This window comes from Isoptericola dokdonensis DS-3, from assembly GCF_001636295.1.
GTDB lineage: Bacteria > Actinomycetota > Actinomycetes > Actinomycetales > Cellulomonadaceae > Isoptericola > Isoptericola dokdonensis.
In genome coordinates, this window is record NZ_CP014209.1 from 2,113,612 (window position 1) to 2,227,302 (window position 113,691).

A 113,691-nucleotide genomic window follows, 5' to 3' on the forward strand; every position below is an offset into this window, starting at 1 on the left:
TGTTCCAGTCGATCCGGGAGCGGGACGTCCTGCTGCACCACCCGTACGACTCGTTCTCGACGTCGGTGCAGACGTTCCTGGAGCAGGCCGCCGCCGACCCGAAGGTCCTGGCGATCAAGCAGACCCTGTACCGCACGTCGGGCGACTCCCCCATCGTGGACGCCCTCATCGACGCCGCCGAGGCGGGCAAGCAGGTCCTCGCGCTGGTGGAGATCAAGGCGCGGTTCGACGAGCAGGCGAACATCTCCTGGGCGCGCAAGCTGGAGGAGGCGGGCGTGCACGTCGTGTACGGCATCGTCGGCCTCAAGACGCACTGCAAGCTGTCCCTCGTGGTGCGCCAGGAGTCGGACGGCCTGCGCCGCTACTGCCACGTCGGGACCGGCAACTACCACCCGAAGACCGCCCGGCTGTACACCGACCACGGCCTGCTCACCTGCGACCCGGACGTCGGGCAGGACCTCACCCGCCTGTTCAACCAGCTCTCCGGGTACGCGCCGCGCTCCCGGTTCCACCGCCTGCTCGTGGCGCCGCGCACCGTGCGCAGCGGTCTCATCGAGCGCATCGACCGGGAGGCGGCGGCCGCCCGGGCGGGGCACGACGCGTGGGTGAAGATCAAGGTCAACTCGGCCGTGGACGAGGCGACGATCGACGCCCTCTACCGGGCGTCGCAGGCGGGCGTGAAGGTCGACCTGATCGTGCGCGGCATCTGCGCGGTGCGGCCCGGCGTGCCGGGCCTGAGCGAGAACATCCGCGTCCGGTCGATCCTCGGGAGGTTCCTGGAGCACTCCCGGATCTTCGCGTTCGCGAACTCCGCGGGCCCGCAGATCGGCGAGGGGCCGGAAGCCGGCCCGGAGGTGTTCGTCGGGTCGGCGGACCTCATGCACCGCAACCTCGACCGCCGCGTGGAGGCCCTGGTCCGCATCACCGACCAGGGGCAGATCCTCGAGCTGCTCGAGCTGATGAACGAGTCGGTGTCGCCCCGCACCGCGTCGTGGCACCTCGGGCCCGACGGCGGCTGGGAACGCCAGGTGACCGATCCCGACGGCGAGCCGACGCGTGACCTGCAGGCGGTCCTCGTGGACCGTCATCGTCGGCGTCCGTCCCGGTCCTGACGGCGCCGATGAGCTCTCTGCCCTGGGCGGCGCGGCCCCTGCTGACCTCCACGCCGTTCGTGGACCCCTTCGGCGCGACGTCGGTGCCGCACGCCCCCGTCATCGAGACGGCGGGCGCGCTGGTGTGGCGGCTGCGGCACGGACGGTTGCAGGTCCAGCTGGTGCACCGGCCCCGCTACGACGACTGGTCGTGGCCGAAGGGCAAGCACGAGGACGGCGAGTCCCTGCCGACCACCGCGGTGCGCGAGGTGACCGAGGAGACCGGCAAGCCGATCGTCGTCGGGGTGCCGCTGCCGGGCCTGCAGTACCTGACGCCCGAGGGGCGGGTGAAGCGGGTGCACTACTGGGCGGCGCGGCGGGCGGCGCCGGAGGCGGACGCCCGGGCGCTGGCGGCGCGGGCACCCGTGGCGCCCGTGAACAAGCGGGAGATCGACCGCACGGAGTGGCTCGACGTCGACGAGGCGGCCGAGCGGCTGACGCGCGGCTCGGACCGGGGCCCGCTGGACGAGCTCCGCGAGGCGCACGCCGACCATCGGCTCGACACCCGGGCGCTGGTGATCGTGCGGCACGGCCGGGCGGTGCCGCGGCCGGTCTGGCACGGCGAGGAGCAGGAGCGGCCCCTCACGCCGGTGGGGCACGCGCAGGCGTCCGCGCTGGTGCCGGTGCTCGCCGCCTACGGCGTCAGCACGGTGGTGTCCAGCCGGTGGGAGCGGTGCGCGACGACGATGGACCCGTACGTCCGGGCGGCGGGCCTGCGGCCGGAGTACAGCGACTCCCTCGGCGAGGCCCAGCACGAGCGGTCGCCGGCGCGGGTGGCCGCCGCGGTGCGCGACCTGCTGGACCTGCCGCGCCCGGCCGTGCTGTGCACCCACCGGCCCGTGCTCCCGACGGTCCTCGACGTGCTGGGGCAGCACTCCCGGCGGGCGGTCGCGTCCGTGCTGCCACGGCGCGACCCCTACCTGGAGCCCGGCGAGGTGCTGGTCGCGCACGTCGCGACGACGTCGAAGGGGCCGCGCGTGGTGGCCGCCGAACGGGTGTCGCCGCCCGTCTGGTGACGGGTCAGGGACCGAGGACCGGCAGCACGATCCACGTGACGACGGCCGCGAACAGGGCGGCCACGGGAGCGGTGAGGAGCCAGAAGACCGCGATGTCGCGGGCGACGCCCCACCGCACGGCGGACAGCCGCCGGGTGGCGCCGACGCCCGTGATGGCCGACGTGATGATGTGGGTCGTCGAGACGGGTGCGTGCAGGACGAGGGCGTTGACGTAGAGCAGCAGCGACGCGACGGTCTCCGCGACGAACCCGCGCGCCGGGTCGAGCTCGATGATGCGCCGCCCGAGGGTCCGCATGATCCGCCAGCCGCCGACGTACGTGCCGACGCCCATCGCGGTCGCCGCCGACACCTTGACCCACAGCGGGATCCCCGCGCCCGGCGCCACCGTGCCGACGGTGAGGAGCGCGAGCCAGATGACGCCCATCGTCTTCTGCGCGGCCTGGAGCCCGTGCCCGAGCGCCATCGCGGCCGCCGACGCCGTCTGGGCGACCCGGAACCGGCGGTTCACGCGCGCGTACGGCCGATTCCGGAACAGCCACATGACGCCGACCATCATGGCGTACGCGCCGATGAAGCCCACGACCGGGGAGATCAGGGTGGGCAGGACCACCTTGTCGACGATCTCCGTGCCGTACACCGCCATCCCGCCGGCCAGTCCCGCACCGACCAGCCCGCCGATGAGCGCGTGCGTGGAGGACGTCGGCATGCCGAACCACCAGGCCAGCACGTTCCACGCCGTGGCGCCGACCAGGGCGCTGATCAGCACGAGGAGGGACTGGTGCACGGAGGCGCCGTCGAGGTCGACGATGGACGTCGCGATCGTCTCGGCGACCTCCGTCCCGAGGAGCGCCCCCACGAAGTTCATCACCGCGGCCATGCCCACCGCGATCCGGGGCGTCAGCGCGTGCGTGGAGATCGACGTCGCGACGGCGTTCGCGGCGTCGTGGAAGCCGTTCGTGTAGGCGAAGCCGAGCGCCAGCGCCACGATGACGCCGACGAGGGCGAGCTCCACGCTCAGGACTCCTTGAGGGCGATGGTCTCGACCATGTTCGCCACCCGCTCGAACGCGTCGGTCGCCTCCTCGAGGACGTCGACGACCTCCTTGAGCTTGATGAGGGCGATCGGGTCGGTCGCCCGGTCGAACATCTCGCCGAGCAGCGTGCGGTGCAGCGTGTCGCCCTGGTTCTCCAGGCGGTTGATCTCCACGCAGTACTCGGGGAGCTGGTCGAGGTTGCGCAGGCGCGGCATCGCGTCGGCCGTCAGCTCGGCGCAGCGCTGCAGCACCTGGACCTGCTCCGACACGAGCATCGGGAGCTCTTCGATCTTGTACAGCACGATGAGGTGCCCGGCCTCGTCCATCGCGTCCATGCAGTCGTCCAGGGCGGACGCGAGCCCGTAGATGTCGTCACGGTCCAGCGGGGTCACGAACGTCTGGTTGAGGCGCCGCATGATCGAGTGGGTGGCGTCGTCGGCGGCGTGCTCGGCCTCGGAGAGCCGTTCTGCGATGGCGTGCCGGTCGAGCCGCGAGGACCCCAGCAGCTCCGCGAGGAGCGAGGCGCCGGTGACGGTGTGGCGGGCGATCTCTGCCAGGAGGTCGAAGTAGGTGGTGTCACGCGGGGTGAGGCGCAGGCGCACGGAGGGCTCCCGGAGGCGAAGGACGCACGATCAGTCACAGGGTAGGTCCCGGCGCGACGCTGCGCTAAATCCGCGCAGGCGGGACGGCGTGGCCACGGGCCGTCCTCGAGGAGAGAAGCGCGACGCCGGACCGGGAAGCGCCTCTCGGCGCGTGGCCGCTCGTAGCGGCTGAAGATGGAGCCCGGGGCAACCGCGGTCCGACGTCGCACCCGCATCGTAAGCACCACACCGCCCCCGGGGACAAGTGCCACGCTCCCCCGACCCACGTGTCGATCCTCACCCTCTGCTGCGCCTCCGGCTCAGTCGAGGGACCCGGCGCGCCACAGTGCCGCCGCGTGCTCCAGCTCCCCCGCCGTGCCGACCAGGTCCGCCGCGCCGCGCGTCATGCGGGCGGCGCCGTCGGGGTCGGCGACCTCACGGGCGTCGGCGTCGTAGGCGGCGCCCGCCGCGAGGATGCGGCAGAAGGCGGCGGCCCGCTCCAGCGCGACGGCCAGGTCGCCGGCGAACACCCCGGACAGGACGGTGTCGGCGAGCGCCCGCAGGTCGTCGGGCGACGGCGGCCGGGGCACGCCGGCGACGACCTCGGCGACGGGGGCGACGTCGACGCCGAGCCGGTACCGCAGCCCGACGGTGCGCGGATCGCGACGCACCCACTCCCGCAGCGCGTAGAGGCGCCAGAGCGCCCCGGGCAGGGTGGCGGGGGCGGCGTCGGCCCACAGCCCGGCGACGACGTCGAGGCCTTCGTCCTCCACGAGCCGCACCAGGCGCGCCACGACCTCGGGGTCCTCGGCGGCCCGGGCGCGATGGACGACGGCGCGCGCGGTGGTGTGCGCGACCTCGTCCCGGCGGGCCGGGTCGAGGTCGCCCGGCAGCTCGTCGGCGTCCCGCGGGTCGAGCATGGCGGGGCGGCGGAACCGTGGTGCGGACGTCACCCCTCCAGTGTCGCAGGCGCCCGACCGGGCCATGCCGGCCCGTGCCGTGGACGGGAGGCCGTCCACCGTGCCGACCTGCGAGGACCGACCTAGCATCGGCTGGAGTCGGCCTGACCGGTCGATGTCCCTGATCCTCGAGGAGTGACGACATGTCGGATCCTGTTCCCGCCGGCACAGATGCCCGCGGGGCCCACCGCAAGGCGATGGGGCTGGCCATCTCGGCGGCGGTGGGTGGCTTCCTGTTCGGCTTCGACTCCTCGGTGATCAACGGAGCGGTCGAGGCGATCGAGGGTCAGTTCGAGCTCGACTCCTCCGTGACGGGGCTCGTGGTGGCCGTCGCCCTGCTCGGGTGCGCCCTGGGCGCCTGGGGTGCCGGTCGCCTGGCCGACCGGTGGGGCCGCATCCGCATCATGGTCCTGGGCTCCGGGTTGTTCCTGGTGTCGTCGATCCTGTCGGCGATCGCCTGGTCGGCACTGGACCTGTCGATCTGGCGGTTCATGGCGGGTGTCGGCATCGGCATCGCGTCGGTCATCGCGCCGGCGTACATCGCGGAGATCGCCCCGGCGACGATCCGCGGGACGCTCGGGTCGATGCAGCAGCTCGCCATCACGGTCGGTATCTTCGCGGCGCTGCTCAGCGACCAGCTCCTGGCGGAGGCCGCGGGCGGTGCCGCGAACGAGCTCTGGCTGGGCTGGGAGGCCTGGCGGTGGATGTTCATGGTCGGGGTGGTCCCGGCGATCGTGTACGGGGTGCTGGCGCTCCGGATGCCGGAGTCGCCGCGGTTCCTGGTGGCCCGCGGCCGGGTGGACGAGGCCCGTTCCGTCCTCGACTCGGTGCTGGGGCCCGAGGAGAACGTGGGCGACCGGATCGACGACATCCAGCGCTCGATCGCGATGGACGAGAAGAACGCCGAGCAGGGTTCGCTGCGGGGCAACGGGTTCCTCGGCCTGAAGTCGATCGTCTGGGTGGGCATCCTGCTGGCGGTGTTCCAGCAGTTCGTCGGCATCAACGTGATCTTCTACTACTCGACGACGCTGTGGCAGGCGGTCGGCTTCGACGAGTCGCAGGCGTTCCTGGTCTCGACGATCACGGCGGTGACGAACATCGCGGTGACGTTCATCGCGATCGCGCTGATCGACAAGGTGGGCCGCCGCCCGCTGCTGCTCATCGGTTCGGCGGGCATGGCCGTGTCGCTGCTGGCGATGGCGGCGGTGTTCACGCAGGGCACCACGACGGTGGACGCCGCGACGGGCGAGTCGACCCTGTCGCTGGGCGACCCGTGGGCGACGATCGCGCTGATCGGTGCGAACGCGTTCGTGGTGTTCTTCGGCGCGACGTGGGGCCCGCTGATGTGGGTGATGCTCGGCGAGATGTTCCCGAACCGCATCCGGGCCGCGGCGCTGGGCCTGGCGGCGGCGGTGAACTGGATCGCGAACTTCACGATCACGCTGACGTTCCCGCCGATGCTCTCGAACCTGGGCCCGGCGGTGCCGTACGGCCTGTACGGGACGTTCGCGGCGCTGTCGTTCTTCTTCGTCCTGTGGAAGGTGGACGAGACGAAGGGCAAGGAGCTGGAGGACATGACGGAGGACGTGCGGCACCGCTGACGCCCGCACGCCCGCGCACGACGGCGGCCGCCTCCTGAGGGGGCGGCCGCCGTTCTGCGTGCACGGGAATGAACCGAGCCGACATTTGCTTGCTGCAAGCAACACCCATATGGTTGCGCCAAGCAATCAGCAGGAGAGACGTCATGACGGATCCGGGACGCACCCTCATCAGCGCCCTGCAGGCCCTCGGCCGCGCCCAGCGCGACGCGGCCGCGCACCTCGCCGAGTCGCTGGGCTGCCCCCGGGCAGGCCTCGGCATCGTGCTCCTCCTCGACGGGCGGGGCACGCTGCCGCTCTGCGAGGTCGCCGAGATCCTCAAGGTGGACTCGTCGGTCGCGAGCCGGCAGGTCAGCGCCCTGGTCGACGCCGGGCTCGTCCGACGCACCGTCGACGACCACGACCGCCGCGCCCGCACCCTCGAGCTCACCGCCGACGGACGGGCGCTCGCCGCGGACGCCGGCCGGTCGTTCGACCGCCTGGTCTCCGTCGGGTTCGCCGACTGGGACGAGACCGACCTCCTGCACGCCGCCCACCAGATCCGCAGCGTCGCGGACGCCATCACCTCGGTCCCCCGGGAGGAACTCGTCCGATGACCACCACCGCACCACCCGCAGCCGCCATGACCCGGCGCGAGACGCTAGAAGCACTGTCCGGCATCCTGCTCGGCGTCTTCGTCTCGCTGCTGGCCACCACCATCACCTCGACGTCGCTGCCGCACATCGTCAGCGACCTCGGCGGCTCCCAGCACTCCTACACGTGGGTCGTCACCGCGATGCTGCTCACGATGACGATCTCCACCCCCCTGTGGGGCAAGCTGGCCGACCTCACCAACCGCAAGGTCCTCATCCAGATCGCCCTGGTGATCACCGTCGTGTCCGCCGCGGCGGCCGGCCTCTCGCAGAACATCGAGACCCTCATCGGGTTCCGCGCGGTGCAGGGCATCGGCGCGGGCGGCCTCACGGCGCTGGCGACCGTCCTCATGGCCGACATCATCAGCCCGCGCGAGCGCGGCAAGTACATGGGCCTCATGGGCGGCGTCATGGCGGTCGCGCAGATCGGCGGCCCGCTGCTGGGCGGCATCCTCACCGACTCGATCGGCTGGCGCTGGACCTTCTTCGTCGGCATCCCGTTCGCCGTCGCCGCGGCCGTCACCCTGCAGAAGACCCTGCACCTGCCCACCCGCGAGCAGCGCAAGGTCACCATCGACTACGCGGGCGCGGCGCTCATCGCCGTCGCCGTCGCGCTGCTCCTGCTGTGGGTCACCTTCGCCGGCGACCAGTTCGACTGGGTGTCCTGGCAGACGGCGGCGATGGTCGGCGGTGCCGTGCTGGCGCTCGTCGCGACCGTGTTCGTCGAGCGTTCCGCCACCGAACCGATCATCCCGCTGCACCTGTTCCGGAACCGCACCTTCGTGCTCTCCGTCATCGGCTCGGCCTCCGTGGGCGTGGCGATGTTCGGCACGGCCGTGTTCCTCAGCCAGTACTTCCAGCTCGCCCGCGGCAAGACCCCCACCGAGTCGGGCCTCCTCACCATCCCCATGGTGGTCGGCACGATGCTGGCGGGCCTCGTCCTGGGCCGCATCATCTCGGCCACGGGCCGCTACAAGGCGATCATGGTCGGCGGCGCCGCGGTGCTGTCGCTGTCCCTGTTCGGGCTGTCGACGATCGAGGTGGACACGAGCTTCGTCGTCATCTCCGTCTACCTGTTCGGCCTGGGCATCTCCGTGGGTGCCCTCATGCAGAACCTCGTGCTCGCCACCCAGAACACGCTGGCCGTGCACGAGATGGGCGCGGGCACCTCGGGCGTCGCGTTCTTCCGGTCGCTCGGCGGCGCCATCGGCGTGTCCGTGCTCGGCGCCGTGATGGCGAGCCAGGTGAAGGACGGCATCACGTCCGGGCTCGCCGAGCTCGGCGTGCCGGCCTCGGCGCTCGGCGACAGCGCCGGTGCCGTCCCCGACCTGTCGACGCTCCCCGACCCGGTGGCCGCGGTCATCGCGTCGGCATACTCCGACGGCATCACCGAGATCTTCCTGCTCGCTGTGCCGATGGCGGTCATCTCGCTCGTGGCCGTCCTGTTCATCAAGGAGGTCCCGCTGGGGCAGCGTTCGGGCATCGAGCAGCTGCGCGACGAGCAGGTCGTCGAGGAGCCGGTCACGGCCTGATCCCGGCCCGTCCCGCACCGTCGGAGGGCGGTCCGCACACCCCGCGGACCGCCCTCCGGGGCGTCCCAGGGCTCAACTTCACCCGCTCATGGACCGTCCTGGCGGAAATCGTGACCTGAATGCGTCGCGGAAACGTCGCCGCAGGCGTCATCATGAGGCCATGCACGACGCCGAGAGCAACCTGCCGGACCCGAGCACCGACCCGTTCGGCGCGCTCGAACGCGAGGTGCGCCTCCTGATCCGCCGCGCCCAGTCCATGGCCGCGCAGACGGCGGCACGGATCCATCCGGAGCTCAACGCGTCCGCGTACCCCCTGCTGGCCCACATCGCGAAGCACCCCGGGACGCGCGGCTCCGACCTCGCCGCCCACTTCGGCGTCGGCCGGGCCACCGTGTCCCGTCAGCTCAGCCGGCTCGAGGACCTCGGCCTGGTGCGGCGCCGGGTCGACCCGGCGGACACCCGCGGCCAGCTCATCACCCTCACCGAGGACGGCGCCGCCCGGTTCGTGCGTGCCCGCGACGCCCGCATCACGATGCTCGAGCACGCGCTGACCGACTGGGAGAAGTCCGACGTCTCGGAGCTCGCGTCGCTCATGCGCCGGTACTCCACGGACGTGGTCGCCTGGCTGGACACGCACCAGGGGCGCCGCCTCAGCGGAGCAGACGCTCCCGCAGCGCACTGACGACGTCCGGATCGCCGCCGTGCGCGGCGAACCACCCCGCCACCCCGCCGTCCTGCGCGGCCAGGTGGTCCAGCACCGCCTCGATCGCGTGCGGCGGCGCCGTGAGCAGCTCCGGCGGCAGCGCGGCCAGCACGTGCTCCGTCGGCCGGCCCGCCGTCGTCGACCCGGCCGGCCACGCGCGCGCCACGACCTGCACCATGTTCGGGTCGGTGCGCACGTAGTCGGCGACGATCTCGGCGCGGTCCACGCCGACCAGCGCCAGCACGATCGCGACGAGCACGCCGGTGCGGTCCTTGCCCGCTGTGCAGTGCACGAGGACGGGCGCGTCGTCGGCCGCGACGGCGCGGACGCCGTCCACGAGGTGCTGCGCGCCCACCCCGTCCAGCAGCTCGAGGTACAGGCGAGCGAGGTCGAACGGGACGGCGTCGCGCGCCTCCGCGTTCCGGGTGGCGCCGTCGAGCACCGGCAGCGTCAGGACCTGCGCGACGTCGGCCAGCGGGTGCGCTGCGGCACCCTCCCCCACGTCCCGCAGGTCCAGCACGGTCCGGGGCGGCCACGCCACGTCCCGCGGGGCCTCGTCACCCGCGTGCGGCGCGTCCGAGCGCAGCAGCACCCCCGGCCGCAGCGACTCCGACGCCGTCGCGACGTCGCGCAGGTTGACCAGGTGGGGCGGGGCAGCGGGGATCTCGACGCTCATGGCCCGACCGTAGCGGAGCGGCCGCGTCAGGACTCGGCGGGCTCGAACGTCAGGCTGACGGAGTTCATGCAGTAGCGGTCGCCCGTCGGGGTCTGCGGGGCGTCGTCGAAGACGTGCCCCAGGTGGGAGCCGCAGCGGGCGCAGCGCACCTCGGTGCGCACCATGCCGAGGGAGCGGTCCTCGATCAGCTCGACCCGGTCCCCGGCGAGCGGCGTGTAGAAGGACGGCCATCCGCAGTGGGAGTCGAACTTCGTGCCGCTGCGGAAGAGCTCGTTGCTGCAGGCCCGACAGCGGTACACGCCGTCACGCTTCTCGTCGAGCAGCTCGCCGGTCCAGGCGCGCTCGGTGCCGGCCTGCCGCAGCACGTGGAACTCCTGCGGGTCCAGCTCGACGCGCCACTGGTCGTCGGTCTTGTTCACGTCGTAGGTCATGCCCGGGTCAACCGTGGATCGACGTCCGATGTTCCGTCCGTCCCGCACCGCCGCTGCGGCGGCGCGGGACCGCGACGGCAGGATCAGCGGCCGGAGCCGCCCTGGCGTCCCCGGGACTGGCCGGACCGACCGCCCTGCGCACCGGAGCGACCACCCTGGCCGGCGGGGCGGCCGCCCTGGCCGCGACCCGTGGGGGCTCCACCGCGGCCACCGGACCGGGTGCCGCCGCCCGCGCCGCCACCGGACTGCTGCTGTCCACCCTGGGCACCGCCACCGCCGGAGCGGCCGCGGCCGCTCCGACGACGCCGGGACGCGCCGCCTGCCGGGGCCTGGCCGCCGCCGGACCCGGCGCGCGAGGGCTGCTGCGGGGCCTGCACCGGGGCGGGCTCCACGTGCGCCGCGACCTCGCCGACGAGCGCCGACACGACGGCGTCACCGGGGCGGACGTCCTGCGGGCGCGCCGAGATGCGGGCCTTGCGGGTGAGGTCGCGGACGTCGCCGCGCTCCTCGGGGAGCATGAGGGTGACGACGTCGCCGACGGACCCGGCACGGGCGGTCCGGCCCGAGCGGTGCAGGTACGCCTTGTGCTCGGCGGGCGGGTCGACGTGCACGACGAGCTCGACCTCGTCGACGTGGATGCCGCGGGCCGCGATGTCGGTGGCGACCATGACCTTGACGTCGCCGGAGGAGAACGCGGCGAGGTTGCGCTCGCGCGCGCCCTGGCCGAGGTTGCCGTGCAGGTCGACGGCGGGCACGCCCGCGGCGGTGAGCTGGCGGGCCAGCTTCTTCGCCTGGTGCTTGGTGCGGGTGAACAGCACCCGGCGGCCGGTGCCCTGGGCGAGCTGGTGCACGACGTCCCGCTTCACCTCCTTGTCGGCGACGGCGAGGATGTGGTGCGTCATCTGCGGCGGCGGCGCGGCGGCGTCGTCGACGGAGTGCGTGACGGGGTTGCTGAGGTAGCGCTTGACCAGCACGTCCACGCCGTTGTCGAGCGTGGCCGAGAACAGCAGCCGCTGACCGGTGCGGGGCGTGCGGTCCATGATGCGCTTCACGCCGGGCAGGAACCCGAGGTCGGCCATGTGGTCAGCCTCGTCCAGCACGGTGATCTCGATGTCGTCGAGGCTGAGGAGCCGCTGGTTGAGCAGGTCCTCGAGGCGGCCGGGGCACGCGATGACGACGTCGACGCCCGCGCCGAGCGCGGTCACCTGCCGGGACTGCGCGACACCGCCGAAGATGGTGGTCGTGCGCAGGCCGAGGGCCTCGGCGAGCGGCTTCATCGTGGCGTCGATCTGGTTCGCCAGCTCGCGGGTCGGGCAGAGCACGAGGGCGCGGGGGCGGTTCGCGACGCGGCGGGAGCGCCCCTGCGCCTTGGCCTCCGCGGCGGACCGGGCGAGCCGAGTCACGACGGGCAGCGAGAACGCGAGGGTCTTGCCGGACCCGGTCCGGCCGCGCCCGAGGACGTCGCGGCCCGCCATCGTGTCCGGGAGGGACGCGGACTGGATGGGGAACGGGCTGGTGATGCCGGACGCCGTCAGGTGGGCGACGACGGGCGTGGGCAGGCCGAACTCGGTGAAGGTGGTCACGCAGGAAGCCTCTCTGAGGACGTCGGGGACGTCCTGGGTCGGGTGATCGCCGCACGCAATCCGGGGGCGGATCTCCACGACGCAGAGGCGCGCGGACGCGCAACCTCGGTGCACCATTGTCGCACGGACACCCGCCGTCGTGCCGGGCGCACCGGCCTCGGCTACGTCACACGACCCGGGTGGAGACGGACGAGGCGTGCACCGCGGCCCCTCGGGACCTCCACGACCACGTGGTGGAATGGGCGCCGTGGACGACTTCCTCACCGCGGCCGGCGACGTGATCGCGCAGATCTGGTCCGCCGCGACGACGCCCGTGCCGCCGCCCGACCAGGCGATCGTGCTGGCCGCCGGGCTCGCGGCCCTGGCCGTGGTGCTGGTGACCCCGGTGTGGCGGGTGGCGCGGCACGTCGTCACGATCGCGCACGAGGGCGCGCACGCCGTCGTCGCGATGCTCACCGGGCGGCGTCTGGACGGGATCCGGCTGCACTCCGACACCTCGGGGCTCACGGTGACGGCCGGGCGCCCGCGCGGCGCCGGCATGGTCCTCACCGCGTTCGCCGGGTACGTCGGGCCGGGGCTCGTCGGCCTCGGGGCGGCCTGGCTGCTGCGGGCCGGCTACGCCGTCGGCCTGCTGTGGCTGCTCGTCGTGCTGCTCGCGCTGCTGCTGCTGAAGATCCGCAACTGGTTCGGTCTGTGGTCGGTGCTGGTGAGCGGCGCGCTGCTCGTGGCGGTGTCATGGTGGCTGGACCCGCAGGCCCAGTCCGCGGTCGCGTACGCCGTCACGTGGTTCCTGCTGCTGGGCTCCGTGCGCCCGGTGTTCGAGCTGCAGGCCCAGCGTTCCCGCGGGCGGGCCCGCAGCTCCGACGCCGACCAGCTCGGCCGGCTCACCGGTGTCCCCGCCGTCGTCTGGGTCGGGGTGTTCGTCGCGGTCACGGCGGGCTGCCTCGTCCTGGGTGCGACCTGGATCGTGCAGCCCGCCGCCTGACACGGGGGCCGTCGGTGGCGACGTCCTCAGAGCTTGGCGTAGCGGGCGCGGGCGAACGAGTACAGCCCGTACGCCGCGATGCCGAGGCCGGTGATGACCAGCAGGACGACGCCGAACGGCTGGTCGCGGATGGTCTTCAGCGCGTCGTCGAGACCGCCGGCCTTGTCGGCGTCGGACGTGGCCGCCGCGTAGACGAACAGCACGCCGAGCACGCCGAGGGCGACGCCCTTGGCGATGTAGCCCACCTGGCCGAGGCGCACGACGGCCTGGCTCACGGCGCCGGCGCCGGTGGTGACGAGGTCCTCGCGAAACTTCTTGGTCCAGCCCTTGTAGACGTGGAAGACGCCCACACCGACGATGGTCAGGCCGATGGCGCCGACGATCAGCTGACCGCCCGGCAGGCCCAGGATCTGGGCGGTGAGGTCCTCCTGGGTGTCCCCGCCGCCACCGCCACCGCCGCCCGTGGCGATGCGCGCGGCGGTGAAGGCCAGCACGCCGTAGAGGACCGCCTTGGCGGCGGCCTTGATCCGCGAGCCGGTCTGCTTCGCGGTGTCGGTGCCGGGGACTCCGACGAGGGCCTGCACGAGGTGCCACAGACCGAGCGCGGCCAGGCCGACCACGATGGTCCACAGCAGGAAGGCTCCGCCGGGGGCGTCGGCGAGCTGCCGCAGCGCACCCGACTCGTCGGCGCTGCCGCCGGAGCTGCCGAGGGCGAGCTGGATCGCCAGCCAGCCGATGATGAGGTGCAGGACGCCGGACGCGGCGTAGCCGATGCGAGCCAGGGTCCGCAGCGCGCTGCTGTTCTTCGCGCGCCGGGCGGCGTTCTCGGCGGAGCGGGTCGGGGAAGTCACGATTCACCTCCAGGTGCCAGGAATCTCCTGACATGCCCGATACCGTGCCTCAGGCCGGGTCGCCTCGCCACCGGGGGGCCTGTGGCGTGGGGCACGGTCGGCGAGCGCTGCACCCGGGAAGCACGACGGCGGAGCACCCCGAGCGGGGGCTCCGCCGTCGGACGGGCAGGTGCGGTCAGTCGTGCTGCGGGCTGAGCACGAAGCCAGGGCCCTCGGTCGAGGGCTGCGCGTCGAGCTCGAGCGTGGCCAGCGCGATGGCGGCCTCCGAGTCGACGAAGACGTGGGTCTGGCCCTGCTCGTCGACGACCTGGTCCTCGGGCTGCGGGGCGGGGACGAGCGCGAGCTCGAAGTTGCCGGGCTGGTCGGCGGACTGCGCGATGCGCAGGCCACCCTCGGCGGGGACACCGGCCTGCTCGGCCAGCGTGCCGACTGCGGTACGGGCGTTCTCCGTCACGGTGAGCATGAAGAGCTCCTCTCGTCGGGGTTCGCGACCCTTCCACCGAAGCAAAGCCTCGCCGCGAATGCAACGCGACGGCCCCGACGAGACGCAATCTCCCGCATCGTGAGACCTTACGCGTCCGCGAGCGGGGCGGACCGGCGCGCTCGTGCGGATCTCGCCCGGGCGCCCGCGTAGGCTGACCCACGGTCGGCCCCGGTCGACGGGCCTCTAGCTCAATCGGCAGAGCAGCGGACTTTTAATCCGCGGGTTGTGGGTTCGATCCCCACGGGGCCCACCTTTCTGACCTGTACAAACACTCCTCCACGGCGTCCCACCTGCCGGATCATGTAGCAAACATGTGGCACTCACCACTGCACGCCCCCGCCCCGCGGCCTTGTCGTTCAGCAAGGCCTCTGGTTGACCGCATGTGCAAGACCTTCACGCTGCGGCTGCTGCTCCTGGCCGCCAGCCTCGACCCGCGCGTCGAGGTCCACGCCTACAACCTCAAGGGCGGCTCCGACCTCGACCCCCTCGAGGCCATCCCGCACGCTTACCGCACCGGCGCCGGCCCCGAGGACCTCGCCACCTGCGCGTCGCCCAGCCGGACACCGAGCGGACACGACGACGGACGAGCAGACGGACACCTAGGAACGCCGCGAGCGCCCCGGACACGGTGGACACCATCGCGGACGTGGACACGACGGCGGACGGCGCAGCGGACAACAGCGCGGACAACGAGAACACCCCGCGTCCGACCGCGTCCGCCCCGGTCGCGGACACCCGGGCGCCCGCCCGTCCCGTCACCGTCCGCCGCCACCCTGCACCGTCCGGCCCGCGACGCCGAGCAGCGGACCACCGCGAGGACATCCTGACGTTCGCCGCGCAGGGCCTGTCCGTCCGTGCGATCGCCGAGCAGGTCGGCCTCGGGAAGACCGCCGTCGCCAAGCTCCTACAGTCGGAGCCCATGACTGCCTGAGCCAGGGCACGACGAACCCGCCCCCACCTCTGAGGTGGGGGCGGGTCGGGGAGAGACGCCGAGTGTTCAGCGACCGGACCCCAGGCGGCGCTTGACCGCGGCCGGCAGCCGGCGGATCCCGCGGGGGGCGGGGGGCTCCGGCGGGGCCGTCGCAGAAGCCGGAGGCAGCCGTTCGAACACGGGCGGGAAGTCCTCGAACACTCGCGCGAGGTACGAGCCCTCCGGCGCGTCCGGGGCGCCCTTGAAGCGGTAGGTCATCTTCTGGACGTGTCCGGTGCGCAGGATCCGGCCATAGTTGTGCTCGTTGAGCGGCTGGAGCTGGGCCTTCTGCAGGGCGTGCGCGTTGGGCGACGAGTGGATGATGGCCGAGTCCCAGGCGGCGGTGAACTCCGGCAGATGCGCGTACAGCGCCTCGAAGCAGAGGTGGAACCAGAAGTAGTGCGGCAGGTCCTCGTGGTTCTGCCAGAACCAGTCGAAGAAGTCACGTAGCGCGACCGGGACGATGCTGCCCCGCTGCGCGATCAGGAACCAGCTCGAGAGGAACTTCGTGACGGTGTAGGCGAAGAACGGTGTCGGGAGGACCTGGCGGTACAGGCTGTCCAGAGGCTGCGTCGTCAGGACAGTCGCGTCCACCCAGATGCCGCCGTGCTCGGCCAGGAGATGCACCCGAAGGATGTCGGAGTAGTGCGCCTTCCACTTCGAGGTGCGCTCCGCGACGACGGGGTCGATCTGGGTGTACTTCGGAACGGTCCTCGCGGTGAGCTGGCGCACCTCGAATTCCGTTGCCTCGGCCTGCAGGCGGGTGGCGCAGGCCTTGACGATGTGCGGCGCGCGCTTCCAGCCCTGCTCCCAGTAGGACCAGATGATCCGCTGGTGTGTGGGTTCGGCGTCCACCTCGAGCGGCGGGTTGGTGGCGAGGAACTCGCCGACCTTCTGGTGCGCCAAGAGCCGCGCCTCAGCATCCGGCCCCGTGAACGTGAGCGTGCGCTCGCGCAGTTGGTAGGTGATCTCGGCCAATCCGCACTCCCGGTCGCTGCTGCGCCACAGCGGCACAGGTAGGCGACCATCTTGCCAGGCTGCGAGGCTCGAGCGTCGCACCCGTCGGAAGGCCACGACCTGGAAGGACGGCCGCATCACCGCCGACCGTCGGTTAACCTTGGTTCGAACGTATGTTTTCATCCCAGCGGGGGCAGAGCGCTGCGCCTCGGGAGCAACCCTTCGAACTAGGCTCTTCGCCTGTGACTTGGTGGCCGTCGACAGTGCGTGACGCGCAGCGCTGGCGCGCCCGTGGCGTCTTGGCGATGCGGATTGCCGTGACCCTCGCCACGCTGGCGTCGACCCTCGCACTCGCAGTTCGAGGTCAGATCAACCCGCAGCTGAGCCTGTGGTGGGTGTTCCTGCCCCTCGTTGTCGCAGCACCTGGACAAGCTGTCGACACGATCGTCAGGGCGATGCACACCCACAGGGCGCCTCTACGCGAAGATGACCGCCGCGATATCCAGCAGCTCGCCACGCAGGCACTTCAGGACGTCGCGCGGTACGGCAACATCGACATCACGAAGGTCGGCGTCTGCGTGTGGGTGCCCGGCACGGTGAAGCCCTTCCTCTGGAAGCCGCGTCTCTTGCGCGTAGTCCGATTCCGACTGGACACTGCGGCCGCGAAGCCTAGCGACGTTGACTGGGTGATGGGCAAGGGGACGATCGGCGAGGCGTGGCGATCGAGACGCCTCCAACACAAGGATTGGCGCGCGATCGCGAACCGCCACCCGGGTCGCCTGACAGATGAGCAGTGGACCCAGATCCCAACCGAGACCAAGAGCGGGTTCACACAGGAAGAGTTCGAGGAGGTTCGTGACAAGTACGCCGAGGTGTTGGCGGTGCCGATTGTCGACAGCCACTCGGCCAACGTCTTCTACGGCGTGCTCTCGATCGACTTGCCGATGGACGCTGTGCCTGCCGATCAGACGTCCCGTCTCGAGCTCCGCGCCGTCCAGACCAAAGCGAAGGCCGCCGCCGACACGGTGGCGCTGACCTTGAAACACCGTAGAGTCTGACTAGCACAGCACCACCACAGGAGGTGTACGCGACGTGGCATCCAGAAGAGACAAGTTGGACATTTTCCTTCGCCTGGAGTACCTAGATGACGTCCTGTCAGCGTATCCAAGCGACCGACTGCGAGAGAATCTGATGCACCTCGAGAGGGAGGTGGCTCGCCAGTTGGCCCTCATCGGTGTCACCGACATCGAGGAGTTCAAGCGCGAACTGCGACGCGACATGGCCGAGCGGCACGCCCCGTGCCAGGACGAATCGCACCGAGGCAGGCACCTGGCAGACGCCTGATACAGCGCAAACTCCCGAGTTGCCCCGCTCACGTAGAGGTGAGCGGGGCAACTACTTGAGGTTCATAGCTGCCCAGCGGCGGCGCCGTGAACGACCGCTTCCTCACGCGCGATGAGCTCCACGCGATCTGCAGGCATCTCGACGGCGAGCACCTCGCCATGACTCTCCTTCTCACCGGCACCGACCTGCGTTGGGGTGAGGCAGCCGGCCTTCACCGGGCCCGCGTCGACCCCGACCGCAGGGTCCTCGACGTCCTCGAGACATGGTCAGTGCGCGGAGTCCACATGAAGCCTTATCCGAAGGGCCGTCGGCGCCGCCAGGTCCCCATTCCCGCATGGATCGACCTTGCCCAGCTCCAGCAACCGGCCGCGAGCGCCGACTGCGGGTACGAGCACATCGAGGGGCGTTGCCCTGGAGCCCTGCTGCTCGCGACGTCGTCGGGCACGATCGTCGAGCACGCGAAGTTCTCGAAGGCGTTCGCGGCCGCGGTGCGGGCGGCTGACGTCGGGCGGGTGCGCGTTCACGACCTGCGGCACACCTACGCGTCGTGGCTCATCCAGGGCGGCCGTCCGCTCGCCGAGGTCGGCAAGCTGCTCGGGCATGTCTCCCCCATCACGACCCAGCGGTACGCACACCTCGCCGAGGTCGACGCGGACGACATTCTCGCGGCGCTCGGTCCGGGGCCTGAGATGGCCCCCGTGCCGGGCGGGTCGACGAGCTCGCCGCCCGTCGTGCACGGCGGCCTGCTGTCCGCTGAGAGGTTCTACGCGCTGGACGGCGTGGACGTCGGCTGATTGCCCGGGGCGATCTGCCCGCGAGGCGCGAAGAGGTACCGCGCGATGATGTAGGCCAGGCCGATCACCTGGACAACGACAGCCGAGAAGAACGCCACCATCACCGCTGCGTCGATCTTGCCCCACTGCGAGATGACATACAGGAGCATCGTCAAGGCGGACGCAGCGAGCGTGCCGAACACGGCCTTCACCACGAAGTTGTAGAACCGCTTGCGCATGCGGTGCGCCTGCTGTGCTGCCTTGACGTCACTCCGCCGCAGGGCGCTATCGATCGCCTTGTCGGACGCCTCGTCCACTGCCTCGACGTCGAGCGTCGCCACGGGGGCCTCGTCGACGTTCTCGGCAGGGGTCGTGTCACGCCTCGTGTAGGTAGCCCACGAAATCAAGTCCTGCACCGCGTCTCGCCCGACCTCGCGGACCTTGAGCTCGTCGTCCGTCACCTGGTCGAGTTCGTCGTGCCCTTCGTCGGTCACAGCAGGCCGAGTCGACGCAGACGGATCTGCATCGCCTGGAGAGAGACGTTCATGCGCCGCGCCATCACCCCCGGGTTGATGCCGTCAGCGTGCAACTGCTTCACGTAGTGCGACGGCATCAACAGGTTCGCAGCGAACTCGTCTGCGTAGAGCTCGTGCGCGTCATACCCGCCGCCCCGGCGGTCGATGAAGTTGAAGTCGGTCTCACCGCGGCTGTTCCGCTCGACGTAGTGGCCGATCTCGTGGGCGATCGTGAAGCGCTGTCGCTGCTCGCTGTCACGGTCGTCGACGTAGATGACGGGGCGGTCGCCGGGCTCGACTCGGAGCATGCCCGAGATGCTCTCGTTGAAGGTGGCACGGATGACATCCATGTCCAGCTGGGCCGCAATGCGGTCGGGGTCGACCGGGTAGCCGGCAGCCCAGTAGGCCTCGAGGACGTCAGCCGCGTCGTTCGCTGCCTTCTCCTTGACGAGCATGATTGCCTCCTTCCGCCGTGGCTACTACGCCACCCATCGTCGTCGAGGGATGGCGCGGCATGCACCCTCATTGTGCCACCGAAGCACACTGATGTAACCCCTGACCGGCCGGGGGCGCGGGCTGATGCCCGACGGTGCGAGCCATGCTCTGCCACCCTTCCCCGAAGGAGCCGTCTCATGTAGCAACCGTGTAGCAAAGCGGCAATGCACGGCGCTGCGCCAGGCTTCCTCCACGTGACCGCGACTGCTGCGGTGCAGGCGCTCTACCTGCAGAAACGCTGTACGAGACTGCGCGAGGCATCGCCGGACTCTCTGGGTTGGCAAGGACCTTTGATCCGCGGGTTGTGGGTTCGATCCCCACGGGGCCCACCCCGCCACGCCGCGTCGGGGGACGCTCACGCTCACCCCGCCGCGGGCACCTCCGGATCGGAGCGCGAGCATCCGCCGCGTCCCGGCACGGGCGAGCATGAGGACGACGATCAGGCCCGTCACGGCGAAGAAGCCGCCCAGCTGGACGGCGTCGCCGAACACGAGGGCGGTCAGCTCCAGCACGAGGAGCTTGCTGCCCGCCATGACGAGCAGCAGGGCGGCCACGCCCATCGCCCGCCCGGCGGGGCCCTGCGCCGTCCGGACCCGGCCCACCACCCGTTTCTTGACCCGCAGGACGAGCTCGAGGACGACCTTGAGCAGGATCGCCGTGAGGAACGCCAGGAGGAACGTCTCGGAGACGACCTGGGGGAACAGCTGGACGAACGTGCCCAGCACGACCAGGTAGACCAGGACGTCCACGAGGTCGTGGGCTCGCAGCCGCATGCCTCGACGGTAGGCGCCCGGCCTGCCGCCCGCCGGAGGGACGGCCCGCCCGCCCGGGTGCAGCCTGCTGGCCCTGCCCGCCGGGGCACGTCAGGATGGGTTGCGTGACCGTGCTGCTGGACCCGCCCTCCCCCGCCCCGCTCGTCGTCGCCCACCGCGGTTACGCGGCCGTGGCTCCGCAGAACACGATGGCCTCGTTCGAGGCGGCGTGGCGCAGCGGGGCACCCGCCCTCGAGCTGGACGTGCGTCTCACCGCCGACGGCGTGCCGGTGATCATCCACGACCCGGTGGTGGACCGCGTCACCGACGGGTCGGGTGCGGTGGCCGACCTCGACGGCGCGACGATCGCCGGCCTCGACGCCGGGTCGGTCTTCTCCGAGCACCTGGCCGGCCAGCGGGTGCCGACCCTCGCGCAGGTGCTGCGTTTCCTCGCCCGCCGTCCGGGGTTCGACCTGCTGTGCGAGTACAAGGGCACATGGACGCCGGAGCAGCTCGCCCCGACGACCCGCGCCCTGGACGCGACCGGGCTCGCGGGACGCGTGCTCGTCCAGGGCTTCTCGCGGGAGACCGTCGCGGCGCTGCGGGAGGCCGCACCCCACCTGCCGCGCGGGCTGCTCTGCGACGCCGCACCCGCGGACCTGCTCGACGCCGCCCGCGAGCTGGGCGCCGTCACCGTCAACCCGTCCGTCGCGGCGGTGCTCGCCGACCCCGACCTGGTGCGCCGCGCCCACGACGTCGGGCTGAAGGTCATGCCGTGGACGGCGAACGAGCCGCCGCTGTGGCGCGGGCTGGTCGCCGCCGGGGTCGACGCGATCATCACCGACCGCCCCGGGGAGCTGCTCGGCTGGCTCGCGGGCCGCGCCGAGGCCTGACCCCCTCTGCCCCACGCGAGATCGACCCGGCGGGACCGAGATCGACGCACGGTGCGTCGATCTCGGTCCCGCTGGGTCGATCTCGCGGTGGGTGGGAGCGGCTACTGCCCGTCGCCGCCGTCATGGCCGTCGCCGGGGCCGTCGGTCGGGCCGCCGTCGCCGGAGTCGGGGGCCATCCGGCGCGGACGTCGCCCGGTCCCGTCGGTGTCGCCCACGTCGCCCTCGCCGTCGTCGTCGCGGAAGACCTCGGTCGCGACCTCGCCGGTGAGCCGCCGTTCGGCGAGCTCCTCGCGCTCGGCGATGGCGTCCTCGCCCGGCCCGGAGAAGTGCTGGGCACGCTCCTCGGCGTCCTTGCTGCCGCTGTAGAGCCCCGGCCTGTCGATCGGGGACATCACGACGGTCTCGGCGGCACCGCCGCGCGCGGTCACGGGGACGTCCCCGAGCAGCACCGTCGTCTCGGGCGTCTCGGCGGGCGGCACCGACGACCTGGTCGGCGACGGCAGGCGACGGTCGCGCACCGGCGCCCGCCGCGGGCCGCGCCGGGTCGTGGACCGGGTCCCCCCGGCGGGAGCCTCCGCGGCGCTCTCCGCCGCGCCGTCGGTGGCGGACCCGGTGGACGCGGCGGACGCGGCGGACGAGCCCGGTGCTGCGGGCAGCACCGCCGGGGCCCGGCGTCCGATCCGCTCCGACGGCGCCGGGTCGGCGGAGGCACCGGCCGACGCCGCGGAGTCCTCCACGGGCGAGATCGCCGGGCCGTCACCGTCGTCGTCGGGCAACGGCGCGACACCCTGGAGACGGGTGCGCGGAATCGCGTACGGGGCGGCCCGCTGGAGCCACACCACCAGGCCCTCGCGGACGGCGCAGCGCAGGTCCCACAGGTTGCCGGCGTCGGCCGCGCTCACGAGCGCCCGGGTGCGCACCACTCCCTCGGTGGCACCGGTGACCTGCAGGATGCCGAGCCGCTGGTCCCACAGCGACGACTCCGCGAGCAGCCGGTCCAGCTCGGCGCGCATGTCGTCCAGCGGCACCCGGAAGTCGACGTCGATCTCGACCGTGCCCAGCAGGTCGGCGGCACGCCGGGTCCAGTTCTCGAACGGTGTCGTCGTGAAGTAGGTGCTCGGCAGGATGAGGCGGCGGTCGTCCCACGCGTGCACGACGACGTAGGTGAGGGTGATCTCCTCGATGCGGCCGAACTCCCCGTTCAGCACCACGACGTCGTCGACGCGGATGGCGTCGGTGAACGCGATCTGCATGCCCGCGAAGGTGTTCGCCAGGCTGGACTGCGCGGCGAGGCCGGCCACGAGGGACAGCAGGCCGGCCGACGCGAGGATCGAGGCGCCCGCGGCGCGCATCGCGGGGAACGTGAGGAGCACGGCGCCGACGGCCAGCACGGCGATCACCGCGACCGTGACCCGCCGCACCACCGAGATCTGGGTCTGGACGCGGCGGGCGTGCCGGTCGTCGCTGGAGTGGCTGATGCGGGCGAGCGTGCGGTCCTCGACGACGAACGCCATCGCGCCGACCAGCCACGCCGACGCGAGGATCGTCGCGATGAGCAGCCCGTGCCGTAGCGGGTCGTACCAGGCCTCGTCCTGGTGGGCGGACAGCCGGAAGGCGATCCACACGGCGACGACCATGAGCAGCACGCGCAGCGGCCGCCGCAGGCGGACGGACATGTCGCGCAGCAGGGGCCGACGGCGGGCGATGCGGTGGATGATCGCCGAGACGATCGTCACGACGAGGTAGGCGGCGACGAGAGCGGCGGCGGCCCAGGCCAGGGTCACGGTGAGCGAGACCGTCGACTGGACGGTCTCCTCGGGGATGGCGGGGTCTCCGTCCAGGAACAACATCCCCCCAGGCTAGGAACTCAGGCTGGGTCTCGCTCGTCGCGGACCTGGACGCGACCTGAAGGGGTGTGCAGCCAGCCGCGCAGGCGTCCCGTCACCCAGGGCAGCACCCAGAACGACATGATCGGGGTGAGGACCAGCGTCGACACCAGCACCTGGACGGGCAGCAGCAGGTCGCGGAAGGCGGGCACCAGCCACGCGACCAGCAACGTGAACGCGAGGTTGACGGGGAAGAACCCGAGCCAGATCGCCACCGACTGCTTCCAGCGCGGCGGCGCGGGCAGCAGCGGCGGGCCGGACGGCTCGTCCTGGCGGACCGGAGGGTCGAACCAGCCCTCGATGCCGGTGCGCCGGGTGACGGCCCGCTCCGTGACGAGCCCCTGCCCCTGGGCGAGCCAGCCCTGGCGGTCGGCCGAGCCCTCCCACGCCTCCAGCCGGTCGGCGTCGGCGAACCGGTAGAGCATCACCCAGTCCTCCGAGCCCTCCGCGGCCCGGATCCAGCCCGACCCGAGGAACCCCGGCCAGCGGTTGGCCAGCCGGACGCCGGACTGCACCCACGCGGTGACCTCCGGGACGCGATCGGGGCTGACGACGCGATGGATCGACACGGTGACGGGTGCGGAGCTCATGCGAGCAGTGTTCGACGGCGCGCCCGCCGATGCCCGCCGAGGACGACGCGCGGGACGGTGACGCCCGTCATACGGACGCCTCGCTCGCAACCGGCCGCTCCGTGCTTTGCCCGTTCTTCACGGACACCCCCCAGATCTTCCCCCGCTTGCGTGACGCTCCCCCGCGCAGAACCCAGGGTCCGGACACATCGCGGGCCCACCATGGACGGCGGCCCCGAGACCACACCCGAGGACTCCCCCTGTGAACCTGCCCCGCTTCCGCCTGCCCCGACGACGCCACCCGCGCGCCGTCGGCCGGCACCACCAGCCGAGCACCCGCCGCGCGGCGACCCCGCGCCCGACGACCCGCTCGACGAGGACGCCCGGACCCCGCGCCGCCGTCGGCGGCGCGATGGCCGTCCTGGCCGTCACCGCCGTGACCGCCACCGCGGTCACCGGCGGTCCCGCCGGCGCCGAGTCGTCGACCACGACCTCCACGACCGACGCCTCCACCGTCGTCGTGTCGCCGGACCTGGCCACCGCCGAGCCGACCGTCGTCGTGTCCCAGGACGAGACCACCGTCCGCGCGTCGTCCGCCCTCCAGCGCGCGACCGACGTCACCACGGACCAGGCGACGCTCAGCAAGGCGCAGGAGCGCAAGATCGACGCGCAGGTCGAGAAGGTCGCCGGTCTCCTGGAGAGCCGCGACGCGGACTCGGCCTCCCGGTCCGGCGAGCGCAGCGCCCTGCCGCAGGGCACGGCCGCACCGGCGGCGCAGGGCGACGGATCGCCCGTCACCGCGACCGCCGACGAGATCCTCGCCGCGAACCGTGCCGCCGAGCGCGAGGCCGCGCAGGACGCGTCCGGGTCCGCCCCGGACCGCGCGCAGGCCGACGAGACCGAACGTGCCGAGGAGACCCCCGCCGAGGAGCAGCCCGAGGAGGCGGAGCCCGCGCAGGGCGAGGCCGAGCCCGCCGAGGCGGAGTCCACAGCCCTGGCCAAGGCGACCGACACCCTGGTCGACCTGCTCGACGCCGCACAGTCCGACACCGTCGACGTCGAGGCCGCGCCCGAGACCCCCGCGGACATCACCGCCGCGCAGGTGGCCGCCGCGCGCCAGGCCGCCGCGGGCCTGACGAAGTACGTCGACTCCGTCGTCGGCTACGGGAACGGCCAGATCCCGTCCGGCGAGCTCTGCGAGCTCGACTTCGCGCCCGGCGAGACCCTGCGGTGCGACGCCGCCGAACAGCTCGAGCGCCTCGACGTCGCGTACGCGGCGCGGTTCGGCGAGCACCTGTCGGTCAACGACTCCTACCGGTCGTACGCGGCGCAGGTCGCGACCAAGGCCGCCCGCGGTGCGATGGCGGCGGTGCCGGGCTACTCCAACCACGGGTGGGGCGTCGCCGTGGACCTCAACGGCGGCGTCGAGTCCTTCGGCACCGCGAAGTACGAGTGGCTGCGCGAGAACGGCCCGAAGTTCGGCTGGGACAACCCCGGCTGGGCTCGCGCCGACGGCCGCAAGCCCGAGGCCTGGCACTGGGAGTACAGCCCGATCGGGTGAGGGTCGTCGACCGACCCGCCCCAGGAGCACCGACGACGCGTCCCGCACCCGCGGGACGCGTCGTCGTGCGTCCGGGCCCCGGTCAGTCCCAGCCGAGCTCGTGCAGGCGGTCGTCGTCGATGCCGAAGTGGTGGGCGATCTCGTGCACGACGGTGATCGCGACCTCTTCGGCCACGTCCTCGGGGGTGTCGCAGATCGCGAGCGTGGGGTGGCGGTAGACGGTGATGCGGTCGGGCAGCGAGCCCGCCGCCCAGACCTCGCCCCGCTCGGTGAGCGGCACCCCCTCGTAGAGGCCGAGCAGCTCGGGGTCGTGCGGCGGGGCGTCGTCCTCGACGAGCACCACGACGTTGTCCATGAGCCGGGTCAGCTCCGGCGGCACCTGGTCGAGGCCTTCGGCCACGGCTGCCTCGAACTCCTCGCGCGTCATCTCCACCACGACGCCATCCTCCCGCACGCCGCGCCCCGTACCGCACGCCGCGCCCCGTACCGCGCGCAGGCCCCGGACCCGGCCCGACCGGTATGCTGTCCCGGCTAGCCCCCATCGTCTAGCGGCCTAGGACCCCGCCCTTTCACGGCGGTAGCACGGGTTCGAATCCCGTTGGGGGTACCACGTGAGCGTCGAGTCAGCACCTCGAAGCCCACGATCTGGGGTGTCATCCCTGGTCAGGAGCCGATTTCAGGTTCAGGCCGAGCATGGGGTACGCTTCTTCTCGGTTCGGAAACGAGCCGCCAGGCAGGCGAGGAATCGCCGGCCATGGCCCTGTAGCGCAGTTGGTTAGCGCGCCGCCCTGTCACGGCGGAGGTCGCGGGTTCAAGTCCCGTCAGGGTCGCGCATGAAGCGCCCGGAACGTCGGAAACGGCGCCCGGGCTTTCGTGTCCGAGGCTCTGTAGCTCAGTTGGTAGAGCGTTCGACTGAAAATCGAAAGGTCACCGGATCGACGCCGGTCGGAGCCACCTCAGCACGAAGGCCGCAGCCCCCACGGGGTTGCGGCCTTCGTCGTCGACGCAGCCGTAGGAATTGCCTGTCTCGGCTGGTCACGGTTGAGTGGGGTGCACACGTCCACCACGAGGATCGGAGCAGCCGATGACGGACTGGGACGACGGGCGGCCCCCGCCCGCCGATCAACCGCCCAGCATGGGCCGGCTGGTCGAGCAGGTCTCGGAACAGGCCACCCGCCTGGTACGCGCCGAGATCGCGCTCGCCAAGGCCGAGCTCGCCGACAAGGCGAAGCGGTCGGGCATCGGTGTCGGGCTCTTCGCCGCCGCGCTCGTCATCGTCCTGTACGCGGTCGGGGTGCTGATCTGGTCCGGCATCATCGGGCTCGACGAGGTCTGGCCGCTGTGGCTGTCCGCCCTCGTCGTCGGCGTGGCCATGCTGCTGCTGGCGGGGCTGCTGGTCTTCGTCGGCGTCAAGCTCCTCAAGCAGGCGGCCCGACGGCCGGAGACCATCGACCGTGTGAAGGACGACGTCGCGAGCTTCAAGGAGGGGATCTCGAGGTGAGCCGGACGACTCCCCCGCCGGACGACCTGACCGGTCCGCCGCCGACCCCGGCCGAGCTCCGGTCGGAGGTGGAGCACGCCCGGCGCGAGCTCGCCGACGCGATCGACGCCCTCACGACCCGGGTCTCGCCGTCCTATCAGGCCTCCCAGCTCGCCCGGAACACGCGCCAGGCGGCGGAGGACGTCGGCGGCCTCCTGTCCGGGGACGGGCTGCCCGCCCACGAGCGCCGCGCGCGCAACGCCAAGATCCTGCTGGGGGTGGCAGCGGCGGGAGTCGTCACGGTCGCCGTCCTCGTCATCAAGGTCGTGCGCCGCTGAGGTGACACGCGATCGTCGAGACGTCGCACGAGCATCGACCCGCCGCCCTCGCCCGGGTCGATGCTCGTTTCGCGTCCGCGCGCTGTCGCCGAAGTGCTGTCGCGGACGCGGAACGACTAGCGGCCGGGGCCGCCGGCGCTGCTGTCCGGATCCGCCGCCGCGGCGTTCGCCGCCGCCTCGGCCTCGGCCGCCTCGGAGGCGGCGCCGAGCAGCGCCCGGACCTCCGACTCCTTGTAGCGCCGATGACCGCCGAGCGTCCGGATGGACGAGAGCTTGCCCGCCTTGGCCCACCGCGTGACGGTCTTCGGGTCGACACGGAAGAGGCTCGCGACCTCCGCGGGTGTCAACAGCACCTCGGAGTCCCCGTGGAAACTCATCCCCTGCCACCTCCTGGCACGCGACCGGTCCGGACGGCGTCCGTGAGCTCGACGGCCGTGTCATGCCATTGTGTGCAGAAAGTGGGATTGAGGCGACTTGAACCGTGTACGGCCGGCCTCGGCCCCTTCGAGCAGGCGTGGCGAAGATCACCGCCGCGGCGTCGATCGGCTCCCGAACGGGGTCGACATGACGGAGAACACGCGCCGCGACGCCCACCGAGTGGAGGGAATGCTCCCGGAGCATGTACCGTTAGAGCCTGAACAGACGAAATCTTCTCTCGGGGCCGCACGTCTGAGACGTTGCCGCCCCGCTCCTACGTTGAGGGGGTCGGAGCCATGGGCCGCGGCCGTCAGAAGGCTAAGCACACCAAGGTCGCTCGCGCGCTGAAGTACTACAGCCCCGAGACGAACTACCACGCGCTGGAGCAGGAGCTCCAAGGTAGTCCGCAGACCGACGTTGCCACCGAGGATCGCTGGACGAGTTCTGGCGGGGAGTCCGAGTACGACAACTCCAGCTACACCGCCTGGGACGACGACCGCCGCTGACGGCGGCCCTCCGTTCCAGGCCAGGTCTCCGACCACACACCGACAGGGTCGGGCGGCGCACGCCGCCCGACCCTGTCGTGCGTGGCGGGCCCGGCGGTGGCCTCCGGCCCCGTCGCGTCGTGCGCGCCCGGCCGATGCGGTGGACGACGCACGGTGCCGCCCGGCACGGACGCCGGGCGGCACCGCCGCGTCAGGATCCGGTCAGCGGTAGTCGCCCACCAGCCGCACCGCACCGCCGTGCACACCCTTGGTGCCGGCGACCAGGTCGGTGGCGGGGGCGGTGGGGTCGAGGTCGGCGACGGTGCCGAGGGTCCAGGCGTCCACGCCGAGGGCCGCAAGCCGCGCCAGTGCCGCGTCGGCGCCGTCGGCCCCGACCACCGCGACCATCCCGACGCCCAGGTTGAGGGTGTTCTCCAGGTCGCCGCGCGGCACCGACCCGAGCTCGCGCACGGTGCGGAACACCGCCGGGACCTCCCAGGAGGACCGGTCGACGGTGGCGACCGTCCCCGCGGGCAGCACCCGGGCGAGGTTGGCGGCGAGCCCGCCGCCGGTGACGTGCGTGAAGGCGTGCACCTGGGCGGCCTCGTCCCGGGCGAGCGCGAGGCAGTCGGACGCGTAGACCCGCGTCGGCTCCAGCAGCTCCTCGCCGAGGGTGCGGCCGAACTCCTCGACGTGCCGGTCGAGCTCCCAGCCGGCGTGCTTCACGACGGCCCGCACGAGCGAGTAGCCGTTGGAGTGCAGGCCGCTGGACGCCATCGCGACGAGCACGTCCCCGGCACGGACCCGCTCCGGCCCGAGCACGGCGTCCGCCTCGACGATCCCCGTGGCGGCACCGGCGACGTCGTACTCGTCCGGCGCGAGGAGACCCGGGTGCTCCGCCGTCTCGCCGCCGACGAGCGCGGTGCCGGCGACCTCGCAGGCCTGGGCGATGCCCCGCACGATGTCTGCGACCCGCTCCGGCACGACCTTGCCGGTGGCGATGTAGTCGGTCATGAACAGCGGCTCGGCGCCGACCACGACGATGTCGTCCACGACCATGCCGACGAGGTCGAAGCCGATCGTGTCGTGCTTGTCGAGCGCCTGGGCGATGGCGACCTTCGTCCCGACGCCGTCGGTGGACGTCGCCAGCAGCGGCTTGCGGTACCGATGGAACGCCGACAGGTCGTACAGGCCGGCGAACCCGCCGACGCCACCGAGGACGGCCGGGCCGTGCGTGCGGCGCACGGCGTCCTTCATCAGCTCGACGGCCTTGTCGCCCGCCTCGGTGTCGACTCCGGCGGCGGCGTAGGTCAGGGGTTCGGTCACGGGGTCAGGCTCCTGGTGGTGCGGTTCGCCGGTCGAGGGCAGGTCAGGGGTGGTCGAGCGCGGTGCTGCCGCCGACGCCGACGGCGAGCTGGGACAGCCCGTCCTCGGGTGCGCCGAGCGGGAGCTGCGCCTGCTCCAGCAGGTGCTTGCCGAGCTTGTCGGCCTCCGGCAGCTCGATCGGGTACTTCCCGGTGAAGCAGGCCGCGCACAGCTGGGACGCGGGCTGCTCGGTCGCGGCGATCATGCCCTCGGTGGAGATGTAGCCGAGGGAGTCGGCGCCGAGCGACTGGCCGATCTCCTCCACCGTCAGGCCGTTCGCGATGAGCTCGGCGCGGGAGGCGAAGTCGATGCCGTAGAAGCACGGCCACTCCACCGGCGGCGACGAGATGCGGACGTGCACCTCGGCGGCGCCGGCCTCGCGCAGCATGCGGATCAGGGCGCGCTGCGTGTTGCCGCGCACGATGGAGTCGTCGACGACGACGAGCCGCTTGCCCCGGATGACCTCGCGCAGCGGGTTGAGCTTGAGGCGGATGCCGAGCTGGCGCAGCGTGTCCGACGGCTGGATGAAGGTGCGCCCGACGTAGGCGTTCTTCATGAGGCCCTGGCCGAACGGGATGCCGGACTCGGCGGCGTAGCCGGTCGCCGCGGGCGTGCCCGACTCGGGGACCGGCATGACGAGGTCGGCGTCGACGGGGTGCTCGCGGGCGAGCACCCGGCCCATCTCGACGCGTGCGGCGTGCACCGGGCGACCCTTGATGGTGGTGTCGGGGCGGGCCAGGTAGACGTACTCGAAGACGCAGCCGGCCCGCTCCACGGGGGCGAAGCGCGTGGAGCGCAGACCGTCCTCGTCGATGCAGATGAGCTCGCCGGGCTCCACCTCGCGCACGTACGACGCACCGACGATGTCGAGGGCGGGCGTCTCGGACGCGACGACCCAGCCGCGCTGGGTCCGGCCCAGGACCAGCGGGCGCACGCCCTGCGGGTCGCGGGCGGCGTAGAGGGTGCGCTCGTCCATGAAGACCAGCGAGAAGGCGCCGCGCAGTCGCGGCAGCACCTCGAGGGCGGTCTGCTCGAGCGTGTGGTCGGCGTCGCCCGCCAGCAGCGCGGTGACGAGCGCCGTGTCGGTGGTGTTGCCGCGGGCGAGCTCACCGCGGCGCTGCGCGCCGTGACGCTCCGCCACGAGGTTCACCAGCTCGGCGGTGTTGGTCAGGTTGCCGTTGTGGCCGAGCGCGACGGTGCCGGCGGCGGTGGCGCCGAGCGTCGGCTGGGCGTTCTCCCACGTGACCCCACCGGTGGTGGAGTAGCGGCAGTGCCCGACGGCGATGTGGCCGGTCAGGGCGTTCAGGGCGGTCTCGTCGAAGACCTGGGACACGAGACCCATGTCCTTGTAGACAAGGATCTGCTCACCGTTGCTGGTGGCGATCCCCGCGGACTCCTGGCCCCGGTGCTGCAGGGCGTAGAGGCCGAAGTAGGCGAGCTTGGCGACCTCTTCACCGGGGGCCCAGACACCGAAGACACCGCAGGCGTCCTGCGGTCCCTTCTCGCCGGGCATGAGGTCGTGGTTCAGGCGGCCGTCAGGGCGCAAGGGCATGGAGCAAGTATCCCACAGGCTCCCCGAGCCACCGCAGGCCGTCCCGGCGACGGTTCCGCCGCGGTCGCCGGGTCAGCGTCGTCGCAGGCTGCGACGGTCGGCGAGGACCGCGAGCGCGCCGGCGAGCAGGACGAAGAACGTGACGGAGCCCAGCACGACGACCGAGACGTAGACGCCCGGCTTGAGCAGGCCGGACCCTTGCTCGGTGCCGATGCCCGTGAACCAGACCCCGAGCACGACGCCCACGATCACGCCGACGACGGCACCGAGGGTGAAGAACGCCCGGTAGCGCGGGGCGCGGCGCACCCGCGCGGGGTCCACGAGCACCACGTCGTCCTGGGCGTCGTCCTGCACCTGGTCGCCGGCGGGCCGAGCCGTGGCGGCTGCACCGGACCGGGCCGGGCCGGGCTCGGCCGGGCCGACCGTCGTCGCGGGGACGGCGTCCGGGGTGTCCGGGGCGTCCGGGACACCGCCGGCGGGGCCGTCGGCGGGGGTGCGGGGCTCGGGACGGGTGCTGCTCACCCGTCGAGCCTAACGCCGTCCGGGCACGGCTCGGGCCGCGGTCCTGGGCGGGACCGCGGCCCGAGGCCGGTCGTGCGGGACGGTCAGGCGACCTGCTCCCAGGGGCCCCAGCGGTCGCCGGGCACCTGGTTGCGGGTCCACCAGCGGGCGCGGTAGGTGTCGCCGTCGTGCACCACGGTCTCACCGCCGGTGTACACCGTGGACGGCGTCCAGGTGCGGGCCGTGCCCGACGGCGTCACCACCTCGGCGCCGAGCTCCGACCAGGCGCCCCACGGGCTCGCTCCGGGGGTCTCGCCGCGGGTCCACCACAGCGCCTCGAACGTCCGCCCGTCGAGGCTCACCACGTCGCCCGCGGTGTAGACGGTGCCCGCTTCCCACACCGGCGCCGTCGGGGCGTCGGCCAGCAGGTCGAGGCCGACGAGCAGCGGGTCGTGGTCGGACGACCGGAACGGCGACGTGTCGTAGAGGTTGGTGACGTTGTAGTCGTACCGGCTGTACTCGTTCGCGACGGGCTCGACGGCGTTGATGTTCCAGATGTCGGTGCCGGTCACGGCGGCGAGCGCCGCCGGGGAGGCGAGCACGTGGTCGAGGGAGCCGACCTGGCCGTCGAACGAGTACGTCCACTCCCCCGTCGTCGGCCCGAGGTCGGTGTACCCGGCGTCGGTGAGGACGACGATCGGGTCCTCCTGCTCGTAGGCGTTGAAGTCGCCCACGAGCAGCACCTTGTCGGTGCCAGCCCCGGCCGCGACCTCGTCGGCGAACGCGACCAGGTCGGTCGCCTGGCGCACGCGGGACTCGTTGGACGACCCCTGGCCGTCACCGGCGTCGGCGTCGCCCGGCCACGGGCCGGCCGAACCCTTCGACTTGAAGTGGTTGGTCACCACGAGGAGGTCGTCGTCGGTGCCGGTGGTGCCCCCGACCGGCTGGAACACCTGGGCCAGCGGCTGGCGGGCGTTGCCGAACGCCTCGGAGCCGAGCAGGATCTGCGACTCCCCGACGGTCTCGGCGGCGGCGGTGCGGTAGACGAAGGCGTTGCGGATGACGTCCTCGGACGCCGGGACCTCGGCGGGCGACGGGACGTACGCCCAGGTGCCCGCCCCGTCGACCTCGTCGAGCGCGTCGACGAGGTCGGAGAGCGCCTGGTCGCGCGGCTTGTCGAACGCGGCGGAGTTCTCGATCTCCTCCAGCGCGACGACGTCGGCGCCGAGCGCCGAGATCGCGGCGACGATCTTCGTCTCCTGACGCTCCAGGTTCTCGGCGTCGGCCGCGCCACGGGCGTCGCACCCGGTGCGCACGGAGATCGGGTCACCGTCCCGGTCCGTGTAGTACTGGCAGCCGGCGAGCTGGTCGCCGGTGGTGGTGAAGTAGTTGAGGACGTTGAACGTCGCGACCTTCAGGTCGCCGCCCACGGCCTCCGGAGCGTCGGTGCGGGTGTCCTCGAACGTCGCGGGCTGCGCGACGTCGGCGTTGGCCCCGGTGAGCTGCTGCGTCGGCTGGAAGCCCCACGCGGAGTACCGGTAGTCGAGGACGACGGGCGCGGTGAACGTCACGGACGCGCCGACGCGCACCGGGTCGGTGCCGTTCAGCCACGGCAGCGGCGTGCCGGAGCGCGACGCGGAGGTGTAGTTCCACGTGGACCCGTCGTCGAGCAGGACGCCGCGGGCCGCGTTGTCGGCCGCCTGGGCGGCGGCCTCGTCCGAGCCGGGGCGGCCGACCGAGGTCGGCTGCACCAGCGGCGAGCCGCCCGCCGCGAGGCCGACGGTGCCGTACAGGTTCGTGTCGTAGTTGTCGGTGACGACGAACTCGCCCTGCGGGGCGATGAGCATGCCCTCCAGCGCCTCCCGCTCGGCGGCCGAGGCCGGCCAGGCGGTCGTCGTGGGCTTCACCGCGGCGGCGGGTTCGGTGAGCACGCTCCAGGAGGACGCCCGGACCTGCGACAGCTCGAAGTACTCGCCGACGGTGCCGGTCACCTCGAGGTGGTCGCCCACCTGCACCTGCGCGGCGAGCGCCGCGGAGTAGACGAAGATCGCGTCCGACGCACCGGGGGTGGCGTCGGCGGCGGGGTCGCCGCCGGTGCCGGCGGTCTGGAGGTAGATCCCGTCGAACCCACCGGTCGGGTAGGCGGCCGTGACGACGCCGCGCGTCGTGACGGTCTGCCCGTCGAGGGCGGCGACCGCGCCCGTGCCCTGGACGTCGGCGATCGGGACCACCGTGCCGGGCGTCGGGGTGGGGGTGGGCTCCGTCGGGGTGGGGGTGGGCTCGGGCCCGCCGTCACCGCTGTTCGCCGGCGTCGGGGCGCCGGCGACGAAGTCGGCGGCGTTGTCCAGGGTGTGCCCGTGGTCCGTGCGCGACACCGAGGTGCCGTTGGCCGTCCCGGGGGCCGGGGCCGTCCCGAGGAAGGTGTTGGTGGTGGAGCCCCAGCCGACGAGGTCGACGACGTCCTCCGCCGTGGCGCAGGCCGCGCCCAGGCAGGTCAGGCGCGTGGTGCTCGACACGAGCGCCACCTTCGCCCCCGACCCCGACATCGCGATGGTGCCCTCGACGTCGGGCGTGGGCAGGTCCGGCAGGTCGGTGTTCGCACCGGACGCCTGCGCGACGAGGAACGAGCCGCCGGCGGGGATCTCGCCCGTCAGGTTCGTCTGCCCCGACCACGTCGACCCGGTCGCGGACCCGTACTGCACCGACCAGCCGTCGAGCGACACGGGCTCGTCGGTGGGGTTGTGGAGCTCGACGAAGTCGCGGTCGAACGCGCCGCCGTTGTTGCCGCCACCGCCGTAGACCTCGTCGACGAGCACGGCGGCGTCCACGGACGGGACGGCGGTGGCCGGGACGGCGAGCACCGCCGTCGGGACGAGCAACGCCGCCAGGGCCGCGGTGTACGCGGCCGGCCGGCGGCGCGGGGATGGTGACGTGATGGTCACGCTGGTCCTCCTCGATCAGGGTCGACGGTGTCGGCCCCACCCAAGCAGGACGGTGTGAACCCCTGTTGAACCGCAGGTCACGGGCGTGCTACCGAACGAGGGCCGCAGCCGCGACGCTAGCGGAGGCGGCGCGTCCCTGCGCGGTGACACGGTCAGCGGCGGCGGGCCGCCTGCAGCGGGAGCAGGTCGGCCAGGTCGGCCCGCTCCCCCGAGGCGTGCACGCGGCCCGCGGTCACGGCGTCGGCCCAGGTCGACCGACCCGACGCGAGGTCGAGCCACGTCGCGGGGTCCGTCTCGACGACGTTCGGCGGCGTGCCGCGGGTGTGCCGCGGGCCGGCGACGGCCTGCACCGCCCCGGCCGGGGGCACCCGCACCTCGACCGCGTTGCCGGGTGCGACGGCGGCCAGCTCCTCCAGGGTGAACCGGACGGCGGTGGTCGTGGTGGGGCGGGAGGTGTCGCCGTCGAGCCAGGCGGCCAGCGCCGCGCGCCCCGCCACCGGGTCGGTCCGTCGTCGTGCAGGCATGGCAGCAGGTTACGGGTCGGTGCGCTGTCGGTGGCACGGCACATGCTGGAGCCATGACGACGACGGTGCGTGACCTGCTGGCCGACCAGATCGGCTTCTACTGGGAGGCGCACCTGTGGCCGCGGCTGCAGGGCCTCACCGACGACGAGTACCTGTGGGAGCCCGCCGAGCCGGCATGGAGCCTGCGCACGGGCGACGACGGCGTCGTGCGGATCGAGTCCGAGCACCCGGAGCCCGCCGTGCCGCCCGTGACGACCATCGCGTGGCGCACGGCCCACGTCGGCCGCGACGTGTGGGGGATCCGGGCGCGGGCGTTCTTCGGGCCGACGCCGGTGCCCGGCGCGGACATGTTCGACGTCCGGCACTGGCCGGAGCCGCTGCCGCTCACCGCGGCGGGTGGGCTCGCCCTGCTGGAGGAGGGCTACGGGGCGTGGCGGGACGGCCTGGCGGGTCTCGACGACGACGCACTGCTCGCTCCGCTCGGCCCGGCCGGCGGGCCGTACGCACAGGACTCCCTGGCCGCGCTGGTCGCCCACCTCAACCGGGAGGCGATGGCGCACGGTGCGGAGATCTGCCTGCTGCGCGACCTCTACCGGGCCCGGAGGCGATGACACACGTCGGTGCCCGGCACGACCCTGCCGGGCACCGACGACGCTCAGCCGGCCTGCGCCGCGAGCTCTGCCCGCACCTCGTCCCGGAGCCGGCCGTGCCGTGACGGTTCCGGGGCGGCGGCGAGCAGCGTCTTGGTGTAGTCGTGCTGGGGGTCGAGGATCACCTGGTCGCTCGGCCCCTGCTCGACGACGTCGCCGCGGTACATGACGACGATCTCGTCGCTGAAGTGCCGGGCCGTCGCGAGGTCGTGGGTGATGTAGAGGACGCCGAGGTCCTGCTCCCGCTGGAGGCGGGCCAGCAGGCCCAGCACCCCGAGACGGATCGACACGTCCAGCATCGACACCGGCTCGTCCGCGACGAGGAACCGCGCGCCGGGCGCCAGCGCCCGCGCGATCGCGATGCGCTGCCGCTGCCCGCCCGACATCTCGTGCGGCCGCTTCGCGGCGAACACCTCGGGCGGTGTGAGGTTGACGCGCTCCAGCAGCGCGTGGACCGCGGGCTCGACGTCCTTGCCCTTCGCGACGCCGTGGATCTTCAGCGGGCGCTCCAGGTGGTGGCGTACCGGGTGGTAGGGATTGAGCGACGCGAACGGGTCCTGGAACACCATCTGCACGTCGTGGCGGTAGCGGTCCAGCGCGCGGCCCCGCCGCCCGATCCGTGTGCCGTCGAGCAGGATCTCCCCCGACGTGGGCGTCTCGAGCTGGGCGATCATGCGCGCCACCGTCGACTTGCCCGACCCGGACTCCCCGACGACCGCGACCGTGCGGCCCGCCTCCAGGGTGAACGAGACGTCGTTGACGGCGCGCAGGGTGCCGCGCCGCAGCCCGCCGCCGCGGACCTTGAAGTCCTTGACCAGGTGGCGCACCTCGAGCGTGCTCATGCGGTCGCTCCGTCGTCGTAGGAGAAGTCGCCGAGGAGGCTCGGGAACGAGCCCAACAGCTTCTGCGTGTACTCGTGCTGGGCGGCCGCGTAGATCTGCTCGGCCGTGTCGAGCTCCACGATCCGCCCGGCCCGCATCACGGCGATCCGGTCGGAGATCTCGAGCAGCAGGGGCAGGTCGTGCGTGATGAACACGACGGCGAACCCGAACTTCTCGCGCAGCAGCATGAGCTCGCGCAGGATCCCGCGCTGCACCACCACGTCGAGGGCCGTCGTCGGCTCGTCCATGATCATGACCTGCGGTTCCAGCGCCATCGCCATCGCGATCATGACGCGCTGGCGCATGCCGCCCGACAGCTCGTGGGCGTAGGCGTCGAGCCGGGACGGGTCGACGCCGACCAGCCGCAACAGCTCCGCGCAGCGCTCGCGCCGCTCCGGCTTCGTCAAGTTCGGGCGGTGCGTGAGCAGCACGTCCTCGAGCTGCGCATACACGCTGATCACCGGGTTGAGCGAGTTCATCGCGCCCTGGAAGACCATCGACACCTTGTCCCAGCGGAAGGCACGCAGGGCGTCGCCGTCGAGGGACACCACGTCGAGGTCGGTGCCGTCCGCGTCGTGGAACGTCACCTCGCCCGACCGCAAGATCGCCGGCGGCTTGAGGAGCCGGTTCAGCCCGTACGCGAGCGTCGACTTCCCGCAGCCCGACTCCCCCGCGAGACCGAGGATCTCACCCCGGTGCAGCGTGAGGGAGACGTCCTGGACCGCGCGGACCGGCGGGGACACCTCGTACTCGATGGACACGTCGCGGGCGGTCAGCACCGGCGTCAGGCCGGCGACGTGCCGGGCGTGCGCGGCCGAGCTCAGCGGCCCGGTCGTCGTCGTGGGCGCGCTCATGCCTGCACCCTCTCCTTCTCGCTGTCGGGGTCGACGGAGGCCTCGGCGTCGGCACCGTCCGGTCCGGCCGGGCCGGTGTCGGCGGCGCGCTCGTCGGCCTCGTCCAGTGCGGTGATGTCCTTGCCGGCGGCCCGGGCCCGGCGGACGCTGCGCGCCGCGGCGGGGACCGACCGGAGCTTGGGGTTGACGATCTCGTCGATCGAGAAGTTGACGAGGCTCAGCGCGCAGCCGAGCAGCGCGATCATCAGGCCCGGCGGCACGAACCACCACCAGGCGCCGCGGGTCAGCGCGCCGCCGCCCTGCGCCTCGTTGAGCATCGTGCCCCACGTGATCGAGCCGTTCGGGCCGAGCCCCAGGTACGACAGGCCCGCCTCGCCGAGGATCGCCAGCACCACCGCGAAGAGGAACTGCGCGGTGAGCAGCGGCAGCAGGTTCGGCAGGATCTCGACCATGAGGATGCGGGGGGTCTTCTCCCCCGCGACGCGCGCGGCCGACACGTAGTCGCGGTTGCGCAGCGACCTCGACTGGAGCCGCAGCACCACCGCCGCGCCCGGCCAGGCCGTCGCCCCGAGGATGAGGGCCACCACCAGCAGGCTGCGCACCGACAGGTAGCTCGACACGACGATCATCAGCGGCAGACCGGGGATGACCAGCATGACGTTCGTGACGAGGGACAGGCCCTCGTCGGTCCAGCCGCGGCTGTACCCGGCGACGACGCCGAAGATCAGCGACAGCACGATCGCGAGGAGACCGGCGACGACCCCGACCAGCAGGGAGCCGCGGGAGCCCTCGGCGAGCTGGGCGAGGACGTCGTAGCCGAGGCTCGTCGTGCCGAGCCAGTGGCCGGGCTGCGGGGGCAGCATCGCGGGGTTGTCGGAGTCGCGCGGGTCCTGGGTGAGCATCGGCCCGACGATCGCGAACAGCACGATCGCGGCGACGATCACCAGGCCGACGACGAGCTTGCCGCGGCCGCGGAGGCGGTCGCGGACGCTGCGGCGCGTCGCGGGACGGGACGGGGCGGGAGCGGTCGTGTCAGTCACTGTGGCGTGCCCTCGGGTCGATGAGGCCGTGCACGAGGTCCATGACGAACAGCGCGGCGAGCACGGCGAGCGTGATCATGAGGAAGACGCCCTGCATGAGCGCGTAGTCGTTGTTCTGCACGGCGTCGATCATCAGCTTGCCCAGTCCGGGGTAGCTGAAGACCTGCTCGGTGACGATCGATCCGGCGACGACGAAGGCCAGCGTGACGCCGAACCCGTTCACGGACGGGATGACGGCGTTGCGCACGGCGTAGGTGGTGTAGACGCGGCGGCGGGACAGGCCCTTGGCCTCCGCGGTGACGATGTAGTCCTCCGAGAGGGTCGCCACCATCATGTTGCGCATCCCGAGCAGCCAGCCGCCCACGGACGAGATGACGATCGTGACGGCCGGCAGGATCGCGTGGTAGAGCACCGAGCCGACGAACGCCCAGCTCAGCTCCGGTCCGTTGAAGGTGAAGACGTCGTAGGCGCCGATGATGGGGAACCACTGCAGCGTCACGGAGAAGACGAAGATGAACAGCAGGGCGACCCAGAAGTAGGGCAGCGACTGCAGCATCGTGGTGGACGGGATGATCGAGTCCACCCAGGTGCCGCGCCGCCAGCCGGCCCAGGCGCCGAGCGTGACGCCGAGGACGAACGAGATGACGGTCGCGGTCCCCACCAGGCCGATGGTCCACGGCAGGGCGTTCCCGATGAGCTCGGTCACCGGGGTGGGGAACTGCGTCACCGACACCCCGAGGTCCCCGCGCAGCAGGTTCCCCAGGTAGGTGACGTACTGCTCCCACAGGCTCGTGTCCTCGGACGCGCCGAGGAGGAGCCGGAGGCTGTTCTGGACGGCCGGTGACACTTCACCGCTCCGCTGGAGCTTCGCCAGCAGGATCGTGTAGGGGTCTCCGGGCAGCAGGCGCGGCAGCAGGAAGTTCAGGGACACGGCGATCCACAGCGTCACCGCGTAGAACCCGATCCGTCGTGCGTAGAACCTCATGGCGTGCCGTCCTTCGTCGCAGGCATCCGACTCCTCCTCAGCAGTGGTCGATCAGGGCGTCACTCGGCGCCGGCGAGGTTGCCGAGGATGACGCCGGAGGACGGGCCCTGCCAGGCCGGCGGGAAGACGTAGAGGTCCTCCTCGGTCGGGAAGCCCGTGTAGTCGGTCTGGTTGAAGAACGTCTGCGACGCGTTGACCAGCAGCGGGATGTACGGCAGGTCCTCGACGATGTTCTCCTGCACCGTGGCGTACGCCGCGGCCTTGGCGGCCTCGTCGTTGGTGGCGGCGGCGGCCTTCACCGCGTCGTCGACCTCGGTGTCGGAGTAGCGGGCGAAGTTCCAGTCGCCCGGCTCGAGGGCGGTGCCCACCGGCGTCGTGTAGTCGGTGGAGAACCAGTCGCGGTAGATCTGGTACGGGTCGGCGATGGACGTCCCGACGACGCCGCCCATGATGAGCTCGAACTCGCCGGCGGTCCGGGAGTCGGCGAACTCGTTCCAGGAGATCGTCGTCGCGACGACCTTGATGCCGGCCTCGGCGGCCTGCTCCTCGATGAGCTTCGCGGCGTTGTTGTAGTCGGTCCAGCCGTCCACCGAGGTGAGGGTCAGCTCGATGGCCTTGCCGTCCTTGCCGTAGAAGCCGTCCGCGCCCTGGGTGTAGCCCGCGGCCTCGAGGATCTCGCCGGCGCCCGCGGCGTCGGCGGACTGCTCGATGGCGGCTGGCATGCCGTCCGCGATCCACTTGTCGTCACGGCCGAGCAGCGCGAAGGTCGGGGAGATCTCCTTGGCGAGCCCCACGAACGCCTTCTCGTTGATCGCGCCGCGGTCGATGGCGGCGGACAGCGCCTGGCGGACGGCGACGTCGGTCTGCGCGCCTTCGCAGCCGAGGTCCACGTTCGAGCAGGTGTACAGGACGGTCGGGTCGACCGGGGTGTTGATGTAGCCCAGGCCCGCGGACTCGAGACGCTCCGGCTCGGGCACGAACATCGTGGCCCAGTCGATCTGGCCGGTGGCCAGCAGGTCCTCCGCGGACTGGTTGGCGTCGATGCCCAGGTACCGCAGGTTCTTCACGGCGGGCTCGCCGCCCCAGTAGTCGGGGTTCGCGACGGCGGTGTAGGAGGCGTCGGAGGTGCTCTCGACGAGGTACGGGCCGGTACCGACCGGGCTCTCGGCGTTCGTCCACGCGACCAGGCCGGTGAGGCCCGCCTCGGAGTCCTCGGCGTCCTCGTTCTGGCTGAACACGTGCTGCGGCACGATGTAGGTGGAGCCGAGGATCGCGAACTCGTTGGCGTACTGCGGCTCGTCGAAGCTGATGACGACGGTCGTGTCGTCGGAGGCCACGGCGTCGGTGAGGTACACCGGCTTGGCGGTCTCGTTGGTGAGGGAGTAGACGACGTCGTCGGCGGTGAAGGCCTCGCCGTCGTTCCACGTCACGCCCTCGCGGAGCGTGACGGTGAGCTCGGTGCCGTCCTCGTTCCACTCGAACGCGGTGCCCAGCATGGGCTCCGGCGCGGTGTCGGCGACCTTGTTGTAGGAGAACAGGGTCTCGTAGATGCCGCCGTTGGCGAGGTGCAGGACGCCGACCGCGTACGGGTTGAAGTTCGCCGTGATCGGGGTCTGCGAGCCCGCCCAGATGTTGAGGACGCGGTCGGTGCTCGCGCCGGCCGCCGTCTCGCTGGTCTCGGTCTCCGGGGCCTCGTCGGTGCCGCCGGAGCAGGCGCCCGCGAGGAGGGTCACGCTCGCGGCGAGCGCGGTGGCGACCAGCAGGCGCTGACGCCGGGTACGTCCGTGCATGGTGTTCCTTCCTGTGGCGCTGCAGCGCGCCGGCTGGACGGCGCGTCGTCGCGCCGGGAGTGGGTACCGCTCGGTTGAAAGGAGAGTTAACAAACAAATCTGCGACACCGCTACCCCCTGCATCGATATAAAGCAGGAGTGTTATCAAACCGTGTTCTGCGTCACACGACGACGCGGACGGTCACCCCGGCACGCGGCGCCGGGTCAGGGCAGGGTGAAGCGCACCCGCCGCTCGGGCACCGACGCCTCCGCCAGGGTCACCCGCACCCGCTCGCCCAGCGGCAGCTCCGCACCCTCCACGCGCGCCCGCACCGCCGGCTCCCGCAGCAGCACCTCGCCGCGCCGCAGCCCGTCGTCGCGCGGCTCCCCCGCCTCCACGACGACCGCGTCGAACGCCCGGCCCACGCGGTGCGCCAGGAGCGCCGCCTCGACGATGTCCACGCACGCCCGCTCGAACGCCGACGCCCGCCCGGCCGCCGACCGCATCGTCGCCGGCAGCCCCGGCAACGCCTCCAGCACCCACTCGGGCACGTCACGACCCGCCGACAGCGCCAGGCAGACCTCCAGCCCGTACCGGTCCACCAGGCGGCGCAACGGCGCCGTCACGTGCGCGTACGGCGCGCCCACCGCCGCGTGCCGGGCGTCGTCGGGCGGCGTCGTCCGCGGCCCGCCTCCCGGCCCCCGCACGCCGAAGGCCACGTAGTCCGCGCCCCGGAACAGGGTCGTCGCCTCCGCGAGGAAGGCCGCGTGCGACGCCCGGCGCGACTCGATGCGCGGCAGCAGGTCGGCGTACGGCACGTCGTCCGGCCAGTCGATCCCGAGCGCGTCGGCGCACCGGTGCAGCCGCGCGACGTCCCCTGCGCCCGCCGGCGGCAGCGTCCGCAGCACCCCCACCCCGCCCTCGCGCATCATCCCCGCGGCCGCGATCCCGGTCAGCAGGGAGATCTGGGCGTTCCACTCCTCCACCGGCAGGGTGCGCCGCAGCTCCAGGCCGAACGAGCCGTCGGCCCGTCGGACGATCTCCTGCTCCGGCACCGGCAGCGACACCCCGCCCCGGTCCCGCTCCCGGGCCTGGCGCAGCCGGCCCACGTCGGCGAGGTGCACCAGCGGCTCCGGCGCCGTGCCCGAGTCCAGCGCCGTCTGCGCCTCGCCGTACGTCAGCCGCGCCCGCGAGCGCACGACGGCGCGCGTCACCACCGCGCTCGAGATCTCGCCGTAGGTGTCCAGCGCGATCGTCCACAGGATCGCCGGGCGGTCCTCGCCCGGCAGCAGGCTCGCCGCCCCTTCCGACAGCACCACCGGGTGCAACGGGGAGCGCGTGTCCGGCCCGTAGAACGTCACCCCGCGCCGGTGCACCTCCGTGTCGAGGGCGCCGCCCGGCGACACGAACGCGGCGACGTCGGCGATCGCGTACCGCACGACGTAGCCGTGGCCCGACGTCGCGACGTGCACCGCCTGGTCCAGGTCCTTCGACCCCGGCGGGTCGATCGTCACGAACTCGACGTCGCGGCGGTCCTGCCGGAAGTCCTTGAGATCACCGCGGGCCGCGCGTTCCGCCTCCGCGCGCGCATCGGCCGGGTACATCGCCGGGAGCCCGACCTCGGCGCGCAGCGACGCCAGCGCGTCGGCGACGTCGTCGGGTGCCGTCGGGGCGAGTCGCAGGTGTCGGGAGGGCACGCCACGACCGTAGTTGCGCGGCTCCGCGAGCGCGCGGGGAGCGTGAGCAGGTTTCGACACGGCAGCACGCGGCAAAGTATCTTGATGTCAAGCAATCTGGTCGTCCCCTCACGCCGTCCTCAGGAGCACTCCCGTATGACCACCGAGCCCCAGGCCGCTGCCGGCAAGATCATCTACACGTTCACCGACGAGGCGCCGCTGCTGGCGACCTTCTCGTTCCTCCCGATCGTCCAGGCATACGCGGCGCAGGCCGGAGTCGACGTCGACACGCGGGACATCTCGCTGGCCGGGCGCATCCTGGCCCAGTTCCCCGAGTCGCTCACCGCCGAGCAGCGCGTCGACGACGCCCTCGCCGAGCTCGGCCGGATGGCCACCACGCCCGAGGCCAACATCATCAAGCTGCCGAACATCTCGGCGTCGGTGCCGCAGCTCAAGGCCGCCGTCGCCGAGCTGCAGTCGCAGGGCTTCGCCATCCCCGACTACCCCGAGAACCCGTCGACCGACGCCGAGCGCGAGGCACGCGCCAAGTACGACAAGGTCAAGGGCTCCGCCGTCAACCCGGTGCTGCGCGAGGGCAACTCCGACCGCCGCGCCCCCGGCGCCGTGAAGAACTACGCCAAGGCGCACCCGCACCGCATGGGCGCCTGGTCGGCGGACTCCAAGACCGCCGTCGCCACGATGGGCGAGCACGACTTCTTCGCCAACGAGAAGTCCGTGACGGTCCCCGCCGCCGACACCCTGACGATCCGGCTGCGCACCGCCGACGGCACCACCGTGCTCAAGGACGGCCTGCAGGTCGAGGCCGGCGAGGTCGTCGACGCCACCTTCATGTCGGTCGCCGCGCTGCGCACCTTCCTCGCCGAGCAGGTGGAGCGCGCCCGCGCCGAGGGCGTCCTGTTCTCCGCCCACCTCAAGGCCACGATGATGAAGGTCTCCGACCCGATCGTCTTCGGCCACGTCGTCGAGACCTTCCTGCCCCAGGTGTTCGAGCGCTACGGCGCCGACCTCGAGGCAGCCGGCCTGTCCGCGCGCGACGGCCTCGGCGGCATCCTCGCCGGCCTGGACGCGCTCGACAACGGCGCCGAGATCCGCGCCGCCATCGAGCAGGGCCTCGCCGACGGTCCCGCGCTGGCCATGGTCGACTCGGACAAGGGCATCACCAACCTGCACGTCCCCTCCGACGTCATCATCGACGCCTCCATGCCCGCCATGATCCGCATCGGCGGGCACATGTGGGGTCCCGACGGCGCCGAGCACGACACCCTGGCTGTCATCCCCGACTCGTCCTACGCCGGCGTCTACCAGGCCGTCATCGACGACTGCAAGGCCAAGGGCGCCCTCGACCCCGCCACCATGGGCTCCGTGCCGAACGTCGGCCTCATGGCGAGGAAGGCCGAGGAGTACGGCTCGCACGACAAGACGTTCGAGATCCCGACCGACGGCACCGTCGAGGTCGTGAACGCGGCGGGCGAGGTGCTGATCTCCCACGACGTCGCCGCCGGTGACGTGTGGCGCGCCTGCCAGACCAAGGACGCCCCGATCCGCGACTGGGTCGGCCTCGCCGTCCGCCGCGCCCGCGAGTCCGGCACCCCGGCCGTGTTCTGGCTGGACGCCGACCGCGCCCACGACGCGCAGCTCCTGCTCAAGCTCGAGCAGTACCTCCCGGAGCACGACACCGAGGGCCTCGAGATCCTCGTCATGAACCCGGCCGAGGCCACCCGCTACTCGCTGGACCGCATCCGCGAGGGCCTCGACACCATCTCCGTCACCGGCAACGTGCTGCGCGACTACAACACCGACCTGTTCCCGATCCTCGAGGTCGGCACGTCGGCGAAGATGCTGTCCATCGTCCCGCTGATGAACGGCGGCGGCCTGTTCGAGACGGGTGCCGGCGGCTCCGCCCCGAAGCACGTCCAGCAGCTCCTCGCGGAGAACTACCTGCGCTGGGACTCGCTCGGCGAGTTCTTCGCGCTGGCGGCCTCGTTCGAGCACCTCGCCCGCGTCGAGGGCAACGCCGGGGCGAAGGTCCTCGCCGACACCCTCGACCGCGCCACGGAGACCTTCCTCAACGAGGACCGGTCGCCCACCCGTCGCATCGGCGGCATCGACAACCGCGGCTCGCACTTCTACCTGGCGCTCTACTGGGCCCAGGAGCTCGCGCAGCAGACGGAGGACGCCACGCTGGCCGCGGCGTTCGCGCCGCTCGCCGAGAAGCTGGCCGGCGCCGAGGCCACCATCGTCGACGAGCTCCTCTCCGTCCAGGGCGACCCGGCCGACGTCGGCGGCTACTACCGCCCCGACGCGGCGCTCGCTGCCGCCGTGATGCGCCCGTCCGCGACGCTCAACGCCGCGATCGACGCACTCTGACACCCCGCCCGCACCCGACGTCGACGCGTCGGGTGCGGGCGACGCACCACCCGCGGGGCCGGTCCGATCTTCGGGCCGGCCCCGCCGTCGTCCCCGCCGCGTCACGGCACGTGGGCGCGAGTCAGCTCAACCGCCCGCCAGTCAGCGCAGCCGGGCGCGAGTCAGCGCAACCGGGCCCGAGTCAGCGCGCGACGGCGCGAGTCAGCGCGCGACGGCGCGAGTCAGCGTGAACTTCGTTCAATCAGCGCTCGGCCACGCGCGACCGACTCCGTCGTCGTCGACACCACAAACCCGACGCGACGACGAAGGGCGGCGGAGGGTGCCGCGCGTCGTCGTCGATCCCGGAGTGGAGCGGCCCCTGGGGCGCGTGAACGCGACGACGCGCGGCACCCTCCGCCGTCCGAAACCTGCGCTGACTGAACGAAGTTCACGCTGACTCGCGCCCGTCGCGCGCTGACTGGGCGGGCCCTGCGCTGACTCACCACGACCAACCGCGGGAGCTGAGCTCCAGCTCCTCGCGGAGCCTCTCCTCGTCGGCGACGTGCTCGTCGGGACGCAGCGGCTGGTCGACGACGGCGAGCCCGGCGGCGCGGCAGGCCTCGCGGAGCAGGGCGTCGTAGGCGTCCTGGGCGGCGCGCCAGTGGTGGGCGCGGGCGTAGACGCCGGGATCGTCGGCGACGGTGCGGAGCTCGTGGGCGAGCTCGCCCAGGCGGATCTGGAGGGCGAGGGTGGTGAGCGGGTCGGGTGGCGCGTGTCGCAGGCGGCGACGGGCGACGGCGGCGCGGTGGGGCTCGGAGCGCAGCCAGGAGCCGACCGCCAGGCCGGCGACGAAGATTCCGACGGCGATCAGGTAAGCCAGCTGCCACGTCATCGTGCGCACCCCTGCCCTCATTCTAGTGACCTGCGTCACGCCCTCGCACGGTCGGCTGCGGCGGCCGGTCGAGCACCAGGCGAGTGACCAGGGGACGGCGGGTGGTCCGTCACGGCCGCCCCGACCCCCGGCAAGGCGTGCCTCACAAGGCTCAGGGTCGCCTGTCCTTGCTGGCAGGAGGCGGGAATGCGGCCTACTCTGGAATCGTTCCAGTGACCGTCGACCGGGTGATCCCCGAGAGAGCGAGAGCACGATGAGCACCCCCAGCATCCACCGCAGCACCGACCGCACGCAGGCGTCGGAGAAGCTGACCGGCCACCTCCAGCGCGTCCTGGTCGCCCTCGTGGACCTCCACGTCCAGGGCAAGCAGGCCCACTGGAACGTGACGGGCCGCGGGTTCCGCGACCTGCACCTCCAGCTCGACGAGCTGGTCGACGTCGCCCGCGAGCACAGCGACACCGTCGCCGAGCGCCTGCGCGCACTGCAGGCCGTCCCGGACGGCCGCACCGAGACGGTCGCCACGACCACCGACCTCTCCCCCTACCCGGCGGGTCTGGTCTCGGTCGGCGGCACGGTCGACGCGATCACCGAGCGCATCGCACAGACCGTCGAGGTCGCGCGCGAGGTGCACGACGACGTCGACGCCGAGGACCCGACCACCGCCGACCTCCTGCACGAGATCATCGCCGACCTGGAGAAGCAGGCCTGGATGATCACGTCGGAGAACACCGAGGTCTGACCCCGCACGACGGCCGGGCGGTCGGAGCGGCACCTGCGGGTGCGCGCGCCGGCCGCCCGTCGTCGTGCCTGCCGGGAGGTCCGGGACCTCGCGCTGACTCGGCACGGTCTGCGCTGACTCGCGCCCGCCCGCGCTGACTCGCGGCAATCCGCGCTGACTCGCCACGGTCCGCGCTGACTCGCGCCCGCCCACGCTGACTCGCGGCAATCCACGCGGACCCGGGGACGACGACGGCCGCCACGGACTCCGTGGCGGCCGTCGTGCTGCCGGGTGTCAGCCGAACAGGCGGGGCAGGGTGCCCTCGTGGGCGTCGCGGGCGTCGTCCAGCGTGAGGGTGAAGGCGTCGGTGCCGTAGCCGACCTCGACGGCGTCGCCGCCGGTGGTACCGAGGCGGGCGACGGGGACGCCGGCGGCCTCGGCGGAGGCGACCAGCGCGGCCTCCTGCTCCGGGTCGACGGCGACGAGCACCCGCGCGGTGGTCTCGCTGAACAGCGCGGCGAACGGGGTGACGCCGTCCCGCTCGACGACGGGGTCGAGGGAGACGGAGACGCCGACGCCGTGGCGCAGCGACGCCTCGACGAGCGTCTGCGCGAGGCCGCCCTCGGACAGGTCGTGCGCGGCGAGGACGGTGCCGGTGCGGCGCCCCTCGACGAGCACGGACGCGAGCGCCTTCTCGGCGGCGAGGTCGACGCGCGGCGGCAGGCCACCGAGGTGCGAGTGCACGACGTCGGCCCACGCGGAGCCGTCGAGCTCGTCGGCGGTGGCGCCGAGCAGCAGCACGGACAGGCCCTCGGCGCGCCAGCCGGAGGGGGTAGCGGTGCGGACGTCGTCGAGGACGCCGAGCACGCCGACGACGGGCGTCGGGTGGATGGCGGAGTCGATCTGCCCGAGCTCGCCGGTGCCGTTGTAGAGGGAGACGTTGCCGCCGGTGACGGGCACGCCGAGCTCCTGGCAGGCGTCCGCGAGCCCCTCGATCGCCTCGACGAGCTGCCACATGGAGTCGGGGTGCTCGGGCGAGCCGAAGTTGAGGCAGTCGGTGACGGCCAGCGGCGTGGCGCCGGTGGTGGCGACGTTGCGGTACGCCTCGGCGAGCGCGAGCTGGGCACCGGTGCGCGGGTCGAGCTTTCCGTAGCGGCCGTTGGCGTCGGTGGCGAGCGCGACGCCGCGACCGGTGGCCTCGTCGACGCGGATCACGCCGCCGTCGTCGGGCTGCGCGAGCGCGGTGTTGCCCTGCACGAAGCGGTCGTACTGGTCGGTCACCCACGCCTTGGAGGCGAGGTTCGGGGACGCGAGCAGCGTCAGCACCGTGGCGCGCAGGCCCTCGGCGGACTTGGGCCGCTCCAGACCGAGCCCGACGACCGACGCACGCTGGAGCTCGTCCTGCCACGACGGGCGGGCGTAGGGCCGCTCGTAGACGGGGCCCTCGTGCGCGACCGTCTTCGGGTCGACGTCGACGATGCGCTGCCCGTGGTGGTCGATGGTGAGGCGGCCGGAGCCGTTGACCTCGCCGATGACGGCCGTCTCGACGTCCCACCGGCCGGTGATCGCGAGGAACTCGTCGAGCTTCTCCGGCGTGACGACCGCCATCATGCGCTCCTGCGACTCCGACATGAGGATCTCGCCGGCGTTGAGCGACGGGTCGCGCAGCAGCACGTCGTCGAGCCACACGTGCATGCCGCCGTCACCGTTCGACGCGAGCTCGGAGGTGGCGCAGGAGATGCCGGCGGCACCGAGGTCCTGGATGCCCTCGACGACCTGGGCCGCGTAGAGCTCGAGGCAGCACTCGATGAGCACCTTCTCCATGAAGGGGTCGCCCACCTGGACCGACGGCCGCTTGGCGGGGACGCCGTCCTCGAACGTCTCGGACGCGAGGATGGAGGCGCCGCCGATGCCGTCGCCGCCGGTGCGGGCGCCGAACAGGATGACCTTGTTGCCGGTGCCGGACGCGTTGGCGAGGTGGATGTCCTCGTGGCGCAGGACGCCGACGCACAGGGCGTTGACGAGCGGGTTGCCCTGGTAGGAGCCGTCGAAGACGAGCTCGCCGCCGATGTTGGGCAGGCCGAGGGAGTTGCCGTAACCGCCGACGCCGGACACGACGCCGTGCACGACGCGGGCCGTGTCGGGGTGGTCGACGGCGCCGAAGCGCAGCTGGTCCATCACCGCGACAGGTCGCGCGCCCATGGAGATGATGTCCCTGACGATGCCGCCGACGCCGGTCGCGGCACCCTGGTAGGGCTCGACGTACGAGGGGTGGTTGTGGGACTCGACCTTGAAGGTGACGGCCCAGCCGTCGCCGATGTCGACGACGCCCGCGTTCTCGCCGATGCCGACGAGCAGGTGCTCGGTCATCTCGGGGGTGACGCGCTCGCCGAACTTGCGCAGGTGCACCTTGGAGGACTTGTACGAGCAGTGCTCGGACCACATGACGGAGTACATGGCGAGCTCCGCGGCCGTCGGGCGGCGCCCGAGGATGTCGCGGATCCGCTGGTACTCGTCGGGCTTGAGGCCCAGCTCGGCGTACGGCTGGCTCTCGTCCGGGTTCGCGGCGGCGTTCTCGACGGTGTCGAGCGTCGGACGGGGGGAGGCCACGGTCTCGGCGCGGTCTGCGGTCATCTCATCCCTCGGGTCGCACGGGGTGCCGGACCGGGTGACCACCGCGCTCGGGGCGGACGGCGTCCGGCATCGGTCCGGGGCCTGGATCGCGCCCCCGGCGGTCCGGGCCGGCGCGTGGTCAGTCTACCGGCCCGCGGCGGGGTCGCCGTCGCGCTGCCCGACCGCCTCGGACGGCCGCCCGGGGCCGTCCTCGACGACGGTCGTCGCGACGTCGTCGTCGGTCTCCTCGACGGACGCGGCCAGGGCGAGGAGGAAGTCGCGGACGGCGGGACGGCAGTGCTCGGGCACCCCGCGGGCGGCCTCGATCATGCGCGCGTGGGCGCCGGCGAGGCGTTCGCGGACCTCGCGGTGGGCGGCGGCGGTGGCCACCACGACGACGGAGCGGCGGTCGCGCGGGTGCGGGCGGCGCTGGAGGTGCCCGGACCCGGCGAGCCGGTCCAGGACCTTGGTGGTGGACGCGGTCGAGATGCCGAGGTCCTCGGCGAGGTCGCGGGGCGTGACGGAGGTGCCGACCTGCTCGGCGGCGATGACGTGCCGCAGGGCACGCAGGTCGGTGAGGTTCATGGCCATGTCACGCCCGGCGCGTTGCCGCATGGCCTCGTCGGCACGACGGAACGTGCGCACCGCCTCCAGGATGCTCCGCGTCTCGGTGTCGGCCGGCCCGTACCAGTAGGTGGTCCCCTCGGCTGGTTCCTGCACGACGGCCATGATACCTAGTGAGCCGAACTAGTTTCTTGTTAGGCTAACTACTGCCCGAACTAAGGAGTTGTGGTGGACGCCTCCCACCTGCCGGCCGACGACGCCCCATGGGCCACGACGAGCCCTGTCGCCCCCGCCGGGAAGCGTCTGCGCCCCCGCCTGCTCGTCGGGGCGCACGACGTCCTCGCCTCCGGCCGGCAGGACCCGGAGCCGCACGCCGTCGTCACCGCCGTCGGCGAGGCCGTCGAGCTGCTGCACACCGCGTTCCTCGCGCACGACGACGTCATCGACGACGACGAGCTCCGCCGCGGCCGGCCCAACGTCGCGGGTCGGTACGCCGCGCACGCCCGCGCCCACGGCCTGCCCGACGACGCCGCGCACGGGTACGGCGCGGCCGCCGGTCTGCTCGCCGGCGACCTCGCGCTCGCCGGCGCGGTCCGGGCGGTCGCACTGAGCGGCGCCCGCCCCGCGGTCGTCCCGCGCCTGCTCGACCTCGTCGACGAGGCGATCCGGCTGAGCGTGGACGGCGAGCTTCGCGACCTGTGGTTCAGCCACCGGCCGCCCGCGCTGGACGACGTGGTCGTCACGGCACGGCTCAAGACGTCCGCCTACTCGTTCGAGCTGCCGCTGCGCCTGGCCGGGGCGCTCGCCGGGTGCGACGAGCTCGACGACGACCTCGGACGCCTCGGTCGCGACCTGGGGATCGCCTACCAGCTGCGCGACGACGTCCTCGGCACGTTCGGCGACCCCGCCAGCACCGGCAAGCCGTCCGGCTCCGACCTGCGGGAGGGGCGCGGCACCGCCCTCGTCGCGTTCGCCCGCACCACGGCCGACTGGCCGCAGGTCGCCGCGGCGCTGGGACGCCGGGACGCCACCGACGACGACCTCGCCCAGGTGCGGACCTTGCTGGAGCGGTGCGGGGCACGGGCCGCCACGGAGGACCTCGCGGACCGGTACGAGCTGATGGCCAGCGAGCAGGCCCGCCGGCTCGGGCTCGACGACCTCGTGTCCGACCTGCTGGCGCTCGCGGTTCCGCCGCGGGGCCGGGGCGTGGGAGCGTGGGCGGCATGACGGCTACCCGACCCGTGCACACCGACGACGGTCGCGCCGGCGCCTACGACGCGGCCGCGGCACGCGTCGCGGCGGCGGTCGTGGACGAGTACTCGACCTCGTTCGGCTGGGCCTGCCGGCTGCTCGGCCCGGACGTCCGCGAGCACGTGCGGGCGATCTACGCGCTCGTACGGATCGCCGACGAGATCGTCGACGACGTGGACGCCTCGCTCACCACCGCCGAGCGGGCCGAGCTGCTCGACGGCTTCGAGCGGGCGACCGCGCTGGCAGTGCGGCGTGGGCACAGCACCGACCTCGTGGTGCACGGCTTCGCCCGCACGGCCCGCCGGTTCGGCATCGGTCCCGTCCTGGTGGACCCGTTCTTCGCGTCGATGCGCACCGACCTGTCGGTCCGCGAGCACGACGCCGAGAGCATGGCCGTGTACGTCCACGGCTCGGCCGAGGTCGTGGGCCTCATGTGCCTGCGGGTCTTCCTCGGCGGCGACGACGACGCCTACGAGCAGCTGGCACCCGGCGCCGCCCGGCTCGGGGCGGCGTTCCAGAAGGTCAACTTCCTGCGGGACCTCGCCGACGACCTCGACGCCCGCGGCCGCGCCTACTTCCCCGGCGTGCACGGCGACCTGGACGACGCGACCCGCGACGTGCTCCTCGACGACGTCGACGCGGACCTCGCCGCGGCGTCCGCCGCGATCGACCGGCTCCCCCGGTCGAGCCGGCTGGCGGTGCGGGTGGCGCACGACCTGTTCGCCGAGCTGTCCCGTCGGCTGCGGGCCACGCCGGCCGCCGAGCTGCGGCAGCGCCGGGTGCGGGTGCCGGACCACGCCAAGGCGCGTCTGGTCGCGAAGGCCGTGCTGCGCGAGTCGATGCGGCGCGGCTCATGAGGGTCGTCGTGGTGGGTGGCGGCATCGCGGGGCTGGCGACCGCCGGGCTGCTCGCGCGCGACGGGCACGAGGTCGAGCTGCTGGAGAGGCACGACGCCCTCGGCGGACGCGCGGGGTCGTGGGAGCGCGACGGCTTCCGCTTCGACACGGGTCCCTCCTGGTACCTCATGCCCGAGGTCTTCGACCACTTCTTCGCGCTCATGGGCACCTCGACCGCCGAGGTGCTCGACCTCGTCGCGCCGGAGCCTGCCTATCGGGTGCTCTTCGAGGGTCACGACGGCCCGTTCGACGTGGCGCGCGACCGGGCGGCGAACGTCGCCGCGTTCGAGGCGGTCGAGCCCGGGGCGGGCGCTCGCCTGGAGCGCTACCTCGACTCGTCCGGCGACGCCTACGACATGGCCCTGCGGCACTTCCTGTACACGACGTTCGCGTCGTGGCGGCCGCTCGCCTCGCGCGAGGTCGTGGGCGCTCTGCCGCGGCTCGCCCCGCTGCTGGGGCGCTCGTTGGAGGGGTTCGTGGCGTCCCGGTTCGACGACGTCCGGCTGCGGCAGGTGCTCGGCTACCCGGCGGTGTTCCTCGGGTCGTCCCCCGACCGGACGCCCGCCCTCTACCACCTCATGAGCTCTCTCGATCTCGACGGCGGGGTGCGCTACCCCCGGGGTGGGTTCGCGCACCTGGTCGACGTGGTCGCCCGGTTGGCCGCGCAGGCGGGGGTCACGCTCCGCACCGGCGCCCGGGTCACCGCGATCACGACCTCCGCCGTCGGGGCCCGCCCGGGGGACCACGACCGGACCGGGGCTCCTCTCCCCGGTCCGCGTCGCCCCCGGGCCCGGGCCACGGGCGTGCGGTGGACGGACGCCGACGGCGCCGCCCACCGCACGGCCGCCGACGTCGTCGTGACGGCCGCGGACCTGCACCACGTGGAGCAGGACCTCCTCCCGCCCCGGCTGCGCAGCCGGTCCGACCGCTCGTGGTCGCGCCGCGACCCGGGGCCCGGCGGAGTGCTCGCCATGCTGGGCGTGCGAGGCCGGGTGCCGGAGCTCGCGCACCACAACCTGTTCTTCACCGCGGACTGGGCGGAGAACTTCGGGGCGATCCGGGCCGGGCGCGTCCCCCGTCCGGCGTCCGCGTACGTCTGCGCGCCGTCCCGGACCGACCCGACGGTCGCGCCCGACGGCGACGAGAACCTGTTCGTGCTCGTGCCCGTGCCTGCCGACCCGGCGATCGGGCGCGGCGGCGTCGACGGCACGGGCGACGCCCTGGTCGAGGAGATCGCCGACGCGGCGGTCGACCAGGTGGCCCGGTGGGCGGGCGTGCCCGACCTCGCCGAGCGCGTGGCCGTGCGCCGGACGGTGGGGCCGGGCGACTTCGCCACCGACCTCGCGTCGTGGTCGGGGGGCATGCTCGGGCCCGCGCACACGCTGCGGCAGAGCGCGATGCTGCGCGGCTCCAACGTGTCGTCGAAGGTCGCCGGGCTGCTGCACGCCGGCGGGACGACGATCCCCGGCGTCGGCCTGCCGATGTGCCTCATCAGCGCCGAGCTCGTCGTCAAGCGGCTGCGCGGGGACACCGGGGCCGCGCCCCTGCCGGTGCCGTCCGAGCCCGGCGCCGCCCGCGCCGTCGCGGGAGCATGATTCCTGGTGGAGCAGCTGCTGATCGTGACCTGGCTGCTCCGCTGACCCCGTCCGCTCAGGCGGCCGCAGGCGCCGCCGGTGCCGGTTCGTCGTCCAGGTCGACGTCGACGGAGGCGAGCGCCGCCGTCAGCAGGCCGACGACGAGCCCCACGCGGGTGTGCGGGGCTCGCACCCCCCGGGCTCGCAGGGCCTCGCCGCGCCGGTAGGCCCACTTCTCGCCGGCGACGACGAGCGCGACGGTCACGGTGAGGCCGACGACCGCCGCTCCCGCGGCCACGGGGGCGCGCAGCACGACCTCCTCGCCGCCGTCCTGCGGGCGCAGCGGGGTGGGGTTGTCGTCGTCGGTGGCGGCGGTGTCCGGGCGGTGGTCCGCGCGGCCGTCGTCGTCGAGGACGGAGCGGACCTCGCCCACCGCGCCCCGGATCCCGTCGCGCAGCTCGCGGCCGTCCCGCGTGGCGGCGACGGCGAGCACCGTGCCGGCCGTCGCGACCGCCGTCTTGGCCAGCGCGCGGCCCCACCGCGGGCCGACGACGTCGGGGACGGCGTACCAGGCACAGGTCGTCAGGCCGGCGAGGGCGACGGTACGAGGGTCGGGGCGGCGCAGGATGGTCACGGGGGCGTCCTCCGGGTCGGGTGCGGTACCTGGTGGAACGGGGCACCGCGGGCGATGGTTCCCGGCGCCCCTGGGCATGAACAACTCGTGAAGAACGTGACGTGCACCCGTGAACCCCGTCACATCTTGTTCAGTGCGACGCGGGGTTCCACGTATCTGCCGACCGTGCTTTGATGCGACCGTGGAACACCTCAGGCCCTTCGCACCCCGCGCTTTCCAGTACGGGCTGGCGGCCTGGTCGTGGCTCGACCTGGCCGGCCGGACCCCCCGGTTCGCCACCGTGTTCGGTGACGTGCTGCTCGAGTCCCTGGAGGGCTGGTGGTTCCTCGACACCGTCGAAGGGACGCTGGAGCTCCGGTGGCCCACCGCCGTCGAGCTCACCGCCGAGCTCGACTCCGCCGAGGGGCGGCAGGACCTCCTGCTGGAGGACCTCGTCCTCGAGGCCGCCGCGCTGGGCGTCTCCCCCGGCCCGGACGAGGTCCTGACGTTCATGCCGCACCCCGTGCTCGGCGGGCGCCTCAGTGCCGCGTCGGCCGTCGCCGTGCGCCTCGAGCTCGCGCTGCGCATGACCGGGGAGCTCCACCGCCAGGCGCTCACCCCGGCGGCGTCGCCGCTGCTGCTCGGTCACAGCCTCCAGCACGCGGCCCTGCACGCCCGCTGAGCGGCGGGCCGGATGCCCGGTTCGTCCGCCTCCGGCGTCCAGGATCTGAGGTTCCCCTGAGGCGACGGCCAGTCGGTACCGACTTGTGACCAGCGCGACCGCTCCAGCGGATGCGCTCGGCGCGGAAGTGACGTGTGCTGGGTACTGACACGGAGAGGCGGACCGTGGAGGTCGGGGGAATGAGACGAGTGCTGTGGACGGCGGGAGCCGTCGTCGTGGGGGACGGGATGCTGCTCGGCGCGTCGATGGCGCTGGGCTGGACCGTCCTCGTGGTCCTGGCGGTCCTGGTGGGGCTCGGCGGCGCCGGGCTCGTCGCCCGCGCCGTGCCCGCGCCGCGCGCGCAGGCCCGGCCCGCCACCGTGACGCTCGGCGTCCCCCTGCGGGACGCCGCACCGGCCGCCGAACCCGCGGCCGCCCCCGTCACCGAGGTGCAGCCGGCCGGCGCTCCCGCGCCGGTCGCCGCCTGACGACCGGCCCGGGAGCCGCGCTCAGCGCTGCTTCTGCGCCTTCTTGCGGAGCGCCTTCTCGCTGACCGGAGCGTTCCCCGACGCGCGCAGCGCCTGGTAGTAGGCGCGCGCCTCGTCCTGCCGCTCCGCCTCCGCACCGGAGGAGATCTGCGCGCGCAGGTGCTCCTGGCCGTAGCCCCACGCGTCGACCAGGTCCACGGCGTGCGGCCGCAGCCGCCGCAGCAGCCGGTCCACGTAGCCGGTCACCGTGCGCGCCCGCTGGTCGGACAGCCGCCCGTGCAGCAGGTACCAGGTGAGGTTCCGCTCGATGACGGTGAGGCCGAAGACGTCGCGCACCCAGGTCATGATCAGACGGGTGCCGGTGTCCTCGATCGTCTCCAGCGCCTCGGTGAACGCCTCCCAGCGCAGCAGGTCCGCGTGCACGCGGGCCGCCTCGACGAGCGCCGTCTGGTTCTCGTCCAGGATCCGAGCGGCCTCCACCGGCTCCGCCTTGAGGGCCGGGCGCATCGCCTGGGCGACCTCCTCGACCATGGTCGCGACGCGGTCGGCGAGCAGCTCGCGCTGCGTCGCCGCGTCGCGCAGGTGCCCGGCCGCGCGACGCGGGTCGCCGACGTCGAGGAGCGCCTGCGACGCCCGGCGCAGGCCGGTGCGGTGCAGCGCCGCGGAGGTGGCCCGCTCCACGACGAACCGCGCCATCCCCGCCGGGGTGCGGGTCGCGCCCTTGACCTCGCGGCCGTAGTCCGCGACCAGCCGCTTCGCGACGAGCTGGGCGAGCACCGTGTTGTCGCCCTCGAACGTCGCGTAGACGTCGAGGTCGGCGCGCAGGGAGGTGATGCGGTTCTCCGTGAGGAACCCGGCGCCGCCGCACGCCTCGCGGCACTCCTGGAGCGTGTCCAGGGCGAACGCCGTCGACGTCGACTTCAGGGCCGCCGCGGTCGTCTCCAGGTCCTCGCGGCGCTCCGGGGTGTCCTGCGCGCCGGAGAACACGTCGTCGAACAGGTCGAGCAGCCGCTCGTTGGCGAAGTGGCCCGCGTACGCCTCGGCGATGCGCGGGAAGAGCCGACGCCGGTGGGTCGCGTAGTCGAGCAGCACGACCTCCTCCCCCGTCGACCCGGCGAACTGGCGGCGCTCCGCGCCGTACCTGACCGCGATCGCGAGGCCCAGCTTCGCGGCGGTCACCGCGGAGCCGTCCAGGGACACGCGGCCCTGCACGAGCGAGCCGAGCATCGTGAAGAAGCGTCGTCCGGGGCTGTCGATCGGCGACGAGTACGTGCCGTCCGCCGCGACCGAGCCGTAGCGGGCCAGCAGGTCCGTGCGCGGGACCCGGACGTGGTCGAAGTGCAGACGCCCGTTGTCGATGCCGCGCAGACCCCCCTTGAGGCCGTCGTCCTCACCGCCCACACCGGGCAGGAACGCGCCCGCGCTCCCGTCCGGCGCCACCTCCCTGATGGGGACGTAGAAGCAGTGCACGCCGTGGTTCACGCCGTTCGTGATCAGCTGCGCGAACACCGTCGCCGCCGTCGCGTGCACGGCCGCGTTGCCCAGGTAGTCCTTCCACGCGCCCCGGAACGGGGTGTGCAGGACGAACTCCTCGGTCGCCGGGTCGTACGTCGCCGTGGTGCCGATCGAGTCGACGTCCGAGCCGTGGCCCGTCTCCGTCATCGCGAACGCGCCCGGCACCGACAGGTCCATCGCGCCCGGCAGCAGGCGGTCCTGCTGCTCCGGGGTGCCCAGGTGCAGGATCGCCGCACCGAACAGGCCCCACTGCACGCCCGACTTGATCTGCAGCGACGGGTCCGCCGCGACGAGCTCGGTGAAGCACGCCAGGTTGGCGCCCGGCTTGTCGAAGCCGCCGAGCCGCTCTGGGAAGGCCAGCCACGACAGCTTGTCGTCGGAGGCCACCATGGCGCGCATCTGCTCGAGCGTGCGCTCGCGGTGCTCGGCCGGGGTGAGGGACTCGTCCTTGGCGTAGTACGGCTCCCCGGCGCGGGCGCGGGCGCGACGACGCTCCTCGGGCCAGCGGCCCAGCAGCAGCTCGGCGAGGCCCGCCACGTCGACGCGCGCCGTGGTGGCGTCGTCGGGTCCGGCGTGGTCGTCGTGGCCGGTGGCGGGTGCGGACGTCGTCGTCATCAGGACTCCTGCGCGGTCTCGGGGTTGTCAGGGGTTTCAGGGGCGTCGGCGGGACGCCGGGTCGCGGCGCCGTCGTGGTGGAGGACGCCGACGGGGCCGGTCCACAGCCAGGCGGTGACCTGCTCGACCAGCTCGTCGCGGGTGTGGCCCTCGGCGCGGGAGTGCGCCAGCCACCACTCGCCCGAGCCGCGCACGAAGCCGACGGCTCCGGCGGCCCAGGCGGCGGCGGTCGTGGCGGGGACGCCGGCGGCCTGCGCGAACGGGTCGGCGACCAGCGTGATCACAGAGTCGAGGTAGGCGCCGAGCGCTTCCGTACGACCGTCGTCGGACTCGTTGCCACCGATGGCCGTGCGCGTCACGAACCAGTAGACGTTCGGCGAGCTCTCGATGGTCTGGAGGTAGGTGCGCACCATGGCGCGCAGCGCCGCGTTCGGCGTGGGCGCCTCGTGGGCGGCCTCGGCGAGCCGGCGGTGCATCCCGCGCACGACGCTCTCGGCGACGGCGAGCCGCAGCCCGGCCTTGTCGTCGAAGTAGCGGTAGAAGATGGACTTGGAGGTGCCGGCGATCGCGGCGATCTCGTCCATCGAGGCGCCGGGGCCGAGCTCGTGCACGGCCCGTCGGGCCTCCCGCACGAGCGTGGCCTTGCGCTGGGCGCGATGATCGTCCCACCGGGTCGACCGCCCGTCGGGCCTGGGTCGCGCCTGGTGGCCGTCCGTCGTGACCGTCATCGGCCACCCCCTGTGATCCGTCTCACGAGACTCACAGTATCAGGTACTGTGAGTACTACCTGAAATCGACCAGTGTGAGGAAGCACTCCGTGGCCACTCGTCAGACCACCGCCACGACGGAGACCGGCGTCCGCGACGCCGTCGTCGTCGGCGGCAACCGCATCCCGTTCGCCCGCGCCGGCAAGAAGTACGCCGACGCGTCCAACCAGGAGATGTTCACCGCCGCGCTCGACGGCCTCGTCGCGCGGTTCGGGCTCCAGGGCGAGCGCATCGGCGAGGTCGTCGGCGGCGCCGTCCTCAAGCACTCCCGCGACTTCAACCTCGTGCGCGAGTCCGTGCTCGGCTCCGCCCTGCACCCCGCCACCCCCGCCTTCGACCTCCAGCAGGCCTGCGCCACCGGGCTCGAGGCCACCATCACCGTCGCCAACAAGATCCGGCTCGGCCAGATCGACTCCGGCATCGCCGGGGGCACCGACACCATCTCCGACGCGCCCGTCGCCGTCAGCGAGGGCCTGCGCCGCGTCCTGCTCGAGGCCCAGCACGCCAAGACGCTCCAGGCCCGCCTCAAGGCGCTCGCCAAGCTGCGCCCGAGCGACCTCAAGCCGCTCGTGCCCGCCACCGACGAGCCCCGCACCGGCCTGTCCATGGGTGAGCACCAGGCCATCACCGCCGCGCGGTGGGGCATCACCCGCGAGGCGCAGGACCAGGTCGCGCTCGCCAGCCACCAGAACATGGCCGCCGCGTGGGACTCCGGGTTCTTCGACGACCTCGTCACCCCGTTCCGCGGCCTCACGCGCGACGACAACGTCCGCGCCGACACCTCCGCCGAGAAGCTCGCCGGCCTCAAGCCCGTCTTCGGCCGGTCCCTCGAGACCCCCGCCACCATGACGGCCGGGAACTCCACCCCGCTCACCGACGGTGCCTCCACCGTGCTGCTCGGGTCCCGCGAGTGGGCCGAGGCCCACGACCTGCCCGTCCTCGCGCGGTTCGTCGACGCCGAGACCGCCGCCGTCGACTTCGTGCACGGCCACGAGGGCCTGCTCATGGCACCCGCGCACGCCGTCCCGCGCCTGCTCGCCCGCAACGGCCTCACCCTCGCCGACTTCGACCTCGTCGAGATCCACGAGGCGTTCGCCTCCACCGTGCTGACGATCCTCGCCGCGTGGGAGGACGACGACTACTGCAAGAACGAGCTCGGCCTCACCGGCGCGCTCGGCAGCGTCGACCGCGACCGCCTCAACGTCGCCGGGTCGTCGCTCGCCGCCGGCCACCCGTTCGCCGCCACCGGCGGCCGCATCGTCGCCACCACCGCCAAGCTCCTCGCGCGCAAGGCCGCGGAGACCGGGAAGCCCGCCCGCGCGCTCATCTCGATCTGCGCCGCCGGCGGCCTCGGCGCCACCGCCATCCTCGAGTCCGCCTGACCCCGGAAGGAGACGTCATGACCGACCGCTACGCCCAGGCCGTGAACTCCGGGTTCACCAAGACCCTCGCCAAGAAGCTCGGCCTGCCCCGTCCCGCGATCCTGCGCCGGTACCGCGACGGCGACCCGCTCACCGTCGGCCCCGTGCTCGTCCTCGCGGACGCCGCCTCCAAGGCCGACGCCGACGCCGTCGCCCGGACGCTCCTCGGCTGGGACCTCGACGTCCGCCGCGACCACCACGACGACGTCCGCTGGGGCGCCGTCGTCGTCGTCCTCACCGAGGCCGCCGAGCCCACCGCCGTCACCGAGCCCGTCCTCGCCGTCGGCTCCGTGCTGCGCTCCCTCGCCGGCAACGGCCGCGTCGTCACCGTCTCGCGGGCCCCCGCCGCCGACGACTCCCCTGCCGTCGCCGCCACCCGGCAGGGCGTCGACGCCGTCGTGCGCTCGCTCGGCAAGGAGCTGCGCGGCGGGTCGACGTCCAACGGGATCGTGCTGACCGACGACGTCGAGGTGGGCCACCCGTCGGTGCTCGCCACCCTGCGGTTCTTCCTGTCCGCCAAGAGCGCGTACGTCGACGGGCAGCTGCTGCGCGTGGGCACGGCCGACGCCACGGGCATCGTCGGGGACCGGGCGCTCGACGGCCAGGTCGCCGTCGTCACCGGTGCCGCCCGCGGCATCGGCGCGGCCATCGCCCGCACCCTCGCCCGCGACGGCGCCATCGTCGTCTGCGTCGACGTCCCCGCCGCGGGCGAGGCGCTCGCCGCCACCGCCAACGCCGTCGGCGGCACGACGCTGCAGCTCGACGTCACTGCCGACGACGCCGGGCAGCGGATCCTCGACCACGCCCGCGAGCGCCACGGCCGCCTCGACGTCGTCGTGCACAACGCCGGCATCACGCGGGACAAGCTGCTCGCGAACATGAAGCCCGCGCAGTGGGAGTCGGTCGTGGCGGTCAACCTCGCCGCGCAGCTGCGCATCAACGAGGTGCTGCTGGCTGCCGGGATCGACGGGCTGCGCATCGTGTCCCTCGCCTCGACGTCCGGCATCGCCGGGAACAAGGGGCAGACGAACTACGGGTTCTCCAAGGCGGGCGTCATCGGGCACACCCGTGCCACCGCGCGCCTGCTCGCCGCGAGCGGCGGCACCGCCAACGCCGTCGCGCCCGGCTTCATCGAGACCGAGATGACGTCCCGCATCCCCTTCGCGACCCGCGAGGTGGCGCGCCGCATCCCGTCGCTCGCGCAGGGCGGTCAGCCGGTCGACGTCGCCGAGGCCATCGCGTTCCTCGCCTCTCCCGCCGCCGCGGGCGTCAACGGGCAGGTGCTGCGCGTGTGCGGCCAGCACCTGGTGGGCCAGTGACGGCCGCGCCCTGGCGCACCGGCGCCGGGCAGGTGCTGCACGTCGAGACCCAGCAGACCCTGCCCGGCCTCGCCGGCCTGTACGCCCGCGGCGCCGCGGCGTCCGGTCGTATCGCGGCCGGTCGGGCGCTGCCGTCGCTGCCTGTCATCGGCTCGGGCTCGCCGGACCACGCGGAGCGGCCGCTCGTGCTGCCCACCGTGGCGCTGCGCGTCTCCGGCGTCACGACGTCCGAGCTGCGCGGCCACCTGCGCGACTACCAGCGGCTGCTGCACGAGCCCGTCAGCGAGGTGCTGCCCGCCGGGTACCTGCACGTGCTCGCGTTCCCGCTGGCCACCGCCGTCATGGTGCGCGGGGACTTCCCGCTGCCCCTGCTCGGCATGGTGCACCTCGCCAACCACGTGGAGATGCGCGGGCCCGTGCGGCTCGGCGACGTGCTCGAGGTGCGCGCCTGGGCCGAGAACCTGCGGCCCCACCGTCGCGGCGTCCAGGTGGACCTCGTCACGGAGATCCGGCCCGACGGCGACGACTCCGGCCTGCCGCTGTGGCGCGGGATCTCGACGTACCTGGCGAAGGGGTTCACCGCGCCCGAGCCCGACGAGGCCGACGAGGCCGACGAGCCCTCGGTGACCGGCGCCGACCGCGCCGGGGAGCCGGCCGCGCGGGACGAGGCGTGGGCGCCGCCGCTGCCGACCGGACGGTGGGCCCTCGGCCCCGGGACCGGCCGCGCGTACGCCGCCGTGTCCGGCGACCGCAACCCCATCCACCTGTCGTCGCTGTCAGCCAAGGCGTTCGGGTTCCCCCGCGCCATCGCGCACGGCATGTACACCGCCTCCCGGGCGCTGGCCGACGTTGGGCACGCCCGCGGCGACGCCTACCGGTGGACCGTGGAGTTCGCGCAGCCCGTGCTGCTCCCCGGCACCGTGGACGTCGCCGTCATGCCGGAGCTCACCGAGACGCCGGACGGGTTCGGCTACGTCGGCTGGAACGCCCGCCGCGGACGGCGGCACTTCCGCGGCGAGGTCACCCCGCTGTAGCCCGGCTCAGGCAGGTGCCGGCGCCGGGTCGACGACGTCGAACCGGCGCCGCACCACCCACACGAGCACGAGGAAGCAGACCAGCACCGCCAGCGTGGCCAGCGCGAACAGCAGCACGAGCACCACCGTCGCGCCCATCACCGGCACGGTCGTCGCACCACCGGTCAGCAAGGACAGGACCAGGGAGACCGCCGACGTCACGACGTCGGCGGCACGGATCGCCCGCGCCCGACCGGCGAGGGTCGGGTGCTCGAACGCCGCCGCCCTCGCCACCACCGTGCAGACCCCGAACACCACGACGGTGATCGCCACGGTCTCGACCGCCGTCTGGATCATCCCCGGCGTGCCGGTGACCACCTGGGCGAGGGAGCCGATCCCGCCGACCACCGCCCCGCCGAACGCGGCGCGGAACCAGGGATCGACCGCCCGCAGCCGCCCCGTCCCGATCACCGCGAGCAGCCACCCCACGGCGTCCACCACCAGGTCGAACCCGTCGACCCGGATGTCGACGACCACGATCAGCAGGCCCCAGAACAGGAACGTCATCGGTCTCATGGACGCGAACGGTAGCGGGTCCGTGTCGTGACCGGCGTCACGCGCCCATCCCGCGTCCTCCCGCGAGTCAGCACTGTTCGACGCCAGTCAGCGCAGGTCGGCGCGAGTCAGCGCAGGTCGGCGCCAGTCAGCGCAGGTCGGCGCCAGTCAGCGCAGGTCGGCGCCAGTCAGCGCAGGTCGGCGCCAGTCAGCGCAGGTCGGCGCCAGTCAGCGCAGGTCGGCGCGAGTCAGCGCGGGTCGGCGCGAGTCAGCGCTCGATGGCGGCGAGGCGGGCCTCGAGCCCGGCCCGCACGTCCGGCCACTCGTCGTCGACGATGCCGTAGTAGGCGGTGTCCCCCACCGAGCCGTCAGCGGCCACCCGATGCTTGCGCAGCACGCCCTCGGGCCGGGCCCCCAGCCGCTCGATGGCGGCGCGCGAACGGAGGTTGCGCGCGTCGGCGCGCAGGGCGACCCGCTGGACCTCCCAGACGTCGAAGGCGTGCGTGAGCAGCGCGAGCTTGGAGGCCGGGTTGGTCGGCCCGCCCCACCACTGCCGCCCATAGAACGAGTAGCCGATCTCGACACGCCGCTGCGCGGGCACGTGGTCGTAGAACCTGGTGGAGCCGCGCACCTCGCCCTCCGGGCCGACGACGACGAAGGCGTACGTGCCGTCGGCAGCCAGCGCGGCGTCGACCATCGCCTCGACGTCGGCCACCGTGCGAGGCGGCGGGGACACCATGCCGAACCAGAGGTCCGCGTCGATGAGGGAGAGCAGGTCGGCGGCATGCTGCCGCTCCAGCGGTTCGAGTCGGAGCCCGTGGGCGGTGAGTCGCAGGCCGTGTCGCACGGGCACATCCTTCCGCGCTTCGGGCGCCGACGACGACAGGTTTCGCCGTGACGTCCGCCCTCGGTACCGACGCTGCGGTCGACGAGGTGCGCTGCGCCGTCGTGACCCACGCTGACTCACGCCGCCCTGCGCTGGCTGGCGACCGGCCGATCGCGCCGCAACGTTCCTCAGGCATCCCGACCTGGAAGCCCCAGGTTCGGCGGCCCGACCGGTAGCGACCGCACACCTCCTCACCAGTCGCGCTACGAAGCCTGAGGAAGTGCGCACCCGCGCGCTGACTCGCGCCGTCGTGTGCTGACTGGCCAAAGTTTGCGCTGACTCGCGCCGCCCTGCGCTGACTCGCGACGGACAGAGGTCGGGTGAGGGCGGGAGGGGTGCTCGCGAGAGCAGAGGGAGCGCAGCGACCGATTCATTCGAGCGAGCACCTCTCCCGCCCCCACCCGGCCGGACGCACCGACCGCACCGACCGCACCGACCGCACCGGTCTAGGGTCGAGAGATGGATGCCCTGCACGAGCAGACCGCTGTCGAGCTGCGCGACCGCCTGCGGGCGGGCGAGGTGACGCCGTCGGAGGTCACGGACCACTTCCTGGCGCGGATCGAACGCCGCAACGCCGAGCTGGGGGCGTTCTCCCTGGTCACTCCGGACGCTGCCCGCGAGCGAGCGGCGTCGCTCGACGCGGCACCCCACGGCACGTTGTGGGGCCTGCCGAGCGGCGACAAGGACCTGTGGGCGCGCGCGGGGGTGCCGACGGGGTTCGGGTCGCGGGCGCTGGCGGGGTTCGTGCCGGAGGTGTCGGACGACGTGGTCGACGACCTCGACGACGCGGGCCTGGTGAGCCTGGGGCGGACGACGGCGCCGGAGCTGGGGTTCCCCGCGTACACGGAGCCGCTGGCGGGTCCGGTGGCGCGGAACCCGTGGGACACGTCGCGGGGTGCGGGCGGGTCGAGCGGTGGTGCGGCCGTCGCGGTGGCGGCGGGGCTGCTGCCGTTCGCGCCGGGGTCGGACGGCGGGGGTTCGGTGCGGATCCCGGCGGCGGCGTGCGGGGTCGTGGGCCTCAAGCCGTCGCGGGGGCTGCTGCCGTCGGGCTCGGGCCAGGAGGCTCCGGGTGGGCTGGTGGTGAACGGCCCGTTGGCGCGGACGACGGCGGACGCGGCGCTGCTGCTGGAAGGGATGATCCGGCGTCGCCCCGACGGCGCCGCCGCGCACCGTTTCACGCTGCGCGCCCCGGTGGCGCACGCCGGGGCGTACCTGGCGGCGGCACAGCGTGGTGAGGTCGCGGGCCGGGACGACGACGGCGGGCGGTTCCGCCTGGGCGTCACGACCTGGTCGGCGTGGGACGACTACTACGACATCACGGTCGGGCCGGAGGCCCGGGCCGCCCTGGACGCGGGCGTGCAGGCGCTGGCCGGGCTGGGGCACGGCGTCGAGGGACACACGTGGGACCCGGCGCCGGAGTACGGCGACGCGTTCCGCACCCTGTGGATGGCGGGTGCGTCGGCGGTGCCGGTCGACGACGACGCGACGCTGGACCGGATGGAGCCGTTGACGGCCTGGCTGGTGCGGCGCGGGCGGGAGGTCCCGGCGCGCGAGCTGGTGGCGGCGCTGCGCACGCTGGTGGCGTTCGAGCGGCGGCTCGTCGCGGGGTTCGGCGACCTGGACGCGGTGGTGACGCCGGCGCTGGCGATGACGCCGCGCCCGGTGGGCTGGTTCGACCCCGAGGACCCGGACCGCAACTTCGTCCAGCAGTGCCAGTACACGCCGTTCACGTCGTGGTTGAACGTCGCGGGTCTGCCGGCGATCACGGTGCCGGCGCACTGGACCGCCGACGGGCTGCCGATGGGGGTGCAGATCATCGGGCGTCCGGGCGGGGAGGCGGCGCTGCTGGCGATCGCCGCCCAGCTCGAGGACGTGCTGCGCTGGCCGGAGAAGCACCCGCCCGTCTGGTAGCCGGTCGGCTTCGCCCCCCGGCAGGTCAGTCGGGCAGGCAGCCGACGGCGTCCTCGGCGCCCAGCGCGGCGGTCGCGAGCAGACCTTCCAGGCCGGAGCCCTCGGGCACGGGACGCGGGTCGTCCACCACGATCCACAGCCCGTCGACGACGTCGTAGCGCGCCTGCGGGCCGTCGGCGACGAGGGCCGCGACGGCGGCGACGAGCCGTTCGACCTCCTCGCCGGCGGTGCCGACGCCGACGGAGGCACGCACGGCGCCACCGTCGAGGCCAAGCCGGGCGAGCAGCGGATGGGCGCAGAACCGGCCGTCGCGCACACCGATGCCGTGCTCGGCGGACAGGTAGGCGGCGACGAGGCCCGCGTCGCAGCCGGCGACGGTGAAGGTCACCACGCCGACGGTGTCGGCGGCGTCGGGCCACAGGTGCACGACGTCGACGCCGTCGATGGCGCCGAGCCCGGCGACGAGACGACGGCGCAGCGCGTCCTCGTGCTCGCGCAGCTCGTCGGGGTCGACCTCGGCGAGGGCCTGGCAGGCGGCCGCGAGCGAGACGGCGCCGAGCACGTTGGGCGACCCGGCCTCGTGGCGGGCGGGGGCGTCGTGCCACTCGGTGGCGTCGGTGCGAACGCGGCGCACGGCGCCACCGCCCGCGAGGTAGGGGGTGCCGGTGTCGAGCCAGTCGCGGCGGCCGACCAGCGCGCCGCCGCCGAACGGCGCGTACGTCTTGTGCCCGGAGAACGCGACGTAGTCGACGCCCGTGGCCTCCAGCGAGAAGCGGCGGTGCGGCACGAGCTGGGCGCCGTCGAGGAGGAGGCGGGCGCCGTGGTCGTGCGCGGCGGCGACGAGCGCGGCGACGTCGAGCGCCTCGCCGGTGACGTTGGACGCCCCGGTGACGGAGAGCAGCGCGTACCCGCGGCCCGCTGCGGCCCCGGCGGCCAGCTCGTCGCGCAACGCCTGCACGGTGGCCGCGGCGGTGTCCCGCCCGGTGACGACGGTCGCGTCGGCCTCGCGCTGCCAGGGCAGGAAGTTCGCGTGGTGCTCCACGTCGAGGACGAGGACGCGGCCGGGCGTGCCGTCGGTGGCGGCGGGCACGCAGCCGGCGAGCAGGTTGAGCGCGTCGGTGGTGTTGCGCACGACGATCGTGACGTCGTCCTCGCGGGCGCCGACGAAGTCGCCGATGGTGCGTCGTGCCTGCTCGTAGAGGGCGGTGGAGACCTGCGAGAGGTATCCGGCGCCGCGGTGCACGGAGGCGTACAGCGGGAGGGTGGCGGCGACGCGGTCGGCGACGGCCTGCAGGGCCGGGGCGGAGGCCGCGACGTCGAGGTTCGCGTAGGGGACGCGGCGGCCGTCCACGAGCGGCGCGAGGGTGTCGTGCCCGGTGACGGGCAGGACGGGGGCGTGGTCGGCGACGGTGTCGACCTGCGTACAGGCGGGGGCCTCGGTGAGCGTGGTCATGGCGGTACCTCCTGTGGTCCGGGGAGGTGCCTCCCCGCGCTTGCCCGACGCCGGTCGACGTCGTGCCTGGTCGTCACCCGGGGCACCCCGCCGCGAGGGGAGGGTTGCCGGCCAGCGAGCCGGGGCTTCGCGCTGGCGCTCATGACCTGGCATCCATGCTGCGGCGCCACCTTGCCGTCGTCAAGCCTTGGGACGGGTGTCTCACGATGCGGGCGATGAGCGCCCGCATGCTCGCTCTGCGAGACACCCGTCCCGCAGAGCGGGACCGCTGTCGTACGATCGCCGTGACCATCCCGAGCGGCCGAGTGACGTGGCACGACGACGCCGCAGCAACCCCGCGGGACCGGGCACCGCCGTCGACGCGACGCGAGGCCGGGGACCGGGCGCGGGTGCTACCGCCACGACCGATGGAGGAGTGCGCGATGACCGCGACCGTGCAGGCTCGGCCCGCCGAGGGCTACGCCGGAGACATCACCCCGCAGCAGGCGTGGGACCTGCTCGCCGGATCCCCCGACGCCGTGCTCGTCGACGTCCGCACCGAGGGCGAGTGGCGCCTGATCGGCGTGCCCGACGTCGCGGAGCTCGGCAAGCAGGTCGTCCTCACCCAGTGGGTCACGGCCGACGGCCGCCCCAACCCGGGCTTCCTCACCGAGCTCGCGGCCGCGGGGGTCGCGGGTGACGGCCCCGTCGTGTTCCTGTGTCGGTCCGGCCAGCGCTCCATCGGCGCGGCCCGCCTGGCGACGTCGGCCGGGATCGCGCCGTCGTACAACGTGCTCGAGGGCTTCGAGGGCGCGCCGGGTCTGGACGGCCTGCGCACCCGCGAGGGCTGGAAGGTCGCCGGCCTGCCCACCACGGAGTACCGGCCGTGACCCGCGTCGAGATCCCCACCGGACCGGGCGCGAACCCCGAGCTCGTCGGCGGGTCCGGTCGCGGCCCGCTGCCCGACACCGTGCGCCCCGCCACCCTGGCCGTGCGCGGCGGGCACCGCCGCTCCGACTTCAACGAGACCTCCGAGGGCCTGTTCCTCACGCAGGGCTACGTCTACGACTCGGCGGCCGACGCCGAGGCCGCGTTCAGCGGCGACCACTCGCGGTTCGTGTACTCCCGCTACGGCAACCCCACGGTCCGCACGTTCGAGGAGCGGCTGCGGCTCGTCGAGGGCGCCGAGGCCTGCTACGCGACGGCGTCCGGCATGTCCGCGGTGTTCACCACGCTCGCCGCGCTGGTCTCGGCCGGGTCGCGCATCGTCTCGGCCCGCGCGCTGTTCGGCTCCACCAACGTCATCTACTCCGAGATCCTCGCCAAGTGGGGCGTGCAGGTCGACCTCGTGGACGGGCACGTCGAGTCCCAGTGGGAGGAGGCGCTCTCCACCCCCGCCGACGTCGTGTTCTTCGAGACGCCGTCGAACCCCATGCAGGACCTCGTGGACATGCGGCGCGTGTGCGACCTCGCGCACGCCGCCGGTGCCGTCGTCGTCGTCGACAACGTGTTCGCCACCCCGATCCTGCAGAGGCCGCTGGAGTTCGGCGCCGACGTCGTCGTGTACTCCGCGACCAAGCACATCGACGGTCAGGGGCGGGTGCTCGGCGGCGCGATCCTCGGCTCGCAGGAGTTCCTCGGCGGCCCGGTCGAGACCTTCCTGCGGCACACCGGGCCGTCGCTCAGCCCGTTCAACGCGTGGGTGCTGCTCAAGGGCCTGGAGACGCTCGACGTGCGGGTGCGGGCCCAGAACGCCGCCGCGCTGCAGGTCGCCGAGGCCCTCGACGGCCTCGACGGCGTCACCGGCGTCCGCTACCCGTTCCTGGCCTCGCACCCGCAGCACGAGCTCGCGAAGGCCCAGCAGTCCGGCGGCGGCACCGTCGTCACGTTCGACCTCGACGTCCCCGAGGGCACCACGCCCGAGGCCGCGAAGAAGCACGCCTTCGCGTTCCTCGACGCCTTGCGGATCGTCGACATCTCCAACAACCTCGGCGACGCCAAGTCGCTGATCACGCACCCGGCGACGACGACGCACCGCAAGCTCGGCGCCCAGGGCCGCGCCGCGGTCGGGATCAACGAGACCACCGTGCGGCTGTCCGTCGGCCTGGAGGACCCGCTGGACCTCATCGAGGACGTCACGCAGGCGCTGCGCGGCTGACCTTCCCCCGCCCCCGCCGAGCATGCGCCGGCAGCGCATGCTCGGCCGTCGACCGGGCATGGTCGCCGTCCGAAAGTGCTGGTCGTGCCCGGGCCGCCGGTCCTACCGTCGGACGATGACCACGTACGTCCGTCCGCCGCTGCCCCGCGAGGTCTTCCTCGACGACGCCGGTCGCCCCTTCACGTACGGCGATCGATGGGGTGACGACGGCCCGCCGGAGGACGCCTACTCCGTCGTCACCCATCCGGAGCGTTTCGCTGCTCTGCACCCGGTCGCGGACACGCTGCTCGTCCACCTGGCGGCGACCTACGCGGGCGACGTCGCCGAGCTCTCCCCGGCCGACCTGACGACGCACACCCCGGCCGCCCCCGCTCACCCGGCCCTGGCGGGCTGGGGGGACGTCGAGCGCCTGCTCCGCGTCGTCGTCCTGCGGCCGCACCGTGCCGGCGCCGCCCCGATCTCGATCGCGTGGACCGACTACCCCGGCGTCGAGGTGCGAGCCGGCGCGCTCGTCCGCAGGTCCTTCCCGTCCTGCGGGTGCGACGCCTGCGACGACTCGGTCGAGTCGATGGCGGACGACCTGGAGGCGCTGGTGCTCGGGGTCGCGGCAGGTCGTGCGCGCGAGTGGGTACGGTCCGCAGGCCCGTTGTCCTGCTGGGTGGGCTTCAGCACCGACCACGACGACGGCGAGTGGGAGTCGGGTGAGACGCGGCACGACCGCCGGGATCCACAGGTCCGCGCAGCCAGGGCACTGCTGCGGAGCCTGCCGCACGGCCGCTGGCAGCCCTGGACCGCCGTCGGGGACGCGGCTGTCGGCGGCCACCTCTAGCCTGTCCACGTGCTGCACATCCACCGGTCCGAGCGCGCCGACGCGCTGGTCGCGCCCCTGGCCGGGGTGCTGGCGACCCCGCCGGACGACCCGTTCACGCCGGACGTCGTGGCGGTGCCGACGCGCGGCGTGGAGCGGTGGCTGGCGCAGCGGCTGTCGCACCTCCTGGGCGACGGCGGCACGGGGGCCGGGGTGTGCGCGAACGTCGACTTCGGGTCGCCCACGCGGCTGGTCGCGTCGGCCGTCGCCGCGGTGACGGGCGTCGAGCCGGACGACGACCCGTGGCGCCGCGAGCGCCTGGTGTGGCCGGTGCTGCAGGTGGTCGACGCCTCCCTGGACGAGCCGTGGGCTGCGCCGCTGGCGCGGTACGTGGGTGGGCCGGACGACGTGGTGCGGCGGTCGCGGCGGCTCGCGCTGGCCCAGCGCGCGGCCGACCTGTTCACCGCCTACTCCCGGCAGCGGCCGTCGCTGCCGGTGGCGTGGCGGGACGGGGACCTGACGGACGGCGCGGGCGCTCCGGTGCCCCCGGACCTGGCGTGGCAGCCGGAGCTGTGGCGGCGGGTCCGCGACCTGCTGGCCGCGCCGAGCCCGGCGGAGGTGATCACGGACGCCGTCGCCGTGCTGGAGCGCGACCCCGGCGTCGTCGACCTGCCGGCGCGGCTGTCGGTGTTCGGCCCGACCCGGCTGCCCCAGGACGAGCTGCGGGTGCTGCGGGCGCTGGCCCGGCACCGCGACGTCCATCTGTGGCTCCCGCACCCGTCGCCCGCGCTGTGGAACGAGGTCTCCGCGCTCCCGGCGCGGCCGGGGGACGCGCGACGGTCCGGCCTCCCGGCCGTCGCCCTCCACCCGCTGCTCACGTCGACCGCCCGGGACTCCGTGGAGATGCAGCTGCGCCTGACCGGCGCGTTCGACGCCGACGAGGCCGACGTCGTCGAGACGCACCACCCGGCCCCCGCTCCCCCGGCCACGCTGCTGGGCGCGCTGCAGACGTCGTTGCGCACCGACACCCCGGACGCGGCCGACCGTGCGGTGCTCGACCCGCGCGACCGCAGCGTGCAGGTCCATGCCTGTCACGGCCGGTCGCGGCAGGTGGAGGTGCTGCGGGAGGCGCTGGTGGGTCTCTTCGCCGCCGACCCGACGCTGGAGCCGCGTGACGTCGTCGTGCTGTGCCCGGACGTCGAGGCGTTCGCGCCGCTGATCACCGCCACGTTCGGCGCGGTGCCCGACACCGCGGTCGCGGTGCACCCGGGCCAGCGCCTGCGGGTGAGCCTCGCGGACCGCGGGGCGGGCGCGACCAACCCGGTCCTCGGTGTGCTGTCGACGCTGCTGCGCCTGGCCGACGGCCGGGTGACGGCGTCCGAGGTGCTGGACCTCGCGGCCTCTCCGCCGGTGCGGCGACGGTTCCGGCTCACCGACGACGACCTCGACCGCTGGCGCGGCTGGGCCGTCGAGGTGGGCGTGCGCTGGGGCGAGGACGGCACGCGGCGCGAGCGGTTCGGCATCGACCCGCGCGTGCGGCAGGGCACGTGGGACGCGGCGCTGGACCGCGTGCTGCTGGGCGTGGCGATGGCGGAGGAGGACGCGCGGTTCGTCGGGCCGGCGCTGCCGCTGGACGACGTCGGGTCGACGGACGTCGAGACGGCGGGGCGGTTCGCCGAGCTCGTCGCGCGGCTCTCGGAGCTCCTGGCGGAGCTGGCCGGGGTACGCCCGCTCGGCGACTGGCTGGACACCCTGGACCGTGCGGTGACGCTGCTGACCGACCCGGCCCCGGACGACGCGTGGCAGACGGTACAGGCGCGGCGGGTGCTCGTCGGCGTGCGCACGGCCGGCGAGACCCACGCGGGGTCGCGGCTCGCGCTGGAGGACGTCCGCGCGGTGCTCGCCGACCGGCTCGCGGGCCGGCCCACCCGCTCGGGGTTCCGCACGGGCGCGCTCACGGTGTGCTCGCTGGAACCGATGCGGGCGGTCCCGCACCGGGTGGTGTGCCTGCTCGGCATGGACGACGCGGTGTTCCCGCGCTCCGCCTCCCCCGACGGCGACGACCTGCTCGCCCGCGACGCGTGCGTCGGCGAGCGGGACCGCCGCACCGAGGACCGCCAGATCTTCCTCGACGCCCTGGGCGCCGCCACCGAGCACCTCGTCGTGCTGCACACGGGCGCGGACGAGCGCACGGGCGCGGCCCGGCCGCCCGCCGTCCCGGTGGCGGAGCTGCTCGACGCCCTCGACCGGCTCGCCGTCACCGCGGACGGCGGGGCGGCGCGCGAGCAGGTCGTGGTGCGGCACCCCCTGCAGGCCGTGGGCGAGCCGAACTTCGTGCCCGGCGCACTGGGCACGCGCGGGCCGTTCAGCCACGACCCCGCCGCGCTCGCGGGCGCGGTGGCCGGCCGCGCCGACCGGGCGACGCCGGGCCTGCTCGTCACCGAGCCGCTGCCCGTGGCGCCGCCGGGCGGGGACGAGGTCGACCTCGACGACCTCGTGGCCGTCCTGGAGCACCCCGCGCGCTGGTTCGTCACGAAGAGCCTGGGCGTCCGGCTGACGCAGGACGCCGACGAGGTGGACGACCGGCTCCCCCTCGCGGCCGACCCGCTCGTCGGGTGGGGCGCCGGCGACCGGATCCTCACCGCCACCCTGGCGGGTGCCGACCCGCAGCAGGTGTTCCAGGCGGAGTGGCGGCGCGGCCAGCTCCCGCCGCGACGTCTCGGCCACGCTGCCCTGTCGAACGTGATGGAGCGGGTGCAGCCGGTGCACGCCACGGCCTCGAACGCGATGTCCACGGGCGAGCCGCGCGCGGTGGACCTCTCGGTGACGCTGCCGTCCGGCGCCACGGTGGTCGGGACCGTGCCCGGCGTGCACGGCGAGCGGGTGGTGCGCGCCGAGTACTCGAAGCTCGCGCCGAAGCACCGGCTGCGTTCCTGGGTGCAGGTGCTCGCGCTGGCCGCCGCGCACCCGGGCACGGCATGGGAGACGGGCACGGTCGGCCGGGCGCCGGTGTCGGCCCCGCGGGCCGCGTGGAGCCGCATCCCCGCCCCGGACCACGCCGAGGCGGTGCGGCTGCTCGACGACCTCGTGCGGCTGCGCGCCGAGGCCGCCCGCGGGCCGCTCCCCCTGCCGCCGGAGGCGGCGCACGCCTACGCGGTCACCCGTGACCGGGGCTCCGTCGACGTCGTGGCCGCGCTGCGCGAGGCCGCCTACACGTGGGGTGGCGGGTTCGAGAAGCAGGACCCGTTCCACGTGCTCTGCTGGGGCCCGGGTGCCGCCCTAGACGCGTTCGCCGGGACACCCACCGACGACGACCGCCGCGACCTGCCCGGCGAGACCACCCGCTTCGGGGCGCTCGCGCGTCGCGTGTGGGACCCGCTGCTGGAGCGCGAGGAGAAGGGGACGTCATGACGTTCGACGCCGACGCACCGGGGACGCCGGACGAACCCACCGCCGGGGCACACCGCGGCGCACCGTCCTTCGGGGCGGAGCGCCCGGTCTTCGACGTGCACGGCCCCCTCCCTCAGGGCACCACCGTGCTGGAGGCCAGCGCCGGGACGGGCAAGACGTTCACCATCGCGGCGCTCGCGACGCGGTACGTGGCCGAGGGGGCCGCGGAGCTGCGCGACCTCATGCTGGTGACGTTCGGGCGTGCCGCCACCTCGGAGCTGCGCGACCGGGTGCGCGAGCGCCTGGTCCGGACCGAGCGTGCCCTGCGCGCCGACGACCCGGCGTCCGACCCCGACCCCCTGGTGGCGCTGCTCGCCGACGTCGACCCGGACGAGCTCGCCCGGCGCCGCCAGCGCCTCGCCGTGGCGCTGTCCCAGCTCGACGCGGCGACGATCACGACGACGCACGGGTTCTGCCAGCAGATGCTGGTGGCGCTCGGCATCGCGGCCGACGTCGACCCGGCGGCGACGTTCCTGCCCGACGTCGCGGACCTCGTGCGCGAGGTCTCCGACGACCTCTACGTGCGCCGCTTCGCCGACGAGGCGCGTCCGGCGCTCACGCCCTCGCTGGCGGGCGACGTCGGACGGGCGGCGGTGAGCGACCACCAGGCCCGGCTCGTGCCGGCCGAGCCGGGTGGAGGCGAGCCGACGTCGGGTGGCACGCTGCGGCACCGCGTCGCGCTCGACACCCGCACCGAGACGCTGCGCCGCAAGCGCGCGCAGCACCTCATGGACTACGACGACCTGCTCGTGCTGCTGCGCGACACCCTGGCGGACCCGGTGCACGGCCCGACGGCCGCCGAGCGCGTGCGCTCCCGGTACCGCGTCGTCATGGTGGACGAGTTCCAGGACACCGACCCGGTCCAGTGGGAGATCCTGCGGACCGCGTTCCACGGGCACCGCACGCTCGTGCTCATCGGCGACCCGAAGCAGGCCATCTACGCGTTCCGCGGCGCCGACGTCGTCGCGTACCTCGACGCGCAGGCCGACGCGACGGCGGTGGCGACCCTCGGCACGTCGTACCGCAGCGACCGGCCGCTGCTCCAGGCGCTGCACACGGTGCTCGGCGACGTCGCGCTGGGCGACCCGCGGATCGTCGTGCGGGCGGTCGAGGCGGCCCACGGGGCACGGTTCGAGGGCGGGGCACCGCTGCGGCTGCGGCACGTGGCCAGCCGGTCGCTCGGGCTCAAGGCCGGGTCGGTCCCGGCGGTCGGGACACCGCGCACGCACGTCGCCCAGGACGTCGCGGCGGACGTCGTGACACGGCTGGGGCGTGACCTGATCGACGACGACGGGGCGCGGCGCGCGCTGGAACCCCGGGACGTCGCGGTGCTGACCCGCACGAACGTGCAGGCGGAGCTGGTGCGGCTCGCGCTGACGGACCGCGGTGTGCCCGCCGTCGTGTCGGGGCTGTCGAGCGTGTTCGCCACGCCGGCCGCCCGGGACTGGCTGACCCTGCTGGACGCCCTGGAGCAGCCGGGCGCGCACGGTCGCGCCGCCGCGCTCGCGCTCACCCCGTTCGTCGGCTGGGACGCCGCCCGCCTCGCGGGCGCCGGGGACGCTGCGCACGACGAGCTGTCCGACACCGTCCGCCGGTGGTCGCGGCTCCTGACGACGCGCGGGGTCGCGGCGCTGCACGAGGCCGTCACCCGCGAGGGCCTGGCGGAGCGGCTGCTGCGCCTGACGACCGGCGAGCGGCAGCTGACCGACCTGCGGCACGTCGGCGAGGTGCTGCACGCCGCCGCGCTCGCGGAGGGGCTCGGCGCCCAGTCGCTCACCGCCTGGCTGCGGCGCCGCATCGCCGAGGCCAAGGTCGACTTCGACGAGGAGCGCAGCCGCCGACTCGAGACGGACGCCGCCGCCGTGCAGGTCGTCACGGTGCACGCCAGCAAGGGCCTCGAGTTCGGCGTCGTGTACGTGCCGTACGCGTGGGACCGCTGGGAGCCGTCGACGCCCGACGTGCTGCGGTTCCACGACGACCACGGGCTGCGCACCCTGCACGTCGGCGGGCCCGCCTCCCCCGGCTACGACGCGGCCCTCGACCGCAGCCGCGCCGAGGAGGCCGGGGAGGACCTCCGTCTGCTCTACGTCGCGCTCACGCGGGCCCGCCACCAGGTGGTGGCGCACTGGGCGCCGTCGAAGGCGAACTCCGCGAAGGGGGCGCTGACGCGGGTGCTCCTCGCGGACCGGCTGCTCGGCGGCGAGCCGGAGAAGCACGCCACCCCGCGCCAGATGCGCGACGAGGACGCCCGGGCCGCGCTGGACGCCGTCGCCGCCCGGTCCGGGGGCACCGTCGTGGTCGAGGAGGTGCCCGACGCGGTGTCGACGGACCGCTGGCAGCCGCCCGCCCAGGACCTGCCGGCGCTCGGGGTGTCGGCACTGGACCGGCTGCCGGACGCGTCGTGGCGGCGGGCGTCGTACACGGCGCTCACGGCCGGCGCGCACCACGGCCCGGCCGGGGCCGGGTTCGGCGCGGCACCGGCTGCCGGGGCGCCGGGTGTCACGTCGGAGCCGGAGGACACGGTCGTCGAGGACGAACCTGCCGAGCAGGCGGCCGACGCGCTGCCCGTGGGGGCGGCGGACGCCGCGAGGTCCGGGCCCGGGGCGGACCTGCCGTCGCCGATGTCGGACCTGCCTGCCGGGGCCGCGTTCGGCACGCTCGTGCACGAGGTCCTGGAGTACGTGGACACCGCCGCGGCCGACCTGGACGCCGAGCTGCTGGCGCACTGCACGCGGGCTGCGGCGTCGTCGCGCCTGCCCGGCGCCGACCCCGCCCGGCTCGCGGCGGCGCTCGCCGTCGTGGCGCGCACCCCGCTGGGCCCGCTCGCCGGCGGGGCCACCCTGGCCGACGTCCTCCCGCGCGACCGCCTCGCCGAGCTCGAGTTCGAGCTGCCGCTCGCCGGGGGTGACGGGCTCGCCGGGGGCGGCGGGAGCACGGCACGCGGCGGACCTGTCGCCCCGGCCGGGCGGGCGGGGACGGGCGGCGCGACGCTGGCCGACGTCGCCGCGCTGCTGGGCCGGCACCTGGCCGACGACGACCCGTTCACCGCGTATCCGGCGATGCTCGCCGAGCTCGCGGCCGCGGACCCGCACCCCGCGGTGCTGCGCGGCTACCTCACCGGGTCGATCGACGCCGTCCTAAGGGTCATCGGGGCGGACGGCGTGCCCCGGTTCCTCGTCGTGGACTACAAGACGAACCGGCTCGGCGTCCCGGACACCCCGCTGACGGCGCACGACTACCGCCCGTCGGCCACCGTCGACGCGATGCTGCACGCCCACTACCCGCTCCAGCTCGTCCTGTACCTGGTGGGGCTGCACCGCTACCTGCGGTGGCGGCTGCCCGGCTACGACCCGGACGTCCACCTCGGCGGCGGCCTCTACCTGTTCGTGCGCGGCATGTGCGGGCCCGCGACGCCCGCGGGGGCGGACGGCGCACCGCACGGCGTCGTCGCGTGGGTGCCGCCGTCGGGGCTGGTGCCCGCGCTGTCCGACCTGCTCGACCGGGGCACCCTGAGCGCCGAGGAGGCCGCATGACCGTCGACACCGCTGGGACCGCCACCGTGGACGGCGAGGTCCGGCTCGCCGTCGGGTCCACCGGCATGCTCGGCGAGCTCAACGCGGCGGGGATCGTCGCGTCCACGGACGTGCACGTCGCGACCCGGCTGGGCCGCCTCACGGGCGAGTCCGACGAACGGGTGCTGCTCGCCGTCGCGCTGGCCGTGCGCGCGCTCCGCGGCGGGTCGGTGTGCGTGCGCCTCGACGACCCGACCGAGCTCGCGACGCTCGCCCGCCCCGAGGACGACGGCACCGCCGCCCTCGTGGCCCAGACCGACGCGGCGGAGACCGCGGTGTCGCCGTGGCCCGAGCACGACGCCTGGATCGCGGCGATCGAGGCGAGCCCGATGGTGGTGGTCGGCGCGGGCGGGCCGACGGACCTGCCGGTGCGCTGGGTCGGCGGACGGCTCTACCTCGACCGGTACTGGCGCGACGAGCTCGCCGTGCGCCACCTCGTCGACGCCCGGGTCACCGCGGAACCGTTCGTGGTGCCCGCCGACCGGCTCGCGAACGCCCTCGCACGACTCTTCCCCGACGACGGCGACACCCGGCAGCGCCTCGCCGCCGAGCACGCGGCCCGGCGGCGCATCACCGTGCTCACCGGAGGCCCGGGCACGGGCAAGACGACGACGGTGGCGCGGCTGCTCGCCGTCGTGCACGACGTCGCCGACGCGAGCGGCGCCGCCGCGGGCTCGGGCGGCCCGGACGGCGGGCGGCCGTTGCGCGTGGCTCTCGCCGCCCCGACCGGCAAGGCGGCGGCGCGGCTCCAGGAGGCGGTGCGGGACGTCGTCGCCACGCTCGCGCCGCAGGACCAGGGACGCACCGGGGAGCCGGTCGCGACGACGGTGCACCGGCTGCTCGGGTACCGCAGCGCCACACGGTTCCGGCACCACGCCGGGCACCACCTGCCGCACGACGTCGTCGTGGTGGACGAGACGTCGATGGTGCCGCTGTCGCTCATGGCGCGACTGCTGGAGGCCCTGCGGCCGGACGCGCGGCTCGTGCTCGTCGGCGACCCGGACCAGCTCGCGTCCGTCGAGGCGGGTGCCGTGCTCGGCGACCTCGTGCAGCGACCGTCGATCGACGGCGCTCCGCCCGTCGAGGCGGTCCGGACGATCACCGGCCCCGACGACCGCGTGCCCCTCACGGGCGACGAGCCCGACCGGCTGCGCAACGGCGTCGTCGGCCTGGTGACGGTGCACCGGCAGGACGAGGACTCCGCGATCCTGCCGCTCGCGAGCGCGATCCGGGCCGGTGACGCGGACACGGTGCTCTCGGTGCTGCGCGCCGGGACGGGAGGCGTGGAGCTGGTCGAGACGGACACCGACCGGCTGACGGAGGACGACGTCCGCGGCGTGCAGGCCGACGCCGTGCAGGCGGGCCGTCTGCTCGTCGCCGCGGCGCGGGACGGCGACCCGCGCGGAGCGCTCGACGCCCTGACGCGGCACCGGGTGATGGTCGCGCACCGGCGCGGACCGGTCGGTGTCGCCCGCTGGGCCGCGCAGGTCGAGGCGTGGGTCGAGGACGCCACCCGGACCGAACGTGCCGGCGCGGACGGGCCGTGGGTCGTGGGACGTCCGCTGCTCGTCACCAGCAACGACGCGGAGGTCGGTCTCTACAACGGGGACACCGGCGTCGTGGTGGCGGACGGAGACGGCGTGGTCGCGGCGTTCGGCGACCCGCGCGACCCCGTCCGGGTCCGCACCCACCGCCTGCCGCCGGTCGAGACGGTGCACGCCATGACGGTGCACCGCGCCCAGGGCAGCCAGTTCCGCCGCGTGTCGTTGATCCTGCCGCCGCCGACGTCGCCGCTGCTCACCCGCGAGCTGCTCTACACGGCTGTGACCCGCGCGAGCGAGCACGTCCGGGTGCTCGGTACCGCCGACGCCGTGCGCGCCGCCGTCGCCCGCCCCGTCCGCCGCGCGAGCGGCCTGCGCGACCCGCTCCCCGGCTGACCCTCCCTCCCGTCGCATGGTCGGCCGTCGCGGCGGCATGGTCGGCGACACACCCGCGTGCGGAATGCCGCTCCGCCCCCGCCGGTTGACCCAGGCGATGAACTCCACGACCGCTCCCCGCCTGTCCGTCCTCGACCTGGTGCCGGTGCGCACCGGGCAGTCCAGCGCCCAGGCGCTCGCCGCGTCCATGGCGCTGGTGGACCGTGCCGACGCGCTCGGCTACGAGCGCTACTGGTTCGCCGAGCACCACAACATGGCGGCCGTGGCGGCGTCGACGCCGCCGGTGATGATCGCCGCGGCCCTGGCGCGGACGTCGCGCATCCGGGTGGGTTCGGGCGGCGTCATGCTGCCGAACCACGCACCGCTGGTCGTGGCGGAGCAGTTCGCGGCGCTGGAGGCGCTGGCCCCGGGGCGGGTGGACCTCGGTATCGGGCGGGCACCCGGCTCCGACCCGGTCGTCACCGCGCTGCTGCGCTCGTCCGGCCCGACGTCGGACGTCGACCGGTTCCCCGAGCACGTGCAGAACATCCTCGCGCTCATGCACCCCGACGGCGCCCGCCTGCGCCTCACGGACGGGCAGGTCTACGACGTGCACGCGACCCCCGCCGCCGAGGCGACGCCCACGGTGTGGCTCCTGGGTTCCAGCGACTACTCCGCCCGCCTCGCCGCGGAGCTGGGCCTGCCGTACGTGTTCGCCAACCACTTCTCCGGCGCGGGGATCGACCAGGTGCTCGCCCTGTACCGCGACGGGTACACCCCGAGCGAGGCGCACCCGGAGCCCCGCACGTTCCTCACGGTGAACGCCGTCGTCGCGCCGACGCTCGCCGAAGCGGAGGAGCGCGCCATGCCGCAGCTGCGCGCCATGGCCCGTCTGCGCACCGGCCGCCCGATGGGCCGCTCGGAGACGGTCGAGGAGGCGCTCGCCGACCCTCTGGACGGCCTCGGCCAGCAGATGGTGCAGGACATGCGCGCCCGCTGGCTCGTCGCCGATCCGGAGACCGCCCGCGCCGAGATCGCGAGCCTCGCCGCCCGGCACGGCGTCGACGAGGTCATGGTCGTGCCCGTCGCGGGCACCTACGCCGGGGAACCGCTGGACTCGACCCCCGGGCGCGTCCAGACCCTGGAGCTGCTGGCGTCCTGACGAGCCGCGGATATTCGCGTGCGGTGCGACCGTGCGGCGGCGACGATGCCCTCATGTCCGCCGTGCGCCTGGTGCGCTCCTCGACCCTGACCCCCGACGTCGACTACGCGTACACGTCCGTGGTGCCCGCGGGCACCCGGCTGGTGCACCTGGCGGGGGCGTGCCCGCTCGACGTGGAGGGCCGGACGGTCGCGCCCGGCGACCCCGCCGCCCAGGCACGTCAGGTGGTGGCGAACCTGGTGCAGGCGCTGGCGGACGTGGGGGCGACGCTCACGGACGTCGCGTACACCCGGGTGCTGGTGGCGTCGGCGGACCGCGCCGACCTGGTGGCGGTGTGGCGGGTGGTCCGGGACGCGTTCGGCGAGCACGACGTGCCGAGCACCCTGCTGGGCGTGACCGTCCTGGGGTACCCGGACCAGCTCGTCGAGGTGGAGGCCGTCGCGGCGCTGCCGGAGGAACCGTCCACGCGCCACTGACTCCCCGGCCACGCCCGCCGGGGCCCACCGTTGCCTGCCCGTCCGCCCTGGACTAACTTCGACCTGGTCCGGTCGAACCAGGGAGCGGCATGCGAACCGTCAACGTGCACGAGGCCAAGACCCACCTCTCCCGCCTCCTCGCGGACGTCGAGGCCGGCGAGGAGGTCGTCATCGCCCGCGCGGGTCGACCTGTCGCCCGGTTGAGCGCGGTGGCCGACGTCCCTCGACCGCCCCGTCCGCTCGGTCCGCTCGCCGGCCGGTTCACGATGCCGGACGACTTCGACGGTTTCGCGCGGGACGAGATCCTCGCTCTGTTCGGCGGGACGATGTCGCCCGACGCCGACCGCTCGTGAGTTACCTCCTGGACACGCTGCTCACGACCGACAGCACGGTCGCCCGGTACCAGGGGCCGATCCGGCTCGTCACCTGAGGTGGACGTGTCGTCGTGCCACGATGACCGCATGACCCTGCGCCGCCTCACCCCGTCGGTGTCCGTCCTGCGGGCGGGCAACCCTGGTCCGATGACGTTGGACGGCACACGCTCGGTGGTCCTGCGGGCGCCGGGGGCGGCGTCGTGCGTGGTGGTGGACCCCGGTCCGGACGACGCGGCGCACCTGGACGCGCTGGCGGACGCCGGCCGGGTCGCGCTGGTGCTGGTGACGCACCGGCACGCCGACCACACGGCGGGGTCACCGGGCCTGCGGGACCGTACGGGGGCTCCGGTGCGGGCGGCGGACCCGGCGCACTGCCACGGCGGCGACCCCCTGGCCGGTGGCGAGACGATCGCCGCGGCGGGGTTGCGCATCGACGTGCTGGCGACGCCGGGGCACACGGCGGACTCGGTGTCGTTCGTCGTGACGGCGCCGGGCGAGGACCCGGTGGTGCTCACCGGGGACACGGTCCTCGGGCGGGGCACCACGGTGCTCGCGGAGCCGGACGGGTCGCTGGCGGACTACCTGGCGAGCCTGGACGTGCTGGAGGCCGTCGGCGACGGCCGCCTCGCCGTCCCGGCGCACGGCCCCGAGGTCGAGGACCTGGGCACGGCGGTGCGCGCCTACCGGGAGCACCGGCTCGTGCGGCTGGCGCAGGTGCGCTCGGCGCTCGACGTGCTGGGCCGCGACGCGGACGTCGACACCGTCACCGCCCACGTGTACGCCGACGTCGACCCGTCGGTGGTGCGGGCGGCACGCCAGTCGGTCGCCGCCCAGCTCGCCTACCTCCGCCGCTGACCGGTGTCGGGAGGCTGTGGCACGGTGGCCCCATGACCGACGACGCTCGCACCCCCGTCCGCCTGGGCATCGCCTCCGTCCCCACCCACCCGCCGGAGACGCTCCGCGACCTGGCCGTCGCCGCGGAGGCGTCGGGACTGGACGACCTGTGGGTCTGGGAGGACTGCTTCAAGCAGAGCGGCCTGGCCGCGGCGGCGGCAGCCCTGGGCTGGACGGAGCGCATCCGCGTGGGGCTGGGGCTGATGCCCGTTCCGCTGCGTAGCACCGCGATCACGGCGATGGAGATCGCGACCCTCGCCCGGCTGTTCCCGGGCAGGTTCGTGCCCGCGGTCGGGCACGGCGTCCAGTCGTGGATGGCGCAGGCGGGCGTGCGGGTCGACTCCCCGCTGACGCTGCTGCGCGAGCACACGGTCGCCCTGCGCGCCCTGCTCTCCGGAGAGGAGGTGACGACGTCGGGCCGCTACGTCTCGCTCGACGCCGTTCGGCTCGACTGGCCCCCGACGACGCCGGTGCCCTTGTGGGTGGGCGGCGTCGGCCCGCGCACCCTCGTGCTGGCGGGCGAGGTCGGCGACGCCCTCATCCTCGCGAACGCGCTCACCCCGGACGACGTGCGGGCCGCCGCCGGCACCGCGCAGGACGCCGCGGCGCGGGCCGGGCGCACCCTCACCGACGTGCACGCCACGCTCATCGCGACCACCGGTCCGCGGGCCCAGAAACGCCTGGACGCGGAGCTGCCCACCTGGGGTTCGGCGCCCGGCCAGGGCGTGGGAGCGGCGGGCGACGCCGCGACGATCGCCGCCGCCGTCCGGGACCTCGCCGACGCCGGGGCGACCGCCGTCGCCGTGCAGCCGACGGCGGACGAGCCCGACCTGGCGGCCTTCGCGACGTTCCTGGGGGCGCAGGTCCGGCCGCTGCTGGCCTGACCACCGCTGTCGGTGGCCCGGTCTAGCGTGAGGGAGTCCCACCGCCGTCGAGGGAACGTCGAAGGAGACCGCCATGGACTGGAAGATCGAGCTGATCTTCGTGCCCGTCACCGACGTGGACCGTGCCAAGGAGTTCTACGAACGGATCGGGTTCCACCCCGACCACGACCAACGGGTCTCCGACGACCTGCGGTTCGTGCAGATGACGCCGCCCGGCTCAGCCTGCTCCATCGCGTTCGGCACCGGCCTCGGGCTCACGCTGGCGCCCGGGCAGCAGGACACCATCCAGGTGGTCGTGCCGGACGCGGACGAGGCGCTGGCGCACCTGCGGGACCTGGGCGTCGACGCCGACGGCGTGGACGAGCAGGCCTGGGGACGGTTCGTCACGTTCGCCGACCCGGACGGCAACAGCTGGACGCTGCAGCAGCTCCCGTCCCGCACCTGAGCCAGGTCAGAGCCGCTTGCCGTAGCAGAGCTGGTCCGGCTCGCCCGCGTACCGGCCGTACGACTCGATCGGCTCGTAGCCGAGGGCCGTGTACAGACCGATCGCCTCGGGCTGGGCGGTGCCGGTCTCCAGCACGAGCCGGCGGAAGCCGACCTGCCGCACCGACCGCTCCAGCTCGACGGTCAGCCGTCGCGCGATCCCGCGACCCCGGTGCTCGGGCAGCACGAACACCCGCTTGAGCTCGCCGGTGGCGGCGGGGTGGAGGGTGCCGCGGCCCCGGTGGTCGTCCGTGCCCGACACGTCGCGCACGCTGCCGCCCGCGACCGCGCGCCCGTCGACCAGGGCCACCAGGGTCACGACGACCGTCCCGGCGTCGATGACCTCCTGCGCGTCGGCGTCGCCGCCGTAGCGACGGCCGAGCTCGGCGACCGCCTCGGCGCGCAGGGCGGCGGCGTCCGGGTGGTCGAACGGCACCTCGACGACGTCGACCCCGGCCCCCGGGGACACCGCGACCGCGAGGTCGCCGGCCCCGGCCGGGCCGGGGTCGGCCACGGACGTCGTCATGCCCGGATCAGCGAGGCGAGCACCGAGGTGAAGAACCCCAGCCCGTCCACGCCGGTGCGCGACCCGTCGGCCGCCTCGGGGCCGAAGCCCGACTCGACGGCGTGCTCGGGGTGCGGCATGAGGCCCACGACGTTGCCCGCCGCGTTCGTGATGCCCGCGATGTCGCGGCGCGACCCGTTCGGGTTCACGCCGACGTAGCGGAACGCGACGCGGCCCTCGCCCTCGAGCTCGTCGAGGGTGCGCTCGTCGGCGACGAACTGGCCGTCCTGGTTCTTCAGCGGGATCGTGATGTGCTGACCCGCGGCGTACTGGTTGGTCCACGCCGTGTCGGCGTTCTCGACGGCCAGCACCTGCTCGCGGCACACGAAGTGCAGGTGGTCGTTCTTCACCATGGAACCGGGCAGCAGGTGCGCCTCGGTGAGGATCTGGAACCCGTTGCAGATGCCGAGCACGGGCATGCCGCCCTTCGCGGCGTCCACGACGGCGTCCATCGCGGGCGCGAAGCGCGAGATCGCCCCGGCGCGCAGGTAGTCGCCGTAGGAGAACCCGCCGGGCAGCACGACGGCGTCGACGCCCTGGAGGTCGCCGTCCGCGTGGAACAGCGACACCGGCTCGCCACCGGCGAGGCGCACCGCACGGGCGGCGTCCCGGTCGTCCAGCGTGCCGGGGAACGTGATGACGCCGATGCGGGCCGACGCGAGCGTGGCCGCGCTCATCAGGCCGACACCCCGGCGGACTCCTCGGACGCGTCGGCGACGCGCACGACGTCCTCGATGATCGGGTTCGACAGGAGGGTCTCGGCGGCCTCGCGGGCGGCCTGCAGGACCTCCGGCGTCACCTCGCCGTCGACCTCGAGCTCGAACCGCTTGCCCTGGCGGGCACCGGTGAACTGGGTGAAGCCGAGACGCGGCAGCGCCCCGACGACGGCCTTGCCCTGGGGGTCCAGGATCTCGGGCTTCGGCATGACCTCGACGACGACGCGTCCCACAACGGGCTCCTCAGGTGCTCTGCACGGTGCCGCCGCTCCGGGATCCCGGTGCCGTTCGGCGCAAGGACGCGCGAGGCAGCGGGCGGGAGCACGACGGCGGGATTCCGCGCGCCAGTCTACCCGCGCTCGCGGGCTCGCCGGCCCCACGCGCCCGGCCCGGCATCGCGCCGGACGGTGCCGAGCGCTCCGTCTCGGTTGGCGAGTCTTCGCCACGTCGCGGTCTCGCCACGTCCAACCGGTGTTCGTCAGGGCAACCGGGGTGTCACCCTGTGACGCACCCCGCCCGAACCGGAGACCCCACATGACGAACCCCCGACGGTCACGGCGCCTCACCGCGCTCGCGGCCCTCACCGCCCTCACGCTCGGCGCGCTCGGCACGACCCCTGCCCACGCCGCCCCGACCGGCGACGCCGAGGACCTCCTCGCGTCGCTCGACGCCGACCAGCTCGCCGCGCTCACCCGCATGAACGAGATGCAGGTGACCGGCCTGCAGGACTTCGACGAGGACGCGACGGAGAGCGCGAAGCCCGTGGACGTCATCGTCTCGCTGACCCAGCCGACCGCCGAGACCGCGCGCCTGCTGGCCGCGACCGACGGCGCGGAGCTCTCCGCGCAGGACGCCACGGCCGCCGTCACCGAGTCGCAGGAGGAGTTCGACGCCGCGCTGGCCGAGGAGTTCCCCGAGCCCGAGACGAAGGCGAAGGGCGCGAAGGACGTCGCCCCGGTGGTCACCGAGACCTACACCGAGGCGTTCAACGGTGCGAGCCTGACCGTGCGGGGCACCGACCTCGAGGCGCTCGCCGCGGTCGAGGGCGTCGCGGCCGTGTGGCCCGACGCCGAGGTGCACGCGACCTCCTCCACCGGCTCCCTCGGTGCCGCGAAGTCCGCCGAGCCGACCGACGACCAGGCGGCCATCGCCGCCGGTCTGGCGAAGCTGCACGCCGAGGGCGTCACCGGCAAGGGCATCACGGTGGGCGTCATCGACACCGGCATCGACTACCACCACCCCGACCTGGCGGACGCCTACGTCGGCGGGTACGACTTCGTGGACGACGACGCCGACCCGATGGAGACCACCTACGCCGACTGGAAGGCGTCGGGTCGGTCCGAGACCAGCAACGGCTCCACCTACTACACCGAGCACGGCACCCACGTGGCCGGCATCGTCGCGGGCCGCGGCGACGTCGACGACGAGCGGGCCGCGCACGGTGTGGCGCCCGAGGCGAAGATCCGCGCCTACCGGGTGCTCGGCCCGTACGGCGGCGGTTACACCAGCGACGTGCTCGCGGGCATGGACGGTGCGCTGCAGGACGAGGTCGACGTCGTCAACATGTCGCTCGGCGCCCCGTCGAACGACTCGCTGACGCCGCAGTCCCTCGCCGCGGACAACCTCGTGCTGTCCGGCATCACCACCGTGGTCGCGGCCGGCAACGACGGCCCCGGCCCCCGGACGCTGGGCACCCCGGCCGCTGCCGCGCTGCCCGTCACCGTGGGCGCGAACGACACCCCGCTGACCCTGTCGCGGAGCACCGCCACGCTCGGCGGCGTGTCCGCCGAGGTCCGGCTCCTCGCGTCGTCCGCGCAGGACCCGACCGGCACCGACGTGCCGGCGGACCTCGCCGTGGTCGCCGTCGGCCTGGGCAACGCCGCCGGGTACTCCGGCAAGGACGTGACCGGCAAGGTCGTGCTGGTCGACCGCGGCTCCATCTCCCTCAACGAGAAGGTGGAGCGGGCGCGCGACAAGGGCGCCGCCGCCGTCCTGCTGGTCAACAGCAACGCCGACGAGGGCTGGATCCCGAACTACCTCGGCGAGGCCCCGGGCTTCGTCCCGGCGTTCTCCGTGACAGTTGCCGACGGGGCGGCCCTCCGGGCCGCGCTCGCGGCCGACCCTGCCGCGACCCTCACCCTCTCCGGTGCCGGGCAGTTCGTGCTCGGCGGCGACCAGGTCGCCACCTTCAGCTCGCGCGGCCCCGTCCACGGGTCCGGCACCATCAAGCCGGAGGTCACCGCGCCCGGCGTGAGCATCCTGTCGTCCGTGCCGGTCGACGTCGTCGACCTGGAGGGTCGTGACTACGACCTCGCCTACGCGCGGCTGTCCGGCACGTCGATGGCGGCGCCGTACGTCGCGGGCGTCGCCGCGCTGCTGCTCGACGACGACCCCCGGCGCAGCCCCGCGGACGTCAAGGTCGCCCTCATGAACACGGCCGCCCCGCTGGAGCAGGAGGACGACGTCTTCGCCGCCGGTGCCGGTCAGGTCGACCCGTACTCCGCCGTGCACGCCGGCGTGTCCGCCCGCGCCTGGCTGGAGACCCCGCAGGTCGACGCCGCAGGCACCACGTCCACGCTGCGCTACGACACCGGGGCCGTCGACTTCGGCACCGTCGCCTCGGGCCGCCGTGTGAACGAGAAGATCACCGTCACCCTGGACAACGACTCCACGCTGCTGACCCGCTACGACGTCGAAGCCGAGCTCGTCGACGCCGGCGGGCCGGACGCCGCGGCGAACGGAGTGGAGATCGACGTCCCGTCGTCGGTGCTCGTCGGCCGTCTCGGCCTCGCGCCGCTCCAGGTCCGCCTCAAGGCACCGGCCACGGCTGCGGAGGGCTCGTACCAGGGCTACGTCACCCTGACCCCGCGGGACGCGAAGCAGCCGACGCTGCGGATGCCCGTCGGAGCACGTCTGGCCACGAACGGCCTGTCGGAGCTGGTGATGATCAAGCCGACGCTGTCGACCCACCAGGGCACGGGCGACGGTCTCGCGTCGAACGGTCAGGCCGAGTTCGCGTTCCGGCTGGACGGCGAGCTGCGCGAGCTGCGCGTCTTCCTGACGGACGCCGACGGCGAGGACCTCGGCTACGTGGGCACGCTGAGCACGATCGGGCTCCAGGAGGACCTCCTCTACGGGGTCGTCACGTTCACGGGTGCCTACTTCCCGTTCACCGGCGACCGGAGGAACCCGGTCGCCCCGGCGAGCGTGTACGCCCCGGAGGGCGCCTACCGCCTCAAGGTGGTCGGCGTGGACGCGGACGGCGAGACGTCCACGCAGTCCGCCCCGGTCTACGTGGACACCACCGCCCCGACCTACGACGACGCGTTCGGCCCGTGGGACCCGACGACCCCGACGGTCGTCGAGCGTCCGGCGACGGCGACCGGGTACCGGTTCGACGGCACCCTGGTCGACCCCTCGGTCGAGGCCGTCCAGGCCGCCGGGATCGACGTCGACCAGGCCGACAACCAGCTCCTGTGGTCGATCTACAACCCGCAGGCGCCCGAGATGTCCGCCCGCCCGGACACCGCCGGAGCGGTGACCGGCTCGGTCACGTTCCCGGTGGGCCAGCCCGTCACCACGATGTGGATGTGGCCCACCGACGCCGCCGGCAACTGGGCAGAGCGGCGCCGGGTGAGCTTCATCAAGGAGGGGCTGCCGTACGTGGTGGGCTCCGCCGACACGGCGGTGGCGAAGGTCGGCGACGTCGTGACGTACACGCTCACGGCGCACGACGTGCAGGACCTCGCCTCGTTCTCGACCCAGGTCCGGTACACGGGCAGGACCACGAAGATCCTCTCGGTGACCCCCACCGAGGAGCTCGTGGCGCACGGCGCGTCGGAGGTCGAGGTGCAGCACTCCGGCGGCAGCTACCCGACCTTCACGGCGTCCTTCGACGTGCCGACGGGGGTCACGGCGGACGAGCTGCCGCTGCTCGAGGTCTCCTACGAGGTGCTCGACGACGACGGGTGGTCGCTGGAGAACGGTCTGTTCACCGGGTCCACCTCGTACACCGGCTCGGCGGGCCAGCGGACGAACCTGCAGCAGTTCTACGGCAACGTCCAGCGCTTCAACCCGACGACGTCGGTGAACGGCCGAGTCGCCCCCGAGGCGCTCCTCACCAAGGGCTACGCCTTCGACCAGGCGGCCGACTACTCCGGCTACGGCACCGAGGTCACCCTCACCGCGCCGGACGGCACCGTCCGCGAGAGCACCGTGGACACCACGTCGCGCTTCGGGTTCGGCGCGTTGGCCCTGAACGAGGAGGGCTACCGCCTCGACGTGAGCGTGCCCGGACACTTCGCGTGGCACGGCGAGGTCGCGGTCGGTACCGCGACGACCGGTGGCGCCGTGGTCTCGGAGGTCCCGGCCCTGTCCGCCGGGGACGTGAACGGCGACGACGTGATCGACGTCAAGGACGCGATCGCGATCTGGAAGGCGGAGGGCACGTCGAAGCGCGTCGCCGACGTCGACGCGTCGGGCACGGTGGACCGCCGTGACCTCGCGTGGGTCCGGACGAACTACCTCGCGCAGAACCCGACCGCGCCGACGGTGACGACACCGGTCACCCGCTACCTCGGGCTGACGCTCGAGGCGGTCGAGAAGCTGATGTGACCGGCTGACCACACCGAGGACCACGGGCCTGTCGGCCGGCGAACCGCCGGTCGGCAGGCCCGCCCTCGTCGGGCGGCGTCCCGCCCTCAGACCCAGTCGTGGCGCAGCGCGTACCAGCCGAGCTGGAGGCGCGTGCTCACCTCCGCCGAGTCCATGAGGGCGCGGATCCGCCGCTGCACCGTGCGGGGCGAGGTCGCGAGCTGCGAGGCCATCGCGGCGTCGGTGAGGCCCGAGATCATCAGGTGCAGGAGCTGGCGGTCGTCCCGGCTCGGGCCCGCGCCCTCGCGCAGGTACGGCCGGGAACGACGCCACGTCGTCTCGAAGAGCTCGACCGCGACCCGCACGAGCGGGCCCTTGAGCAGGAGCGACGTCGACGGGTCGACCTGGACCATCGCCAGCTCGCCGTCCGAGACGGCCAGCTTGACCAGCGGGTGGTCGACGACCCGGACCCGGTGCCCGACCGCCACCCGCTCGTCGAGCGCGCGCACCGCCGCCGGCTCCGCGAGGAAGGCCGAGTCGACGACGACGCGGTAGGGGATGCGGGAGGGCTCCCGGTCGTCGGTGATGCCGCCCGCGACGGACGCCACCGTGTTCGCACCCGTCTGGAACAGGTCGCTGGAACGGCGGCTGCGCTGCTCCATGTGCGCGATGGCGCGCGCCTGAGCCTCCCGGCCGGACAGCACCTCCACGAGGTCTCCCGCGACCAGCGGCTCCGCGGCGCGGGCCAGGTCCGCGAGCTCGGCGACCAGGCTCTCCGCCTGCTCCAGGTCCGCGCGCAGCCGCTCCACACCGTCGCCCAGCGCGGCCTGCGGAGGCACCGCACGCCAGCGCTCCCCCCCGTGGTCGCCCGCGGCGGGACCGTCCGGCACGACGAGACCGTCGGCCGCCATGGCGCGCAGCGTGGCACGCGCCTCCCCGGCAGGTAGCCCGGCGGCGGCCGCGACGTCGTCGGTCGTGCTTCCGGGAGCTGCCAGGAGCGTGCGGTAGACGGCGCCCCGGACCCCCACGAGGTCGAGCGGTGAGGCTCCGCGCGGTGCAGTGGTCATGGGGCACATCATGCGCCCCCTGTGTTTCGGAGCCCGCGACACGACCCCGGTGATCGAGACGGTCGGCACGTGTCGCCGTGTCGGACTTACCCGATACGGTCGGCGCACACACCCAGTCAGGAGAACCACAGTGACCGTCCCGCCGTCCGGCGACCCTTACGCCCCGCAGCAGCCCCGCACCTCCGGCCCGGACGCGGCGACCACCGCCTCCGCCGACCTGCCCGGACCCCCGGCACCCACGACCGGCCCGTCGCCCTACGTCTCGGGCGCGCCCGCGGACGGCCCCGGGCCCTACGGGTCCCCGGCGTACGGAGCGCCGCAGCCGCCGACGGACGGTGTCTCGATCGGCGCGCTCGTGACCGGCGTCCTCGGCATGGCCCTGATCCCGCTGGGTCTCGGCATCGCGGGCATCGTCCGCACCTCCGGCGGGAAGCGCCGCGGCAAGGGGCTCGCGATCGCCGGCCTCGTCCTCGGCGTGCTGTCGACCATCGTCTGGGGCTTCGTCGTCGCGGGCCTGATGTTCGTCGCCACGAACCAGGACGCCTTCGGCGAGAGCCTCCAGGAGGGCCTCAGCGAGGCGCTGGAGGAGCAGACCGGCACGAACCTCGTCGTCGGCAACTGCTTCGAGGCACCGGCGGACCTCACCAGCGGCGACCCGCTGCAGGCCGTCGACTGCGCGGAGCCGCACTCCTCGGAGGTCGTCGGCGTGCTGGAGCTGGCCGACGGGGACTTCCCGGGACTGGACGCGGTCGTCACGCAGGCCGAGGCAGGCTGCCTGGAGCAGTTCGCCTCGTACGTCGGCGTCGAGTACGCCGAGTCCACGCTGAACGTCGTCTACTTCCACCCCACCGAGGTGTCGTGGACGCTCGGCGACCGCAAGGTCATCTGCGGCGCCGGAATGATGGACGGCACCCCGCTGACGGAGACCGTGGCCGGCAGCGGACTCTGACCGGCGCACGACCGTGGCCTGCCTGCTCGGGTCGAGCAGGCAGGCCACGTGGTCATCGGGTCGACGTCAGGCGAGCGGCGCGCCGGTGATCCGCTCGTACGCGTCCAGGTAGCGATCGCGCGTGCGCAGCACGACGTCGGCGGGCAGCGCCGGGGGCGGTGTGTCACCCGCACGGTCCCAGCCGGAGGCCGGTGACGTCAGCCAGTCGCGGACGTACTGCTTGTCGAAGCTGGCCTGCGCGCGGCCCGGCTCCCAGTCGTCGGCCGGCCAGAACCGGGACGAGTCGGGGGTGAGGACCTCGTCGCCCAGGACGATACGGCGTTCGCCCGTGACGGCGTCGGTGACGGTGCCGAACTCCAGCTTGGTGTCCGCGAGGATCACGCCGCGTTCACGGGCGACCTGCTCGGCCCGGCCGTACACGGCCAGGGTGAGGTCGCGCAGCGCGGCGGCGTCGGCGCCCCCGACGCGGCGGGCGACCTCCTCGAACGTCACGTTCTCGTCGTGCTCGCCCACCTCCGCCTTGGTGGCCGGGGTGAAGGTCGGCTCGGGCAGCCGCGATCCGTCCACGAGGCCGTCCGGGAGCGGGATGCCGGTGACCTCGCCATTCTGGCGGTACTCCGCCAGGCCCGACCCGGTGAGGTAGCCCCGCACCACGCACTCGACGGGGAACATGTCGAGGCGCCGGCAGATCATCGCGCGGCCCGCCACGACGTCGGGCACGAAGCCGTCGCCCGGCTCCGCGCTGGCCTCCGTCGACACGACGTGGTTGTCCACGAGGTCGGCGAGCTGTTCGAACCACCACAGGCTGAGCTGGGTCAGCACCACGCCCTTGTCCGGGATGCCGGGGCTCAGCACGTGGTCGTAGGCGGAGACCCTGTCCGACGCGACCACCAGGACGACGTCGCCCAGGGGGTGCACGCCGCCGAGCGCCGGGAGGTCCGGCGCGTACAGGTCGCGGACCTTGCCCGAGTAGACGTGCGTCCACCCCGGCAGGTCGAGCGGGCCGCCGGCGAAGGCGTCGGGCAGGTCGTCGATGCGCGCGTCGGTCACGGCGCCCAGTCTCTCACCGTCAGGGGACGGCGACCTCGCCCCGCTCGGCCTTCAGCGCGATGTCGGTGCGGTGGTGCGAGTCGGCCAGGGCGATCTTCGCGACGCCCGCGTACGACGCGGCACGCGCGGCGGCGAGGTCGGCGCCTCGCCCGACGACGGACAGCACGCGGCCACCGGCGGAGACGAGGGTGCCGTCGTCGGTGAGCGCGGTGCCGGCGTGCAGGACGTGCACGTCGTCCAGCGCGGCCGCGTCCTCGATGCCGGAGATCGGGTCGCCGGTGCGGGGGCCCTCCGGGTAGCCGTGGGAGGCGACGACGACGTTGACGACGGCCTCGTCGGACCAGTGCAGCGGCGGCAGGTCGGCGAGCTCCCCGCGCGCGGCGGCGAGCATGACGCCGGACAGCGGGGTGTCGAGGCGCGCGAGCACGGCCTGGATCTCGGGGTCGCCGAACCGGGCGTTGAACTCCACGACGCGGGTGCCGCGCGAGGTGAGGGCGAGGCCCACGTACAGGACGCCGGAGAACGGGGTGCCGCGGCGGGCCATCTCGTCGACGGTGGGCTGGGCGATGCGGTCCACGACCTCCCCCACGAGGCCGGCGGGAGCCCAGTCGAGCGGCGTGTACGCGCCCATGCCGCCGGTGTTGGGGCCGGCGTCGGCGTCGGACACGCGCTTGAAGTCCTGTGCGGGGACCATCGGCACGACGGTGGTGCCGTCGCAGAGGCAGAACAGGGAGACCTCGGGGCCGTCCAGGTACTCCTCGACGACGACGACGCCCTCGTCGCCGCGGGCGGCCAGCGCCGCCTCGCCGTGGGCCAGCGCGGCGGCCCGGTCGGTGGTGACGACGACGCCCTTGCCGGCGGCGAGCCCGTCGTCCTTGACGACGTAGGGGGCGCCGAACGCGTCGAGGGCCTCGGCGAGCTCCCCGGGGGTGGTGCAGACGTGCGCCATCGCGGTCGGCACGCTCGCGGCGGCCATGACCTCCTTGGCGAACGCCTTCGAGCCCTCGAGCTGTGCGGCCTGCGCCGACGGCCCGAAGACGGGGATCTCGGCGGCCCGGACGGCGTCCGCGACGCCTGCGACGAGCGGCGCCTCGGGTCCGACGACGACGAGGTCGGCGCTCAGCGCCGTGGCCAGCGCGGCGACGGCGGCACCGTCGAGGGCGTCCACGGCGTGCAGGGTCGCCTGGCTGCCCATGCCCGGGTTGCCGGGGGCGGCGTGCAGCTCGTGCGGTGCACCTCCCACGGCGGACTCGGACGCGAGAGCGTGGACGATGGCGTGCTCGCGGGCACCGTTCCCGACGACGAGGATCTTCACGGGGCCCAAGTCTAGGCGGGGTCCGCGCCGGGCTGCGCGGACCACGGTCGGTGCACCCACGGCCGGGCCCTGCCGCCACCCGGTCAGGGCTGCGGCAGGCGCGCCATCCCGTAGACACGCTCCGCGCGCACGCGCAGCACCTGGCGCCCTTCGGCCACCATCGTCGCGCGGAACTCCTCCCAGTCGGGGTGCTCCCGGCCGGCCGCGGCGCGGTACGTGTCGACCAGCTCGTCGGCCGCCGCGTCGTGCGGGTCGGCGGCGACGTCGCTCAGCTCGGCGGTGCCGTCGAGCACCGCGTAGCTCCAGAAGTCGGGGGCGCTGACGTGCAGCGAGACCCGGGGGTCGCGGGCGGCGTTGCGGGTCTTGGCGCGATCCGCCGTGACGGACACGCGCGCCGTGCGGGTCGCGGCGTCCCAGGCGTACAGCACGTTGGACAGCTGGGGTCGTCCCGCCCGGCGCAGGGTCGCCAGGACCCCCTTGTTCCCGCCCGCCACGAGGTCGAGGAGGGCCTGCTCGTCGTCGGGGGCCTTCGCGTTCGTCGTCATGCGGGGACAACCGCCCCGGTCAGGAGGGTGTTCCCGGCACGGTCGCGTCCTGGCCGGAGCGGGCGAGCGCGTCGGTGACGAAACCGCCGTCGCGCAGGGCCATCACCGTCTCCCGCAACCACGCGACCGACTCCGGGGTGCGGTCGCGCCCCGTGGCGACGGCCTGGCGGATCTCCGTGAACCGCGGCTCGACGACGCGCAGCCCGGAGCGCTGCGCGACCCACCGCTCGACAGGCTGGCGGATCCCCGCCGCCACGTCGAGCCCTTCGGCCTCGAACACGGCCGTGCCCTCGACGCCGCGGACCACGCCGGCGTGGCGCAGCGTGCGGGTCAGGTAGAGGTCGTAGGCGGAGCCCTCCTTGACCCCGACGCGCACGCCGGGGGCGTCGACGTCGTCCGCGACCCGCACGGTCGACGTCTCGGGGACCGCGAACACGCCCTCGATCAGGACGTACGGCGCGGTGAACGCGACGTCGGCGGCGCGGGCGGGCTCCACCGCGAGGAACCCGACGTCGGCGCGTCCCTCGACCACCGCCGCGAACGACAGCCGGGCGGCGTCGACGCACTCGAACGCCACCCGCACGCCGAGCAGACGGGCGAGCTCCCGTGCGAGGTCCACGGTGACCCCGCGCGGATCGTCCGGCGTGCCCTGCGCGAGCACGGGGTTGCCGAGGTTGACCACCGCACGCAGCACTCCCGCCGGGGCGAGCGCGGCGACGACGTCGGGACCGGGCTCCAGGTCGACCATGCCCGCGAGTGTAGACACCCCGGAGACGGGTCGAGCGTCTCTGAAAGTCCCGTTCCGCGGGGAGGAAGGGAACTTTCAGAGACGCTCGAGGACGGGCCCGTGGACCGGACCGCGCACGGTCAGGAGCGCGAGTGGATCAGGTCGTTGATGCCGATGATCTCGTCGCGGCGCGGGCCGACGCCGACGGCCGAGATGCGGCAGCCGGAGACGTCCTCCAGCGCGTCGAGGTAGGCGCGGGCGTTCGCGGGCAGCTCCTCCAGCGTGCGGCAGCCGGAGATGTCCTCCCACCAGCCGGGGAACTCCTCGTAGATCGGCTTCGCGTGGTGGAACGCCGACTGGTCGTCCGGCATCTCGTCGTAGCGGGTGCCGTCGACGTCGTAGGCGACGCAGACGGGGACCTTCTCCATGCCGGTGAGCACGTCGAGCTTGGTGACGACGAGGTCGGTGAGGCCGTTGACGCGGGCCGAGTAGCGGGCGATGACGGAGTCGTACCAGCCGCAGCGCCGGGCGCGGCCGGTGGTGACGCCGTACTCGCCGCCCGTCTTGAGGAGGTACTCGCCGTTCGCGTCGAACAGCTCCGTGGGGAACGGGCCCTCGCCGACACGCGTCGTGTACGCCTTGATGACGCCGATGACGGAGTCGATGCGGGTCGGGCCGACGCCCGAGCCGGTGACGGCGCCGCCGGCCGTCGCGTTCGACGAGGTGACGAACGGGTACGTGCCGTGGTCGACGTCGAGCATGGTCGCCTGGCCGCCCTCGAACAGGACGTTCTTGTTCGCGTCCAGCGCCTGGTTGAGCACCAGGCCGGTGTCCGCGACCATCGGCCTGAGCCGCTCGGCGTGCGCGAGGAGCTCCTCGACGACCTCGTCGACCTCGACCGCGCGCCGGTTGTAGACCTTCACCAGCAGGTGGTTCTTCTGGTCGAGCGATCCCTCGACCTTCTCCGCGAGGATCTTCGGGTCGAACAGGTCCGCGATGCGCAGGCCCACCCGGTTGATCTTGTCGGCGTACGCCGGGCCGATGCCCCGGCCCGTCGTCCCGATGCGGCGCTTGCCGAGGAAGCGCTCGGTGACCTTGTCGAGCGTGCGGTGGTAGCTGGTGATCACGTGCGCGCCGGACGACACGAGCAGCTTCGAGGTGTCGACGCCGCGCTCGTTCAGCGCGTCCAGCTCCTCGTACAGCACCTCGATGTCGACGACCACGCCGTTGGCGATGACCGGCGTGACGCCCGGGGAGAGGATGCCCGACGGCAGCAGGTGCAGGGCGTACTTCTCGTCGCCGATGACGACCGTGTGCCCGGCGTTGTTGCCGCCGTTGAACTTGACGACGTAGTCCACCCGGTCGCCCAGGAGGTCCGTCGCCTTGCCCTTGCCCTCATCGCCCCACTGGGCACCGACGAGCACCACCGCTGGCATGGGATCCACTCTCCTCGTGGTTCGGAAGGGCACCGGCGGTCCGGCCGGGCCCCGCCAGAGTTTACCCGTCCATGACCTGGACGGGGTGTGACGACCGGCTCAGGCGGGTCGCGGGCGCTGCGGCAGGGTGATCGGCGTCGCCCCCGACGAGGGAGCCGTCTGCTCGCAGCGGTGGTCGGCGTCGACCCGGAACAGGTCGAGCGCGCCGCACACCTCCAGCACGAACAGGTCCCGCTCGTCCGCGCCGCGCAGCACCGTGGCGCCTCCGCGCTTGCGGCCGGAGTCGGCGAGCGAGATGAGGAAGGCCGCTCCGGTGGAGTCCATGAAGGTCACCCGGCACATGTCGATCACCAGCAGCTGCCGGCGCAGGCCGACCACGCGCGCCGTGATCTCCGGGAACTGCTCCCGTTCGGCGAGATCCAGGTCCCCCGCGATCACGAGCGTCGTCGTCGTGGAGGACGTCGCGATCTCGATCATGCGCCGAGCCTACCCGCGCGCGGCCCGGTCCGCGCCGGGCGGGCCGTCCCGCTGCGATGGTCGGTGCGCGCACGCTGCTGCGAGGATGGGCGCATGACGTCTTCCGGTCCTGTGGACAACCTGCTCCCCGGCCCCGCGCCGACCCTCCTGCCCGACGACCACGCCGTGGTCCGCGAGGCGATCTCCGCGGGCGACGAACCGGCCCGCCTGGCCGCCGACCACCCCGCGGCGAGCCTCGCGTGGGCGGTGCTGGCCGAGCAGACCCTCGACGGCGGGGACGACGTCGTGCACGCCGTCACGGCGTACGCGTACGCCCGCACCGGCTACCACCGCGGCCTGGACGCGCTGCGCCGTGCCGGGTGGCGCGGCCAGGGCCCGGTGCCGGCGACCCACGAGCCCAACCAGGGGTTCCTGCGCGCCCTGCTGGCGCTGTCCGAGGCCGCCGCGCGCATCGGTGAGGACGACGAGGCGGAGCGCTGCGCCCGGTTCCTCGTCGACTCCGGCGCCACCCTCGACGAGGTCCGCGCCCTGCGCTGACCCGATACCGGCCGGGACCGCGGCGAGGGGCTCTCAGCCCTCCGCGGTCTCGCCCGGTGCCGGGACGGGACGCAGCTTCGCCCACACGAGCTTGCCGGACCCGGCGGGGCGCCAGCCCCAGTCGGCCAGCCGCTCGACGATCTGCATGCCGAACCCGCCGAGCCGGTTCGGGTGCCCGTCGGTCGCGACCGGCGGCGCGGGGTTGGCGTCCTCGACCTCGATGCGCAGCCCGTCGCCCGTGTCGAACAGGCGCAGGGCGATGTTCCCCCAGCCGTGCAGCACGCCGTTCGCGACCAGCTCGGACACGACCAGCTCGGCGGCGGCCGAGTCGGGCAGCCCCCACGCCTGGCAGGTCCGCAGCACCGCGTGCCGCGCCCGGCCGATGGACGCGGGCTCGCTCGGCAGCAGCCAGCGGCGCGAGCGCGGGCTCAGGGCCGTCACCCGGGCGTCCGCCTCCGGGTCCGGCACCCGCACCACGACGATCGCGACGTCGTCCTCCGGGGCGTCCGCGAGCCGCGACAGCAGCTCCTCCCCCACGCCGGCCGCGTCCCGGGCGGTGATCCGCGCGGACATCTCGACCAGGGCGTCGAGGCCGACCTTGAGGGAGCGGTCGCGCCGCTCGATCAGCCCGTCCGTGTAGAACAGCAGCACGTCACCGCGGTGCAGCACCTCGCGGGCGGTGGTGCGGACGTCCCCGCCGAACCCGACGAGCATGCCGCTCGACGCCGTCAGTGAACGCACCTCGCCGTCGCGCAGCAGCAGCGGCGGCAGGTGCCCGGCCCGCGTGTACTCCAGGAACCAGGTGTCGTCCTCGGCGACGTGGTGCAGCGCCGCGTACACCAGCGACGCGGGGCGTGGCACCCGCATGCCGGCGACCAGCTGGTCGACGCGGTGCAGCACGATCCCCGGCGTGGTGAGCTCGAAGGCGTAGGCGCGCACCACGGACCGGAGCTGGCCCATCGCGGCCGCCGCCTCGACGTCGTGCCCGACGACGTCGCCGATGACGAGCCCGACGGTCCCCTCGGTGATCTGCAGGACGTCGTACCAGTCGCCGCCCACCTGGGCGTGCTCGGCGTTGGGCGCGTAGTAGGTCCACACGTCCAGGCCCGACACCTCGGCCTGCTCAGGGAGCATCGCGCGCTGCAGCGCCTCCGCGAGCCGGTGCTCGCGCGCGTAGAGCCGCGCGTTGTCCACGGCGGTGCCGGCGCGGCGGGCCACGACCTCGATCACGGTGTACAGGTGCTCCGGCTCCGCCGCGCCGCCGAACGGGCCGCCGGACCCCGACGTCCACGTCACGAGGATGCCGAGGACGCGGCGTCGGCCGGCCACCGCGTGCACGACCGCCACCCGTGGAATCGCTCCCGTCTCGTCGACGACGCGGCGCAGCAGGTCGCGGCGCAACCAGCCCGAGGCGGACATCGGCGGGTAGTCCCGCTGCAGGTCCAGGTGCACGGGCCCGTCCACGACCCCGTCGAGGAGGTCCTGCACCCGGTCCGTCCCCGCGGACGCGGGGGCGGACGCCGCCGTCGGCGCGTCCTCCAGGTGGTCGCCCTGCCAGCGGTCCGGCACGTACCGCGCGTGCCGGCGCCCGCGTCCCGACGGCGGGGACGCGACGTCGACGCCCTCGGCGAAGACGAGGCCGTCGTCGTTGAGGTAGAAGCCCGCCCAGGGCACCAGCGAGCGCAGCAGGTCGGCGATGTCCCGCAGCGCGAACGGGTACTCCAGGTCCCCGAGCAGCTCGGTGGTCTGCGCGATGAGGTCGAGGTCGGCACGCTGGCGCCGCTCCACCTCCAGCGAGGCGAGCTGTGCGGCCTGCTGGTCCACGTACTCGGACACGTCCGTGGTCACCCCGACCCAGACGTGCGCCTCCCCGTCGTGGGACGGCAGCGGCGTCACGTCGACCTGGAGCCACGTCGTGCCGCCGTCGCGGCGGCGCGTGCTGACGATGCGCCGCATGGGGCGCCCGGCGCGCAGGTCGTTCTGGGCGGCGGCCCGGTTGGGGTCGTCCTCGACCAGGGCCAGCAGGGCGTGCGGGCCCAGCAGCCCGAGGTCGGTGACGCCGACCCCGCCGAGCTGCACGAAGGCCTCGTTGACCCACAGCACCGGCATGCCCTCGTCCCACGACCCCGTGATGAAGGCCGGCACCGTCGTCACCGTGAGGGCGGACGCGAGCTGCGAGCCCGTGACCGGCATCGACGGCAGGGCGGGCAAATCGGTCATACCCCTCCGTCCGGATCGCTGTGTCGGCCAGGTTCGTGCATTCGCACCACATTCAACCGTAGATTGGTGTCCGCCGAGACCCGAGGTGAGCGACCAGCTCGAGGAAGGAGCACCGTGCAGGACGGATCGAACGCGGCGCCACGCAACCCCGTCGCCGGAGCGGACGGTGCCCCGCCCGCGATCGGCGACCCCGCCAGCATCCACGTGATCGTCGGGACGTCCCGCGCGCGGGTTGTGCTGTCCGGCGAGATCGACGCCGACGTCAGCGCCGAGCTCGGGGACGCGATCTCCGACGCCGAGGCGTCCGGGCTGCCCGTCGAGATCGACGCGCACCACGTGACGTTCATGGACTCCTCGGGCGTCGCCTTCCTCGCCCGGCTGGCCACCCGCAGCCCGCACAAGGTGCGGGTGCTGCGCGCCCCGCCCACGGTCCGGTTCCTGCTCGACGTGACCCGCATCGGCGAGCTCCTGGAGATCGTCGACGAGGATCCCGGCATCGACCTCGACGTGACCTCCAACGCCCCGAACTGATCCGCCGCCCGCCAGGGCGCGGTGCGCGAAGGCCCCCGGGACCTCAGGGTCCCGGGGGCCTTCACCGCGCGGTGGCGCCCACCGGCGCACGAGGCGCCGGCGAGCGCCGGTGCGAGGTCGTCACATCTTGTTGCCGGCGGAGCGCAGCTGCTGCGAGGCCTCGACGATGCGGGCGGCCATGCCGCCCTCGGCCAGCTTGCCCCAGGCGCGCGGGTCGTAGGTCTTCTTGTTGCCGACCTCGCCGTCGATCTTCAGGACGCCGTCGTAGTTCTTGAAGAAGTGGTCGGCCACCGGACGCGAGAACGCGTACTGGGTGTCGGTGTCGATGTTCATCTTGATGACGCCGTTGTCGACCGCCTCGGAGATCTCCTCGGCCGTGGAGCCGGAGCCGCCGTGGAAGACGAGGTCGAACGGGTTCTCCTGGCCGATCTCGGCACCGACGGCCTGCTGGATGTCCGCGAGGATCGACGGACGCAGCTTGACCGCACCCGGCTTGTACACGCCGTGCACGTTGCCGAAGGTGAGGGCCGTCAGGTAGCGGCCCTTCTCGCCGGCACCGAGGGCGCGGACGGTCGCGAGGCCGTCCTCGGCCGTGGTGTAGAGCTTCTCGTTGATCTCGGCCTCGTGGCCGTCCTCCTCGCCACCGACGACGCCGACCTCGATCTCGAGGATGGTGCGCGCGGCCTGCGACAGCTCGAGGAGCTCCGCGGCGATGACGAGGTTCTCGTCCAGGGGGATGTCCGAGCCGTCGAACATGTGCGACTGGAAGGTCGGGTTCTTGCCGGCCTTGACCTGCTCGGCCTCGAGGGCCAGCAGCGGGCGGACCCAGGAGTCCAGGTTCTTCTTGACGCAGTGGTCGGTGTGGATCGCGATGTTGACGGAGTAGTTCTTCGCCACCTCGGTCGCGTACGCGGCCAGCGCGAGGGAGCCCACGACACGGTCCTTGACCGTCGAGCCGGATGCGTACTCGGCGCCACCCACCGAGACCTGGATGATGCCGTCCGACTCCGCCTCGGCGAAGCCCTGGAGGGCAGCGGTGATCGTCTGCGACGACGTGATGTTGACGGCGGGGTAGGCGAACTTGCCGGCCTTCGCCCGGTCGATCATCTCGGCGTAGACCTCGGGGGTTGCGATAGGCATCTGCGGTACTCCAATGAAGGGGCGTACGAGGGATGCAGCGGGCGCAGTGTCGCCCGAGCGGCGGCGGGTGCCGTGCTGGGCGGGCGGGCACGGGGCCCACATGCACACGGATTTTCTCACGAACGGGTTGTGGCCGTCACATCGCGTCGACCCTGTGAGACGCGCCCGGGCGACGGCCGCTCGCCGCGGCGGCCCCGCGCGCCCCGGCGTCGCAGGTCAGAGGTGCTGCAGCGCCCAGGAGTGCATCGCGATCGCCGCGGCCGCCCCCGCGTTGAGCGACCGCGTGGACCCGTGCTGGGTGATGTGGACGACGACGTCGCTCACGGCCTGCGCCTGCGGGGTGAGACCGCTCGACTCCTGCCCGAACAGCAGCACGCAGCGGGCGGGCAGGGCCCGCCCCTCCAGCGGCACCGACCCCGGCACGTTGTCCACCCCCACGACCGTCAGCGGGCCGTCCGGCGCGCCCACCGCCCAGGCGGCCAGCGCGTCGGCGTCGGCGTGGTGGTGCACGTGGAGGTAGCGGTCGGTCACCATCGCGCCCCGCCGGTTCCAGCGGCGGCGTCCCACGACGTGCACCCCGGCGGCGTTGAACGCGTTGGCGGTGCGCACCACGGACCCGATGTTGAGGTCGTGCGCCCAGTTCTCGACCGCGACGTGCAGCGCCGAGGTCGGCGGCCGGCGGGCGTCCAGGTCGGCCACCACCGCCTCGACCGTCCAGTAGCGGTAGGGGTCGACGACGTTGCGTCGGTCGCCGTGCGCGAGCAGCTCGGGGTCGTAGCGGGGGTCCGGGGAGCCGTCGGGCAGCCGCGGCCACTGCGCCTCGCCGCCCGGCCACGGTCCGACGCCGACCTCCGGCGCGGGCCCCCCGAGATCCTGGTCCGGCGCGGTGTCAGACATCGTCGGCCGCCCGCGACGCCTCCCACCACAGGGCGGCGCCGACGACGGCTGCCCCGGCGACGGCGAGCAGCACCGGCCCGACGACGGCGGCGGCGTCCGGCGGACCCTGCAGCCCGCCGTCGACGTCCTGCCACGGCCACAGCGCCCGCAGCGAGCCGATCATGAGTCCGGCGAGCACCGCCATCGTGGCCTGCCGGCGGTGCTCCAGCAGCCAGTGCAGCAGCTTGACGAAGCTGCCCAGGCCGACGGCGGCGCCCAGCAGGAACGCCCCGACGAACGCGAGGTCGCGCTCCGAGAGCGCCTCCTGCACCGGCACGTACAGGCCCATGACCACCAGCAGGAACGAGCCCGAGATGCCGGGCAGCACCAGCGCGTTGATGGCGATGGCCGCGCCCAGCACGACGTACCACAGGGACGGGTCGGCCACCTCGGCGGGCGGCAGCCCGCTCAGCAGGAAGGCGGCCACCGCGCCGCCGACGAGAAGTGCCGCGTCGCGGCCACGGAACCGCCACGGCATCATCCGCAGCGGCACCAGCACCGACACGGCGATCATCCCGAAGAAGATCGAGCGCATCATCACCGGCTGCGACTCCAGGAGCGGGGCGATGACGCTGAGGGACACCAGCAGCACCGTCACCATGCCGAGGGCGACCGGGGCGAGGAACCTCCAGTCCACGTCGCGCAGCACCTGCCGTGCGGGCCGCAGGCCGCGACCCTGCGCCACGCCCTGCACCAGCTCGCGCAGCGCGTGCACGACCTGGCTCGCGGCCTCCAGCAGCCGGTCGTACAGACCCACCACGAGCGCGACGGTGCCGCCCGAGATCCCCGGCACGGACTCCGCCATGCCGACGAACCCGCCCCGGACCGCCAGGCCGGGCGCCGCGGTCCACGACGTCCCCGACGGCGGTGCGGCATGGCGCCGGACGGCACCGGTGTGGGTCGTCACGACGCTCTCGTTGCTCATTCGCGGAAGCCTACGGGCCCTCGCGCGGCGGCACGCCGGTGCCCCGTGGAGGAACCGTGGACGTCGTCGTCGCGACCTGCGGGCTACCGTGGGCCCATGACCGGACGGACGATCGACTGCTGGCTGACGGACATGGACGGCGTGCTCGTCCACGAGGGGCAGGCGATCCCGGGAGCGCCCGAGTTCATCGCCGCTCTGCGCCGCGAGGGGCGGCCGTTCCTCGTGCTGACGAACAACTCCATCTTCACCGGCCGCGACCTGGCCGCGCGCCTCGCCCGGTCCGGCATCGACGTCCCCGAGGAGTCGATCTGGACCTCCGCCATGGCGACCGCGACGTTCCTCGCCGACCAGGTGCCCGGCGGCTCCGCCTACGCCATCGGCGAGGCCGGCCTCACCACCGCGCTGCACGAGGCCGGGTACACCCTCACCGACACCGGCCCCGACTACGTCGTGCTCGGCGAGACGCGCACGTACTCGTTCGAGGCGATCACCCGGGCCGTGCGTCTCGTCCGCGACGGAGCGCGGTTCATCGCGACCAACCCCGACACCACCGGCCCGTCGGCCGAGGGGCCCCTGCCCGCCACCGGTGCGGTGGCCGCGATGATCACCGCGGCCACCGGACGGCAGCCGTACTACGTCGGCAAGCCCAACCCGATGATGTTCCGCTCCGCCCTCAACCGCATCGACGCGCACTCCGAGGCCACCGCCATGATCGGCGACCGCATGGACACCGACGTCGTCGCGGGCATCGAGGCCGGGCTGGAGACGTTCCTCGTGCTCACCGGGTCCACCGCCGCGCACGAGGTCGATCGGCACCCGTTCCGGCCGTCGCACGTCGTCGACTCGATCGCGGACCTCATCGAGCGGGTCTGACGGGTCAGGCCAGCGAGAGGTCCGCGAGGTCGTACAGGTAGTGGTACGGCACGCCCAGGGCCTCGATCTTCTCGCCCGCCCCGGTGGCACGGTCGACGATCGTGGCGCAGGCGAGCACCTCGGCGCCCGCGGCACGCGCCGCCTCGATGGCGGTGATCGGCGAGCCGCCGGTCGTCGTGGTGTCCTCCAGGACGACGACCTTGCGCCCGGCGATGTCGGGGCCCTCGATCTGACGCTGCATGCCGTGCGCCTTGGCGGCCTTGCGCACGACGAACGCGTCGAGGTCCTGCCCCCGCGACGCCGCGGCGTGCAGCAGGGCGGTGGCGATCGGGTCGGCGCCGAGGGTCAGGCCGCCGACGGCGTCGACCTCGGCGGTGCCGAGCCCGGCCTCCTCCAGGTGGTCGAGCAGCACGTGCCCGATGAGCGGCGCGGCCCGGTGGTGCAGGGTGACCCGGCGCAGGTCGACGTAGTAGTCGGCCTCCTTGCCGGACGACAGGGTCACCTTGCCGTGCACGACGGCGAGCTCCGCGATGAGGTCACGGAGCTGCTCGCGGGGGGTCGGGGAGAAGTCGGAGGTCATGCCGCCAAGCCTACGGTCACGCCCGGGCCCGCCGCCGTCAGCGGTAGTGGCCGATGGCACGCACGACCGAGCGCGGCAGCACGCGCAGCACGGCCGAGGCCGCCTTGTACCGGGCGGACGGCGTCGAGATGACGATGCCGCGACGCACGTCCGCGAGCGCCGCCGCGACGACGAACGGTGCGTCGAGCCAGCCGGCGTCCGGGACGGACGACATGGACAGCCCGGCGCGGTCGTGGAACTCGGTGCGGGTGAACCCGGGGCACAGCACGGTGGCGGTGACGCCGGTGCCGGCGAGCTCGACGGCGAGGCCCTCGGTGAAGGACCGCACGTACGCCTTCGCGGCGGCGTAGGTGCCACCCGCGGTGAGGGCCGCGACGGACGCGACGTTGAGGACGGCGCCGCGCCCCCGGGCGGTCATCTGCGTGACGGCGGCGTGGCTCAGCTCCACTACGGCGCGCACCATGACGTCCACGGCGCGCAGCTCGACCTCGAGGTCGCCGTCGACGAAGTGCTGGGCGGTGGCGAAGCCGGCGTTGTTGACGAGCAGGCCGACGGGTCGGGCGTCGTCGGGCCCGGCACCGGTGACGGCGAGCCGGGCGGCGACCCGGGCGACGTCGTCGGGCACGGAGAGGTCGGCGGGCAGCACCTCGACCCGCACGCCGGCGGCCGCGCGGACCTGCGCGGCGACCTGCTCCAGCCGGGCGGCGTCGCGGGCGACCAGCACGAGGTCGTGCCGGGCGGTCGCGAGCTGCCAGGCGAACTCCAGTCCGAGGCCGGCGGTGGCGCCGGTGACGAGCGCGGTTCCCATGTCGGCACTCTAGAGCCCTAGGGTGCGCCTGTGCGCATCGCGACCTGGAACGTGAACTCCGTCCGCACCCGTCTGCCCCGGGTGCTGGCCTTCCTGGAACGCTCCGGCACGGACGTGCTGGCGATCCAGGAGACCAAGTGCCGGGCCGACCAGTTCCCGACGGAGGCGTTCGCCGCCGCGGGGTACGAGGTGGCGGTGACGGGGTACCACCAGTGGAACGGGGTGGCGGTGGTGTCCCGGGTGGGGCTGGAGGACGTGGAGACGTCCTTCGGCGGCCAGCCGCTGTTCGGCAAGGAGGGCGTGGACCCGGCGCTGGAGGCGCGGGCGCTGGGGGCGACGTGCGGCGGCGTGCGCGTGTGGTCGCTGTACGTGCCGCACGGCCGCACCCTGACGGACCCGCACTACGCGTACAAGCTCGAGTGGCTGGCGGCGCTGCGGGCCCGGGCGCAGGAGTGGGTGGCGGCGGAGCCGGACCTGCCGCTGGGGCTGCTGGGCGACTGGAACGTGATCCCGCGCGACACGGACGTGTGGGACGTGTCCGCGTTCGAGGGGCACACGCACGTGTCGGCCCCGGAGCGGGAGGCGTTCGAGGCGTTCGCCGCGTCCGGGTTCACGGAGGTCACCCGCGAGCACCTGCCGGCGGAGCGCACGTACACCTACTGGGACTACCAGCAGCTCGCGTTCCCCCGCGACAAGGGGCTGCGGATCGACTTCGCGTACGCGTCGAAGGCGCTCGCGGCCCGGGTCACGGGGGTGACGATCGACCGCGACGAGCGCCGCGGCAAGGGGGCGAGCGACCACGTGCCGGTGGTGCTCGACGTGGCGGCGGGGCCGGGTCCCCGGTAGCGGTCCGCCCGGATAGGTTGTGGCCATGACCGAGCGCCCCGACGAGCCGAGCTTCGCCTCCCCGGGTCCGGCGGTCCCGGCCGGGACCGGCCCCGTTCCCGCACCGATCACGGGCGGCCCGGACGGCGCCCGCGTCGTGCCCGACGTCGTCGCGCACCCGGACCCGGCGGTGCACGGCGGCCGCTGGGGCGCGCCAGGTGGTCCGACGGCGGCGGAGCGGGCGGCTGCCCGACGGCGGGCCCGCTGGTGGGTCGCGGGGGTGCTGACCGCCGTGGTGCTGGTCGTGGGGGTCGCCGCGGGGGTCTCGTGGCTGGTGTCGAGCGCCCGCGAGCGGGCCTGGGAGCCCGTGTCCGCCGACGTGACCGCGCCGGCACGGGTCAACGCGGTGCAGCTGGTCCTCGGGTCGTGCCTGGCGACGGTGCCGGAGTCGTCCCCGGTCACGACGGTCGACGTGGTGCCGTGCGACGACGAGCACCGTGCGCAGGTGGTGGGCCGCACGGACTCGGCCCCCGAGGCCGTGTGGCCGGGCGAGGACGTCCTGGCTCGCACGGCGGCACGGTCGTGCACGGCCGACCTGCTGGGGCCGCAGGCACGGGGAACCGTCCCGGCGGACCTGACGTTCTCGGTGTGGACGCCGACGGCGGAGTCGTGGGCGGACGGGGACCGGGCGGGACTGTGCCTCGCGACGTCCGCGACGCCGTTGCCGGGCGACCTGCTCGAGTGATCGGGTGTGACCCGGGCGACATTGGGGGCAGGTCGGGGCCGCGGGCGCCACGCGAGTTGTGAAGGTGCCGCGCTGACCTGCACGGACGGCCCCCGTCGGCGGACGACCCGGCCGGCGGCGATCCGGCATTCCGGGCAAAACGACCGCCCTTTCGCCCGCGTCCGTCCGCCCGGGACGGACATGCCGGACCTGCGGCTTTTCGCCCTCCGGACGAGTTCCTTCACATCTTCTCCAGGAAAGCATCCACGACTCGCCGTTATCTGATTGTGACCTCGCGGTCCACGCTGGCTAGCGTGCCCGGGTCGCACCGCGTCCCTGCGTGGCGATGCACCGATCCGCAAGCCGAGTGCTGCCGGCGGACGGTCGCCTGACAAACCTTCACGGCAGCAGCGGGAGAACCACATCCGGGCGACCTCACGGTCGCCCTCGGGGTGAAGCCGTCCCTGGACGGCAGGCCAACACTTCTCGGCCTAATCCGACAGCTCATCTCGCAGGCTGGAGAGGTAGACGATGACCCACGCCCTCACCGGCGCGCGCCCGCACGCCGCCACCGACAGCCATCGCCGTTTTCGCCGTGCAGCGTTCGCGATGTCGCTGACCGCCGCCCTCGCCGGCGGCACCCTCGTCGCCGGTGCGCAGTCCGCCTCCGCGGCCCCCGCCGGCGCCAACGCCACGAACGTGCAGGCCCTCGGCGGCACCGTGGTGACCGCCAAGAAGCCCACCCCCCGCGTCTCGATCACGGTCTCCCGCAAGACCGGGACCAAGGGCAAGGCCAAGACGCGCCCCGTCTACACCGTCAAGGCCACCCGCGCCGGCGACGGTGTCAAGGGCCGCGCCAAGGTCTTCATCGACGGCAAGAAGGTCGCCGTCAAGAAGCTCAACGCCAACGGCGTCGCCCGCTTCCGCCCGACGTGGGGCAAGTACGACGTCGGCCGCAACAAGATCCGCATCGTCGCCGACGCCGCAGCCTCCACCGGGCTGGCGGACGTCACCAAGCACCGCACCGTGAAGGTCAAGGCCAAGAAGACCTCCGGCGCCAAGGTCGTCTCCGTCGCGCACCGCTACATCGGCTCGCGCTACGTGTACGGCGGCTCCAGCCCCCGCGGCTTCGACTGCTCCGGCTTCACGTCGTACGTGTACAAGAAGGCGACCGGCAAGAACCTGCCGCGCTCGTCGTCGGCGCAGCGCAGCGTGGGCCACCGCGTCTCGCGCTCCGCCGCGCGCCCCGGCGACATCGTCTACACGCCGGGCCACGTCGCCATCTACGCCGGCAAGGGCAAGGTCATCGAGGCCGGCAACCCGCGCACCGGCGTCGTCAAGCGCAGCATGTGGCAGGACAACCCGACGTTCATCCGCGTCTGACGGCTCCGCCACGAACGGGCGGCAGGCCGCACCCCCCGGGTGCGCCTGCCGCCCGTTCGTCGTCGCAGGCTCCGGCGCTCCGGACGCCCCCGGCGGTCAGGGCGCGGCGACGTCGCCGACGACGGCGTCCCCCAGCTTCGCCGGCACGTCGTTGCCGGTCGCGACGTCCCCGTCGAGCACGGCCGCGGCGTCGGCGAGGAAGTACCCGGCCCCGCCGTTGTCACGGGCGACGTTGCCCGCGAACAGGAGCGCCCCCCGGTTACCGCCGTCGGTGAACCCGTGGTGCCCGTTGCCCCACGCCACGTTGCCGACCAGGACGTGGGCCACCGCCGGCGGGTCGTCGCCGCCGCCGAGCGTGAAGCCGCCGCCGTTGCCCTGCCAGCCGGCGATCCCCCACCGGTCGAACCCGTTGCCGTACGACTCGTTGTCCCGCAGGGTCACCGCACTGCCGAAGTCCCCGAGGTCGACGCCGTCGTCCGCGTTCTCGAAGAACCGGTTCCGCATCACGACGTTCCCCTCCCCCGACCCGAACTTCACGCCGAGCCCGATCCCGGCGGAGCCGCCCGCCGAGTCGTCGTGGTTGTGGTGGAACGCGCTGTCGCGCACCACGTTGTCTCGGGTGCCCTCGCCCCTCAGCTCGAGCCCCGAGCGGGTGTTGTCGTGCACGTCCAGGTGCTCGAACACGGAGGCCGCGCAGGACAGGCACACGTACCCGTGGCTCCGGGAGCCCCGGATCTCCAGGCTGCCGACCGTCCAGTGATCGGCGTCCTGGACGATCGGCCACTCGTCGGCCGGCACCTGCCCGAGGTCGAGCACCGGTAGCTCGTCGCGGTAGCCGGACAGCACGATCCGGGCGCCCGGTGCCCCGTCGGTCGTGAGTCGCAGGGGCTCGTCCACGACGTACGTGCCGCCGCGCACCGCGACCGTCTGGCCCGGGCGGACCACCTCGACCGCGTGCGCCACCGTGGCGAACGGCCTGGCCCAGCTGCCGTCCGCGGCGTCCGAGCCGTCGGGCGCGACGTAGAGGTCCGCGGTCACCACACCGCGCGTCGTCCCGTCCGGCGGGGGTTCCACCGGTTCGGCGGGGCTCGGCGCGACAGGTTCGTGCGAAGGCTCCGACGAGGAGGTCTCGGGCGGACGGTCGCGGGCGTCCGGCGACGGCGTGCTCGCCACGACGACCGCCGGCGGCCGCTCCGGGGACATCACGACCGTCGTCACCGTCGCCCCGCCGCCGACCGTGAGGGCGACCGCGGTGACCGCCGCCGCCGGTCGGGCGACGATCGCCTCCCAGCCGTCGCGCACCGGCTCCACCCAGCCCTGCCACCAGCCGACAGGGGCCCCGGAGGCGACCGGCGGGGACGCGCTCAGCTCCCGCACGGACGTCGAGAGCGCCACCGGCACGGGCAGCAGGCCCAGCGCCGGGACGAGGCGCTCCGGGGGAACGAGCGCGGCGGACGCGCTCAGGCAGGTGTCACAGCGGCGCACGTGACGGTCCAGGCGCTTGCGCCACAGAGGGGAGGGGGTGCCGTCCCAGCCCGTGGCGGTGCGGGCGAGGTCGGCACAGCGCGGAGCGGCGTCCAGCGCGGCGACGATCCCGCGGGCGACGTCGAGCTGTCCGCGCATCCGCTGGACGCGCACGGCGGCGTGGCGGCGGCCGACGTCGAGCGCGCGGGCGAGGTCCGCGCGCCCGAGCTGCCCGCACGCCTCGGCCCACCACAGGCCGAGGACCGCCTGGTGGGCCGGGTCCAGCCATCGGGCGGCGAGAGCCAGCCCGCGCCGTCCGTCGTCGGCGACGGCACCGGCGGAGGCGATGTCGGCCGGGTCCGGCGCGTCGTCGGGGATCGCCGCGGTGACGACGGGGTCCTGCGGGACGGCCCGGCGGCGCCGCGCACGGTGGTGGTCCTGCATCTGCCGGTAGGCGACGGCGACGACCCAGGACCGGAACCGGTCGGGTTCGCGCAGGGACCCCGAGCGACGTCACGACCCGCAGCATGGTCTCCTGGACGACGTCCTCGACGTCGGCGCGGCAGGTGCCGTCGTCGCCCATGGCACGCGCGACGACGCCGTGCACCAACGACAGATGGCTGCCCAGGAGCTCGTCCAGGGCTGCACGGTCACCGTCCTGCGCCCGGACCACCAGCTCGGTCGTCCCGTCCATGCACCCTCCTCCGTCCGTCCACGTCGTCGGACCCCGCAGGATGCTAGCGCCCATCCATCGTTGGAAAAGTGTTGTCGAGGTCATCCGTCCGACGTCTACCTCGTGGCCCGCGACGACGCGGGCGGTGGACCGCACCGGTCCGCCACGCCCTGAGGAAGGACCGTCGGACATGACCGACACCCGCTCCCGCCGGCGACGGCTCGCCGCCGTCACGACCGCCGCCACCGTCCTGGCCACCGGCCTCGCCATCGGCACCACCACCACCGCCACCGCAGCACCACCCGCCGGCACCTACCAGATCACCGTGGCCCGCAGCGGCCACTGCCTCGACGTCGTCGCCGGCTCGAAGGACAACTCCGCCCAGCTCCAGCAGTGGAGCTGCAGCGGCGACACCTGGCAGCAGTTCGCCCTCGAACCCCTCAACGGCGACCTCTACCAGCTCCGCAACATCCACAGCAACCGCTGCCTCGACGTCCCCAGCAGCAGCACCACCGTCGGCACCCGCATCCAGCAGTGGAGCTGCAAGCCCGCCCAGACCAACCAGCAGTGGCGCCTCACCCCGTCACGCGACGGCTCCTACCTCGTCGCCAACGCCGCCAACGGCCTCTGCCTCAGCATCCAGGGCGCGTCCACCGCGAGCGGCGCCGCCGTCGTCCAGGAAGGCTGCACCCACAACACCAACAAGCAGCTCCGGTTCACCGAGAGCGGCGGCGGTGCCGGGACCGGCGACGCGACGGTCGCGGCCGACGGCTCCGGCGACTTCCGCACCGTCCAGTCAGCGGTCGATGCCGTCACGGCGAACGCCACGACGAAGCAGACGATCACCATCGCGCCCGGCACGTACCGCGGCAAGGTCGTCGTCGGCAGGGACAAGCCGTTCGTCGAGCTCGTCGGGCTCGGCGACGACCCGGCGGACGTCGTCATCGTGGACGGCGTCAGCGCGGGCGAGGGCGGCAGCCACCGCGGCAGCGCGACGCTGGTCGTGGAGGGCGCGAACTTCCGCGCCGACAACCTCACCGTCTCCAACGACCACGACGAGTCCGTGTCGACCGAGGGCAACCAGGCGCTGGCGATGTACCTCAACGCCGACAAGACCCTCCTGGACGACCTGCGCATCCTGGGCGACCAGGACACCCTGCTGGTCAACGACGCCGCCCGCGCGTACGTGACGGACACGTACGTCGAGGGCACGGTCGACTTCATCTACGGCGGTGGCATCGCCGTGTTCCACCGCAGCAACATCCACGAGAAGCGGACCACCGGCGGTCCGATCACGGCGGCGAGCACTCCGGCCGAGCGCAAGTACGGGTTCCTCTTCCACCAGTCGCGCATCACCGGCGCGACGAACGGCACCACCCAGCTCGGTCGACCCTGGCGGCAGGGCGCACAGGTGCTCTACCGCGAGTCCGAGCTGTCCGCGACGATCAAGACCTCCCAGCCGTGGACCGACATGTCGGGCAGCACCTGGCAGAACGCCCGGTTCCTCGAGTACCGGAACACCGGCGCAGGAGCCACGGTGAGCTCCAACCGTCCGCAGCTCTCCGACGCCCAGGCCGCGGAGTACACCCCGCAGAAGTACCTCGCCGGTTCCGACGGCTGGAACCCCGTGGGCTAGGACGCCCGGCCCACGACGACCGTCGACGCGTTGTCCGGACCACCGGACAGCCGTCCCCCCCTGCCCGCAACGACGCGGACGACCCGCCGGCACGGCCGGCACGTCACGACCCAGGAAGGACGTCCACGAGATGACCCACCGCACCAAGCACCGCTGGCGACGGCTCGCCGCCGTCACGACCGCCGCCACCGTCCTGGCCACCGGCCTCGCCATCGGCACCACCACCACCGCCACCGCGGCACCACCCGCCGGCACCTACCAGATCACCGTGGCCCGCAGCGGCCACTGCCTCGACGTCGTCGCCGGCTCGATGGACAACTCCGCCCAGCTCCAGCAGTGGAGCTGCAGCGGCGACACCTGGCAGCAGTTCGCCCTCGAACCCCTCAGCGGCGACCTCTACCAGCTCCGCAACATCCACAGCAACCGCTGCCTCGACGTCCCCAGCAGCAGCACCACCGTCGGCACCCGCATCCAGCAGTGGAGCTGCAAGCCCGCCCAGACCAACCAGCAATGGCGCCTCACCCCGTCACGCGACGGCTCCTACCTCGTCGCCAACGCCGCCAACGGCCTCTGCCTCAGCATCCAGGGCGCGTCCACCGCGAGCGGCGCCGCCGTCGTCCAGGAAGGCTGCACCCACAACACCAACAAGCAGCTCCGGTTCACCACCACCGGGAGCGGCAGCGGCTGGTCGTCCACCGCCGACGGGTTCGCCTCCACCGACGGAGGCACCACCGGCGGTGCGGGTGGCACGGCCGTGACGGTCACGACGCAGGCCGACCTGGAGAAGTACGTCACGGCGTCGGGCAGGTACGTCATCACCGTCGCCGCGCCGATCACGATCTCGCCGAAGGGCAAGGAGCTCAAGGTCGCCTCGGACAAGACCATCATCGGCAGGGGCACCTCCGGTGAGATCGTCGGCGGCGGGTTCTTCCTCGGCGACACCACGAGCAACGTCATCCTCCGCAACCTCACCATCCGGGACACCCGGATGACCGAGGACGACCCGGACGACAAGGAGTTCGACTACGACGCCATCCAGATGGACGGCGCCGACCACGTGTGGATCGACCACAACCGCCTCACGCGGATGAACGACGGCCTCATCGACTCGCGCAAGGACACCACCAACCTCACGGTCTCGTGGAACGTGCTCGAGGAGAACAACAAGGCGTTCGGCATCGGCTGGACGGACAACGTCACGGCGAAGATCACCATCCACCACAATTGGGTCCGCGACACCAACCAGCGCAACCCCAGCACCGACAACGTCGCGTACGCCCACCTCTACAACAACTACCTGCAGGACGTCGCAGGCTACGGCAACTACGCGCGCGGCGGCACGAAGATGGTGCTGCAGAACAGCTGGTTCGAGCGTGTGAAGGACCCGTTCTACCGCGACGGCACCGCCGCGCTCGCACAGTCGGGCAGCATCGTCGTCAGCTCCAGCGGCCGGCAGGAGTCGGGCGGCACCGCGTTCGACCCGCGCTCCTTCTACCCGTACACGCTCGACGCCGCGGCCGACGTCCCGTCGATCGTGCGTGCGGGCGCCGGTCCGCAGGCGTCGATCGGCTGACGGCCCGCCCGCGACGCCGACGACGTGCGGTGGCACGGCGGTCCGTCACACCAGGGACCGCCGTGCCGCCGGGGTGCCCGGTCACGCCTCGTCGCGCGCCTCGTGCGCGAGGATCGCCGTCTGCGTCCGGTTCGCCGTGCCGAGCTTGGACATCGCGGCGGCGAGGTAGGCCTTGACGGTCGACTCCGCCAGGTACAGACGGCGCCCGACCTGGGCGTTCGACAGCCCGTCGGCGAGCGCGTCGACGACGTCGCGCTCCTTCGGCGCCAGCACGGCGAGCCGCCGCCGGGCCTCCTCCCGTCGGCCACCGACGTCCCGGCCCGCCGCCGCGAGCAGGTGCCGGGTGACCGCCGGCGACATGACGGCGTCCCCGGCGGCCGCGGCGCGGATCCCCTGGTGCAGCTCGGCGGGCGTCGAGTCCTTGAGCAGGTATCCGACGGCGCCCCCGCGCAACGCGGGCAGGACGTACTCCTCGGACAGGTGGCTCGTCAGGACGACGACCGCCGTCCCGGGGGCCTCGCGGTGGACGACGACCGTGGCGTCGAGGCCGTCCATGCCGGGCATCTGCATGTCGAGCAGCAGGACGTCGGGGGCGTGCTCCCGCACGAGCCGGGCCGCCGCGGCGCCGTCTCCCCCCTCACCGACCACCTCGAGGTCGGGCGCCGACGCGACGAGCTGCACGATCCCGGCGCGCAGCAGCGCCTCGTCGTCCACCACCACGACCTCGATCATGCGTCCTCCCCGGGAAGCACCGCGCACAGCCGGAAGCCACCGTCGTCGGTCGG

General features: G+C 73.7%; 104 protein-coding genes, 4 tRNA genes and 2 riboswitches (2 of these 110 cut by a window edge). Of the genes, 53 read left to right on the forward strand and 55 right to left on the reverse strand.

The genetic code is table 11. From position 1 onward, the window contains the following. Positions 1–1,112 carry the end of an RNA degradosome polyphosphate kinase gene (locus I598_RS09830; RefSeq protein WP_068205182.1) on the forward strand. It extends 1,120 nt beyond the left edge of the window, so only the last 1,112 of its 2,232 coding nucleotides appear in the window; its start codon lies off the left edge, out of view; it ends in the stop codon at positions 1,110–1,112. 8 nt (positions 1,113–1,120) lie between these two features. Continuing rightward, positions 1,121–2,167: an NUDIX hydrolase gene (locus tag I598_RS09835; protein WP_083973136.1), complete on the forward strand. Its 1,047-nt coding sequence runs from the start codon at positions 1,121–1,123 to the stop codon at positions 2,165–2,167. 4 nt (positions 2,168–2,171) lie between these two features. Here I598_RS09835 and I598_RS09840 read toward each other — a convergent pair whose 3' ends face one another. The 3 genes from I598_RS09840 to I598_RS09850 form a co-directional block, all read right to left on the reverse strand. Then, positions 2,172–3,179, reverse strand: a complete 1,008-nt coding sequence (locus tag I598_RS09840) for an inorganic phosphate transporter (RefSeq protein ID WP_068202808.1) — start codon at positions 3,177–3,179, stop codon at positions 2,172–2,174. Positions 3,180–3,181: 2 nt separating this feature from the next. Beyond that, the gene (locus I598_RS09845; protein WP_068202809.1) at positions 3,182–3,802 is read right to left on the reverse strand and encodes a DUF47 domain-containing protein; all 621 of its coding nucleotides are present in this window, start codon (positions 3,800–3,802) and stop codon (positions 3,182–3,184) included. A gap of 299 nt (positions 3,803–4,101) precedes the next feature. Further along, a complete protein-coding gene (locus I598_RS09850) occupies positions 4,102–4,701 on the reverse strand; it encodes a hypothetical protein (RefSeq protein WP_068202810.1) in 600 nt (199 codons plus the stop codon). Between the two features lie 236 nt (positions 4,702–4,937). Between I598_RS09850 and I598_RS09855 the strand changes: the two genes are divergently transcribed. From I598_RS09855 to I598_RS09870, 4 genes are all read left to right on the forward strand, one after another. Beyond that, positions 4,938–6,341, forward strand: coding sequence for a sugar porter family MFS transporter (locus I598_RS09855; protein ID WP_418268492.1), 1,404 nt, complete (start codon positions 4,938–4,940; stop codon positions 6,339–6,341). 143 nt (positions 6,342–6,484) lie between these two features. After that, positions 6,485–6,934: a MarR family winged helix-turn-helix transcriptional regulator gene (locus tag I598_RS09860; RefSeq protein ID WP_068202811.1), complete on the forward strand. Its 450-nt coding sequence runs from the start codon at positions 6,485–6,487 to the stop codon at positions 6,932–6,934. Then, positions 6,931–8,502 carry an MDR family MFS transporter gene (locus I598_RS09865; protein ID WP_068202812.1) on the forward strand — a complete coding sequence of 524 codons (1,572 nt, stop codon included), beginning with the start codon at positions 6,931–6,933 and terminating at the stop codon, positions 8,500–8,502. Before I598_RS09860 ends, I598_RS09865 begins: the two co-directional genes overlap by 4 nt. A gap of 160 nt (positions 8,503–8,662) precedes the next feature. Continuing rightward, positions 8,663–9,184, forward strand: coding sequence for a MarR family winged helix-turn-helix transcriptional regulator (locus I598_RS09870; RefSeq protein WP_068202813.1), 522 nt, complete (start codon positions 8,663–8,665; stop codon positions 9,182–9,184). On the opposite strand, the gene I598_RS09875 is transcribed toward I598_RS09870, so the two are convergent. The 3 genes from I598_RS09875 to I598_RS09885 all read right to left on the reverse strand — a co-directional run bounded on the left by I598_RS09875 (position 9,153) and on the right by I598_RS09885 (position 11,895). Continuing rightward, entirely contained in the window at positions 9,153–9,881 is a 729-nt protein-coding gene (locus I598_RS09875; RefSeq protein ID WP_068202814.1) for a tyrosine-protein phosphatase, read from the reverse strand. The genes I598_RS09870 and I598_RS09875 overlap by 32 nt on opposite strands. A gap of 26 nt (positions 9,882–9,907) precedes the next feature. Further along, positions 9,908–10,312, reverse strand: a complete 405-nt coding sequence (gene msrB, locus I598_RS09880; protein ID WP_068202815.1) for a peptide-methionine (R)-S-oxide reductase MsrB — start codon at positions 10,310–10,312, stop codon at positions 9,908–9,910. A gap of 83 nt (positions 10,313–10,395) precedes the next feature. Then, the gene (locus I598_RS09885; RefSeq protein ID WP_068202816.1) at positions 10,396–11,895 is read right to left on the reverse strand and encodes a DEAD/DEAH box helicase; all 1,500 of its coding nucleotides are present in this window, start codon (positions 11,893–11,895) and stop codon (positions 10,396–10,398) included. Between the two features lie 238 nt (positions 11,896–12,133). On the opposite strand from I598_RS09885, the gene I598_RS09890 reads away from it, so the two are divergent. Next, the gene (locus I598_RS09890; RefSeq protein ID WP_068202817.1) at positions 12,134–12,880 is read left to right on the forward strand and encodes a M50 family metallopeptidase; all 747 of its coding nucleotides are present in this window, start codon (positions 12,134–12,136) and stop codon (positions 12,878–12,880) included. Positions 12,881–12,906: 26 nt separating this feature from the next. Here the strand turns inward: I598_RS09890 and I598_RS09895 are convergent, their stop codons facing one another. Next, positions 12,907–13,731: a DUF1206 domain-containing protein gene (locus tag I598_RS09895; RefSeq protein ID WP_157557201.1), complete on the reverse strand. Its 825-nt coding sequence runs from the start codon at positions 13,729–13,731 to the stop codon at positions 12,907–12,909. A 175-nt stretch (positions 13,732–13,906) separates the two neighbouring features. Beyond that, the gene (locus tag I598_RS09900; RefSeq protein ID WP_068202819.1) at positions 13,907–14,194 is read right to left on the reverse strand and encodes a Fe-S cluster assembly protein HesB; all 288 of its coding nucleotides are present in this window, start codon (positions 14,192–14,194) and stop codon (positions 13,907–13,909) included. A 198-nt stretch (positions 14,195–14,392) separates the two neighbouring features. Here I598_RS09900 and I598_RS09905 point away from each other — a divergent pair. Both I598_RS09905 and I598_RS09910 read left to right on the forward strand, forming a co-directional pair. Continuing rightward, positions 14,393–14,465: transfer RNA gene (locus I598_RS09905), tRNA-Lys, on the forward strand. A 396-nt stretch (positions 14,466–14,861) separates the two neighbouring features. Further along, positions 14,862–15,146: a hypothetical protein gene (locus tag I598_RS09910; protein ID WP_157557202.1), complete on the forward strand. Its 285-nt coding sequence runs from the start codon at positions 14,862–14,864 to the stop codon at positions 15,144–15,146. A gap of 66 nt (positions 15,147–15,212) precedes the next feature. On the opposite strand, the gene I598_RS09915 is transcribed toward I598_RS09910, so the two are convergent. After that, on the reverse strand, positions 15,213–16,163 hold the full coding sequence (locus I598_RS09915; protein ID WP_198155672.1) for a capsular polysaccharide synthesis protein: 951 nt from the start codon (positions 16,161–16,163) through the stop codon (positions 15,213–15,215). Positions 16,164–16,459: 296 nt separating this feature from the next. Between I598_RS09915 and I598_RS09920 the strand changes: the two genes are divergently transcribed. Beyond that, complete coding sequence (locus tag I598_RS09920; protein ID WP_157557203.1) at positions 16,460–17,200, forward strand: hypothetical protein; 741 nt, start codon at positions 16,460–16,462, stop codon at positions 17,198–17,200. Between the two features lie 444 nt (positions 17,201–17,644). Then, positions 17,645–18,280 (forward strand): tyrosine-type recombinase/integrase, encoded by a 636-nt coding sequence (locus I598_RS09930; RefSeq protein ID WP_232314127.1) that lies wholly within the window; start codon positions 17,645–17,647, stop codon positions 18,278–18,280. Here I598_RS09930 and I598_RS09935 read toward each other — a convergent pair. The 3 genes from I598_RS09935 to I598_RS18070 are packed head-to-tail and all read right to left on the reverse strand — an operon-like array spanning position 18,250 to position 20,042. Further along, a complete protein-coding gene (locus I598_RS09935) occupies positions 18,250–18,753 on the reverse strand; it encodes a hypothetical protein (protein WP_068202825.1) in 504 nt (167 codons plus the stop codon). The genes I598_RS09930 and I598_RS09935 overlap by 31 nt on opposite strands. Next, positions 18,750–19,229, reverse strand: coding sequence for an ImmA/IrrE family metallo-endopeptidase (locus I598_RS09940; protein ID WP_068202826.1), 480 nt, complete (start codon positions 19,227–19,229; stop codon positions 18,750–18,752). The genes I598_RS09935 and I598_RS09940 overlap by 4 nt, the downstream gene beginning before the upstream one ends. Before the next feature lie 24 nt (positions 19,230–19,253). Then, positions 19,254–20,042, reverse strand: a complete 789-nt coding sequence (locus I598_RS18070; RefSeq protein ID WP_068202827.1) for a hypothetical protein — start codon at positions 20,040–20,042, stop codon at positions 19,254–19,256. Between the two features lie 104 nt (positions 20,043–20,146). On the opposite strand from I598_RS18070, the gene I598_RS09950 reads away from it, so the two are divergent. After that, positions 20,147–20,914 carry a glycerophosphodiester phosphodiesterase gene (locus tag I598_RS09950; protein ID WP_232314128.1) on the forward strand — a complete coding sequence of 256 codons (768 nt, stop codon included), beginning with the start codon at positions 20,147–20,149 and terminating at the stop codon, positions 20,912–20,914. 101 nt (positions 20,915–21,015) lie between these two features. On the opposite strand, the gene I598_RS09955 is transcribed toward I598_RS09950, so the two are convergent. Continuing rightward, entirely contained in the window at positions 21,016–22,764 is a 1,749-nt protein-coding gene (locus I598_RS09955) for a mechanosensitive ion channel family protein (protein ID WP_068202829.1), read from the reverse strand. 17 nt (positions 22,765–22,781) lie between these two features. Next, positions 22,782–23,390 (reverse strand): antibiotic biosynthesis monooxygenase, encoded by a 609-nt coding sequence (locus I598_RS09960; protein WP_068202830.1) that lies wholly within the window; start codon positions 23,388–23,390, stop codon positions 22,782–22,784. Positions 23,391–23,631: 241 nt separating this feature from the next. On the opposite strand from I598_RS09960, the gene I598_RS18260 reads away from it, so the two are divergent. Then, positions 23,632–24,930 (forward strand): M15 family metallopeptidase, encoded by a 1,299-nt coding sequence (locus tag I598_RS18260; protein ID WP_068202831.1) that lies wholly within the window; start codon positions 23,632–23,634, stop codon positions 24,928–24,930. 82 nt (positions 24,931–25,012) lie between these two features. Here the strand turns inward: I598_RS18260 and I598_RS09970 are convergent, their stop codons facing one another. Then, entirely contained in the window at positions 25,013–25,357 is a 345-nt protein-coding gene (locus tag I598_RS09970) for a metallopeptidase family protein (protein ID WP_083973587.1), read from the reverse strand. 107 nt (positions 25,358–25,464) lie between these two features. Here I598_RS09970 and I598_RS09975 point away from each other — a divergent pair. From I598_RS09975 to I598_RS09995, 5 genes are all read left to right on the forward strand, one after another. Continuing rightward, a tRNA-Glu gene (locus I598_RS09975) sits at positions 25,465–25,540 on the forward strand. Between the two features lie 146 nt (positions 25,541–25,686). After that, positions 25,687–25,760 (forward strand) — tRNA-Asp (locus I598_RS09980). Positions 25,761–25,811: 51 nt separating this feature from the next. Continuing rightward, a tRNA-Phe gene (locus I598_RS09985) sits at positions 25,812–25,884 on the forward strand. Between the two features lie 130 nt (positions 25,885–26,014). Beyond that, positions 26,015–26,431 (forward strand): phage holin family protein, encoded by a 417-nt coding sequence (locus tag I598_RS09990; RefSeq protein ID WP_068202833.1) that lies wholly within the window; start codon positions 26,015–26,017, stop codon positions 26,429–26,431. Continuing rightward, complete coding sequence (locus I598_RS09995; protein ID WP_083973146.1) at positions 26,428–26,748, forward strand: DUF3618 domain-containing protein; 321 nt, start codon at positions 26,428–26,430, stop codon at positions 26,746–26,748. Before I598_RS09990 ends, I598_RS09995 begins: the two co-directional genes overlap by 4 nt. 116 nt (positions 26,749–26,864) lie before the next feature. Here I598_RS09995 and I598_RS10000 read toward each other — a convergent pair whose 3' ends face one another. Further along, complete coding sequence (locus I598_RS10000; RefSeq protein WP_068202834.1) at positions 26,865–27,125, reverse strand: BldC family transcriptional regulator; 261 nt, start codon at positions 27,123–27,125, stop codon at positions 26,865–26,867. 336 nt (positions 27,126–27,461) lie between these two features. Here I598_RS10000 and I598_RS10005 point away from each other — a divergent pair, with 336 nt between their 5' ends. Continuing rightward, on the forward strand, positions 27,462–27,671 hold the full coding sequence (locus I598_RS10005; RefSeq protein ID WP_068202835.1) for a DUF3073 domain-containing protein: 210 nt from the start codon (positions 27,462–27,464) through the stop codon (positions 27,669–27,671). A 201-nt stretch (positions 27,672–27,872) separates the two neighbouring features. Here the strand turns inward: I598_RS10005 and purM are convergent, their stop codons facing one another. From purM to I598_RS10030, 5 genes are all read right to left on the reverse strand, one after another. Beyond that, complete coding sequence (purM, locus tag I598_RS10010; RefSeq protein WP_068202836.1) at positions 27,873–28,976, reverse strand: phosphoribosylformylglycinamidine cyclo-ligase; 1,104 nt, start codon at positions 28,974–28,976, stop codon at positions 27,873–27,875. A gap of 43 nt (positions 28,977–29,019) precedes the next feature. Then, positions 29,020–30,567: an amidophosphoribosyltransferase gene (gene purF, locus I598_RS10015; RefSeq protein WP_068202837.1), complete on the reverse strand. Its 1,548-nt coding sequence runs from the start codon at positions 30,565–30,567 to the stop codon at positions 29,020–29,022. 72 nt (positions 30,568–30,639) lie between these two features. Then, positions 30,640–31,089, reverse strand: coding sequence for a hypothetical protein (locus I598_RS10020; RefSeq protein ID WP_068202838.1), 450 nt, complete (start codon positions 31,087–31,089; stop codon positions 30,640–30,642). A gap of 83 nt (positions 31,090–31,172) precedes the next feature. Then, on the reverse strand, positions 31,173–34,010 hold the full coding sequence (locus I598_RS10025; protein ID WP_083973148.1) for an ExeM/NucH family extracellular endonuclease: 2,838 nt from the start codon (positions 34,008–34,010) through the stop codon (positions 31,173–31,175). Positions 34,011–34,162: 152 nt separating this feature from the next. Further along, positions 34,163–34,534: a sterol carrier family protein gene (locus I598_RS10030; RefSeq protein ID WP_068202839.1), complete on the reverse strand. Its 372-nt coding sequence runs from the start codon at positions 34,532–34,534 to the stop codon at positions 34,163–34,165. 53 nt (positions 34,535–34,587) lie between these two features. On the opposite strand from I598_RS10030, the gene I598_RS10035 reads away from it, so the two are divergent. Beyond that, the gene (locus I598_RS10035; RefSeq protein WP_068202840.1) at positions 34,588–35,145 is read left to right on the forward strand and encodes a DinB family protein; all 558 of its coding nucleotides are present in this window, start codon (positions 34,588–34,590) and stop codon (positions 35,143–35,145) included. Between the two features lie 44 nt (positions 35,146–35,189). Here I598_RS10035 and I598_RS10040 read toward each other — a convergent pair whose 3' ends face one another. From I598_RS10040 to I598_RS10065, 6 genes are all read right to left on the reverse strand, one after another. Further along, entirely contained in the window at positions 35,190–36,026 is an 837-nt protein-coding gene (locus tag I598_RS10040) for an ATP-binding cassette domain-containing protein (RefSeq protein WP_068202841.1), read from the reverse strand. Then, on the reverse strand, positions 36,023–36,919 hold the full coding sequence (locus tag I598_RS10045; protein WP_083973150.1) for an ABC transporter ATP-binding protein: 897 nt from the start codon (positions 36,917–36,919) through the stop codon (positions 36,023–36,025). Before I598_RS10045 ends, I598_RS10040 begins: the two co-directional genes overlap by 4 nt. Beyond that, on the reverse strand, positions 36,916–37,959 hold the full coding sequence (locus I598_RS10050) for an ABC transporter permease (protein WP_068202842.1): 1,044 nt from the start codon (positions 37,957–37,959) through the stop codon (positions 36,916–36,918). Before I598_RS10050 ends, I598_RS10045 begins: the two co-directional genes overlap by 4 nt. Then, positions 37,952–38,944: an ABC transporter permease gene (locus tag I598_RS10055; protein ID WP_068202843.1), complete on the reverse strand. Its 993-nt coding sequence runs from the start codon at positions 38,942–38,944 to the stop codon at positions 37,952–37,954. Before I598_RS10055 ends, I598_RS10050 begins: the two co-directional genes overlap by 8 nt. 59 nt (positions 38,945–39,003) lie before the next feature. Further along, positions 39,004–40,734 carry an ABC transporter substrate-binding protein gene (locus I598_RS10060; RefSeq protein ID WP_068202844.1) on the reverse strand — a complete coding sequence of 577 codons (1,731 nt, stop codon included), beginning with the start codon at positions 40,732–40,734 and terminating at the stop codon, positions 39,004–39,006. Positions 40,735–40,938: 204 nt separating this feature from the next. Beyond that, entirely contained in the window at positions 40,939–42,411 is a 1,473-nt protein-coding gene (locus tag I598_RS10065) for an RNB domain-containing ribonuclease (RefSeq protein ID WP_068202845.1), read from the reverse strand. 135 nt (positions 42,412–42,546) lie between these two features. Here I598_RS10065 and I598_RS10070 point away from each other — a divergent pair, with 135 nt between their 5' ends. Next, positions 42,547–44,778 carry an NADP-dependent isocitrate dehydrogenase gene (locus I598_RS10070; protein ID WP_068202846.1) on the forward strand — a complete coding sequence of 744 codons (2,232 nt, stop codon included), beginning with the start codon at positions 42,547–42,549 and terminating at the stop codon, positions 44,776–44,778. A gap of 478 nt (positions 44,779–45,256) precedes the next feature. Here I598_RS10070 and I598_RS10075 read toward each other — a convergent pair whose 3' ends face one another. Next, positions 45,257–45,649: a hypothetical protein gene (locus I598_RS10075; protein WP_068205187.1), complete on the reverse strand. Its 393-nt coding sequence runs from the start codon at positions 45,647–45,649 to the stop codon at positions 45,257–45,259. Between the two features lie 253 nt (positions 45,650–45,902). Here I598_RS10075 and I598_RS10080 point away from each other — a divergent pair, with 253 nt between their 5' ends. Next, positions 45,903–46,388 (forward strand): Dps family protein, encoded by a 486-nt coding sequence (locus tag I598_RS10080; RefSeq protein WP_068202847.1) that lies wholly within the window; start codon positions 45,903–45,905, stop codon positions 46,386–46,388. A gap of 273 nt (positions 46,389–46,661) precedes the next feature. Here the strand turns inward: I598_RS10080 and purL are convergent, their stop codons facing one another. Both purL and I598_RS10090 read right to left on the reverse strand, forming a co-directional pair. After that, entirely contained in the window at positions 46,662–49,001 is a 2,340-nt protein-coding gene (gene purL / locus I598_RS10085) for a phosphoribosylformylglycinamidine synthase subunit PurL (protein ID WP_068202848.1), read from the reverse strand. Between the two features lie 123 nt (positions 49,002–49,124). After that, on the reverse strand, positions 49,125–49,700 hold the full coding sequence (locus I598_RS10090; RefSeq protein ID WP_418268493.1) for a MarR family winged helix-turn-helix transcriptional regulator: 576 nt from the start codon (positions 49,698–49,700) through the stop codon (positions 49,125–49,127). 72 nt (positions 49,701–49,772) lie between these two features. Between I598_RS10090 and I598_RS10095 the strand changes: the two genes are divergently transcribed. Genes I598_RS10095 through crtI form a run of 3 tightly spaced genes read left to right on the forward strand, consistent with a single transcriptional unit; the run spans position 49,773 to position 53,286 of the window. Beyond that, positions 49,773–50,771: a polyprenyl synthetase family protein gene (locus I598_RS10095; protein ID WP_068202850.1), complete on the forward strand. Its 999-nt coding sequence runs from the start codon at positions 49,773–49,775 to the stop codon at positions 50,769–50,771. Beyond that, complete coding sequence (locus tag I598_RS10100) at positions 50,768–51,652, forward strand: phytoene/squalene synthase family protein (RefSeq protein ID WP_068205188.1); 885 nt, start codon at positions 50,768–50,770, stop codon at positions 51,650–51,652. Before I598_RS10095 ends, I598_RS10100 begins: the two co-directional genes overlap by 4 nt. Further along, entirely contained in the window at positions 51,649–53,286 is a 1,638-nt protein-coding gene (gene crtI, locus I598_RS10105) for a phytoene desaturase family protein (RefSeq protein WP_068202851.1), read from the forward strand. The genes I598_RS10100 and crtI overlap by 4 nt, the downstream gene beginning before the upstream one ends. Before the next feature lie 55 nt (positions 53,287–53,341). Here the strand turns inward: crtI and I598_RS10110 are convergent, their stop codons facing one another. Continuing rightward, entirely contained in the window at positions 53,342–53,899 is a 558-nt protein-coding gene (locus tag I598_RS10110) for a hypothetical protein (protein ID WP_068202852.1), read from the reverse strand. Positions 53,900–54,080: 181 nt separating this feature from the next. Here I598_RS10110 and I598_RS10115 point away from each other — a divergent pair, with 181 nt between their 5' ends. Further along, the gene (locus tag I598_RS10115) at positions 54,081–54,560 is read left to right on the forward strand and encodes a hypothetical protein (protein WP_068202853.1); all 480 of its coding nucleotides are present in this window, start codon (positions 54,081–54,083) and stop codon (positions 54,558–54,560) included. A gap of 179 nt (positions 54,561–54,739) precedes the next feature. Further along, complete coding sequence (locus I598_RS17870) at positions 54,740–55,027, forward strand: hypothetical protein (protein WP_198155673.1); 288 nt, start codon at positions 54,740–54,742, stop codon at positions 55,025–55,027. 21 nt (positions 55,028–55,048) lie between these two features. On the opposite strand, the gene I598_RS10125 is transcribed toward I598_RS17870, so the two are convergent. Beyond that, positions 55,049–57,157: an acyl-CoA dehydrogenase family protein gene (locus I598_RS10125; RefSeq protein ID WP_068202855.1), complete on the reverse strand. Its 2,109-nt coding sequence runs from the start codon at positions 57,155–57,157 to the stop codon at positions 55,049–55,051. Then, positions 57,157–57,885 carry a TetR/AcrR family transcriptional regulator gene (locus I598_RS10130; RefSeq protein ID WP_068202856.1) on the reverse strand — a complete coding sequence of 243 codons (729 nt, stop codon included), beginning with the start codon at positions 57,883–57,885 and terminating at the stop codon, positions 57,157–57,159. Before I598_RS10130 ends, I598_RS10125 begins: the two co-directional genes overlap by 1 nt. An 89-nt stretch (positions 57,886–57,974) precedes the next feature. Here I598_RS10130 and I598_RS10135 point away from each other — a divergent pair, with 89 nt between their 5' ends. The 3 genes from I598_RS10135 to I598_RS10145 are packed head-to-tail and all read left to right on the forward strand — an operon-like array spanning position 57,975 to position 61,698. Continuing rightward, positions 57,975–59,306: an acetyl-CoA C-acetyltransferase gene (locus I598_RS10135; RefSeq protein WP_068202857.1), complete on the forward strand. Its 1,332-nt coding sequence runs from the start codon at positions 57,975–57,977 to the stop codon at positions 59,304–59,306. A 17-nt stretch (positions 59,307–59,323) separates the two neighbouring features. Continuing rightward, positions 59,324–60,664 (forward strand): 3-oxoacyl-ACP reductase, encoded by a 1,341-nt coding sequence (locus I598_RS10140; RefSeq protein WP_068202858.1) that lies wholly within the window; start codon positions 59,324–59,326, stop codon positions 60,662–60,664. Further along, positions 60,661–61,698, forward strand: coding sequence for a MaoC/PaaZ C-terminal domain-containing protein (locus I598_RS10145; protein ID WP_083973154.1), 1,038 nt, complete (start codon positions 60,661–60,663; stop codon positions 61,696–61,698). Before I598_RS10140 ends, I598_RS10145 begins: the two co-directional genes overlap by 4 nt. Positions 61,699–61,704: 6 nt before the next feature. Here the strand turns inward: I598_RS10145 and I598_RS10150 are convergent, their stop codons facing one another. Continuing rightward, positions 61,705–62,253 carry a hypothetical protein gene (locus tag I598_RS10150; protein WP_157557204.1) on the reverse strand — a complete coding sequence of 183 codons (549 nt, stop codon included), beginning with the start codon at positions 62,251–62,253 and terminating at the stop codon, positions 61,705–61,707. A 247-nt stretch (positions 62,254–62,500) separates the two neighbouring features. Continuing rightward, positions 62,501–63,079, reverse strand: a complete 579-nt coding sequence (locus I598_RS10155) for a GNAT family N-acetyltransferase (protein WP_068202860.1) — start codon at positions 63,077–63,079, stop codon at positions 62,501–62,503. A 498-nt stretch (positions 63,080–63,577) separates the two neighbouring features. On the opposite strand from I598_RS10155, the gene I598_RS10160 reads away from it, so the two are divergent. After that, the gene (locus I598_RS10160; protein WP_068202861.1) at positions 63,578–65,029 is read left to right on the forward strand and encodes an amidase; all 1,452 of its coding nucleotides are present in this window, start codon (positions 63,578–63,580) and stop codon (positions 65,027–65,029) included. 25 nt (positions 65,030–65,054) lie between these two features. Here the strand turns inward: I598_RS10160 and I598_RS10165 are convergent, their stop codons facing one another. Next, complete coding sequence (locus I598_RS10165) at positions 65,055–66,482, reverse strand: aminotransferase class V-fold PLP-dependent enzyme (protein WP_068202862.1); 1,428 nt, start codon at positions 66,480–66,482, stop codon at positions 65,055–65,057. A 31-nt stretch (positions 66,483–66,513) separates the two neighbouring features. After that, positions 66,514–66,629: riboswitch (SAM riboswitch) on the reverse strand. 275 nt (positions 66,630–66,904) lie between these two features. On the opposite strand from I598_RS10165, the gene I598_RS10170 reads away from it, so the two are divergent. The 12 genes from I598_RS10170 to I598_RS10225 all read left to right on the forward strand — a co-directional run bounded on the left by I598_RS10170 (position 66,905) and on the right by I598_RS10225 (position 82,600). Next, a complete protein-coding gene (locus I598_RS10170; RefSeq protein WP_068205190.1) occupies positions 66,905–67,351 on the forward strand; it encodes a rhodanese-like domain-containing protein in 447 nt (148 codons plus the stop codon). A 68-nt stretch (positions 67,352–67,419) separates the two neighbouring features. Then, positions 67,420–68,619: an O-succinylhomoserine sulfhydrylase gene (locus tag I598_RS10175; protein ID WP_068205191.1), complete on the forward strand. Its 1,200-nt coding sequence runs from the start codon at positions 67,420–67,422 to the stop codon at positions 68,617–68,619. A 115-nt stretch (positions 68,620–68,734) separates the two neighbouring features. After that, positions 68,735–69,448, forward strand: a complete 714-nt coding sequence (locus tag I598_RS10180) for a DUF6226 family protein (RefSeq protein WP_157557205.1) — start codon at positions 68,735–68,737, stop codon at positions 69,446–69,448. A 9-nt stretch (positions 69,449–69,457) separates the two neighbouring features. Continuing rightward, entirely contained in the window at positions 69,458–72,838 is a 3,381-nt protein-coding gene (recC, locus tag I598_RS10185; RefSeq protein ID WP_068202864.1) for an exodeoxyribonuclease V subunit gamma, read from the forward strand. After that, positions 72,835–76,410: a UvrD-helicase domain-containing protein gene (locus I598_RS10190; protein ID WP_083973158.1), complete on the forward strand. Its 3,576-nt coding sequence runs from the start codon at positions 72,835–72,837 to the stop codon at positions 76,408–76,410. Before recC ends, I598_RS10190 begins: the two co-directional genes overlap by 4 nt. Then, the gene (recD, locus tag I598_RS10195) at positions 76,407–78,386 is read left to right on the forward strand and encodes an exodeoxyribonuclease V subunit alpha (protein WP_083973160.1); all 1,980 of its coding nucleotides are present in this window, start codon (positions 76,407–76,409) and stop codon (positions 78,384–78,386) included. Before I598_RS10190 ends, recD begins: the two co-directional genes overlap by 4 nt. A 97-nt stretch (positions 78,387–78,483) precedes the next feature. Further along, positions 78,484–79,527 (forward strand): LLM class flavin-dependent oxidoreductase, encoded by a 1,044-nt coding sequence (locus I598_RS10200; RefSeq protein WP_068202865.1) that lies wholly within the window; start codon positions 78,484–78,486, stop codon positions 79,525–79,527. A 53-nt stretch (positions 79,528–79,580) separates the two neighbouring features. Next, entirely contained in the window at positions 79,581–80,003 is a 423-nt protein-coding gene (locus tag I598_RS10205) for a RidA family protein (RefSeq protein ID WP_068202866.1), read from the forward strand. 89 nt (positions 80,004–80,092) lie between these two features. Next, positions 80,093–80,356 (forward strand): type II toxin-antitoxin system Phd/YefM family antitoxin, encoded by a 264-nt coding sequence (locus tag I598_RS10210; RefSeq protein ID WP_068202867.1) that lies wholly within the window; start codon positions 80,093–80,095, stop codon positions 80,354–80,356. A 108-nt stretch (positions 80,357–80,464) separates the two neighbouring features. Beyond that, entirely contained in the window at positions 80,465–81,232 is a 768-nt protein-coding gene (locus I598_RS10215; protein WP_068202868.1) for an MBL fold metallo-hydrolase, read from the forward strand. Positions 81,233–81,264: 32 nt separating this feature from the next. After that, positions 81,265–82,155: an LLM class flavin-dependent oxidoreductase gene (locus I598_RS10220; RefSeq protein WP_068202869.1), complete on the forward strand. Its 891-nt coding sequence runs from the start codon at positions 81,265–81,267 to the stop codon at positions 82,153–82,155. 73 nt (positions 82,156–82,228) lie between these two features. Further along, on the forward strand, positions 82,229–82,600 hold the full coding sequence (locus I598_RS10225; RefSeq protein ID WP_068202870.1) for a VOC family protein: 372 nt from the start codon (positions 82,229–82,231) through the stop codon (positions 82,598–82,600). Positions 82,601–82,606: 6 nt separating this feature from the next. Here I598_RS10225 and I598_RS10230 read toward each other — a convergent pair whose 3' ends face one another. Genes I598_RS10230 through purS form a run of 3 tightly spaced genes read right to left on the reverse strand, consistent with a single transcriptional unit; the run spans position 82,607 to position 84,152 of the window. Beyond that, positions 82,607–83,164, reverse strand: a complete 558-nt coding sequence (locus I598_RS10230) for a GNAT family N-acetyltransferase (RefSeq protein WP_083973162.1) — start codon at positions 83,162–83,164, stop codon at positions 82,607–82,609. Then, positions 83,161–83,880, reverse strand: a complete 720-nt coding sequence (purQ, locus tag I598_RS10235) for a phosphoribosylformylglycinamidine synthase subunit PurQ (RefSeq protein ID WP_068202871.1) — start codon at positions 83,878–83,880, stop codon at positions 83,161–83,163. Before purQ ends, I598_RS10230 begins: the two co-directional genes overlap by 4 nt. After that, the gene (gene purS, locus I598_RS10240; RefSeq protein WP_068202872.1) at positions 83,880–84,152 is read right to left on the reverse strand and encodes a phosphoribosylformylglycinamidine synthase subunit PurS; all 273 of its coding nucleotides are present in this window, start codon (positions 84,150–84,152) and stop codon (positions 83,880–83,882) included. The genes purQ and purS overlap by 1 nt, the downstream gene beginning before the upstream one ends. 301 nt (positions 84,153–84,453) lie before the next feature. On the opposite strand from purS, the gene I598_RS10245 reads away from it, so the two are divergent. Then, positions 84,454–88,533, forward strand: coding sequence for a S8 family serine peptidase (locus I598_RS10245; protein WP_068202873.1), 4,080 nt, complete (start codon positions 84,454–84,456; stop codon positions 88,531–88,533). Between the two features lie 86 nt (positions 88,534–88,619). Here I598_RS10245 and I598_RS10250 read toward each other — a convergent pair whose 3' ends face one another. Next, positions 88,620–89,579, reverse strand: coding sequence for a hypothetical protein (locus I598_RS10250; protein ID WP_198155674.1), 960 nt, complete (start codon positions 89,577–89,579; stop codon positions 88,620–88,622). Between the two features lie 130 nt (positions 89,580–89,709). Here I598_RS10250 and I598_RS10255 point away from each other — a divergent pair, with 130 nt between their 5' ends. Next, a complete protein-coding gene (locus I598_RS10255) occupies positions 89,710–90,528 on the forward strand; it encodes a DUF4190 domain-containing protein (RefSeq protein ID WP_068202874.1) in 819 nt (272 codons plus the stop codon). Positions 90,529–90,594: 66 nt separating this feature from the next. On the opposite strand, the gene I598_RS10260 is transcribed toward I598_RS10255, so the two are convergent. The 6 genes from I598_RS10260 to I598_RS10285 all read right to left on the reverse strand — a co-directional run bounded on the left by I598_RS10260 (position 90,595) and on the right by I598_RS10285 (position 96,078). Continuing rightward, positions 90,595–91,578, reverse strand: a complete 984-nt coding sequence (locus I598_RS10260; RefSeq protein WP_232314129.1) for a phosphoribosylaminoimidazolesuccinocarboxamide synthase — start codon at positions 91,576–91,578, stop codon at positions 90,595–90,597. A 19-nt stretch (positions 91,579–91,597) separates the two neighbouring features. Next, positions 91,598–92,893: a phosphoribosylamine--glycine ligase gene (gene purD, locus I598_RS10265; RefSeq protein WP_068202875.1), complete on the reverse strand. Its 1,296-nt coding sequence runs from the start codon at positions 92,891–92,893 to the stop codon at positions 91,598–91,600. 83 nt (positions 92,894–92,976) lie between these two features. Next, on the reverse strand, positions 92,977–93,438 hold the full coding sequence (locus I598_RS10270) for a PPOX class F420-dependent oxidoreductase (RefSeq protein WP_068202876.1): 462 nt from the start codon (positions 93,436–93,438) through the stop codon (positions 92,977–92,979). A 19-nt stretch (positions 93,439–93,457) separates the two neighbouring features. Continuing rightward, positions 93,458–94,186, reverse strand: coding sequence for a transporter substrate-binding domain-containing protein (locus tag I598_RS10275; protein ID WP_068202877.1), 729 nt, complete (start codon positions 94,184–94,186; stop codon positions 93,458–93,460). 119 nt (positions 94,187–94,305) lie between these two features. Beyond that, on the reverse strand, positions 94,306–95,601 hold the full coding sequence (locus I598_RS10280; RefSeq protein WP_068202878.1) for an adenylosuccinate synthase: 1,296 nt from the start codon (positions 95,599–95,601) through the stop codon (positions 94,306–94,308). A 99-nt stretch (positions 95,602–95,700) separates the two neighbouring features. Next, a complete protein-coding gene (locus I598_RS10285; protein WP_068202879.1) occupies positions 95,701–96,078 on the reverse strand; it encodes an STAS domain-containing protein in 378 nt (125 codons plus the stop codon). A gap of 93 nt (positions 96,079–96,171) precedes the next feature. On the opposite strand from I598_RS10285, the gene I598_RS10290 reads away from it, so the two are divergent. Next, positions 96,172–96,615: a DUF3151 domain-containing protein gene (locus I598_RS10290; RefSeq protein WP_068202880.1), complete on the forward strand. Its 444-nt coding sequence runs from the start codon at positions 96,172–96,174 to the stop codon at positions 96,613–96,615. Positions 96,616–96,648: 33 nt separating this feature from the next. Here the strand turns inward: I598_RS10290 and I598_RS10295 are convergent, their stop codons facing one another. Further along, positions 96,649–98,835: an ATP-binding SpoIIE family protein phosphatase gene (locus tag I598_RS10295; protein WP_068202881.1), complete on the reverse strand. Its 2,187-nt coding sequence runs from the start codon at positions 98,833–98,835 to the stop codon at positions 96,649–96,651. 114 nt (positions 98,836–98,949) lie between these two features. Between I598_RS10295 and I598_RS10300 the strand changes: the two genes are divergently transcribed. Next, a complete protein-coding gene (locus I598_RS10300; RefSeq protein ID WP_083973166.1) occupies positions 98,950–99,366 on the forward strand; it encodes an STAS domain-containing protein in 417 nt (138 codons plus the stop codon). 120 nt (positions 99,367–99,486) lie between these two features. On the opposite strand, the gene fbaA is transcribed toward I598_RS10300, so the two are convergent. The 3 genes from fbaA to I598_RS10315 all read right to left on the reverse strand — a co-directional run bounded on the left by fbaA (position 99,487) and on the right by I598_RS10315 (position 102,367). Next, positions 99,487–100,506, reverse strand: a complete 1,020-nt coding sequence (gene fbaA / locus I598_RS10305; protein WP_068202882.1) for a class II fructose-bisphosphate aldolase — start codon at positions 100,504–100,506, stop codon at positions 99,487–99,489. 216 nt (positions 100,507–100,722) lie between these two features. Further along, positions 100,723–101,403 (reverse strand): TrmH family RNA methyltransferase, encoded by a 681-nt coding sequence (locus I598_RS10310; protein ID WP_068202883.1) that lies wholly within the window; start codon positions 101,401–101,403, stop codon positions 100,723–100,725. Continuing rightward, on the reverse strand, positions 101,396–102,367 hold the full coding sequence (locus I598_RS10315) for a DUF368 domain-containing protein (protein ID WP_083973168.1): 972 nt from the start codon (positions 102,365–102,367) through the stop codon (positions 101,396–101,398). Before I598_RS10315 ends, I598_RS10310 begins: the two co-directional genes overlap by 8 nt. A gap of 96 nt (positions 102,368–102,463) precedes the next feature. Here I598_RS10315 and I598_RS10320 point away from each other — a divergent pair, with 96 nt between their 5' ends. Continuing rightward, complete coding sequence (locus tag I598_RS10320) at positions 102,464–103,240, forward strand: HAD-IIA family hydrolase (protein ID WP_068202884.1); 777 nt, start codon at positions 102,464–102,466, stop codon at positions 103,238–103,240. Positions 103,241–103,244: 4 nt separating this feature from the next. On the opposite strand, the gene pyrE is transcribed toward I598_RS10320, so the two are convergent. Then, positions 103,245–103,820 carry an orotate phosphoribosyltransferase gene (pyrE, locus tag I598_RS10325; RefSeq protein ID WP_068202885.1) on the reverse strand — a complete coding sequence of 192 codons (576 nt, stop codon included), beginning with the start codon at positions 103,818–103,820 and terminating at the stop codon, positions 103,245–103,247. A gap of 37 nt (positions 103,821–103,857) precedes the next feature. Beyond that, positions 103,858–104,628, reverse strand: a complete 771-nt coding sequence (locus I598_RS10330; protein ID WP_068202886.1) for an SDR family NAD(P)-dependent oxidoreductase — start codon at positions 104,626–104,628, stop codon at positions 103,858–103,860. A 30-nt stretch (positions 104,629–104,658) separates the two neighbouring features. Between I598_RS10330 and I598_RS10335 the strand changes: the two genes are divergently transcribed. The 3 genes from I598_RS10335 to I598_RS10345 all read left to right on the forward strand — a co-directional run bounded on the left by I598_RS10335 (position 104,659) and on the right by I598_RS10345 (position 107,560). Next, positions 104,659–105,474, forward strand: coding sequence for an exodeoxyribonuclease III (locus I598_RS10335; protein WP_068202887.1), 816 nt, complete (start codon positions 104,659–104,661; stop codon positions 105,472–105,474). Between the two features lie 25 nt (positions 105,475–105,499). Then, entirely contained in the window at positions 105,500–106,198 is a 699-nt protein-coding gene (locus I598_RS10340; RefSeq protein ID WP_083973170.1) for a septum formation family protein, read from the forward strand. Between the two features lie 363 nt (positions 106,199–106,561). Beyond that, positions 106,562–106,710, forward strand: a riboswitch (cyclic di-AMP (ydaO/yuaA leader). Next, the gene (locus I598_RS10345) at positions 106,709–107,560 is read left to right on the forward strand and encodes a C40 family peptidase (RefSeq protein ID WP_232314130.1); all 852 of its coding nucleotides are present in this window, start codon (positions 106,709–106,711) and stop codon (positions 107,558–107,560) included. It overlaps the preceding riboswitch by 2 nt. 96 nt (positions 107,561–107,656) lie before the next feature. On the opposite strand, the gene I598_RS10350 is transcribed toward I598_RS10345, so the two are convergent. Continuing rightward, complete coding sequence (locus I598_RS10350) at positions 107,657–109,468, reverse strand: right-handed parallel beta-helix repeat-containing protein (protein ID WP_068202889.1); 1,812 nt, start codon at positions 109,466–109,468, stop codon at positions 107,657–107,659. A gap of 419 nt (positions 109,469–109,887) precedes the next feature. On the opposite strand from I598_RS10350, the gene I598_RS10355 reads away from it, so the two are divergent. Together I598_RS10355 and I598_RS10360 are read left to right on the forward strand one after the other, a co-directional pair. Further along, entirely contained in the window at positions 109,888–111,333 is a 1,446-nt protein-coding gene (locus I598_RS10355) for a pectinesterase family protein (protein ID WP_068202890.1), read from the forward strand. Positions 111,334–111,463: 130 nt separating this feature from the next. Then, positions 111,464–112,906 carry an RICIN domain-containing protein gene (locus I598_RS10360; protein WP_068202891.1) on the forward strand — a complete coding sequence of 481 codons (1,443 nt, stop codon included), beginning with the start codon at positions 111,464–111,466 and terminating at the stop codon, positions 112,904–112,906. Between the two features lie 81 nt (positions 112,907–112,987). On the opposite strand, the gene I598_RS10365 is transcribed toward I598_RS10360, so the two are convergent. Both I598_RS10365 and I598_RS10370 read right to left on the reverse strand, forming a co-directional pair. Further along, a complete protein-coding gene (locus tag I598_RS10365) occupies positions 112,988–113,638 on the reverse strand; it encodes a response regulator (protein ID WP_068202892.1) in 651 nt (216 codons plus the stop codon). Next, on the reverse strand, positions 113,635–113,691 hold the 3' portion of the coding sequence (locus tag I598_RS10370) for a sensor histidine kinase (protein WP_068202893.1). It continues 1,017 nt past the right edge of the window; 57 of the gene's 1,074 nt are visible here — the last part of the coding sequence; its start codon lies off the right edge, out of view; it ends in the stop codon at positions 113,635–113,637. Before I598_RS10370 ends, I598_RS10365 begins: the two co-directional genes overlap by 4 nt.

What these genes read in the sequence shown, in the direction of transcription:
- I598_RS09970 (WP_083973587.1), bottom strand. Translation starts at nt 25,357, where the DNA reads ATGACGCGCGAGGAGTTCGAGGCAGCCGTGGCCGAAGGCCTCGACCAG.
- I598_RS10310 (WP_068202883.1), bottom strand. Translation starts at nt 101,403, where the DNA reads ATGTCTGACACCGCGCCGGACCAGGATCTCGGGGGGCCCGCGCCGGAG.
- I598_RS10170 (WP_068205190.1), top strand. Translation starts at nt 66,905, where the DNA reads ATGACCGCGACCGTGCAGGCTCGGCCCGCCGAGGGCTACGCCGGAGAC.
- I598_RS09875 (WP_068202814.1), bottom strand. Translation starts at nt 9,881, where the DNA reads ATGAGCGTCGAGATCCCCGCTGCCCCGCCCCACCTGGTCAACCTGCGC.
- I598_RS10190 (WP_083973158.1), top strand. Translation starts at nt 72,835, where the DNA reads ATGACGTTCGACGCCGACGCACCGGGGACGCCGGACGAACCCACCGCC.
- purQ (WP_068202871.1), bottom strand. Translation starts at nt 83,880, where the DNA reads ATGAGCGCGGCCACGCTCGCGTCGGCCCGCATCGGCGTCATCACGTTC.
- I598_RS10150 (WP_157557204.1), bottom strand. Translation starts at nt 62,253, where the DNA reads ATGAGACCGATGACGTTCCTGTTCTGGGGCCTGCTGATCGTGGTCGTC.
- I598_RS10220 (WP_068202869.1), top strand. Translation starts at nt 81,265, where the DNA reads ATGACCGACGACGCTCGCACCCCCGTCCGCCTGGGCATCGCCTCCGTC.
- I598_RS10215 (WP_068202868.1), top strand. Translation starts at nt 80,465, where the DNA reads ATGACCCTGCGCCGCCTCACCCCGTCGGTGTCCGTCCTGCGGGCGGGC.
- I598_RS10210 (WP_068202867.1), top strand. Translation starts at nt 80,093, where the DNA reads ATGCGAACCGTCAACGTGCACGAGGCCAAGACCCACCTCTCCCGCCTC.
- I598_RS10045 (WP_083973150.1), bottom strand. Translation starts at nt 36,919, where the DNA reads ATGAGCGCGCCCACGACGACGACCGGGCCGCTGAGCTCGGCCGCGCAC.
- I598_RS10130 (WP_068202856.1), bottom strand. Translation starts at nt 57,885, where the DNA reads ATGACGGTCACGACGGACGGCCACCAGGCGCGACCCAGGCCCGACGGG.
- I598_RS10000 (WP_068202834.1), bottom strand. Translation starts at nt 27,125, where the DNA reads ATGAGTTTCCACGGGGACTCCGAGGTGCTGTTGACACCCGCGGAGGTC.
- I598_RS10245 (WP_068202873.1), top strand. Translation starts at nt 84,454, where the DNA reads ATGACGAACCCCCGACGGTCACGGCGCCTCACCGCGCTCGCGGCCCTC.
- I598_RS09900 (WP_068202819.1), bottom strand. Translation starts at nt 14,194, where the DNA reads ATGCTCACCGTGACGGAGAACGCCCGTACCGCAGTCGGCACGCTGGCC.
- I598_RS10030 (WP_068202839.1), bottom strand. Translation starts at nt 34,534, where the DNA reads ATGCCTGCACGACGACGGACCGACCCGGTGGCGGGGCGCGCGGCGCTG.
- I598_RS10225 (WP_068202870.1), top strand. Translation starts at nt 82,229, where the DNA reads ATGGACTGGAAGATCGAGCTGATCTTCGTGCCCGTCACCGACGTGGAC.
- I598_RS10365 (WP_068202892.1), bottom strand. Translation starts at nt 113,638, where the DNA reads ATGATCGAGGTCGTGGTGGTGGACGACGAGGCGCTGCTGCGCGCCGGG.
- I598_RS10315 (WP_083973168.1), bottom strand. Translation starts at nt 102,367, where the DNA reads ATGAGCAACGAGAGCGTCGTGACGACCCACACCGGTGCCGTCCGGCGC.
- I598_RS10280 (WP_068202878.1), bottom strand. Translation starts at nt 95,601, where the DNA reads ATGCCAGCGGTGGTGCTCGTCGGTGCCCAGTGGGGCGATGAGGGCAAG.
- I598_RS09890 (WP_068202817.1), top strand. Translation starts at nt 12,134, where the DNA reads ATGGGCGCCGTGGACGACTTCCTCACCGCGGCCGGCGACGTGATCGCG.
- I598_RS10140 (WP_068202858.1), top strand. Translation starts at nt 59,324, where the DNA reads ATGACCGACCGCTACGCCCAGGCCGTGAACTCCGGGTTCACCAAGACC.
- I598_RS10320 (WP_068202884.1), top strand. Translation starts at nt 102,464, where the DNA reads ATGACCGGACGGACGATCGACTGCTGGCTGACGGACATGGACGGCGTG.
- I598_RS10230 (WP_083973162.1), bottom strand. Translation starts at nt 83,164, where the DNA reads ATGACGACGTCCGTGGCCGACCCCGGCCCGGCCGGGGCCGGCGACCTC.
- I598_RS17870 (WP_198155673.1), top strand. Translation starts at nt 54,740, where the DNA reads ATGAGACGAGTGCTGTGGACGGCGGGAGCCGTCGTCGTGGGGGACGGG.
- purF (WP_068202837.1), bottom strand. Translation starts at nt 30,567, where the DNA reads ATGCCCTTGCGCCCTGACGGCCGCCTGAACCACGACCTCATGCCCGGC.
- I598_RS09990 (WP_068202833.1), top strand. Translation starts at nt 26,015, where the DNA reads ATGACGGACTGGGACGACGGGCGGCCCCCGCCCGCCGATCAACCGCCC.
- I598_RS10250 (WP_198155674.1), bottom strand. Translation starts at nt 89,579, where the DNA reads ATGACCACTGCACCGCGCGGAGCCTCACCGCTCGACCTCGTGGGGGTC.
- I598_RS09835 (WP_083973136.1), top strand. Translation starts at nt 1,121, where the DNA reads ATGAGCTCTCTGCCCTGGGCGGCGCGGCCCCTGCTGACCTCCACGCCG.
- I598_RS10205 (WP_068202866.1), top strand. Translation starts at nt 79,581, where the DNA reads ATGTCCGCCGTGCGCCTGGTGCGCTCCTCGACCCTGACCCCCGACGTC.
- I598_RS10005 (WP_068202835.1), top strand. Translation starts at nt 27,462, where the DNA reads ATGGGCCGCGGCCGTCAGAAGGCTAAGCACACCAAGGTCGCTCGCGCG.
- I598_RS09865 (WP_068202812.1), top strand. Translation starts at nt 6,931, where the DNA reads ATGACCACCACCGCACCACCCGCAGCCGCCATGACCCGGCGCGAGACG.
- I598_RS10275 (WP_068202877.1), bottom strand. Translation starts at nt 94,186, where the DNA reads ATGGTCGACCTGGAGCCCGGTCCCGACGTCGTCGCCGCGCTCGCCCCG.
- I598_RS10340 (WP_083973170.1), top strand. Translation starts at nt 105,500, where the DNA reads ATGACCGAGCGCCCCGACGAGCCGAGCTTCGCCTCCCCGGGTCCGGCG.
- I598_RS09940 (WP_068202826.1), bottom strand. Translation starts at nt 19,229, where the DNA reads ATGCTCGTCAAGGAGAAGGCAGCGAACGACGCGGCTGACGTCCTCGAG.
- I598_RS09860 (WP_068202811.1), top strand. Translation starts at nt 6,485, where the DNA reads ATGACGGATCCGGGACGCACCCTCATCAGCGCCCTGCAGGCCCTCGGC.
- I598_RS10075 (WP_068205187.1), bottom strand. Translation starts at nt 45,649, where the DNA reads ATGACGTGGCAGCTGGCTTACCTGATCGCCGTCGGAATCTTCGTCGCC.
- I598_RS10035 (WP_068202840.1), top strand. Translation starts at nt 34,588, where the DNA reads ATGACGACGACGGTGCGTGACCTGCTGGCCGACCAGATCGGCTTCTAC.
- msrB (WP_068202815.1), bottom strand. Translation starts at nt 10,312, where the DNA reads ATGACCTACGACGTGAACAAGACCGACGACCAGTGGCGCGTCGAGCTG.
- I598_RS10285 (WP_068202879.1), bottom strand. Translation starts at nt 96,078, where the DNA reads ATGATCGAGATCGCGACGTCCTCCACGACGACGACGCTCGTGATCGCG.
- pyrE (WP_068202885.1), bottom strand. Translation starts at nt 103,820, where the DNA reads ATGACCTCCGACTTCTCCCCGACCCCCCGCGAGCAGCTCCGTGACCTC.
- I598_RS10345 (WP_232314130.1), top strand. Translation starts at nt 106,709, where the DNA reads ATGACCCACGCCCTCACCGGCGCGCGCCCGCACGCCGCCACCGACAGC.
- I598_RS10070 (WP_068202846.1), top strand. Translation starts at nt 42,547, where the DNA reads ATGACCACCGAGCCCCAGGCCGCTGCCGGCAAGATCATCTACACGTTC.
- I598_RS10180 (WP_157557205.1), top strand. Translation starts at nt 68,735, where the DNA reads ATGACCACGTACGTCCGTCCGCCGCTGCCCCGCGAGGTCTTCCTCGAC.
- I598_RS10125 (WP_068202855.1), bottom strand. Translation starts at nt 57,157, where the DNA reads ATGACGACGACGTCCGCACCCGCCACCGGCCACGACGACCACGCCGGA.
- I598_RS10355 (WP_068202890.1), top strand. Translation starts at nt 109,888, where the DNA reads ATGACCGACACCCGCTCCCGCCGGCGACGGCTCGCCGCCGTCACGACC.
- I598_RS10040 (WP_068202841.1), bottom strand. Translation starts at nt 36,026, where the DNA reads ATGAGCACGCTCGAGGTGCGCCACCTGGTCAAGGACTTCAAGGTCCGC.
- I598_RS09870 (WP_068202813.1), top strand. Translation starts at nt 8,663, where the DNA reads ATGCACGACGCCGAGAGCAACCTGCCGGACCCGAGCACCGACCCGTTC.
- fbaA (WP_068202882.1), bottom strand. Translation starts at nt 100,506, where the DNA reads ATGCCTATCGCAACCCCCGAGGTCTACGCCGAGATGATCGACCGGGCG.
- I598_RS10295 (WP_068202881.1), bottom strand. Translation starts at nt 98,835, where the DNA reads ATGACCGATTTGCCCGCCCTGCCGTCGATGCCGGTCACGGGCTCGCAG.
- I598_RS09955 (WP_068202829.1), bottom strand. Translation starts at nt 22,764, where the DNA reads ATGTTGTTCCTGGACGGAGACCCCGCCATCCCCGAGGAGACCGTCCAG.
- I598_RS10060 (WP_068202844.1), bottom strand. Translation starts at nt 40,734, where the DNA reads ATGCACGGACGTACCCGGCGTCAGCGCCTGCTGGTCGCCACCGCGCTC.
- I598_RS10055 (WP_068202843.1), bottom strand. Translation starts at nt 38,944, where the DNA reads ATGAGGTTCTACGCACGACGGATCGGGTTCTACGCGGTGACGCTGTGG.
- I598_RS10330 (WP_068202886.1), bottom strand. Translation starts at nt 104,628, where the DNA reads ATGGGAACCGCGCTCGTCACCGGCGCCACCGCCGGCCTCGGACTGGAG.
- I598_RS18070 (WP_068202827.1), bottom strand. Translation starts at nt 20,042, where the DNA reads ATGCGGCTGCGAGCCCACGACCTCGTGGACGTCCTGGTCTACCTGGTC.
- I598_RS10160 (WP_068202861.1), top strand. Translation starts at nt 63,578, where the DNA reads ATGGATGCCCTGCACGAGCAGACCGCTGTCGAGCTGCGCGACCGCCTG.
- purL (WP_068202848.1), bottom strand. Translation starts at nt 49,001, where the DNA reads ATGACCGCAGACCGCGCCGAGACCGTGGCCTCCCCCCGTCCGACGCTC.
- I598_RS10360 (WP_068202891.1), top strand. Translation starts at nt 111,464, where the DNA reads ATGACCCACCGCACCAAGCACCGCTGGCGACGGCTCGCCGCCGTCACG.
- I598_RS09855 (WP_418268492.1), top strand. Translation starts at nt 4,938, where the DNA reads ATGGGGCTGGCCATCTCGGCGGCGGTGGGTGGCTTCCTGTTCGGCTTC.
- I598_RS09960 (WP_068202830.1), bottom strand. Translation starts at nt 23,390, where the DNA reads ATGAGCTCCGCACCCGTCACCGTGTCGATCCATCGCGTCGTCAGCCCC.
- I598_RS09930 (WP_232314127.1), top strand. Translation starts at nt 17,645, where the DNA reads ATGACTCTCCTTCTCACCGGCACCGACCTGCGTTGGGGTGAGGCAGCC.
- I598_RS10200 (WP_068202865.1), top strand. Translation starts at nt 78,484, where the DNA reads ATGAACTCCACGACCGCTCCCCGCCTGTCCGTCCTCGACCTGGTGCCG.
- recD (WP_083973160.1), top strand. Translation starts at nt 76,407, where the DNA reads ATGACCGTCGACACCGCTGGGACCGCCACCGTGGACGGCGAGGTCCGG.
- I598_RS10290 (WP_068202880.1), top strand. Translation starts at nt 96,172, where the DNA reads ATGACGTCTTCCGGTCCTGTGGACAACCTGCTCCCCGGCCCCGCGCCG.
- I598_RS10100 (WP_068205188.1), top strand. Translation starts at nt 50,768, where the DNA reads ATGACGGCTACCCGACCCGTGCACACCGACGACGGTCGCGCCGGCGCC.
- I598_RS10350 (WP_068202889.1), bottom strand. Translation starts at nt 109,468, where the DNA reads ATGCAGGACCACCACCGTGCGCGGCGCCGCCGGGCCGTCCCGCAGGAC.
- I598_RS09850 (WP_068202810.1), bottom strand. Translation starts at nt 4,701, where the DNA reads ATGCTCGACCCGCGGGACGCCGACGAGCTGCCGGGCGACCTCGACCCG.
- I598_RS10165 (WP_068202862.1), bottom strand. Translation starts at nt 66,482, where the DNA reads ATGACCACGCTCACCGAGGCCCCCGCCTGTACGCAGGTCGACACCGTC.
- crtI (WP_068202851.1), top strand. Translation starts at nt 51,649, where the DNA reads ATGAGGGTCGTCGTGGTGGGTGGCGGCATCGCGGGGCTGGCGACCGCC.
- I598_RS10270 (WP_068202876.1), bottom strand. Translation starts at nt 93,438, where the DNA reads ATGACGACGAACGCGAAGGCCCCCGACGACGAGCAGGCCCTCCTCGAC.
- I598_RS10080 (WP_068202847.1), top strand. Translation starts at nt 45,903, where the DNA reads ATGAGCACCCCCAGCATCCACCGCAGCACCGACCGCACGCAGGCGTCG.